Annotated in this window: 110 protein-coding genes and 2 tRNA genes (2 of these 112 running past the window's edge); 56 read left to right on the forward strand and 56 right to left on the reverse strand. The window is 57.5% G+C overall.

From position 1 onward, the window contains the following. Nucleotides 1-715 carry the beginning of a leucyl aminopeptidase gene (locus Q0775_RS00275; RefSeq protein ID WP_298857008.1) on the reverse strand. Its footprint begins 761 nt before the window's first position, so only the first 715 of its 1476 coding nucleotides appear in the window; the start codon lies at nt 713-715; its stop codon lies beyond the left edge, outside the window. 140 nt (nt 716-855) lie between these two features. Between Q0775_RS00275 and lptF the strand changes: the two genes are divergently transcribed. The 6 genes from lptF to rsmA are packed head-to-tail and all read left to right on the forward strand — an operon-like array spanning nt 856 to nt 8217. Continuing rightward, on the forward strand, nt 856-1986 hold the full coding sequence (gene lptF / locus Q0775_RS00280; RefSeq protein ID WP_298857010.1) for an LPS export ABC transporter permease LptF: 1131 nt from the start codon (nt 856-858) through the stop codon (nt 1984-1986). Next, on the forward strand, nt 1983-3080 hold the full coding sequence (gene lptG, locus Q0775_RS00285; protein WP_298857012.1) for an LPS export ABC transporter permease LptG: 1098 nt from the start codon (nt 1983-1985) through the stop codon (nt 3078-3080). The genes lptF and lptG overlap by 4 nt, the downstream gene beginning before the upstream one ends. A 4-nt stretch (nt 3081-3084) precedes the next feature. Then, a complete protein-coding gene (lptD, locus tag Q0775_RS00290) occupies nt 3085-5217 on the forward strand; it encodes an LPS assembly protein LptD (RefSeq protein WP_298857014.1) in 2133 nt (710 codons plus the stop codon). Then, nucleotides 5205-6422, forward strand: coding sequence for a peptidylprolyl isomerase (locus Q0775_RS00295; protein WP_298857016.1), 1218 nt, complete (start codon nt 5205-5207; stop codon nt 6420-6422). The genes lptD and Q0775_RS00295 overlap by 13 nt, the downstream gene beginning before the upstream one ends. After that, nucleotides 6419-7378 carry a 4-hydroxythreonine-4-phosphate dehydrogenase PdxA gene (gene pdxA / locus Q0775_RS00300; protein WP_298857018.1) on the forward strand — a complete coding sequence of 320 codons (960 nt, stop codon included), beginning with the start codon at nt 6419-6421 and terminating at the stop codon, nt 7376-7378. The genes Q0775_RS00295 and pdxA overlap by 4 nt, the downstream gene beginning before the upstream one ends. Then, entirely contained in the window at nt 7375-8217 is an 843-nt protein-coding gene (rsmA, locus tag Q0775_RS00305; RefSeq protein WP_298857020.1) for a 16S rRNA (adenine(1518)-N(6)/adenine(1519)-N(6))-dimethyltransferase RsmA, read from the forward strand. Before pdxA ends, rsmA begins: the two co-directional genes overlap by 4 nt. Nucleotides 8218-8378: 161 nt before the next feature. Here rsmA and Q0775_RS00310 read toward each other — a convergent pair whose 3' ends face one another. The 3 genes from Q0775_RS00310 to prfA all read right to left on the reverse strand — a co-directional run bounded on the left by Q0775_RS00310 (nt 8379) and on the right by prfA (nt 11067). Next, the gene (locus Q0775_RS00310) at nt 8379-8987 is read right to left on the reverse strand and encodes a DUF4167 domain-containing protein (protein ID WP_298857022.1); all 609 of its coding nucleotides are present in this window, start codon (nt 8985-8987) and stop codon (nt 8379-8381) included. A gap of 197 nt (nt 8988-9184) precedes the next feature. Next, the gene (gene prmC / locus Q0775_RS00315; RefSeq protein ID WP_298857024.1) at nt 9185-10021 is read right to left on the reverse strand and encodes a peptide chain release factor N(5)-glutamine methyltransferase; all 837 of its coding nucleotides are present in this window, start codon (nt 10019-10021) and stop codon (nt 9185-9187) included. Continuing rightward, on the reverse strand, nt 10018-11067 hold the full coding sequence (gene prfA, locus Q0775_RS00320; protein WP_298857026.1) for a peptide chain release factor 1: 1050 nt from the start codon (nt 11065-11067) through the stop codon (nt 10018-10020). The genes prmC and prfA overlap by 4 nt, the downstream gene beginning before the upstream one ends. Before the next feature lie 62 nt (nt 11068-11129). Here prfA and Q0775_RS00325 point away from each other — a divergent pair, with 62 nt between their 5' ends. Further along, complete coding sequence (locus Q0775_RS00325) at nt 11130-11441, forward strand: hypothetical protein (protein ID WP_298857028.1); 312 nt, start codon at nt 11130-11132, stop codon at nt 11439-11441. On the opposite strand, the gene Q0775_RS00330 is transcribed toward Q0775_RS00325, so the two are convergent. Genes Q0775_RS00330 through Q0775_RS00345 form a run of 4 tightly spaced genes read right to left on the reverse strand, consistent with a single transcriptional unit; the run spans nt 11367 to nt 14944 of the window. Continuing rightward, a complete protein-coding gene (locus tag Q0775_RS00330; protein WP_298857031.1) occupies nt 11367-11780 on the reverse strand; it encodes a DUF1499 domain-containing protein in 414 nt (137 codons plus the stop codon). The two genes, Q0775_RS00325 and Q0775_RS00330, sit on opposite strands and share 75 nt — an antisense overlap. 48 nt (nt 11781-11828) lie before the next feature. Then, nucleotides 11829-12776, reverse strand: coding sequence for an agmatinase (gene speB / locus Q0775_RS00335; RefSeq protein WP_298857033.1), 948 nt, complete (start codon nt 12774-12776; stop codon nt 11829-11831). A 21-nt stretch (nt 12777-12797) separates the two neighbouring features. Then, the gene (gene speB / locus Q0775_RS00340; protein ID WP_298857035.1) at nt 12798-13778 is read right to left on the reverse strand and encodes an agmatinase; all 981 of its coding nucleotides are present in this window, start codon (nt 13776-13778) and stop codon (nt 12798-12800) included. Beyond that, nucleotides 13778-14944 carry a M20 aminoacylase family protein gene (locus tag Q0775_RS00345; RefSeq protein ID WP_298857037.1) on the reverse strand — a complete coding sequence of 389 codons (1167 nt, stop codon included), beginning with the start codon at nt 14942-14944 and terminating at the stop codon, nt 13778-13780. Before Q0775_RS00345 ends, speB (Q0775_RS00340) begins: the two co-directional genes overlap by 1 nt. A 56-nt stretch (nt 14945-15000) precedes the next feature. Here Q0775_RS00345 and mazG point away from each other — a divergent pair, with 56 nt between their 5' ends. Further along, a complete protein-coding gene (mazG, locus tag Q0775_RS00350) occupies nt 15001-15822 on the forward strand; it encodes a nucleoside triphosphate pyrophosphohydrolase (RefSeq protein WP_298857039.1) in 822 nt (273 codons plus the stop codon). Here mazG and Q0775_RS00355 read toward each other — a convergent pair. Beyond that, complete coding sequence (locus Q0775_RS00355) at nt 15819-16706, reverse strand: hypothetical protein (protein ID WP_298857041.1); 888 nt, start codon at nt 16704-16706, stop codon at nt 15819-15821. The genes mazG and Q0775_RS00355 overlap by 4 nt on opposite strands. A 109-nt stretch (nt 16707-16815) precedes the next feature. On the opposite strand from Q0775_RS00355, the gene Q0775_RS00360 reads away from it, so the two are divergent. From Q0775_RS00360 to Q0775_RS00370, 3 genes are read left to right on the forward strand one after another with little or no spacing between them, the layout of a single operon-like run. After that, nucleotides 16816-17757, forward strand: coding sequence for a nucleoside hydrolase (locus Q0775_RS00360; protein WP_298857043.1), 942 nt, complete (start codon nt 16816-16818; stop codon nt 17755-17757). Further along, nucleotides 17754-18203 (forward strand): N-acetyltransferase, encoded by a 450-nt coding sequence (locus Q0775_RS00365; RefSeq protein WP_298857045.1) that lies wholly within the window; start codon nt 17754-17756, stop codon nt 18201-18203. The genes Q0775_RS00360 and Q0775_RS00365 overlap by 4 nt, the downstream gene beginning before the upstream one ends. Before the next feature lie 11 nt (nt 18204-18214). Then, nucleotides 18215-19624 carry a protein adenylyltransferase SelO gene (locus tag Q0775_RS00370; RefSeq protein ID WP_298857047.1) on the forward strand — a complete coding sequence of 470 codons (1410 nt, stop codon included), beginning with the start codon at nt 18215-18217 and terminating at the stop codon, nt 19622-19624. On the opposite strand, the gene Q0775_RS00375 is transcribed toward Q0775_RS00370, so the two are convergent. Then, nucleotides 19621-20508, reverse strand: a complete 888-nt coding sequence (locus Q0775_RS00375; protein ID WP_298857049.1) for a DMT family transporter — start codon at nt 20506-20508, stop codon at nt 19621-19623. The genes Q0775_RS00370 and Q0775_RS00375 overlap by 4 nt on opposite strands. A gap of 126 nt (nt 20509-20634) precedes the next feature. Here Q0775_RS00375 and Q0775_RS00380 point away from each other — a divergent pair, with 126 nt between their 5' ends. Then, complete coding sequence (locus Q0775_RS00380) at nt 20635-21495, forward strand: tellurite resistance TerB family protein (RefSeq protein ID WP_298857051.1); 861 nt, start codon at nt 20635-20637, stop codon at nt 21493-21495. A gap of 70 nt (nt 21496-21565) precedes the next feature. On the opposite strand, the gene Q0775_RS00385 is transcribed toward Q0775_RS00380, so the two are convergent. Continuing rightward, a complete protein-coding gene (locus Q0775_RS00385) occupies nt 21566-22894 on the reverse strand; it encodes a DEAD/DEAH box helicase (protein WP_298857052.1) in 1329 nt (442 codons plus the stop codon). A gap of 373 nt (nt 22895-23267) precedes the next feature. Next, nucleotides 23268-23588 carry a hypothetical protein gene (locus Q0775_RS00390; RefSeq protein WP_298857053.1) on the reverse strand — a complete coding sequence of 107 codons (321 nt, stop codon included), beginning with the start codon at nt 23586-23588 and terminating at the stop codon, nt 23268-23270. Between the two features lie 188 nt (nt 23589-23776). On the opposite strand from Q0775_RS00390, the gene Q0775_RS00395 reads away from it, so the two are divergent. From Q0775_RS00395 to Q0775_RS00415, 5 genes are read left to right on the forward strand one after another with little or no spacing between them, the layout of a single operon-like run. Continuing rightward, the gene (locus Q0775_RS00395) at nt 23777-24667 is read left to right on the forward strand and encodes a DMT family transporter (RefSeq protein ID WP_298857054.1); all 891 of its coding nucleotides are present in this window, start codon (nt 23777-23779) and stop codon (nt 24665-24667) included. Between the two features lie 53 nt (nt 24668-24720). Beyond that, on the forward strand, nt 24721-25995 hold the full coding sequence (gene eno, locus Q0775_RS00400; RefSeq protein ID WP_298857055.1) for a phosphopyruvate hydratase: 1275 nt from the start codon (nt 24721-24723) through the stop codon (nt 25993-25995). 29 nt (nt 25996-26024) lie between these two features. Further along, nucleotides 26025-26609: a hypothetical protein gene (locus Q0775_RS00405; protein WP_298857056.1), complete on the forward strand. Its 585-nt coding sequence runs from the start codon at nt 26025-26027 to the stop codon at nt 26607-26609. After that, nucleotides 26606-27112, forward strand: a complete 507-nt coding sequence (locus Q0775_RS00410; RefSeq protein WP_298857057.1) for a GNAT family N-acetyltransferase — start codon at nt 26606-26608, stop codon at nt 27110-27112. Before Q0775_RS00405 ends, Q0775_RS00410 begins: the two co-directional genes overlap by 4 nt. Before the next feature lie 27 nt (nt 27113-27139). Next, nucleotides 27140-27496 (forward strand): hypothetical protein, encoded by a 357-nt coding sequence (locus tag Q0775_RS00415; RefSeq protein ID WP_298857058.1) that lies wholly within the window; start codon nt 27140-27142, stop codon nt 27494-27496. An 18-nt stretch (nt 27497-27514) separates the two neighbouring features. On the opposite strand, the gene Q0775_RS00420 is transcribed toward Q0775_RS00415, so the two are convergent. Further along, complete coding sequence (locus Q0775_RS00420; protein ID WP_298857059.1) at nt 27515-28618, reverse strand: anhydro-N-acetylmuramic acid kinase; 1104 nt, start codon at nt 28616-28618, stop codon at nt 27515-27517. Between the two features lie 66 nt (nt 28619-28684). On the opposite strand from Q0775_RS00420, the gene tyrS reads away from it, so the two are divergent. Beyond that, the gene (gene tyrS, locus Q0775_RS00425; RefSeq protein WP_298857060.1) at nt 28685-29968 is read left to right on the forward strand and encodes a tyrosine--tRNA ligase; all 1284 of its coding nucleotides are present in this window, start codon (nt 28685-28687) and stop codon (nt 29966-29968) included. 56 nt (nt 29969-30024) lie between these two features. Next, complete coding sequence (locus tag Q0775_RS00430; RefSeq protein WP_298857061.1) at nt 30025-30834, forward strand: GNAT family N-acetyltransferase; 810 nt, start codon at nt 30025-30027, stop codon at nt 30832-30834. A gap of 147 nt (nt 30835-30981) precedes the next feature. Here the strand turns inward: Q0775_RS00430 and Q0775_RS00435 are convergent, their stop codons facing one another. The 3 genes from Q0775_RS00435 to Q0775_RS00445 all read right to left on the reverse strand — a co-directional run bounded on the left by Q0775_RS00435 (nt 30982) and on the right by Q0775_RS00445 (nt 34042). Next, complete coding sequence (locus tag Q0775_RS00435; RefSeq protein ID WP_298857062.1) at nt 30982-32790, reverse strand: ATP-binding cassette domain-containing protein; 1809 nt, start codon at nt 32788-32790, stop codon at nt 30982-30984. Nucleotides 32791-32825: 35 nt separating this feature from the next. After that, entirely contained in the window at nt 32826-33488 is a 663-nt protein-coding gene (locus tag Q0775_RS00440) for a GNAT family N-acyltransferase (RefSeq protein ID WP_298859886.1), read from the reverse strand. Between the two features lie 89 nt (nt 33489-33577). Beyond that, a complete protein-coding gene (locus Q0775_RS00445; RefSeq protein ID WP_298857063.1) occupies nt 33578-34042 on the reverse strand; it encodes an outer membrane protein assembly factor BamE in 465 nt (154 codons plus the stop codon). A gap of 88 nt (nt 34043-34130) precedes the next feature. Between Q0775_RS00445 and Q0775_RS00450 the strand changes: the two genes are divergently transcribed. The 8 genes from Q0775_RS00450 to Q0775_RS00485 all read left to right on the forward strand — a co-directional run bounded on the left by Q0775_RS00450 (nt 34131) and on the right by Q0775_RS00485 (nt 40353). Beyond that, complete coding sequence (locus Q0775_RS00450; protein WP_298857064.1) at nt 34131-34685, forward strand: DUF177 domain-containing protein; 555 nt, start codon at nt 34131-34133, stop codon at nt 34683-34685. A 183-nt stretch (nt 34686-34868) separates the two neighbouring features. Further along, the gene (rpmF, locus tag Q0775_RS00455; RefSeq protein WP_025062498.1) at nt 34869-35075 is read left to right on the forward strand and encodes a 50S ribosomal protein L32; all 207 of its coding nucleotides are present in this window, start codon (nt 34869-34871) and stop codon (nt 35073-35075) included. Between the two features lie 39 nt (nt 35076-35114). Continuing rightward, a complete protein-coding gene (plsX, locus tag Q0775_RS00460; protein WP_298857068.1) occupies nt 35115-36191 on the forward strand; it encodes a phosphate acyltransferase PlsX in 1077 nt (358 codons plus the stop codon). Further along, the gene (locus Q0775_RS00465; protein WP_298857070.1) at nt 36188-37159 is read left to right on the forward strand and encodes a beta-ketoacyl-ACP synthase III; all 972 of its coding nucleotides are present in this window, start codon (nt 36188-36190) and stop codon (nt 37157-37159) included. Before plsX ends, Q0775_RS00465 begins: the two co-directional genes overlap by 4 nt. Nucleotides 37160-37247: 88 nt before the next feature. Next, nucleotides 37248-37550: an integration host factor subunit alpha gene (gene ihfA, locus Q0775_RS00470; RefSeq protein WP_298857072.1), complete on the forward strand. Its 303-nt coding sequence runs from the start codon at nt 37248-37250 to the stop codon at nt 37548-37550. After that, on the forward strand, nt 37525-39033 hold the full coding sequence (locus Q0775_RS00475) for a MerR family transcriptional regulator (RefSeq protein WP_298857074.1): 1509 nt from the start codon (nt 37525-37527) through the stop codon (nt 39031-39033). Before ihfA ends, Q0775_RS00475 begins: the two co-directional genes overlap by 26 nt. Before the next feature lie 69 nt (nt 39034-39102). Further along, a tRNA-Pro gene (locus tag Q0775_RS00480) sits at nt 39103-39179 on the forward strand. 97 nt (nt 39180-39276) lie between these two features. Then, nucleotides 39277-40353: a 2'-deoxycytidine 5'-triphosphate deaminase gene (locus tag Q0775_RS00485; RefSeq protein ID WP_298857077.1), complete on the forward strand. Its 1077-nt coding sequence runs from the start codon at nt 39277-39279 to the stop codon at nt 40351-40353. Between the two features lies 1 nt (nt 40354). Here the strand turns inward: Q0775_RS00485 and Q0775_RS00490 are convergent, their stop codons facing one another. From Q0775_RS00490 to Q0775_RS00525, 8 genes are all read right to left on the reverse strand, one after another. After that, nucleotides 40355-40582: a hypothetical protein gene (locus Q0775_RS00490; protein WP_298857079.1), complete on the reverse strand. Its 228-nt coding sequence runs from the start codon at nt 40580-40582 to the stop codon at nt 40355-40357. Nucleotides 40583-40640: 58 nt separating this feature from the next. Then, nucleotides 40641-41297: an SMC-Scp complex subunit ScpB gene (gene scpB, locus Q0775_RS00495; RefSeq protein WP_298857081.1), complete on the reverse strand. Its 657-nt coding sequence runs from the start codon at nt 41295-41297 to the stop codon at nt 40641-40643. A gap of 4 nt (nt 41298-41301) precedes the next feature. Then, nucleotides 41302-42084 (reverse strand): ScpA family protein, encoded by a 783-nt coding sequence (locus tag Q0775_RS00500; protein WP_298857083.1) that lies wholly within the window; start codon nt 42082-42084, stop codon nt 41302-41304. Beyond that, nucleotides 42077-43084, reverse strand: coding sequence for a beta-N-acetylhexosaminidase (gene nagZ / locus Q0775_RS00505; RefSeq protein WP_298857085.1), 1008 nt, complete (start codon nt 43082-43084; stop codon nt 42077-42079). The genes Q0775_RS00500 and nagZ overlap by 8 nt, the downstream gene beginning before the upstream one ends. After that, nucleotides 43081-44076, reverse strand: a complete 996-nt coding sequence (locus Q0775_RS00510; RefSeq protein ID WP_298857087.1) for an SPOR domain-containing protein — start codon at nt 44074-44076, stop codon at nt 43081-43083. The genes nagZ and Q0775_RS00510 overlap by 4 nt, the downstream gene beginning before the upstream one ends. A 73-nt stretch (nt 44077-44149) precedes the next feature. Next, complete coding sequence (argS, locus tag Q0775_RS00515) at nt 44150-45895, reverse strand: arginine--tRNA ligase (protein WP_298857089.1); 1746 nt, start codon at nt 45893-45895, stop codon at nt 44150-44152. Nucleotides 45896-45968: 73 nt separating this feature from the next. Beyond that, nucleotides 45969-46574, reverse strand: a complete 606-nt coding sequence (locus Q0775_RS00520; RefSeq protein WP_298857091.1) for a hypothetical protein — start codon at nt 46572-46574, stop codon at nt 45969-45971. Next, nucleotides 46575-47768: a deoxyguanosinetriphosphate triphosphohydrolase gene (locus Q0775_RS00525; RefSeq protein WP_298857093.1), complete on the reverse strand. Its 1194-nt coding sequence runs from the start codon at nt 47766-47768 to the stop codon at nt 46575-46577. It lies immediately after the preceding gene. A gap of 93 nt (nt 47769-47861) precedes the next feature. Here Q0775_RS00525 and Q0775_RS00530 point away from each other — a divergent pair, with 93 nt between their 5' ends. Further along, complete coding sequence (locus tag Q0775_RS00530; RefSeq protein ID WP_298857095.1) at nt 47862-48185, forward strand: iron-sulfur cluster assembly accessory protein; 324 nt, start codon at nt 47862-47864, stop codon at nt 48183-48185. A gap of 476 nt (nt 48186-48661) precedes the next feature. Continuing rightward, nucleotides 48662-49471, forward strand: a complete 810-nt coding sequence (gene xth, locus Q0775_RS00535; protein WP_298857097.1) for an exodeoxyribonuclease III — start codon at nt 48662-48664, stop codon at nt 49469-49471. A 50-nt stretch (nt 49472-49521) separates the two neighbouring features. Here xth and Q0775_RS00540 read toward each other — a convergent pair whose 3' ends face one another. The 5 genes from Q0775_RS00540 to Q0775_RS00560 form a co-directional block, all read right to left on the reverse strand. Next, nucleotides 49522-50616 carry a Hint domain-containing protein gene (locus tag Q0775_RS00540; RefSeq protein ID WP_298857099.1) on the reverse strand — a complete coding sequence of 365 codons (1095 nt, stop codon included), beginning with the start codon at nt 50614-50616 and terminating at the stop codon, nt 49522-49524. Between the two features lie 265 nt (nt 50617-50881). Continuing rightward, nucleotides 50882-51466 (reverse strand): HNH endonuclease, encoded by a 585-nt coding sequence (locus Q0775_RS00545; protein WP_298857101.1) that lies wholly within the window; start codon nt 51464-51466, stop codon nt 50882-50884. A gap of 111 nt (nt 51467-51577) precedes the next feature. Next, on the reverse strand, nt 51578-52243 hold the full coding sequence (locus tag Q0775_RS00550) for an alpha/beta fold hydrolase (RefSeq protein WP_298857103.1): 666 nt from the start codon (nt 52241-52243) through the stop codon (nt 51578-51580). Further along, nucleotides 52240-52863 carry a DNA-3-methyladenine glycosylase 2 family protein gene (locus Q0775_RS00555; protein ID WP_298857105.1) on the reverse strand — a complete coding sequence of 208 codons (624 nt, stop codon included), beginning with the start codon at nt 52861-52863 and terminating at the stop codon, nt 52240-52242. The genes Q0775_RS00550 and Q0775_RS00555 overlap by 4 nt, the downstream gene beginning before the upstream one ends. Further along, nucleotides 52863-53744: a precorrin-6A/cobalt-precorrin-6A reductase gene (locus Q0775_RS00560; protein ID WP_298857106.1), complete on the reverse strand. Its 882-nt coding sequence runs from the start codon at nt 53742-53744 to the stop codon at nt 52863-52865. Before Q0775_RS00560 ends, Q0775_RS00555 begins: the two co-directional genes overlap by 1 nt. Here Q0775_RS00560 and Q0775_RS00565 point away from each other — a divergent pair. Beyond that, nucleotides 53722-54999 (forward strand): MFS transporter, encoded by a 1278-nt coding sequence (locus Q0775_RS00565; RefSeq protein WP_298857108.1) that lies wholly within the window; start codon nt 53722-53724, stop codon nt 54997-54999. The genes Q0775_RS00560 and Q0775_RS00565 overlap by 23 nt on opposite strands. A gap of 4 nt (nt 55000-55003) precedes the next feature. Here Q0775_RS00565 and Q0775_RS00570 read toward each other — a convergent pair whose 3' ends face one another. The 5 genes from Q0775_RS00570 to cysS form a co-directional block, all read right to left on the reverse strand. Continuing rightward, the gene (locus Q0775_RS00570; protein WP_298857110.1) at nt 55004-55768 is read right to left on the reverse strand and encodes a squalene/phytoene synthase family protein; all 765 of its coding nucleotides are present in this window, start codon (nt 55766-55768) and stop codon (nt 55004-55006) included. After that, nucleotides 55765-56493 (reverse strand): class I SAM-dependent methyltransferase, encoded by a 729-nt coding sequence (locus Q0775_RS00575; RefSeq protein WP_298857112.1) that lies wholly within the window; start codon nt 56491-56493, stop codon nt 55765-55767. The genes Q0775_RS00570 and Q0775_RS00575 overlap by 4 nt, the downstream gene beginning before the upstream one ends. After that, nucleotides 56483-57460 (reverse strand): alpha/beta fold hydrolase, encoded by a 978-nt coding sequence (locus tag Q0775_RS00580; RefSeq protein ID WP_298857114.1) that lies wholly within the window; start codon nt 57458-57460, stop codon nt 56483-56485. The genes Q0775_RS00575 and Q0775_RS00580 overlap by 11 nt, the downstream gene beginning before the upstream one ends. A gap of 4 nt (nt 57461-57464) precedes the next feature. Next, nucleotides 57465-59078 carry a citramalate synthase gene (gene cimA, locus Q0775_RS00585; protein ID WP_298857116.1) on the reverse strand — a complete coding sequence of 538 codons (1614 nt, stop codon included), beginning with the start codon at nt 59076-59078 and terminating at the stop codon, nt 57465-57467. A gap of 151 nt (nt 59079-59229) precedes the next feature. After that, on the reverse strand, nt 59230-60672 hold the full coding sequence (gene cysS / locus Q0775_RS00590) for a cysteine--tRNA ligase (RefSeq protein WP_298857118.1): 1443 nt from the start codon (nt 60670-60672) through the stop codon (nt 59230-59232). Nucleotides 60673-60909: 237 nt separating this feature from the next. On the opposite strand from cysS, the gene Q0775_RS00595 reads away from it, so the two are divergent. Further along, a complete protein-coding gene (locus tag Q0775_RS00595) occupies nt 60910-62091 on the forward strand; it encodes a pyridoxal phosphate-dependent aminotransferase (RefSeq protein ID WP_298857120.1) in 1182 nt (393 codons plus the stop codon). A 40-nt stretch (nt 62092-62131) separates the two neighbouring features. Here Q0775_RS00595 and Q0775_RS00600 read toward each other — a convergent pair whose 3' ends face one another. Continuing rightward, a complete protein-coding gene (locus Q0775_RS00600) occupies nt 62132-62722 on the reverse strand; it encodes a porin (RefSeq protein ID WP_298857122.1) in 591 nt (196 codons plus the stop codon). Between the two features lie 371 nt (nt 62723-63093). Here Q0775_RS00600 and Q0775_RS00605 point away from each other — a divergent pair, with 371 nt between their 5' ends. After that, nucleotides 63094-64632 carry a trimethylamine methyltransferase family protein gene (locus Q0775_RS00605; RefSeq protein WP_298857124.1) on the forward strand — a complete coding sequence of 513 codons (1539 nt, stop codon included), beginning with the start codon at nt 63094-63096 and terminating at the stop codon, nt 64630-64632. A 117-nt stretch (nt 64633-64749) separates the two neighbouring features. Here Q0775_RS00605 and Q0775_RS00610 read toward each other — a convergent pair whose 3' ends face one another. Then, nucleotides 64750-64998 carry a hypothetical protein gene (locus Q0775_RS00610; protein WP_298857126.1) on the reverse strand — a complete coding sequence of 83 codons (249 nt, stop codon included), beginning with the start codon at nt 64996-64998 and terminating at the stop codon, nt 64750-64752. Between the two features lie 71 nt (nt 64999-65069). Between Q0775_RS00610 and Q0775_RS00615 the strand changes: the two genes are divergently transcribed. Then, nucleotides 65070-65744 carry an RNA polymerase sigma factor gene (locus tag Q0775_RS00615; RefSeq protein WP_298857127.1) on the forward strand — a complete coding sequence of 225 codons (675 nt, stop codon included), beginning with the start codon at nt 65070-65072 and terminating at the stop codon, nt 65742-65744. Here the strand turns inward: Q0775_RS00615 and Q0775_RS00620 are convergent. The 6 genes from Q0775_RS00620 to pdxH form a co-directional block, all read right to left on the reverse strand. Then, complete coding sequence (locus tag Q0775_RS00620) at nt 65741-66169, reverse strand: YqaA family protein (protein WP_298857129.1); 429 nt, start codon at nt 66167-66169, stop codon at nt 65741-65743. The genes Q0775_RS00615 and Q0775_RS00620 overlap by 4 nt on opposite strands. 358 nt (nt 66170-66527) lie before the next feature. Continuing rightward, entirely contained in the window at nt 66528-70175 is a 3648-nt protein-coding gene (locus Q0775_RS00625) for a vitamin B12-dependent ribonucleotide reductase (RefSeq protein WP_298857131.1), read from the reverse strand. A gap of 730 nt (nt 70176-70905) precedes the next feature. Continuing rightward, a tRNA-Pro gene (locus tag Q0775_RS00630) sits at nt 70906-70982 on the reverse strand. Between the two features lie 72 nt (nt 70983-71054). Beyond that, nucleotides 71055-71564, reverse strand: a complete 510-nt coding sequence (locus Q0775_RS00635) for a DUF192 domain-containing protein (RefSeq protein WP_298857134.1) — start codon at nt 71562-71564, stop codon at nt 71055-71057. After that, nucleotides 71519-72073, reverse strand: a complete 555-nt coding sequence (locus Q0775_RS00640; protein WP_298857136.1) for a cold-shock protein — start codon at nt 72071-72073, stop codon at nt 71519-71521. Before Q0775_RS00640 ends, Q0775_RS00635 begins: the two co-directional genes overlap by 46 nt. Nucleotides 72074-72152: 79 nt before the next feature. Further along, a complete protein-coding gene (gene pdxH / locus Q0775_RS00645) occupies nt 72153-72758 on the reverse strand; it encodes a pyridoxamine 5'-phosphate oxidase (RefSeq protein ID WP_298857138.1) in 606 nt (201 codons plus the stop codon). A gap of 231 nt (nt 72759-72989) precedes the next feature. Between pdxH and fabI the strand changes: the two genes are divergently transcribed. The 7 genes from fabI to trpE all read left to right on the forward strand — a co-directional run bounded on the left by fabI (nt 72990) and on the right by trpE (nt 79973). Then, nucleotides 72990-73793 carry an enoyl-ACP reductase FabI gene (fabI, locus tag Q0775_RS00650; RefSeq protein ID WP_298857140.1) on the forward strand — a complete coding sequence of 268 codons (804 nt, stop codon included), beginning with the start codon at nt 72990-72992 and terminating at the stop codon, nt 73791-73793. Continuing rightward, complete coding sequence (locus tag Q0775_RS00655) at nt 73790-74170, forward strand: hypothetical protein (protein WP_298857142.1); 381 nt, start codon at nt 73790-73792, stop codon at nt 74168-74170. Before fabI ends, Q0775_RS00655 begins: the two co-directional genes overlap by 4 nt. Next, nucleotides 74167-74769: a LysE family translocator gene (locus Q0775_RS00660; RefSeq protein WP_298857143.1), complete on the forward strand. Its 603-nt coding sequence runs from the start codon at nt 74167-74169 to the stop codon at nt 74767-74769. The genes Q0775_RS00655 and Q0775_RS00660 overlap by 4 nt, the downstream gene beginning before the upstream one ends. A gap of 6 nt (nt 74770-74775) precedes the next feature. Beyond that, nucleotides 74776-75297 carry a xanthine phosphoribosyltransferase gene (gene gpt / locus Q0775_RS00665; RefSeq protein ID WP_298857145.1) on the forward strand — a complete coding sequence of 174 codons (522 nt, stop codon included), beginning with the start codon at nt 74776-74778 and terminating at the stop codon, nt 75295-75297. A 76-nt stretch (nt 75298-75373) separates the two neighbouring features. Further along, nucleotides 75374-76558 (forward strand): aminotransferase, encoded by a 1185-nt coding sequence (locus Q0775_RS00670; protein WP_298857147.1) that lies wholly within the window; start codon nt 75374-75376, stop codon nt 76556-76558. Between the two features lie 66 nt (nt 76559-76624). Further along, a complete protein-coding gene (locus Q0775_RS00675) occupies nt 76625-78460 on the forward strand; it encodes a peptidylprolyl isomerase (protein WP_298857149.1) in 1836 nt (611 codons plus the stop codon). A gap of 1 nt (nt 78461) precedes the next feature. Then, nucleotides 78462-79973, forward strand: a complete 1512-nt coding sequence (trpE, locus tag Q0775_RS00680) for an anthranilate synthase component I (protein ID WP_298857151.1) — start codon at nt 78462-78464, stop codon at nt 79971-79973. On the opposite strand, the gene Q0775_RS00685 is transcribed toward trpE, so the two are convergent. Both Q0775_RS00685 and Q0775_RS00690 read right to left on the reverse strand, forming a co-directional pair. Beyond that, nucleotides 79974-80873, reverse strand: a complete 900-nt coding sequence (locus tag Q0775_RS00685; protein WP_298857153.1) for an MBL fold metallo-hydrolase — start codon at nt 80871-80873, stop codon at nt 79974-79976. Between the two features lie 84 nt (nt 80874-80957). After that, nucleotides 80958-82565, reverse strand: coding sequence for a polysaccharide deacteylase family 2 protein (locus Q0775_RS00690; RefSeq protein ID WP_298857156.1), 1608 nt, complete (start codon nt 82563-82565; stop codon nt 80958-80960). Nucleotides 82566-82746: 181 nt separating this feature from the next. On the opposite strand from Q0775_RS00690, the gene Q0775_RS00695 reads away from it, so the two are divergent. The 7 genes from Q0775_RS00695 to lexA all read left to right on the forward strand — a co-directional run bounded on the left by Q0775_RS00695 (nt 82747) and on the right by lexA (nt 88235). Continuing rightward, nucleotides 82747-83328 (forward strand): aminodeoxychorismate/anthranilate synthase component II, encoded by a 582-nt coding sequence (locus tag Q0775_RS00695; protein ID WP_298857158.1) that lies wholly within the window; start codon nt 82747-82749, stop codon nt 83326-83328. Beyond that, complete coding sequence (gene trpD, locus Q0775_RS00700; RefSeq protein ID WP_298857159.1) at nt 83325-84344, forward strand: anthranilate phosphoribosyltransferase; 1020 nt, start codon at nt 83325-83327, stop codon at nt 84342-84344. The genes Q0775_RS00695 and trpD overlap by 4 nt, the downstream gene beginning before the upstream one ends. Next, nucleotides 84344-85024 (forward strand): uracil-DNA glycosylase, encoded by a 681-nt coding sequence (locus Q0775_RS00705; RefSeq protein ID WP_298857161.1) that lies wholly within the window; start codon nt 84344-84346, stop codon nt 85022-85024. The genes trpD and Q0775_RS00705 overlap by 1 nt, the downstream gene beginning before the upstream one ends. Next, the gene (trpC, locus tag Q0775_RS00710; RefSeq protein WP_298857163.1) at nt 85021-85833 is read left to right on the forward strand and encodes an indole-3-glycerol phosphate synthase TrpC; all 813 of its coding nucleotides are present in this window, start codon (nt 85021-85023) and stop codon (nt 85831-85833) included. The genes Q0775_RS00705 and trpC overlap by 4 nt, the downstream gene beginning before the upstream one ends. Beyond that, nucleotides 85833-86306, forward strand: coding sequence for a cyclic pyranopterin monophosphate synthase MoaC (moaC, locus tag Q0775_RS00715; protein WP_298857165.1), 474 nt, complete (start codon nt 85833-85835; stop codon nt 86304-86306). The genes trpC and moaC overlap by 1 nt, the downstream gene beginning before the upstream one ends. Further along, nucleotides 86303-87475: a gephyrin-like molybdotransferase Glp gene (gene glp / locus Q0775_RS00720; RefSeq protein ID WP_298857167.1), complete on the forward strand. Its 1173-nt coding sequence runs from the start codon at nt 86303-86305 to the stop codon at nt 87473-87475. Before moaC ends, glp begins: the two co-directional genes overlap by 4 nt. A 67-nt stretch (nt 87476-87542) precedes the next feature. Next, nucleotides 87543-88235 (forward strand): transcriptional repressor LexA, encoded by a 693-nt coding sequence (gene lexA / locus Q0775_RS00725; RefSeq protein ID WP_298857169.1) that lies wholly within the window; start codon nt 87543-87545, stop codon nt 88233-88235. A gap of 24 nt (nt 88236-88259) precedes the next feature. Here lexA and Q0775_RS00730 read toward each other — a convergent pair whose 3' ends face one another. Continuing rightward, nucleotides 88260-90317: a ComEC/Rec2 family competence protein gene (locus Q0775_RS00730; protein ID WP_298857173.1), complete on the reverse strand. Its 2058-nt coding sequence runs from the start codon at nt 90315-90317 to the stop codon at nt 88260-88262. 126 nt (nt 90318-90443) lie between these two features. Here Q0775_RS00730 and gltX point away from each other — a divergent pair, with 126 nt between their 5' ends. From gltX to Q0775_RS00750, 4 genes are all read left to right on the forward strand, one after another. Then, complete coding sequence (gltX, locus tag Q0775_RS00735; protein ID WP_298857175.1) at nt 90444-91844, forward strand: glutamate--tRNA ligase; 1401 nt, start codon at nt 90444-90446, stop codon at nt 91842-91844. A 118-nt stretch (nt 91845-91962) separates the two neighbouring features. Further along, a complete protein-coding gene (locus Q0775_RS00740; RefSeq protein WP_298857177.1) occupies nt 91963-93258 on the forward strand; it encodes a citrate synthase in 1296 nt (431 codons plus the stop codon). A 446-nt stretch (nt 93259-93704) separates the two neighbouring features. Then, the gene (locus Q0775_RS00745) at nt 93705-94628 is read left to right on the forward strand and encodes a calcium-binding protein (RefSeq protein WP_298857181.1); all 924 of its coding nucleotides are present in this window, start codon (nt 93705-93707) and stop codon (nt 94626-94628) included. Nucleotides 94629-94705: 77 nt separating this feature from the next. Beyond that, nucleotides 94706-95017 carry a hypothetical protein gene (locus tag Q0775_RS00750; protein ID WP_298857183.1) on the forward strand — a complete coding sequence of 104 codons (312 nt, stop codon included), beginning with the start codon at nt 94706-94708 and terminating at the stop codon, nt 95015-95017. Between the two features lie 74 nt (nt 95018-95091). On the opposite strand, the gene Q0775_RS00755 is transcribed toward Q0775_RS00750, so the two are convergent. The 9 genes from Q0775_RS00755 to Q0775_RS00795 all read right to left on the reverse strand — a co-directional run bounded on the left by Q0775_RS00755 (nt 95092) and on the right by Q0775_RS00795 (nt 105540). Further along, nucleotides 95092-95868, reverse strand: a complete 777-nt coding sequence (locus Q0775_RS00755; protein WP_298857185.1) for an enoyl-CoA hydratase-related protein — start codon at nt 95866-95868, stop codon at nt 95092-95094. Nucleotides 95869-95940: 72 nt separating this feature from the next. Then, nucleotides 95941-96393: a cytochrome c-type biogenesis protein gene (locus Q0775_RS00760; RefSeq protein ID WP_298857187.1), complete on the reverse strand. Its 453-nt coding sequence runs from the start codon at nt 96391-96393 to the stop codon at nt 95941-95943. Next, nucleotides 96390-98363: a heme lyase CcmF/NrfE family subunit gene (locus tag Q0775_RS00765; RefSeq protein WP_298857189.1), complete on the reverse strand. Its 1974-nt coding sequence runs from the start codon at nt 98361-98363 to the stop codon at nt 96390-96392. Before Q0775_RS00765 ends, Q0775_RS00760 begins: the two co-directional genes overlap by 4 nt. Before the next feature lie 78 nt (nt 98364-98441). Next, nucleotides 98442-99014 (reverse strand): holin family protein, encoded by a 573-nt coding sequence (locus Q0775_RS00770; RefSeq protein WP_298857190.1) that lies wholly within the window; start codon nt 99012-99014, stop codon nt 98442-98444. Further along, nucleotides 99005-99616 carry a holin-associated N-acetylmuramidase gene (locus Q0775_RS00775; protein WP_298857192.1) on the reverse strand — a complete coding sequence of 204 codons (612 nt, stop codon included), beginning with the start codon at nt 99614-99616 and terminating at the stop codon, nt 99005-99007. The genes Q0775_RS00770 and Q0775_RS00775 overlap by 10 nt, the downstream gene beginning before the upstream one ends. A gap of 72 nt (nt 99617-99688) precedes the next feature. Next, the gene (gene ccmE / locus Q0775_RS00780; protein WP_298857194.1) at nt 99689-100132 is read right to left on the reverse strand and encodes a cytochrome c maturation protein CcmE; all 444 of its coding nucleotides are present in this window, start codon (nt 100130-100132) and stop codon (nt 99689-99691) included. A gap of 34 nt (nt 100133-100166) precedes the next feature. Beyond that, the gene (gene argC, locus Q0775_RS00785; RefSeq protein ID WP_298857196.1) at nt 100167-101195 is read right to left on the reverse strand and encodes an N-acetyl-gamma-glutamyl-phosphate reductase; all 1029 of its coding nucleotides are present in this window, start codon (nt 101193-101195) and stop codon (nt 100167-100169) included. A gap of 42 nt (nt 101196-101237) precedes the next feature. Then, complete coding sequence (murI, locus tag Q0775_RS00790) at nt 101238-102047, reverse strand: glutamate racemase (protein WP_298857197.1); 810 nt, start codon at nt 102045-102047, stop codon at nt 101238-101240. A 94-nt stretch (nt 102048-102141) separates the two neighbouring features. Next, nucleotides 102142-105540, reverse strand: coding sequence for an indolepyruvate ferredoxin oxidoreductase family protein (locus tag Q0775_RS00795; protein WP_298857198.1), 3399 nt, complete (start codon nt 105538-105540; stop codon nt 102142-102144). 182 nt (nt 105541-105722) lie between these two features. On the opposite strand from Q0775_RS00795, the gene Q0775_RS00800 reads away from it, so the two are divergent. Beyond that, complete coding sequence (locus Q0775_RS00800) at nt 105723-106619, forward strand: LysR family transcriptional regulator (RefSeq protein ID WP_298857199.1); 897 nt, start codon at nt 105723-105725, stop codon at nt 106617-106619. Nucleotides 106620-106966: 347 nt separating this feature from the next. After that, a complete protein-coding gene (gene purL / locus Q0775_RS00805) occupies nt 106967-109126 on the forward strand; it encodes a phosphoribosylformylglycinamidine synthase subunit PurL (protein ID WP_298857201.1) in 2160 nt (719 codons plus the stop codon). 67 nt (nt 109127-109193) lie between these two features. Here the strand turns inward: purL and Q0775_RS00810 are convergent, their stop codons facing one another. After that, complete coding sequence (locus Q0775_RS00810) at nt 109194-110459, reverse strand: VWA domain-containing protein (protein ID WP_298857203.1); 1266 nt, start codon at nt 110457-110459, stop codon at nt 109194-109196. Nucleotides 110460-110522: 63 nt separating this feature from the next. Next, nucleotides 110523-111428, reverse strand: coding sequence for a MoxR family ATPase (locus Q0775_RS00815; RefSeq protein ID WP_298857206.1), 906 nt, complete (start codon nt 111426-111428; stop codon nt 110523-110525). Nucleotides 111429-111673: 245 nt separating this feature from the next. Here Q0775_RS00815 and Q0775_RS00820 point away from each other — a divergent pair, with 245 nt between their 5' ends. The 3 genes in view from Q0775_RS00820 to Q0775_RS00830 are tightly spaced (each overlapping or abutting the next) and all read left to right on the forward strand, a layout consistent with a single transcriptional unit that may run on beyond the window. Further along, a complete protein-coding gene (locus Q0775_RS00820) occupies nt 111674-112726 on the forward strand; it encodes a glycosyltransferase family 2 protein (protein WP_298857207.1) in 1053 nt (350 codons plus the stop codon). Then, nucleotides 112723-113364, forward strand: a complete 642-nt coding sequence (locus tag Q0775_RS00825) for a sulfotransferase (protein ID WP_298857208.1) — start codon at nt 112723-112725, stop codon at nt 113362-113364. The genes Q0775_RS00820 and Q0775_RS00825 overlap by 4 nt, the downstream gene beginning before the upstream one ends. Next, nucleotides 113364-114654: the 5' portion of a glycosyltransferase family 2 protein gene (locus Q0775_RS00830; RefSeq protein WP_298857211.1), read on the forward strand. It continues 1109 nt past the right edge of the window; the window shows 1291 of its 2400 coding nt (coding positions 1-1291); its start codon is at nt 113364-113366; its stop codon lies off the right edge, out of view. The genes Q0775_RS00825 and Q0775_RS00830 overlap by 1 nt, the downstream gene beginning before the upstream one ends.

Below are 114654 nucleotides of genomic sequence, written 5' to 3' on the forward strand. Positions count from 1 at the left end.
GCATCACGACCACATACGACTGGCTATCCGACCCCTGTCCTACAGATAAAAGTGTTCGCATTCCGATCTTTGCAAGAGCTTTTTCATCCAGCACTTCAACTTTTAGCCCAAGGCTCTCCATCTCTTTCAGGCGCTCGGCATAATTAGCGGTGGTCAGTACATTCGCAGGCTCATTCGTCAAATCGCGACACATATGTGCACCATCCGCCACAGCCAACAGGGCGCCACACGCCGCCTCTGTCTCCGCCACTTTGCCGTGCATCACTTTGACCGCTCCGCTGCGCGTGTTCTCTGCCGTCTTGTGTTCCTCAAACGCATAGTCGCGCATCGCAAAACCGAATACGACCTCTTGTGGCTGGCGCAAAGGCGCACAGAGCATCAGCATATCTGCCTTACCTCCGCGCGTTTTGGCCAATGCGGCCCCCGATTTGCGTGCCGCCATCCCTTTGGCCCCTCGCTCAAGGCGCACGACATCCACCGCGTCTGCTTTCATACCCGCAGGATAGGCAAGGCTCACCACATCGGCGTCTTTCATCTTGCTCCATCGCTCACTCTCGACCAATCGCGCAATCGCGCCCTTGGTCAGGCGGTTTACACGCCGCGCACCGGGGTCCAGCTTGCCCTCGCCGTCAATAAACACGGCCACACGGCCAACATGCTCGGCGACCGCGTCAAGGTCGGTCTCGGCAAAGGAAATCGGGGTGAGGTTGCTCATGATATGCGCCTTTTTGCTATGTGTTGCCACAAGACCTAGCGCGGCAACGCGCCCAAGACCAGATATGAGTTTAACGCCCCCCACATATAGTTTAAACTAACCCAAACGCCGTTAGAGCAAGCGCAACAGGAGGGAATCGGGTGGCAAGATTTGACCGCTACATGCTGTCACAGCTGCTGGTTCTGTTCGGGTTTTTCGCGTTGGTGCTTGTGTCTATCTTCTGGATCAACCGCGCGGTTGTCTTGTTTGATCGCCTGATCGGGGATGGACAGACCGCACTTGTTTTCCTTGAATTCACGGCCCTCGGCCTGCCGCGCCTTATCGCAACTGTGTTGCCCATCGCGACCTTTGCGGCGGCTGTCTACGTGACCAACCGCATGACCTCCGACAGCGAGCTCACAGTGCTTCAGGCCACAGGGTCCAGCCCTTGGGTACTTGCACGTCCCGTGCTGGTGTTCGGCATTTGCGTGGCATTGTTCATGGCCACGCTAAGTAATTTTCTCGTTCCCATGGCCACCGCACAGCTTAAGGAACGCGAGCAGGAAATCGCCCAGAATGTGACCGCGCGGCTGCTGACGGAGGGGACATTCCTGCACCCGACCGAGTCTGTCACCTTCTACACCCGCATCATCGACACCGACGGCGTGCTGCGTGATGTATTCCTCTCTGATCGGCGCAACCCTGACATGGACATCATCTATACCGCCGCCGAGGCGTATCTGTTGCGCAACGGCGAGGCGACGACCCTGATCATGGTGGACGGTCTTGCGCAAAGGATGGAGCGGACAGGGCTGCGCCTTGCCACTGCCAAATTCGCAGACTTCTCCTTTGACATCTCGAACCTCGTAAAAAGCGATGTAGTCGAGGAGACAAAGATCGCCAACCTCACGACCCCTGCATTGCTCAGAAGCTGGGATACCGTTCAAGAAACTTCAGGCCGAAGCGCCGGAGCGGTTTCCGAGGAATTGCACTCCCGCTTTGCACAACCCTTGTTTTGCATCGTTGCAGCGCTTGTCGGGTTCAGCACGCTGCTCATCGGTGGATTTTCCCGTTTTGGTGTCTGGCGCGAGATCGTGATCGCATTTGGCTTGCTCATCTTTCTCGACGGCGTGCGCGGCACGCTCTCCTCCGAGGTGGTGAGCAAAGCAGCACTTTGGCCCCTCCTCTATGTTCCCTCCCTGGTAGGTGCAGTCATTGCAGGACTAATGCTTTTGCATGCGGCCAATCCCGCGTGGCGTGCGCGGCTCAAACGGCGCAGGGCCCACGTATGATCCTGCATCTCTATTTCGCACGCCGCTTCGCCATGAGTTTTCTGCTCATTACGGCTGTTTTGTTTATTCTCGTCGCTCTGACAGGGCTGCTTGAGGAAACTCGCCGCTCCTTTGCAGACACTGTCACTTTCCGCGATCTGGTCACTCTCACGCTTTTGGACACCCCGCAAAAGATTAACTTGATCCTTCCGCTCAATATGGTGCTGGCAACGGTGGTGTTGTTCCTGTCGATGGCCCGCTCGTCCGAGATGGTCATCACCCGCGCCTCTGGCCGCTCCGCGCTGCACACACTTGTTTCGCCTGTGGTTGTCGCCTTTATCATCGGCCTGATGGTTGTGGGAATGTTCAACCCAATCGTCGCGGCCACCTCCAAACGCTACGAGCAACTGTCGGACCAGTTCGCCAGCGGCGGCGGCTCTGCTCTGTCGATCTCGGACGAGGGGTTGTGGCTGCGCCAAGGCACATCAGAGGGCCAAACCGTTATCCGCGCGTGGCGCTCAAACAACGACGGCTCGGTGCTGTATGATGTGACGTTCATCAGCTACGCACCCGACGGCGGACCGATCCGCCGCATCGAAGCCAACAGCGCCGCACTCGGCCCTGAAGGATGGAAACTCAAAGACGCCAAATCATGGCCGCTGGAAACCGGTGTAAATTCCGAAGGAAACGCCCAACGCTATGCCACGCTCACCATCCCTTCCACGCTGACACTCGACCGCATTCGCGACAGTTTTGGCAAGGCAGGGGCGATTTCGATCTACAACCTCCCCACGTTCATCCGCCAGCTTGAAATGTCAGGCTTCTCGCCGCGCCGTCACAAGGTCTGGCTCCAGTCGGAACTGGCCCGCCCGCTGTTTCTGATTGCGATGGTTCTTGTTGCGAGTGCGTTCACCATGCGCCATACCAGATCGGGAGGGACAGGCGTTGCTGTCCTCACGGCTGTCTTGTTGGGGTTCGGTTTGTATTTCATCCGCAGTTTTGCACAAATCCTAGGAGAGAACGGCCAAATTCCCGTGCTTCTCGCGGCTTGGGCCCCACCCGTTGCTGCCATCATGCTGGCAATGGGTCTGCTTTTGCACCGTGAGGATGGTTGAACCGATGCGGCTGGTCATCATATTCTTTCTGGCCTTGATGCCTCTGCGTGCAATGGCCCAAGATGCGGCCCTTTTGGTGGCCGACGACCTCTATATCACCCGCGAGCGTGAACTGGTCGCCTCTGGTAATGTCGAAGCCTTTCAGAACGGTGTGCGCCTCCGCGCCTCCTCAATCCGCTATAACCAAGGCACGGGCGCCCTCTCCATCGAAGGCCCGATCACGCTCACCGAAGAAGACGGCACAGTCATCACCGCCACCGCAGCCGAGCTGGACGCCGATATGCGCAATGGCATCCTCAAAGGTGCGCGACTGGTGCTTAACCAACAGCTGCAACTGGCCGCTGTACAAATTGACCGTGTCGATGGCCGCTATAACCAGCTTTATAAAACTGCCGTGACTTCCTGCCGTGTTTGCGATGACGGCACGCCCCCGCTTTGGCAGATCAGGGCCAAGCGGGTGATCTATGACGAACTCGAAGAGCAGCTCTATTTCGACGAGGCACAATTTCGCATTGGCAATATGCCCGTGTTCTGGCTGCCCCGTCTGCGCCTACCCGGCCCCACAGTCGAGCGTGCAACAGGATTTCTTATACCCTCCATCCGAAGCACATCCAGCCTCGGTGTCGGCCTCAAAATCCCCTATTTCATCAAGCTAAGCGAGAAGCGCGACCTGACCCTCACGCCCTATCTATCCAGTTCAACCAGTACGCTAGAGCTGCGCTACCGTCAGGCATACCGCAACGGGCGCATCCAGTTTGACGCAGCCGTCACCAATGACGACCTGCGCGAGGGAGAAACACGCGGCTATCTGTTTGGCCGCGGCCTGTTTGCTCTGCCAAAAGACTTCACCCTTTATTTCGCCATCGAAACCGTCAGCGACGACGGCTATCTTGAGAGCTATGGTTATTCAGACTCGGATCGCCTGCGCTCAGAGTTGACCGTAAGCCGCGCACGCCGCGACGAATACATCCGCGCCAGTTTCTACAACTTCAAATCCCTGCGCGACGACGAAGACAACGACACCCTGCCGACCCTCGTGTTAGACGGCGAATACGAACGCCGCTTTTTCCCGCAGGCTTTGGGCGGCGAAGTTCGCACCCGTATCGTAGCCCACAGCCACAGACGCCTTTCCGACCTGTCCGTGGACAGTGATGACCCCGACGATGTTGTCGATGGTCGCGATGTAGCGCGCCTCAATGCCCAAGTGGACTGGCTGCGCAGCTTCACGCTGCCCGGCGGCCTGCGCACCGACACCCGCGTCGGTGTCGCCTTTAACGAATTCAACATCTCGCAGGACTCCACCACACTTGAGGACCCCTCCGAGATCACCCCTCACGCCGCCATCACCCTGCGCTACCCCCTGTCCAAAACAAGTACAGCAGGCATCAGCCAAGTGCTGGAACCCGTGGTACAGCTCAGCTGGACAGGCGGCAACCGCCTCGACATCCCGAACGAAGAAAGCACATTGGTCGAGTTTGATCAGGGAAACCTGCTCAGCCTGTCGCGTTTTCCCCGCGCGGACCGCCGCGAACGCGGCGCTATGGCTGCGATTGGCGTCGGCTGGTCGCGGTTTAACCCCGCAGGCTGGGATGCGCATATCAGCGTGGGCCAAGTGTTTCGCGAGGACAATGACACCTCGTTCTCTACCACCTCTGGTCTCGACGGCCTTTCGTCCGACTTTCTCATAGCGGGCCAAATAGCCTCGAGTGATGGTGTCAGCCTGACGGGGCGCAGCCTGTTCGAGCAGGACTTCACCCTGTCCAAAGCCGAATTGCGCGGCGATTATGCCTTTAAACGCGGACGCATCGGGGGCTCTTATGTCTGGCTTCAGGACGACCTTGAGGAAGATCGCGCCACGGAAGTTTCCGAATTCACCCTCGACGGTAGCTACAAGATAAATGAGTTCTGGACCGCTTCCGCCGACTGGCGCTACGATATCGCATCAGACCGCGCCGCAACCGCAGGCCTTGGCCTAAGCTACGAAAATGAATGTGTGACCCTTAACCTCACCGTCGAACGCAGCTATACAACCTCAACAAGTGTTGAGCCCTCAACCGATTTTGGATTTAACGTCGGTCTGCGGGGCTTTTCCGCTGATACCGGAACAGAAAGATACGCGTCCTCATGTTCAAACTAAAACCTGCCCTCGCCGCCGTGGCAATCATTGCCGCCCTAGCCGGTCCTGCCACTGCGCAAAACATGTTCGCCCCTGCGGCCACTGTGAACGATACCGTTGTGACGGAGTTCGAAGTCGAACAGCGCGTGCGCTTCCTCAAAATCCTCAATGCTCGTGGCGCGACCCGCAAAGCAGCCATTGAGAGCCTGATCAACGAGCGTCTGCGCGGTGAGGCCATTCGCGATGCCGGCCTGCAACTGACCGAGGAAGGCATCAACGATGCCCTCGAAGAGTTTGCCAGCCGTGCCAATCTGACCCGCGCCGAGTTTACAACCGCTCTCGCCCGCGCTGGCGTTGAAAAAGAAACCTACCGCGACTTCGTAATCAACGGCATTGCATGGCGTGACTTGATCCGCGCCCGCTATGGTGCTCGCGTTACCATTTCCGAGGCCGAAATTGACCGCGCACTAGCATCGCAAAGCGGCGGCAGCTCCAACATCCGCGTGCTAGTGTCGGAAATCATCATTCCTGCCCCTCCCCAACGCGCGGCTCAAGTCGCCGCCATCGCCGAGCAGATATCGGAGAGCCAGTCCGCAAACGAGTTCTCGAACTTCGCCCGCAAATACTCCGCAACTGCCTCACGTGGCGCAGGCGGACGCCTCCCGTGGCAAGCGCTCAGCGATCTGCCCCCCTCCTTGCAGCCGCTGATCCTGTCGCTGGCTCCCGGTGAAGTAACCCAGCCCCTGAATATCCCGAACGCGGTGGCCCTATTCCAGCTGCGCGATATCGAGGAAACAGGCAAACCCTCGAAGAAATATTCGGCCATCGAATATGCCGCCTATTACATGGCCGGGGGCCGCTCCGAGGAAACGCTGCAACAGGCGGCAAACCTTAAGGCCCAAGTTGACGTCTGCGACGATCTCTACGCCTTCGCAAAAGGCCAGCCCGACTCTGTGCTGGACCGTGAAACCCTGCCGCCCTCCAAAATCCCGCAGGATTTCGCGATTGAGCTCAGCAAACTGGACGAAGGCGAAGTCTCGACTGCTCTGACCCGCTCAAACGGCCAAGCGTTGGTATTCTTGATGATGTGCGGTAAAACAGCCGAGCAAAACGCCGACGTTAGCCGCGAAGATGTGGCTTCCTCCATCCGCCAGCGTCGGCTCTCTGGTTTCGCCGACAGCCTGCTGGCCGAGCTGCGGTCCGAAGCGCGTATTAGCCTGAAATGAAGCCGGTCATTCTGACCTGTGGTGAACCCGCAGGCATCGGTCCCGAAGTGGCTGCCCGTGCGTGGGCGGCCCTTGCAGACCGCATTCCTATGGTCTGGCTTGGTGATCCGCGCCACTTGCCCCGAGGCACAGTGCATGAGGTCATTAATGACATGTCACAAGCCGCTGAAATTTCTCCCACGGCCTTACCCGTCCTCGCCCATCCCTTCGCTGGCTCTGCCGTTGCAGGCATCCCCGATCCCGCCAATGCGATTGGTGTAATTGATGTGATTGCCCGCGCTGTCGATTTGGTCCAGTCGGGTCATGCCGCCGCAATTTGCACCGCCCCCATCCACAAAAAAGCCCTCAAAGACGGCGCAGATTTCGCCTATCCGGGCCATACCGAATACCTTGCAGCCCTCGCAGGTGGTTGCGATGTCGTGATGATGCTTGCCTCCGACCAATTGCGCGTGGTCCCTGCGACCATCCACATCGCCCTGTCCGAAGTGCCAACTGCACTAACCCCCGCAGGCCTGCGCCGCACGATCGAGATCACCCACAGCAGCCTGCAGACCCAATTCGGCATCGCCAATCCCCGCATTGCCATCAGCGGCCTGAACCCCCACGCAGGCGAAGGGGGTGCCATGGGCAGCGAAGAGCTCGACTGGATGAATGCGCTTGTCGCCCAGATGCAGACCGAGGGGTTTGATCTCAAAGGACCACTGCCTGCTGACACGATGTTCCACGCCGCTGCCCGCGCCCGCTACGACGCGGCCATCGCCATGTACCACGATCAGGCCCTTATCCCGATCAAGACCCTCGACTTCGACAAGGGGGTGAACGTGACCCTCGGCCTGCCCTTTATCCGCACTTCCCCCGATCACGGCACAGCATTTGACATCGCAGGCAAAGGCCTCGCCAACCCCACCAGCATGATCGAGGCAATCCGTATGGCCCATAGGATGAGCACAACATGAGCGGCATCGACAATCTTCCTCCGTTGCGCGAGGTCATCGACACCTATGACCTCCAAGCGCGTAAATCGCTGGGCCAGAACTTCCTTCTCGATCTTAATCTTACCGCCAAAATTGCACGCCAAGCAGGCGATCTGACCCAATGCGATGTGCTGGAAATCGGCCCCGGCCCAGGCGGCCTCACACGCGGCTTGCTTTCGGAAGGTGCGCGCAAAGTCCTCGCCATTGAGAAAGACAGCCGCTGCATCCCCGCCCTGAACGAGATCGCAAACGCATACCCGAACCGCCTCCAAATCATTGACGGCGACGCGCTCGAAGTGGACCCGCTTGCCTATCTCACCCCGCCCATCCGCGTGGCCGCAAACCTGCCGTACAACATCGGTACCGAACTCTTGGTCCGTTGGCTCACCCCGCAAGAATGGCCACCCTTCTGGCAAAGCCTTACCTTGATGTTTCAACGCGAAGTGGCCGAACGTATCGTCGCCAAACCGGGGAGCAAAGCCTACGGTCGCCTTGCCCTGTTGGCCCAATGGCGTGCAGATGCAAAAATCGTGATCACCCTGCCGCCCGAAGCTTTCTCGCCCCCACCCAAAGTCTCAAGCGCCGTGGTCCACCTCACAGCGTTGGCAGAGCCGCGTTTCCCCGCCGATGCCGCTATCCTGTCGCGCACAGTCGCCGCAGCTTTCAACCAGCGCCGCAAAATGCTCCGCTCTGCCCTGAAGGGCACCGCACCCGATATTGAGGACCGCCTGATCGCCGCAGGCCTCAAACCCACCGACCGCGCTGAACAAATCCCGCTTGAAGGTTTCTGCGCGCTGGCCCGAGAACTGGCAAAACCTTAAGCCGTTTCTTCATTTGGCCTCAAAACTCAGCCTAAAAACTCAGGGGGAACCGGTGCGCAGCACCGATGGGGTTTGGCCCCTTACCAATTTCCAAAACCGCACCCCCAAAAACTAATGTCCCAAAAGCAAAAAGCCCCGCATAGCAGGGCCTTTTGTTTAAATCATTCCGCCGCTTCGGGCTGGTCGCCGCCCTCGGCCTTTGGTGCATCATCACCTTTTGGCTTGGGCTTACGCCGTGGGGCACGGCGGGTCTTTGGCTTGGGCTCAGGCGCAGTCTCGGGTGTCTCAACCAAGGTGCTGCCCTCATCGCCTGCATCAGGCTGGGGCTGCTCAGAAGGGTCGCTCACCACCTCGGGCTGCTCGGCAGATTCGCGTTCCTGACGCTCCATCCGCTCGTTGCGCTCACGGTCACGCTCGGCCTGACGCTCGCGGTTAAGACGGTCCTGTTCGTCACGCTCGGCTTGGCGTTCACGGTTGGCTTTTTCCTGCTCTTCACGCTTGGCGTCGATTTCTTTTTGCGCCTCGGACAACAGTCGCAGGTAATGCTCGGCGTGCTGTTGGAAGTTCTCCATCGCAACGCGGTCATTGCTCAGCTGTGCATCACGCGCCAGCTGGTTATATTTCTCGATCACCTGACTGGGGGTCCCGCGCACTTTGCCCTCGGGACCGGAGCTGTCGAACACACGGTTGACGACATTGCCACCCTGATTGTTGCCACCGCCACGGTTGCGGTTTTTATTGTTACGCGAACGCGATCTTTGAGGTTTCATAGAGGGGGTCAGCCTTTTGGTGCTGTTATTTGGTCAGGCCATCAGTGCGCTTGGCGCATATTGTCGGCACGTTGAGATGTTGGGCATAAGCCGCGCGGGACCGTCCGTGGACGTTCATCACTGCAACGCCTTATCAATAGCCCCGAGCACCCCTTAGAGGCAAGAGCGAATAGAGCAAAAAACAAGCAATTATCACCCTAAGCGGGATTTTGTGCGATAATAACACGGTCACGGCCGTCCAGATCAGGGAGAATCCTGATATCGGCCCACCCTGCCTCCACAAACAACGAAGCGACCTCCGATCCCTGCTTCCAGCCGATTTCGAACATCACGCGTCCACCGACTGCCAGATACTCTTGCGCCCTTGACGCAATCAACTGGTAAGCACTCAGCCCGTCCGCACCATCCGTCAAGGCGATCGCCGGCTCATGCAGGGCAAGTTCAGGGGCAATTTCCTTCATCTCTGCAATCGACAGATAGGGTGGATTGCTCACAATCAGATCAAACCGTCCCTCCACGGCATCAAACCAATCGGACTGGATCACCTCCGCCCGCTCGGTCACACCGTGCAGCACCGCATTGGCGCTCGCTTGCAGACAGGCCGCCTCTGACACGTCAACGCCAAGCCCTGTCGCAGTCGGATTCTCTGCGAGAAGCGTGACAAGAATACAGCCCGATCCCGTCCCCAGATCCAGCACTCGCTCGAATGGGGCCGACAATGCCGCCTCTACAAGGCTCTCTGTCTCGGGCCGCGGGTCCAGCACATCGCGGCTGATCTTGAACTTGCGCCCGTAAAACGCACGCTCCCCCACAAGTTGCGACACAGGCACACGCACAGCACGCAAGGAAATAAGGTGCTCGTAGCGCTCTGATATCTCTGGGGCGATCTCTTCAGGGGCAATTAATGTCACCCGTGCTGCATCCACGCTCGCCGCATGGGCCAGCAATATCCGCGCATCGCGTGCAGGGTCAGGAACCCCCGCCGCCCGCAGCTTTGCTGTTGCCGCAGCCATGGCAACGGCCGCTGTGGTCATTGCCCCATCTCCGCAAGCATCTTGGCCTGCGCATCCGCCGTGAGCGCATCAACAATCTCGTCCAGATCGCCCTGCATCACCGCATCCAACTTATAGAGCGTGAGGTTAATGCGGTGGTCTGTCAGCCGCCCCTGCGGGAAATTATAGGTCCGTATCCGCTCCGAGCGGTCGCCACTGCCAACTTGAGACGCACGGCTGTCAGAGCGTTCCGTATCAATCCGCATCCGCTCCGCATCATACAGGCGGGCTTTGAGCACCTGCATGGCAATCTCGCGGTTGCGGTGTTGGGATTTCTCGGAACTTGTCACCACAATCCCCGTAGGAATATGCGTAATCCGCACGGCCGAATCGGTGGTGTTCACGTGCTGCCCCCCCGCGCCTGAACTGCGGTAAGTATCAATGCGAATATCCGTCGTGGCAATCTGGATGTCGACATCCTCCGCCTCGGGCAGCACCGCCACAGTCGCGGCTGATGTATGCACCCGCCCCTGGCTTTCCGTGCTTGGCACACGCTGCACACGGTGCACGCCGCTTTCGTACTTCAGGCGCGCAAAAACGTTTTCGCCCGTGATATGCGCCACAACTTCCTTGACCCCGCCCAGTTCGGTCATCTGCTGTTCGATCAGGTCAACTTTCCAACCGCGCGCCTCGGAATACCGGATGTACATCCGAAGCAGGTCCGCTGCGAACAACGCCGCCTCATCCCCACCCGTCCCGGGCCGGATCTCCAACATCGCGGGCCGCGCATCGGCCTCATCCTTTGGCAATAGCGCCAGTTGCAAGGATGCTTCTGCCGCAGGCAGCACATGCTCGATCTCGTAAATCTCGTCTTTTGCCATCGCCGCCATCTCTGGATCGGCCAGCATCTCGCGTGCGCCTTCAAGATTTTCCAGCAACACGCGGTAGGCCGCAATCTCCTCCACCACAGGGCGCAGATCGCTGTATTCTTTGGCCAGCTTGGAAATATCTCCGCCATCAGTACTCATCGCCGCTTCGAGATACTCGAAACGGGCAGTAATCTGGGCAAGGCGGTCCATAGGTATCATGCGCTTGGGAGTGGCCTATGAAAACACTTTGGTCAAGAGCAGCGTCATGGTATAAAGGAGGTATGAAACGATTTGCATTCCTTATCGCTCTACTCCCGCTCACCGCTCAGGCTCAGGGCGTCACAAAAGCCAAGACAATCGACTGCTACTGCACGGACAGCACAGGCGGGCGGATTGAGCTGGGCGAAAGCATTTGCCTAAACGTTGGCGGGCGCATGTTCACGGCCCAATGCCAGATGTCGCTCAACGTGCCCATGTGGCGCGAGACACAAGAAGGCTGCCTCAGCTCGGACTTGAACTTACCCTTCAGCCCGCTTGACCCGCGCACGCTCCAGCAGCCCGTCCAGACGTTTGGCGTTCACCCCAAGGTCTGATTTGCCGAACCGCAAGCGTGCATAGAGCTTGATCTGATCGCCGTCCTGCTCGATCGTGGTATAGTCAGGGAAACCCATCCATTTGGAGCGGGTAATATAGGTCAACCGCCCCTCACCCACACCACCAGCAATCAACTCAGTGCGGGGCAAGGCCAGCATCTGCTGGTGCAGATCCGACAGCAAGCCTGGCGTGGATTGTACAACTCGACCCGACCAGCCTTCCCCGTCCGTGTTCTCTGCATCGCCAATCGGCTTGTGCCAGCGCGATACATCCGTCGGCGCCAGACGGACAAACGCCATGCCCGAAACCACAGCTAGAACTAAAATTACCCAAACCATTTTACGCATCCCTGTGTTACCCACCACACGCCCAGAGCGGGCCTTGCTTCACCTGTACGCAACTCCGGGCAGTACACACAACATCTCATATAGTAAATTTGCCGCCGTTAGCGCGGTATTGCCGCTTGGGTCATAAGGCGGTGACACTTCGACCAGATCGCCACCGACGATGTTCAGCCCTTTAAGGCCGCGAATAAGCTCCAGTGCTTGCGGTGTTGTCAGCCCACCAATCTCTGGCGTGCCAGTTCCGGGCGCATACGCAGGGTCCAAACTATCAATATCATAGGTCACATAAGTTGGCGTGTCGCCGATATCGCGCCTGATCTCCCCCGCCAGTTGCGCCAATGAGCGCCCCCACAACTCCTCCGCAGGCCATTGTTGGAACCCCCAGCCTACCGCCTCGCTAAAATCAGTCGCAGCATATCCCGTGCCGCGTATCCCGATCTGATAGGTCTTCTCGGGCCGGATCAACCCTTCCTCATAAGCGCGGCGAAACACCGTGCCGTGGGTCTCTTTCTCACCGAACATCTCGTCGTTTACATCTGCATGCGCATCCACATGCACCAGCGCCACAGGTCCGTGCCGCTTTGCCATCGCCCGCAGGATCGGCAGGGTAATTGAATGATCCCCCCCCATCGCCAACGGCATCGCATCATACATGAGGATCTGATCGTAACTCTCCTTAATGATTGACAAACTATCTTTTAAGGAAAACGTATTAATCGCCAGATCACCAATGTCTGCCACTTGCAAACTGTCAAAGGGTGCCGCCCCTGTGGCCAAGTTATAGGGCCGCAACATCGCGCTTTCCGACCTAATCTGCTTGGGGCCAAACCGAGTGCCGGAGCGCCACGAGGTGCCGATATCCATCGGAATCCCCAGCACTGCCACATCCAGCCCCTTGAGGTCATTCACCGCAGGCAGCCGCATAAACGTTCCCGGCCCCGAAAAACGCGCCAGCTCGTTGCCGCCAATCGGCTGGTTCTTATCAGTCATTTCAGTCTCATTCGTTTCTAATTACTGCCCAACCCCTTGAGGTTGACGCATACGCGCGCCCAAAAGGCAGCATATTTCCGTCGCCACATGCGCCCCAGCAATCGCAGTGGCCCCTGTGGTATCAAACGGCGGCGACACTTCGACAATGTCCCCGCCCCGTATGTTAATCCCTGCCAGATCGCGCAGCATCGCCGCCGCCTGCCAGCTGGTCAATCCACCCCAAACAGGCGTGCCTGTCCCCGGTGCAAAGGCGGGATCAAGCGCATCTATATCAAATGTGAGGTATGTAGGGTTATTCCCTAATATTTTCTTAATCTTTGCCACTGCCGCAGCAGTCCCGCCCTCATGCACTTCGCGTGCATCAATGGTCGTCACGCCCATCGTGTCAGGGTTATGGGTCCGAATGCCCACCTGAATAGAGGTCGCAGGATCAATATAGCCCAGCTTGATCGCCTTATAAAACATGGTGCCGTGGTCAATCCGCTCCATGTCATCATCGACCCAAGTATCTGAATGCGCATCAAAATGCAGCAGGCTCATCGGCCCGAACTTCTCATAATAGGCCTTGAGAATCGGAAAGCTGATGTAGTGATCCCCGCCAAGGGCCACACTCGCCGCCCCCGCATCCAAAATGCCCGCAATATGCGCGGTCAACGTGGCAGGAAACTCCGATACTTTTGCATAATCGAACGCAAGATCACCGTAATCTACGATGGCCCGCTCGCTCATCACGTCAAAATCCCAGCCATAAGGCGGATCATAGGGCTGCAAGGCACTCGCCTCACGGATCGCCCGTGGCCCCAGCCGCGTGCCCGTGCGGTTTGTCACCGCTTGGTCAAACGGCACACCCGTCACGGCAATATCCACACCCGTCAAATCCTTGGTGTACTTGCGCCGCAAAAATGACGTGGCCCCGCCAAAGGCATTCTCGAAACTCGGCCCCTTGAGATCATCGCGCATAAACGCCTGATCTACTTGGCTCTTTGCATCCTCCAGACCCATTATTTCGCCGCCGGTTGCAGCTGCTCGACAAGCTGCGCAAAGAAGGACGCACCCAGAGGCGCAATCTCGTCGTTAAAGTTGAATTTCGGATGGTGCAGCCCTGCCCCGGGACCCGCGCCAAGGAACAAATACGATCCGGGCCGCTCTTCCAACATATAAGAGAAATCCTCGGCCCCCGCGACTTTGGCGAAATTATCATCGACCTTGGCCTCGCCGACCAATCCACGCGCAACACCCGCCGCAAACGCTGTCTGCGCCTCGGAGTTCACCGTCGCAGGATAACCCTCTTCATAGTCCAGCTCTGCAGTGACCCCATAACTCGCCGCCTGCCCCTGAACAATCTCGCCCATCCGCTTCATAATCGTGTCCCGGGTCTCCACGTCAAAAGTGCGTACCGTGCCATTAATCATCGCTGTGTCAGGGATCACATTACTGGCGCTTCCCGTATGGATTTGAGTGACCGAGATCACCTTCTCCGCACCAGACTTCACATTACGGCTGATGATCGTCTGGATCGCCGTGACCATGCCACAAGCCGCCACCACAGGATCAGCCGTCTCATGCGGCATGGCCCCATGCCCACCACGCCCGTTGATTGTGATGGTAAAGCTGTCCACCGCTGCCATAATCGGACCTGGCCGCGTATAAAACGTCCCCTCGTCGACACCCGGAAAATTATGGATGCCATAAACTTCGGCAATGTCGAACCGATCCATCATACCTTCTTGGCACATCACTTGCGCCCCGCCGCCATCTTCCTCGGCGGGTTGGAAGATCAGTGCGACGCGGCCAGAGAAATTCCGCGTCTCCACCATATATTTCGCAGCCCCCAACAACATGGCTGTGTGCCCATCATGGCCGCACGCATGCATCTTGCCCGCATGGGTGGAGGCATATTCAACACCTGTTTCTTCCTCAATCGGCAGTGCGTCAAAATCCGCCCGCAGGCCCACAGTCGGCCCATCCCCCTTGCCGTTGATGATCGCCACAATCCCCGTCTGCGCGATACCCTCATGGATCTCGTCCACACCAAACTCCTGCAATCTCTCTTTGATGAAAGCCGCCGTTTTAGGGCAATCAAAGCTCAACTCGGGGATGGTGTGTAAGTGGCGCCGCCACGTTGTCATATCCTCGGCGAAATCGGCAATACGGTTGATGATGGGCATGGGTGGACTCCTATGGACTGTTATCCTTATCTGACACCACACCGAGGAGACACGCAATGCCAGATGACTTGATACGTAACGAGGCCGCAGGCATTGAACGCCTGCTTGAAATCATGCGTCGCCTGCGTGACCCTGAAACTGGCTGCCCGTGGGATATCGAGCAGGATTTCGACACCATCGCCCCCTACACGATCGAGGAAGCCTACGAGGTCGCCGACGCGATCGAGCGGCGCGATTGGCCCGAGCTTGAGGGCGAACTGGGCGATCTACTGCTCCAGTCCGTCTATCACACCGCCATGGGCGAGGAAGCAGGCCACTTCACCTTCCAGTCCGTCGTGCGCAATATCTCGAACAAAATGGTCGCCCGCCACCCCCATGTCTTTGGCGACGAGAGCCGCGAAAAATCCGCTGAGCAACAGACAAAAGACTGGGAAGCCATCAAAGCAGCCGAGCGTGAAGGCAAGAAACAACAAGGCGCGCTCGACGGTGTCGCCGTTGGCCTGCCAGCGCTCCTACGCGCCTATAAACTGCAAAAACGCGCAGCGCGTGTGGGCTTTGACTGGCCTGATACAGGCGATGTCATCGCCAAAATTCAGGAAGAAGCCGCAGAACTGGTCGAAGCCCGCGATGAACTCTCGCCCGAGGAACAATTCGAAGAATTTGGCGATCTGATGTTCGTCATGGCGAACCTAGGCCGCCATCTGGGGATCGAGCCCGAGGCCGCCCTACGGGCCGCCAACGCCAAATTCACCCGCAGATTTGCAGCGGTCGAAGCAAAACTGGCAGAGATCGATAAAACACCACAAGATAGTGATCTCGCGGAAATGGACGCTTTATGGGACGCGGTCAAAAAAGATGAAAATGCGGCCAAGTCCTAACGCAGCAACATCACCGCTGGCATCTTGGCAATCTCATCAAGGTGCTCACGATAGCGCCCTTCAAGAATTCGTGTCTGCCGCTTGGTGAATTCCGAAACACCACGGCTCTCCGTATCATCACGGTACTCCGCAATAATCTTCTGCCATACCTCGCGCGCCAACGTATCACCGTTATGATACCGCTCTTGCAACGCAACCAATGCCGCATCCGTTGCCGAATGATTCATCCGCCGTTCAGGCTCACGCAGTGGCACACCCGCAAGCTCCGGCACCAACATCCCCAGAATATCTACACTCCGGCCGCGCCGTGCATAATCAATCACGACCAGTTCTTGCACTTTGAGGTATTCAAAAATCAACCGCACCAAATCGGGCCAGCCACGGTCCATCTCCAGCATATTCCGCCGCCCCTCGGCAAAGGGTGGCGATTTGTTGTCCTCCGCCCGCTTGCGGTAGGCCGAGACATAAAGGTCAGTATATTCCCGCACCACCAACACAGCCCGCAGCACAGGTGCTCCTGCCGCCGCCGCCAGCGTTTGCAAACGCACTTCGGCGGCGGGATAGAACTGACCAGCGGGAAAGTGAATCATCCGTCCGGGAATATTCTCCTCCGACAAGATCATCGCGTGACTGTTCACACTTGCATGGCGTTGCAACTCAGCCGCGGCAGCAGGCAAAAACTTCGTGTCCCACTGCTTGACGTTGCGCGGATCTGGCAGTTTCAGACGTAAATCCCCCTTTGGAATATCGTCGCGACCAGGGTATGCCAGATCATACCCTCCCTGCTCCAACAAATCACGGTTCTCGGCCAGCATCATCTGAAACGATGATGTTCCCGTACGGTGCGCACCCAAATGCACATAAAGTGGCTTGCCCTGCTTCATACTCCACGCTTACCCAATCAGCACGCCCCTGCGCAAGCACTGCTGACCGCTGGACAAGAGGGCCACAGATTGCGAGTGTGCGCGAAACCGCGCTGACAGGAACAAACCCATGCCCCCACGCAAGATTATCATTGATACAGATCCCGGTCAGGATGATGCCGTGGCGATCCTTTTGGCGCTGGCCAGCCCTGAAGATGTCGACGTGCTGGGCATCACTTGCGTAGCAGGCAACGTGCCGCTCCCGCTGACCACCAAAAACGCCCGCATCGTCTGTGAACTGGCAGGGCGTCCCGACATGCCCGTCTATGCAGGGTGCGACCGTCCCTTGGGCCGCGATCTGGTCACCGCAGAACATGTGCACGGCAAAACAGGGCTCGACGGCCCCACGCTCCCCGATCCGACAATGCCTATGGCCAAAGGTCACGCCGTTGACTTCATCATTGACCAGTTGCGCACATTTGCCCCCGGCACCATTACGCTTTGTCCCCTTGGACCGCTCACCAACATCGCCACAGCGCTGGAAAAAGCGCCGGACATCGCCAGCCGCATCGCCAAGATCGTGCTGATGGGCGGTGGCTATTTCGAGGGGGGCAACATCACCCCCACCGCCGAATTCAACATTTACGTCGACCCAGAAGCTGCTGATATCGTGTTAAAATGCGGCGTTCCCATCGTGGTCATGCCCCTTGATGTAACTCACAAAGCCCTCGTCACACGCCCTCGTAATGATGCTTTCCGCGCGCTCGGCACCGCCGCTGGTATCGGCGTCGCCGAGATGACAGATTTTTTCGAGCGTTTCGACAAAGAGAAATACGGCTCCGCAGGGGCGCCGCTCCATGATCCCTGCGTGACCGCCTATATGATCCAGCCTGATTTGTTCACAGGCCGCCACATCAACGTCGAGATCGAGACACAATCAGAACTGACCATGGGCATGACCGTCGCCGACTGGTGGGGTGTCACCGACCGCGCACCCAATGCGACATTCATGGGCGATATCGACGCCGATGGATTTTTCACTCTACTGACCGAACGGCTGGCCCGCCTATGAGCGCTGCCCTCACCCTCGCTGGCCCCGACCACCTCGATAAACTTCTATCGCTGGTAGAGGCCTTCCACACCGAGGCCGACATGACGTCCACCGAGGAAAGCCGCCGCGCAGGGCTGGCGCCACTTTTGGGCGACATTCCATATGGCTGCGTCTACCTCATCGGGCCACCCCGTGCGCCTATCGGCTACATGGTCATTACGCTTACATGGTCCGTGGAATACGGCGGCCTCGACGGTAATATAGACGAGCTCTACATCCGCCCCGGCGTCCGTGGACGCGGCATCGCCTCCGAGGCACTGGTGGCCCTACCAAAAGCGCTCTCTGGCGCAGGCCTGCGCACCATCCACCTTGAGGTCGACCGCACAAACGCCTCCGCCCTCAAACTCTATCGTCGCGCAGGATTTATCCTCAACGAGAACTATATGTTCATGACCAAACACCTCTGAGGATGCGCACGATGGAACTCCCCTTCGACAATAGCTTTGCCGCGCTGCCCGACGCGTTCTACACCCGCGTGCCGCCGACATCCGTAAAAGCGCCCAAGCTATTAGCATTCAATGACGATCTAGCGAAATTGCTTGGCATTTCCAAAGCGGATGACGCCGAGCTGGCACAGATATTCAGCGGTAATTTCCTACCCCAGAACGCCGATCCTCTCGCCCAACTCTATGCAGGCCACCAATTCGGCAACTTCAATCCCCAATTGGGCGATGGCCGCGCAATTCTGCTCGGAGAAGTCATAGATACCAACGGCGTACGACACGATATTCAACTAAAAGGTTCAGGCCGCACGCCCTATTCCCGAGGGGGTGATGGCCGTGCATGGCTTGGCCCAGTCTTACGCGAATATGTGGTCTCCGAAGCAATGTACGCCCTTGGTGTTCCCACCACCCGTGCCTTGGCCGCCGTCAGCACTGGCGAGGATATCCTGCGCGAACAAGGCATGCTGCCCGGCGCAATCCTTACCCGCACCGCCTCAAGCCACCTGCGCGTCGGTACCTTCCAAGTCTTTGCCCACCGTGGCCAAGTAGACGAGCTGCGCACTCTCACCAATTACGCGATCAAACGCCACTACCCCGAGGCCACAGGCCCCATGGACCTGCTCCGCGCAGTCTGCACCGCCCAAGCCAATCTCATCGCTCAATGGATGTCCATCGGCTTTGTCCACGGCGTCATGAACACAGACAACTGCGCCATCGGCGGCGAAACCATCGACTACGGCCCTTGCGCCTTTATGGATGATTTCAACATGGGCCGCGTCTTCTCCAGCATTGACCAGCAAGGCCGCTACGCCTACGGCAATCAACCCAACATCGCGATCTGGAACATGGCGCAACTTGCCACCGCCCTCCTGCAACTCTTCGAGGACAAAGACTCCGCACTGGAGGAAGCCACCGCCATCATCCACGCCATGCCCGACCAGATCGAGACCGCGTGGCTACAGCGCTTCGCCGCGAAAATCGGCATCGCCGCGCCCACGTCCAAGGACACCGAGCTCATCCAAAAGCTGCTCGACCTGATGCAAACTGACGGTGCTGATTTCACCAACACCTTCCGTGCCCTAAGCGGACCGGACGCCCGCGACCAGTTCACCGACCGTAACGCCTTTGACGCATGGGCCACGAAACACGCCGAGCGCATCGCCTATCTGCCAAACGTCCAAGACCTCATGAACACCACAAACCCCGCCGTGATCCCGCGCAACCACCGGATCGAGCAGATGATCCAAGCGGCGATTGCGGGTGACATGGAGCCCTTCAACCGCCTCATGACAGCCTACAAGAAACCCTACACCCTCACCGATCCAGATCTCGCAAATCCCCCGACCCAATCGGAAATCGTTCCCGCCACTTTCTGCGGAACCTAAGCCGCCTTGGGCTTGCGGTTGATCAGCGTAATACCCGCCGCCACCAGCACCAGTGCGATCCAAATCGACGGCGCAATCTCCTCGCCCAGCAGCACCCAACCCAACAGCACCGAAGCCACAGGCGAGATAAAGCTGAAGGACGCCACCGAATTGGCAGGATACCGCTTCATCAGCCAAAACCACGCCAAAAACCCAAGGCTCGCCACGCCGATAATTTGGAACGCCATCCCCCAGAGGTGAATGGCCTCCACCTCCCGCAGCATCGGCCCGAACAGCGGTGCCAGCAGCAACAAAATCGGCGCAGAAATCATCACTTGGCTGATAAGTTGCTGTTCAGGCGGCACATGCGCCAGCGGTGTTACCCGCACAACCAACACGATCCCCGCCCAAGACAAAGCCGAGCACAGCGCCAGAATATCACCCGTCCAACTGATCTGCCCGCCACCCCGCTCCGCGAGTGCCACAACAACGCCACCAAAAGCCAGCGCCAACCCCACGACCTTGCGCCGCGTCAGCCTCTCGTCGGGCAAAAAGACCACGCTCGCCAGCGCCAGCCACAAAGGCATCGAATAAAATATAACCGAGGACCGACTGACCGTAGACACATCAAGTGCATTATACAAACACATGAACTCAAACGCAAAAAGAAGTCCGGACACGACAGCCCACGGCCACGCCGCACGCGGCATCCGAAACGAAACACCGCGCAAATACATCCATAACAGCAATACAAATATCGCCCCAGCAGAGCGTAACCCAGCCGCAAAAACAGGGCTAAACCCGCCCGCCGTCACTTTGATCACCACTTGGTTAAACGCCAAATGCAGCGCAAACGCGGTCAGCGCCACCGCCCCAAAGGCATCAACAGTCGATTTTCTTTCCATAATCTCACCAACGCCTTAGCCGCCACAGATGTCAATGCACACCAAACCCCTCTTTTTCCCCCGTTACACCCCGCTCGAATATGCCATGATACGGCATAATTGAATCAAATCAGGGGGAGCTCACGCATGAGCCTTATGAAAACATTGGCCAAAGTGGCTATCGGCGTTGCAGTTGCAAAAGGTGCCAACGCGATGATGAAGGGCGGCAGTGGCGGCACGTCACAAGCAGGCGGCCTCGGCGGTCTGTTGGGTGGTCTGACAGGCGGCGCAGGCGCGCAAGGCGGCGGCGGTCTTCAAGGGATGCTCGGCGGTCTACTCGGCGGCGGTGCTGCGGGTGGTTCAACAGGCAGCGGCGGCTTGGGTGGCCTACTCGAAAGCCTCGGTGGCGGCGCACAAACTGGCGGCGCCAGCGCTCAGGGCGGCCTTGGCGGCCTCTTGGGCGGTCTGGCTGGCGGCGGCGGCGCGGGCGGTATGCTCGGCGGTCTGGCAAGTGCGGCTGGTGCCGGCGGCCTCTTGGGCGGCCTGACCAGCGCCATGGGCAATGCCCCAGCCCAAAACGATCAGAGCTTTGGCGCGGTCCTGAACTCCCAATTCGACGAGACACCGGAGCCTGCGATCCAGCCGTCCCAAGATCAAGAAGCCGCCGCAGCGCTCATGCTCGCCGCGATGATCCAAGCGGCCAAATCCGACGGCACATTCGATGACACGGAAAAAGAAAAGCTGCTCGGCCAACTCGGTGATGTAGACGCCGAAGAAGCAGCCTTCGTCCAAGCGCAGATGCAAGCGCCCGTCGATATCGAAAATCTTGTGGCAAACACGCCCGACGGTCTGGGCCAGCAGGTCTATGCCATGAGCGTGATGGGCATCGATCTCGACACCCAGGACGAGGCGCAATACCTGCACAAACTGGCAACAGCCTACGGCATGCAGCCCGCACAGGTGAACGAAATCCACGCCCAGCTCGGCGTGCCATCGCTCTACACCTAAGACCAAAAAGGTCTGAAACGTAAAAAAGGCGCTTCTCTCGGGGCGCCTTTTCCTATTTTACTTTGGCACGTTACGCGCCAGCAGGCTTACCGCCACCGCCGCCACTGCGCCGTCTGCGCGCACCGCCGCCAGGCTTGCCAGCACCACCGCCCGCAGGCTTGGCTGCACCGCCACCGCCACCGCCGCCCTGTGGACGACCACCGCCGCCGCCACTACGACCGCGACCACCGCGCCCCTGCTGCTTTGGCTTGGCGGGAACTTCATGGCTTTCCCACACACGACCAGAGGCTACGGGAATACGGATGCCCATGACTTTTTGGATGTCGATCAATTCGCCCATCTCGTCAGGTGCACAGAATGCAATCGCAGCACCATCTTTGCCCGCACGCGCAGTACGACCAATGCGGTGCACATAGTTGTCAGGCACGTTCGGCAACTCATAGTTATAGACGTGCTTAACGTCTGGAATGTCCAAACCACGCGCAGCAACATCGGTCGCCACCAGAACGGTAATATCACCCTTTTTGAAGGCTTCGATTGCACGGTCGCGCTGACCCTGTGATTTGTTGCCGTGAATAGACGCCGCATCAAAGCCGGCTTTCACCAAATCCTTCATCAGCTTCTCACAACCATGCTTGGTACGACCAAACACCAGTGCGCGCTCATCCTTGTGCTTCTCCAGCAACTCAACCAGTAGCGCTTTCTTCTCCGCCTTCGCGATAAAGTGCACCTCTTGTGTCACCTTATCCGCAGCCTTCCCTGGAGGGGACACTTCAATGCGGATCGGGCTCTGCAAATAACTGTTGGCAATCTCGTTCATCAGCTTTGGCATGGTGGCCGAAAACAGGAACGTCTGCCGCGTCTTTGGGATCACTTGCGAAATCTTGCGCAAGTCATGGATAAAGCCCATGTCGAGCATCTGGTCAGCTTCATCCAGCACCAGAAACTTCGCCTCGTCCAGACGCACCGCACGGCGGTCCATCAGGTCGAGCAGTCGGCCCGGTGTCGCCACCAGAATATCAATGCCGCCATGCAGGCGCTTGATCTGGGTATTGATGTTCTGACCGCCCACAACCATCGCGACCTTAATCGCTGTGCCTTCGGAGAAAGCACGCAAGTTTACGCTGATCTGCGTGGCAAGCTCGCGGGTGGGTGCCAGCACAAGGCCGCGCACAGTTTTAGGGTTCGGACGCCCCTCCATCTGCAACATCTGTGCAATCAACGGAATGCCAAAGGCCGCCGTCTTGCCCGTCCCTGTCTGGGCCAGACCCATCACATCACGGCCATTCAGGCCATGGGGGATCGCTTGTTTTTGAATGGGTGTCGGGTCTTTCAGGCCCATCGCTTCCAAACGCTTTACCAGCGCCTTTGGCAGGTCCATCATATCGAAATCGCTCATATATATCTCATATTCCGCGCAAACGGGGATGCCCCGTGCGCTTGTCGTCAGGGTGCGCAACAGCAGATCGCGCAAACAGGCCAAATGCCCGCATGCGTCCGGTTGCGTCTGCCCCACGCGTGATCTTGGGAACAAAGGGGGTGCCTTGCGTATGCGGATAAACCGCCGCCTGCTCACGCGGCAGAAGGCACGCCCTAAGGATCACATGAGGCCTGAGGGCCGATATGTCAACGGGTCTGGCAAACACAGCCAAAAGAAGTCTATCCAATGCGCAGATCGAAACGGCTCCGCCCAAGAACCGGATGATGTCATCATCGGAGGCCCTCCTAAGCGTCACCCAAGAACCCCGGCAGCCTTCGGCCTGTCCTGGCCTTCAATCGGAACACCCACCATCCCCGCCAGACCCCCCACCAGCATGCAGCCCGCCAAAACTATTGCGATCACCGGGTCTGTTCCGCAGCGCAAAGATACTGTCCTTTCCCCGCACCTTGAACAGATCGTTTCCACAGGTTTGCCCGATCATGAGAACAACAGCCCCAAGACCCGTGCCAGACATGACCAGCACCCATTGTTCTTGCAGATGGGCAGGTATCCACCCCTTGGCTTCAAGAAGCGCCATAACCGCAATGGTTGCGATCCCTATGACCATCACGGCGCACCCGATCAATGAGGCGATACGTGCAAAATAAATCATGGATGATCCAAGCCAATGCAGTTGCGTTTATCAGGGGGTCATAGCTACCGATACACTGGGGCAAAACTATGTCGCACCGGATCGCGACCTGAAACAGCATCCCGACGCTCCGCGCTGATGCCCGCGCCCCCTTGTACCCGCTTCTTCAAAAGCGCATCACAAGTTAACGAACGAAAAGGGACGATCACATGGACAATCTGCGCGGCGCGACCATTATGGTGCTGTCCATGCTCGGTTTCGCGATCGAGGATGCGTTTATCAAAATGATGGGCGATGCCTTGCCCGTGGGCCAGATCCTTGTGATGCTAGGGATTGGCGGCTCGGCCGTCTTTGCCGTTGTGGTGCTGGCTCAAAAGCGCGCATTGTTCGAGCGTGACATGCTCGCCGCCCCCGTCCTCACCCGCGCCATGGGCGAGATCATCGGCACCATGTGCTTTATCTCTGCCATCGTCTACACCCCTCTGTCCACCGCCTCCGCCATCTTGCAGGCAACGCCTCTGGTCGTGACACTCGGTGCTGCACTCTTCCTTGGCGAGGCTGTTGGCTGGCGCCGCTGGGCCGCAATCATTGTGGGCTTTATCGGCGTTCTAATGATCATCCGTCCGGGCCTTGACGGCTTCTCGCCACTCTCGCTCTTCGCAGTCGGCGGCGTTTTCGGCCTTGCCCTGCGCGACATCTCCACCCGCAAAATCTCCAAATCGCTTTCCTCGATGCAGCTGAGCTTTCTCGGTTTTCTTGTCCTGATCCCTGCGGGTTTCGTTATGCTGGTCATTACAGGCCAATCCGTTACGGCGATGGACACGCACCTCTGGCTTCTGATCATCGCCTCCATCGCAATCGGCGTCTTCGCCTATTACGGTATCGTCGCCGCCATGCGTGTGGGCGAAGTCAGCTTCGTCACGCCCTTCCGCTATTCCCGCCTGATCTTTGCCATGATCATCGGCGTGAGCTTTTTCGGGGAGCGGCCTGACCTCCTCACCATAATTGGCGCCATCGTTATTGTGGCTTCCGGCATCTACACAGTGTTGCGTGAGCGCAAACACCGCATCAAACCCATCGCCGCACCTTTAAAACCCTGAGCAGCGGCTATATGACGGGCACAAATCAACCGAAATCCTGAAGGATAAGCGCCATGAGCACCATCATCGACATCCACGCCCGCGAAATTCTCGACAGCCGCGGCAATCCCACCGTCGAGGTCGATGTGATCTTAGAGGACGGCACAATGGGCCGCGCCGCCGTTCCCTCCGGTGCCTCCACAGGCGCACATGAAGCGGTAGAAAAGCGTGATGGCGACAAAAGCCGCTACTTCGGCAAGGGCGTTCTAGAGGCCTGCGCCGCCGTAAACGGGGAAATCGCTGAAGCACTCGTCGGCATGGACGTGACGGAGCAGGTCGACCTTGATGAGGCTATGATTGAGCTGGACGGCACACACAACAAATCCCGCCTCGGCGCAAACGCGATCCTCGGCGTATCCCTCGCCTCTGCAAAAGCCGCCGCAGACTTCTGCACGCAGCCGCTCTACCGCTACGTCGGCGGCACCTCCGCACGCGTCCTGCCCGTGCCCATGATGAACATCATCAACGGCGGTGAGCATGCGGACAACCCGATCGACATTCAGGAATTCATGATTATGCCTGTCGCTGCGGAAAACATCCGCGACGCAATTCGCATGGGTGCCGAAGTCTTCCACACCCTCAAAGGCGAGCTTTCCGCCGCTGGCCTCGCAACAGGTGTCGGCGACGAGGGCGGCTTTGCCCCCAACATCGGCTCCACCCGTGACGCACTTGATTTCATTATGAAATCGATTGAAAAAGCAGGTTACAAACCCGGTGAGGAGATGTACCTCGCCCTCGATTGTGCCGCCTCCGAATACTATAAGGACGGCAAATATGTCCTTGATGGCGAAGGCAGAACGCTGACGTCAGCGGAAAACGTCGACTACCTGCAATCGCTGGTAAACGATTACCCCATCATCAGCATCGAAGACGGCATGCACGAAGATGACTGGGACGGCTGGATCGCCCTGAACGAGACAATCGGCAATCAGGTACAGCTTGTCGGCGACGATCTCTTCGTCACCAACCCCGCACGTCTGGCCGAAGGCATCAAACGCCGCGCCGCCAACTCCATGCTGGTAAAAGTCAATCAGATCGGCACCTTGACCGAGACTCTTCAAGCGGTCGATATGGCCCACCGCGCAGGGTTCACCAATGTCATGTCCCACCGCTCTGGTGAGACTGAGGATGCCACTATTGCCGACCTCGCCGTCGCGACCAACTGCGGTCAGATCAAAACAGGCTCGCTGGCGCGCTCCGACAGACTGGCGAAATACAACCAGCTGATCCGCATCGAAGAAGCACTGGGCGAGAGCGCGCAATACGCTGGCCGCAGCATCCTCAAGTAACGGTGGACCGCGCTCAATTCTGCTGGGTTGTGGGTGATACGCTCACCCACTTCACCCCCGCTTCAAACGCTGGCGGCATCAATGCACTTGGCTTGATGCCGCCTTCCATGCTTGCGAAAAAGGCTGGCCTTGATCCGTCCACTATCCTGCTTCGCGCCAATCCTGTTGAGTTCAAGATAAAGCGCCACACGGTACGCCTCAACCACCAGCGTCCGCTATTGGCAGGCCGTGGCAAAGAGGGGCAATTCCTCGAGGGCCACACATTGCAAAGCTGGGCCGCCCAGCTCGACACCCGCATCTTCCTGTGGCGCGGACAACAGGGCGACGCCTTCGCCCGCAGCCTGCCCGACGACACCCTGCGCTTTGATATCGACACGGCAACCCTCTATGACCTGTATCGCGATCATATCTGGCTCAGCCCGATTAACAGCGGCAGTGCCATGCGCAAACCCGCCATGCGCGGCGATTGGCTTTACGTAAGCGTGAACGCCACACAGCGCGAATTCTGGTACAACCGCCGCACCCCAGAGCGCAATTTTATTAATGACCGCGTCAAAGAAATATCGCTCACCTGCCCGATCCCGCCCGACATGCTTAAAGCGCTGCGCAAATGACCCTCATCCGCCCCGCCACAACGCCTGACGACCTCGCCGCTGTCCGCCAGTTGTGCTGGGACTATCGCACGCATCTGAACGCCGCCAGCCCCATCGACGCACAGATCACCGAGACATTTTATCCCGTTCCCAAGTACACCGCACTGATGGACACGATTGCGACAGAACATGCCCGCCCCAAAGGCATCATCCTGCTGGCAACGCTTGACAATCAACCCGTTGGCTGCGCCATGACCCACGCGCTGGACGCGCATTCCGCCGAGATCAAGCGCCTCTACGTCGCGCCCCATGCACGCGGCCATGGCATCGCTCGCAAACTGGTCACGGCCTGCATGGAGCAGGCCCGCACTGACGGCTTCACCCGCATCCTGCTGGATACCTCGGTCACCCTCATCCCAGCACGCGCCCTCTACACTGCTATGGGCTTTTCCCAGCGCGGCCCTTACCAGAACATCCCCGCAGACGTGCTACCGCATCTGGTGTTTTTTGAGGCTGCCCTGTAGGGCAAAGCAGCAACACGGGAGATAGCCATGAGCCGCAAACGCACCATCGCCCTCGCAGGCGCAGCCCTCCTCGCCACTCTCGCCCTGATCGAACGCGCCACCAACAGCGTGGAACTGGTCCCTGCGAACGTCATTGGATTGCAGCAAGGTATTCCCAATGAAGGGCCAAACCGATGGATCGCCGCCTTTGAGCTAACCACGTCGGAAATCAGAGGCGACAAAGCGTTTAACATCACAGAAGACGGAACCGCCCCCCTGCTTGCTTACGGTGATCCCATTTGCCTGCGACTGCATCGCCGCGGTTGGGCAGCACCCAAATTTCAGATTGTCTCCGATAAGAGCTGCTGGGACGGCGTTGATATGCCTGCATGGACAATTGAATAACGTACACAGACCTTTAGATCACGGCACGCTTACCGTCCCGCCGCCCACAGCCGCGCGCACACCAGTCGTCCCCGCGCAGCTCGTCGGCATTCCCCGCGCCACGCGCACAGCAAGATAGGCAAAGGCCTGCGCCTCCAACATATCGCCGTCCAGACCCACTTCTTCAACAGGCACCACAGGACAGTCAAGCGACACCTCAAGCATCTGCATCAGAACGGGATTGCGCCGCCCACCTCCCGTCACCAAAACGCGGCTCGGTGGCGTTGGACAATGCTGCATCGCCTCAGCCACCCCCGCCGCACACATCGCCGTGAGGGTCGCCGATGCATCGCTGTTCGACAACTCCCGCACAAGCGCCACCATCTCGGCAAAATCATTTCGGTCCAGCGACTTCGGCGGCATGCGCGCAAAATACGGCTCCGCCAAAAACAGCTCCAATGCCCCCACTTCCACCGTGCCGCCCTGCGCAACAGCACCGTCGCGGTCATAAGCCAGCCCCAACCGCTCCTGCATCAAATCATTCACAGGCGCATTGGCAGGTCCGGTGTCAAATGCCAGCAGCGCCCCCTCATGATGCGGCTCGGGGATGCTCGGATCAACCCAAGTCAAATTCCCAACTCCGCCCAAATTCAAAAACGCCACAGGCTCGGTCACCCCGATATATCGCGCACAAGCATGATGGAAAAACGGCGCCAGCGGCGCGCCCTCACCGCCCAACTCCACATCCGCACTGCGAAAATCCCAAACCACAGGAACACCCAGCTCTTGCGCCAGCATTGCACCATTGCCCACCTGCAACGTGCCTTGCATCCGCGGCGCATGGGCAAGCGTCTGGCCGTGAAACCCGATCATATCCACATCCGTAAAATCCCGCAGAATCTCGAGATGTGCCGCTTCAATCACACCCGCCGCCGCCTCCACAGCCGCACCAGACCAAAGCCCGAAACCCGCCGCGACCCCCTTGCGCTCCTGCCCCGAATACTCCCGAAACGCCGAGCGCCCAAAACCAAAAATGTCGCGTCCGTCCGTCTCCAGCACCGCAACATCAACCCCGTCCAATGACGTCCCCGACATCGCACCAGCCGCACGCACCACACCCGTCTTTGCAATGGCTTTACTCATAGTGTCTTTTCCTTTGGACGCAGCACCCCTATAGATGCCCTGCAATTCAAGCCGAGGGCAAGCGCCATGACATACCATCCCAAATCAGATTTCGTACGTGTGATGATGGAGCGGGGCTTCCTTGCCGATTGCACCGACTATCAGGGCCTCGATGAGGCACTGCTCAAGGGTGGCATGCCAGGCTACATCGGTTTCGATGCCACAGCCAAATCCCTGCACGTAGGCTCGCTGATCCAGATTATGATGCTCCGCTGGTTGCAAAAGACAGGTGGCAAGCCGATCACCCTGATGGGTGGCGGCACCACAAAAGTGGGCGACCCCTCTTTCCGCGCAGATGAACGTCCCCTGCTCACGCCAGAGCAGATCGACGACAACATCGCAGGCATCCGCCAAGTGTTCAGCGCCTACCTCAGCTATGACGAGGGCCACGTGCCCTCAAGTAGCGTAGCGGTAGGGCAAGATAATGTCGCGATGATGATTAACAACGCCGAATGGCTCGACGGTCTCAACTACCTCGACTTCCTGCGCGACATCGGCCGCCATTTCTCCATCAACCGCATGCTGGCGTTTGAAAGTGTGAAATCACGCCTCGACCGCGAACAATCCTTGTCGTTCCTTGAATTCAACTACATGATTCTCCAAGCTTACGACTTTATGGAGCTGCACCGCCGCTACGGCTGCGTTTTGCAAATGGGCGGCTCGGATCAATGGGGCAATATCGTCAACGGCATCGACCTCACCCGCCGCGTGATTGATGGCGAAGTCTACGGCCTAACCTCGCCCCTTCTCACCACCTCAGACGGAAAGAAGATGGGAAAATCTCAATCAGGTGCCATCTGGCTCAACCCCGACATGCTCTCGCCCTATGAGTTCTGGCAGTTCTGGCGCAACACCACCGACGCCGACGTGGGCCGCTTCCTCAAGCTCTACACAGAGCTGCCCGTCGATGAATGTGACCGCCTCGGCGCGCTGGAAGGGTCCGAGATCAACGAGGCCAAGATCAAGCTTGCCAATGAAGTCACGGGCCTGCTCCACGGCGCAGATGCAGCAGCAGCGGCAGAAGCAACAGCACGCGAAGTCTTCGAGAAAGGCGGCGTTGGTGACGACCTGCCCACCCTAACCCTCACGAGCGACGAGATCGGCGATGGCATCTCCATCGTGCAACTCATCGTGAAATCAGGTCTCGCAGGATCGGGAAAAGAGGCCAAGCGCCTGATCTCCGAGAGTGGTGCTAAAATCAACGACGAGCCGCTCACGGATGCAGGTATGATGATCGACGCGAGCGTGCTTGCCACACCCATCAAACTCTCCGCAGGCAAAAAACGTCACGCGCTCATCCAACTCAGCTAAATCAAAGGGGGCTACGGTTAAGCCCCCCTTAACCATCCTGCGGGCAAACTTGAGCAATGTTTGACGCAAGCCCCCCACACGCCAATCACCCCCTGATGCAAGACCGCGCCTTTGCCGCAGCTCTGCGCCTGTGCGGGGAAGACCCGATCACGCTGCCTTCCGGCCACATGCTGCTCAATCGCCGCATTTTGGGTATACCTGTCCTGATGCTGCCCCGCGCAGCACCGCCCCCTGACCTGATCGCTCAACTCAAAACACTCGGCCTCCAACGCCGTCCCCTGATCCTCTCGCCTGAACATCCCTGCAAAACACCCCGCGCCATAAACGTAGCTAATCCCCGCGCGCTCTACACAATCGACCTCACCCCCCCCCGCGAGGTCCGCCGCGCCGCCCTCCACCAAAACTGGCGTCACCAGCTCGGACAGGCAGAGCGCAGCCCCCTGCGCATCCTCCACCGCCCCCTAGCGCCAGACCATCCCCTATTGATCCTCGACGCCAAACAATCCCGCGCCCGCCGTTATCAAAATTGGCCAACCGCACTCACTTCGGCATTCGCCATCGCGGCGCCCGATCAAACCCACCTCTTCACAGCACTCCTGCGCGGTCACCCCGTCGCCCACATGCTGATGCTCACCCACGGCAACCGCGCCACCTATCACATCGGCCACACCACCGATGAGGGCCGCAGCCTTCACGCGCATAATCTGATTTTATGGGAAGCCATGAACACATTCGCCGCACGCGGGCTGACCACCCTCGACCTCGGCTCTGAAACCACGCCCCAAATCGACCGCTTCAAACGCCGCGCAGGTGCGCAGACGCTGCCCACAGGCGGCACATGGCTGCGCTGGACCCCGTTGGCCTAACGCGCAAGAATTTTCAAAAAATCTGTGCAAAATTTTTCAAAAAATTTTATCCCGCGCCCGATGCAAACACCAGGCTGCAAAATCAAGGGGGCGTCAGGGGGGTGTACAGCAGGTGTACGCGGGGTGCACAGATGGCACCCCCTATTTTCAGCTGTTGGATTTCTCTTCCAGCATCAGCCATTCTTCCTCGGCATCGCTCAGCTTTTCGTGCCGCTGTACAAGCGCGTCACTGGCCTTCTGGAACTTCGCAGGCTGCTCTGTAAACAGTGCCGGATCACCCAGCAGTTCTTCCAGCTTGGCAATCTCCGCACCGATGCGCTCGATCTCCGCAGGCAGCGCTTCAAGGCGGTGCTTCTCGGTAAAGCTCAAGCCCGCTTGCGGCTTCGCTTCTTTAGTTTGCTTCGCGCCAGAAGTCTTTGACTTCACAACACTATCCGCAAAATCTTCCATCCCGCGCTGCGCCAGATAATCGGTCCAGCCGCCTGCATATACAGTTGCTTTACCGTCACCTTCCATCGCAATCGTCGTCGCCGCAACACGGTCCAAAAAGTCACGGTCGTGGCTTACCAGAATGACTGTGCCATCATAGCTGCCCAGCAATTCTTGCATCAAATCAAGGGTTTCAACGTCCAAATCGTTGGTCGGCTCGTCAAGCACCAAAAGATTGCTCTCCCGCGCCATCAATTTCGCCAACAGCAGCCGCGCCTTTTCACCACCTGACAGAGACCGCACAGGCGCCCGCGCCTGCGCCTCGTCGAACAGGAATTCTTTTAGGTAACCAACTACATGCTTGGGGTTTCCCCGCACCAAAATCTGGTCCGCCTTACCCGAGACGCGCATGTCAGGATCACCCGTCAGGCTGTCCCAAAGCGTCATATCCCCGTCCAACTGCGCACGCGCCTGATCGAACAGAGCCAGCGCCAGATTGGTCCCGATCTTCACTTCACCACTGTCGGGCTGCTCCTTACCGATGAGCATATTCAGCAGCGTTGTCTTGCCCACACCGTTCGGCCCCACAAGGGCAATCCGGTCCCCACGGTTCACCGTCAGCGAGAAGTCATGCAGAATGACCTTGTTTCCATAAACCTTAGTGATGTTAATGGCTTCCATCACTTTACGGCCGGATTTCGGCCCCGCCTCCAGCGCCATGGCGGCCGTGCCCTGCCGTGTGATCTGGCTGCTCCGCTCAGCGCGCAATTCCTGCAAAGCACGCACGCGGCCTTGGTTCCGTTTGCGCCGCGCCGAAATGCCTTCAACTGCCCACCGCGCTTCAGACTTGATCTTGCGGTTGAGCTTGTGGCGCTGCATGTCCTCTTCTTCCCAGATTTGGTCACGCCATGCCTCAAACCCTTGAAAACCAATCTCTTGGCGGCGCACAGCACCGCGATCAATCCAAAGGGTGGCACGGGTCAGCGCGTTGAGAAACGCACGGTCATGGGAGATAATCAGGTATGCCGCGCGAGTCGATTTCAGTTCTTCTTCGAGCCATGCAATTGCTTCAATATCCAAGTGGTTTGTCGGCTCGTCGAGCAGCATCAACTCAGGCTCGAGCGCCATCAGACGCGCCAGCGCCGCCCGCCGCCGCTCTCCGCCAGAGGCGGTTGCCACAGGGCGCTCGGGATCGAATTTCAGACCTTCGCCCGCGCGCTCGACCTTATACAATTCACCCGGATCTAGGCCGTGCGAGGCAAAGTCGCCAAGCGTCTCAAACCCCGATAAATCAGGGTCCTGCTCCATATATCCTACGGTGACGCCCGGCCCTGCGGTGATGTCGCCCTTATCGGCCTCCACCAGTCCGGCCATGACCTTCATCAGCGTCGATTTGCCAGAGCCGTTACGCCCAACCAATGCCAATCGGTCACCTTGCTGGATGACCAGACCAAGGTTTTCAAATACAGGATCACCGCCAAAAGTGAGGGCGATATCGGAGAGCTGGAGAAGGGGTGCGCGTGCCATGGGTGTCGCCTACTGTGCCGCGCCGAATTCGTCAATCAGACAAGTGCACGAAGGCGGCTTTTCCGTGCGGCAGGAATGGCCCCGATCTCAAGCGCGGTGAACACATGCAGCGTATTCATCGCACGGTCCACAACGGCATGGTCGCTAACCCAACCGCCCATCGCCAGATAAGTCCGTAATAATGGCGGTAAAACCGCATTCGCTTTTGCCAGATTAGGCTTGCGCCGCAGGATCGCACTATAGCGGTAGACCTCCGCCGCCTTAACTTGGGGCATCCACTGTGACGGCCCCATATGTCGCGCCTTGAGCACGGCAAAAGCGTCTATATAAATCTGAGGGTCGGTTCCCATGAAAGAAGAGCAGCCAAACAACATCTCTATGCCATTTGCGTCCACATAGGCCGTAAGAGCCGCCCAGGCGATGCGCAGAATGTCCGGATCATTGAGATCGGGGTGGATGCAAAAGCGGCCAAGTTCAAGCATCGGCCCCTTAAATGCCTGTAAGGCCGTAAGGTCATAAAAATCGGCAGCGTAGCTGTCTTGTAAATCCGTTCCGACAAACTGCGCCATACGGAATGTCGCTACAATATGCCCTGTAGCACTACGGACAACGACATGCGTGGCACTGACATCAAAGCGATCAGGCACGCCACCCACAGCACCAAAACACAGATCGCGCAGATTAAACACAGCGTTCATATCAGCCGCACCATTGGCGGGCTCAACTCTATAGATACCTTTGGCCAAGGGGGTCATCGGAGGCTCACGGCGCGCAGGCTGTCGCCGGATCAGCTCGCAAGTCCAGCTGGGTTGAAGCGGCCAAGGTTGCCTAGAAGCTGGCGGATAAAACTGTTGTCGCGAACACCCGAGGTCGTCACACGGCGCGTAAGGGGCACAACTTGGCCGCGCTCAAGTCCGAATGTCTCGATGTTGCTCACCACACCTGCGCTGTCAAAGCTTATGGCAAGCACACGGCGCTCGATCTCTTTGGGCGCCAGCGCGCCAAATGTCCGCTTGCGACTGCGCACATAGTAAAATCCGCTTTCGTTCACGACACCTGCCGTAGAGGGCGTCCCAATGGTTTCTTCAACAGAAGCGCGTGTATCGACGCCGACAACAATCTGCTCCAGCTCGTCTTCGGGTGGAATATAGCCGTGATTTTGGAACTGGGGCGCACAGGCCGAAACCGTGCCAGCCAACACTGTGGCGAGCAGCACACGCCGCACAAAGCTCGTGTTAATAAAGATACCCATGGCACTGCCCCTTGCTCTTAGCCTGTCTGGCTTTTATCTCGCATATACCAGATGCGCCCCATGGTTCAAGAATTGAAAGCACATACACATGTCGCCCACACCTCCTACAGTCAGCAGTTTACGCGTAGCGAACCTGTCACAATCCAGCCCGAACCCCTTTTCACTGCGCCCAGACGCCGCCACCCTCGCCAAAATTGCCGAAGGTATGGGCTTGCTCGGATTGCGCAAATTGTCTTTTGAAGGGGACCTCAGCCCGTTGGGGGATCGTGACTGGCAGCTTAAAGGCCGCTTGGGCGCTACAGTTGTGCAGGCTTGTGTGGTGACCCTTGAGCCTGTGATGACACGCATTGATACGGACGTCGTGCGCACCTTCATCCGTGACTATACCGACATCGACGCACCCGAAGCGGAAATGCCAGAGGATGATAGTGTGGAGCCTTTGGGCACATGGATTGATCCCGCAGAGGTGATGGAAGAAGAACTGGCCCTCGCCCTGCCCGAATATCCCCGCAAGGCAGAAGCAGAGTCTGCAACCATCCGCGTGACCGAGCCGGGCAAAGAGCCGATGACCGACGAACAGGCCCGTCCTTTTGCCGGTTTGGCCGCTCTCAAGGACCAGCTCAGTGGTGACAAGGATAAATAACGCGCCGAAACCCGCTTGCACCCTCTGAATTTCGCAGTATTTTGCGCCTCTCCCGTGAATTAGCGTTGGACAAGCGAGCGGCACTTGCCTAAACGCACGACACGCCCGTACGGGAGTTGATATGAAACACGGCCCGACGCAGCCGATCTGCGCACCATGGCCCCGAATACAAAGGCACCTGATATGGCTGTCCAGCAGAATAAAGTCTCCAAATCACGCCGCAACAACCGCCGCTCACACGATTCGCTGACAGCAGCGAACCCGAACGAGTGCACAAACTGCGGTGAGCTTAAGCGCCCACACCACGTTTGCTCCGCATGTGGCCACTATGCTGACAAAGAAGTTGTAGCGCAGAACGACGAGATTGATCTCGACGAAGACGCGGCGTAAGCTGCGCCGAGCAGTAACAACTAAAGGCATTCGCACCAGATGACGGCCCCGACCGATCACACATCCGCGAACGCCCGCACCCTCATCTCGGTCGATGCGATGGGGGGCGATCAAGGACCGGCAGCTGTGGTTGCCGGTTGTCTTATTTCGGCCAAAGCAAATCCTGACATTTCCTTTATTCTGCACGGTCCTGAGGCCGAGTTGCGTGCGCTGGTGGTCAAACACCCCCTGTTGGAAAGCCGCACCACCATCCGCAACGCTGTGGGTGTCGTGACTATGGATGACAAACCCAGTCACGTCGTGCGCACGGGAAAAGACACCTCTATGTGGTCCGCCATCGAGGCTGTTCGCTCTGGCGAGGCTGCCGTCGCCGTATCTTGCGGCAACACAGGCGCGCTTATGGCCCTGTCGATGATCCGCCTGCGCAAACTGCCCGGTGTGAACCGCCCTGCGATTGCCGTCCTCTACCCCTCCTCCAACAAGCAGGGGTTTAACGTCATGCTGGACGTGGGTGCGGACATAAAGGCGGATGCCGATGATCTGCTCCGGTTTGCCCTAATGGGAATGTCCTATGCCCGTAACGGTTTGGACGTGGAACGTCCGCGCATTGGTCTGCTGAATGTCGGAACCGAAGAGCATAAGGGCCGGACCGAGCTTAAGGAAGCCTATGACCTGATTCGCGACCATTCCACCGAAGCAGCATTCGAGTTTGTCGGATTCGTCGAGGGCGGCGATATTTCAGGCAACAAAGCCGATGTCATCGTTACAGACGGATTTACCGGAAATGTCGCCATTAAAACTGGCGAAGGTACCGCAAGCCTAATTGGCCAACGTCTACGCGAAGCGTTCAAATATTCCATACTATCGCGTCTGGCCTCCCTACTGGCCTACACGTCCCTGATGCGCCTGCGCCTCAAAATTGATCCGCGCCGCGTGAATGGTGGCGTATTTTTGGGCTTGAATGGCACAGTTGTAAAATCACACGGTTCAGCCGATGCGACCGGCATATCAGCAGCAATAAAATTGGCAGCGCAGCTGTCCGAGAACGGATTCAACGACAAGCTGGCCGCCCGCGTTGCCGCCGCTTTGCCAAGTGAGGAGCCAGCCCCCCAATGACCCTGCGTGCAGTTGTAAAAGGTGTGGGCCATTATTTGCCCGAACGTGTTGTAGAGAACGCAGAATTCGAGGCGACGCTCGACACAAACGACGAATGGATCAGAGCACGCTCAGGCATTGAGCGCCGTCATTTTGTCGGTAAAGGGGAGACAACCTCCAGCATGGCCACTGCCGCAGCGCAAGCCGCCCTTGATATGGCAGGTCTCACGCCGGATGATTTGGACACTGTTATTGTCGCGACCTCGACTGCTGATCTGACATTCCCCTCTGCTGCAACGATGGTGCAGGCGCAATTGGGCATGAAATCGGGCTTTGCCTTTGATATTCAAGCAGTTTGTGCGGGATTTATCTTTGCGCTGAGCAACGCCAACGCGCTGATCCTGTCGGGTCAGGCCAAACGTGTCATGGTCATCGGCTCAGAGACATTCAGCCGCATCATGGACTGGACCGACCGCGGCACCTGCGTTTTGTTTGGCGATGGCGCAGGTGCTGTCCTGCTCGAAGCACAGGAAGGCAATGGCACCACTGATGACCGTGGAATCCTGTCGACCGATCTTAATTCCGACGGCACGCAACGCGATCTGCTTTATGTCGACGGGGGCACCTCGACCGGCACGACAGGCTACCTGCGGATGCAGGGCAATCAGGTTTTCCGCCATGCCGTTGAAAAGCTGAGTCAAACAGCAACCACTGCAATGGCTACCGCTGGCGTAGAGAGCGCGGACGTCGATTGGATCGTTCCGCATCAGGCCAACATCCGCATCATCCAAGGCACCGCGAAAAAGCTTGGTCTGCCCATGGATAAAGTTGTCGTGACCGTTCAAGATCATGGTAACACTTCTGCCGCGTCAATCCCGCTGGCCCTGTCGGTCGGCGTCGAACGTGGCCAGATCAAGCAGGGCGATCTGATCGTGACAGAGGCGATTGGCGGCGGTTTGGCGTGGGGCGCGGTGGTTCTGCGCTGGTAGCGATAGCAGTTTCACGCGGATCGCAGAGCGTAATGATTGACTTGTTCAACACTTCTAGCCAAAGTCTTGGCAAATATCGGGGGAAACTATGACAACGAATACACTTACACGGATGGATCTGAGCGAAGCAGTGTTTCGCGAGGTGGGCCTGTCTCGCAACGAGAGCGCACAATTGGTCGAGACTGTGCTCGAAGAAATGTCCGATGCCCTTGTACGGGGCGAACAGGTTAAAATTTCCTCTTTTGGCACATTTTCCGTCCGCTCGAAATCGGCTCGCATCGGCCGAAATCCAAAAACAGGCGAAGAGGTTCCGATCAACCCGCGGCGAGTCCTGACGTTTCGTCCATCACACCTGATGAAGGACCGTGTCGCGGACGGCAACAAGTCCTGAACTGATGCCAAAATCGCCTGACGCGTTCCGCACCATCTCTGAAGTTGCCGACTGGCTTGGTATCCAAGCGCATGTTTTGCGCTTTTGGGAGAGCAAATTCACGCAAGTGAAGCCGATCAAACGCGCGGGCGGCCGCCGCTATTACAGACCTGCTGATATGCAACTGCTGGGCGGCATCCGCAAGCTTTTGCATGACGACGGCCTGACCATCAAAGGTGTGCAAAAGATTTTGCGCGAAGAAGGCATGAGCCATGTCGCTGCGATGTCGATGCCACTTGATGATGCCGATATTGAGGCACCCGCTCCAACGGCGTCAGTCCAAAAACAAAAGCCAGTCGTGGAAGAAGCCGTTGTGCTGCCTTTCGAGGCACCAAAAGATCATGAGCGCAGCGCAGAACCTGTGGCAGAGCGAGAGCCTGAAGCCGCCAGCCCTGAGCAGGAAGAAGCTCCACAAGCAGATACCATTGAGGTCGTTGAAGTTCCGGATGATGCTCCTACCGAAGCTGAAACTGGGAGTACCGCCCCAGATATGCCTGAAGCTGAGCCTGCGACTCCAAAAGCTGCTGATAACCCGGCACAGACTACTGCACCCGTTGAGGAGACCGCGCAAAATGAAGAACAGGAAAATGCCGAGCAATTGGTAGCGCCTGCGCAGGCTGACGGTTCGCGAGAGGGCGCCCCTGATAAAGAAGCTACTGAGGCACCTGCGCCAGATGAAGTATCTGAAATCGAACCTGCTATTGTAGTAGCCACTGATGTGCCGACAGTTAAAATAACGCCCGACCAGACCGAAGCAGCGCCTGTATCGGATGAGGGCGTGACAGCCGAACCTGCCGTTGTTTCACCTGTTGAGCCCCAGACAGCAACAAGCAATCCGGCTGATGGCGAGGCGACTTCCAAAGACGTTGTAGAGGACGAAGCTGCTGTTGATGCCCCCGTAGAGACTTCGGCAGCAGCGAAAGAAGCCACAAAGCCATCCGAAGAAGCCGAAGCAGAGCCGGTTGAGGTAACGCCAGCCGCGCCTGCGCCCGTTGAGGCCGCACCGAGCCAAACTGCGGATGCAGAAACGGCAGACGTAAAGCCGGATATGCCACCACCAGCGGAAACGCCCTCCCCCCTGCCATCATTCCTGCGCAAACCTGCCGAAGACACACCAATCGCGGCTGCAGCTGACGAGAGCAACAAACCCGCCGATGTGGAAACGCCGAAAGAGGCAGAGGCCGAGCCAGAGCAGAATACAACGACCGAGGCCCCTGCGCCCGTAGCAGAAACGCCCTCTGCCCCGAAAGCACGCGATATCGGCATGCCGAGCGTCACACCAGAAGCGGAAATCCACGCAAGCGCAGCCGCGCTCACACGTGTCAGCCAAATTCACAAACTGGATGCTGCAACAGCGCAAAAGATTGGGCCGCTCCTCGCCCAGTTGAGTGCGTTGCGCGACCGCATGGCAGCACGTACCGGCAGTGCAGTACCAAAATCCTGAAACCCTCGTGCCAATGGGTGCGATTGCCTCTTGCACAGGCCTCCCGATACGGTATGAACACGCCATGTTCGGGCTATGGCGCAGCCTGGTAGCGCGTCCGTCTGGGGGACGGAAGGTCGCAGGTTCGAGTCCTGCTAGCCCGACCACGACATACACAAAACGCTCGTATCCCTTTTGGGTGCGGGCGTTTTGCACATATTGCGGCTGTCTTGGCATTTGGATGGTCTACGGAGAGGAAATCTTATGTCCGGTGTGATCCCCAACCAACAACTTGAAGCGATGATTGCCGCGGGCGTGATCTCCGCCGCCTCTGCCGTTGATCCCGCCCAGATACAACCTGCCAGCCTTGATTTGCGCTTGGGCACTGTAGCCTACCGCGTGCGGGCCTCTTTCCTTGCGGGGCGCGGCGCAAAGGTGTCCGACCGATTGGACGAGTTCGAGATGCACCGCGTGGACCTGACAAACGGTGCCGTGCTGGAAAAAGGGGCGGTTTATGTCGTCCCCCTGATGGAACACCTCGCCTTGCCCGACACAGTCAGCGCCGTGGCCAATGCAAAAAGCTCGACAGGGCGGCTTGATCTGCTGACGCGCCTCATTACGGATGGCGGGACGGAGTTTGATCGCATCGGTGCGGGCTACACCGGTCCGCTCTATGCCGAGATTTGCCCCCGCTCCTTCTCCGTTCTCGTCCGTCCAGGTATGCGCCTCAATCAGATCCGTTTCGGCACCGGTGACGCGACGCTGGACGATGATGCACTGCGCGCACTCCATGCCGAGACGCCGCTTGTGAACGGGGATGCGGTGATAAGCGATGGCTTAGGCTTTTCCGTTGATCTGCGGCTCAAGGATACTACGCTGGTGGGCTACCGTGCCAAGCCGCATACAGGGGTTATCGACCTCGACAACATCAACCACTACGCTCCCGCTGACTACTGGGAAGAAGTGCACAGCGACAATGGCCAGATCATCCTCGACCCCGGTGCATTCTATATTCTGGTGAGCCGAGAGGCTGTGACCATTCCGCCAGACTTTGCGGCTGAGATGGCCCCCTATCTGGCCATGGTGGGCGAGTTCCGCGTGCATTACGCAGGCTTCTTTGATCCCGGTTTCGGCCACTCCGCCGCAGGTGGTGCAGGCTCACGTGGCGTGCTTGAAGTGCGCTGCCACGAGGCCCCTTTTGTGCTGGAGCATGGGCAGATTGTCGGGCGGCTGGTCTATGAGAAGATGGTGGAGGCCCCTACTCAACTCTATGGTGCTGGAATTGCTTCCAATTATCAGGGCCAGGGATTGAAGCTGTCAAAGCACTTCAAAGCACCTTGATTTATGCCTGACCTTTATTCTGTTCGCGTCTGGCACGGCGTGCCGCACGCACTTCTTGCTGCGTTGGGCCGCGTTTGACGGGATTACCGTAATCGTCAATATCGCCTTGAGGCTGCTGCTCCTTGCGGCCATTGCGCATGGACGAGGCCTTATTAAAACCCGCATCAATCCCCTTGTTCAGGACTTTGCGCATAACGATCTTCATGACCATGTTGATTATCTGGTTCATCTTGCTCTCCTCACTTCATTTGTTGCCACTATAGCGACAATTGCGGCAATTCTGGGGATTAGTCTTCGAAAAGTTCGCTCTGCCCTTCGGTGCTCTCTGGCTCGTCCTCGCCATCGCCCACTTGTGGCAACATCCCGAGCGGGGATCGGTTCTCCAAAAGCCCAGCAGAGCGCAACTCTTTGAGCCCCGGCAGATCACGGGCGTTCTCAAGGCCAAAGTGGTCTAGAAAGCCCTCGGTCACGACAAAGGTCACAGGCCGCCCCGGTGTCATCTTGCGGCGTCCAAAGCGTATCCATTCAAGCTCCAAAAGCTGATCCACTGTGCCGCGCGAGACGGAGACACCTCGGATCTCCTCGATCTCGGCACGGGTTACGGGTTGGTGATAGGCGATGATGGCCAATGTCTCGATGGCAGCACGGCTGAGCTTACGCACTTCCACCGTTTCTTTTTGCATCAGATAGCCAAGGTCAGCAGCCGTCCGCAACGCATAGGCATCGCCGATCTTCATCACCTGCACACCGCGCCCCTCATAGCGCTTTCGCACAAAGACCATCGCCTCCGCCGCGTCACAGCCATGGGGCATGCGGGCTTCCAACTCCTTGAGCGTCACAGGCTCCGCACTAGCAAAAAGAACGGCTTCGATCATACGCTCTTGCTCTGCCATTGGCGGAGCGTCAAACAGACTTTCTTCTTCGTGATCAACATCTTCCGACATGATCTTAATCTCTCTTTCGCAACTGGATAGGCGCAAAACTCTCGCTTTGACGGATTTCCAAACGGCCCTCTTTGACCAGTTCCAGCGATGCCGCAAACGTCGCCGCAGTGGCCGAGCGGCGTTTGACCGGATCGCTTTCCCATCCTTCGGGCAAGAAGCTCATCAGATCACCCCAGTCACCCGCATACCCGATAAGACCGCGCATACGCTCCAAGGCTTGCTCCATCGTAAAGACCTTTTCGCGGTCCATCACAAAGGGTCGGAAATCATCGCGGGTGCGAATGCGGGCATAGCCCTGCATCAAGTCCAGCAACGTGGCAGTATAGGTAACCGAGCGCACCCGCTCTACCACTTGGGTTTGGCCCCGCGCAAAGAAATCACGCCCCAACTGGTCACGCGCCATGAGCCGCGCGGCCACGTCGCGCATCGCTGCCAAACGCTCAAGCTGAAACGCCAGATGCGCGGCAAGCTCCTCGCCTGACGGCCCTTCTTCGGTCGGATCAGGGGGCAATAATAGGCGGGATTTAAGAAACGCGAGCCATGCCGCCATCACAAGATAGTCAGCGGCAAGCTCCAATCGCAGCGCCTTCGCCTTTTCCACAAAGGCCAGATATTGCCGCGCTAATTGTAACACGGATATCTTGCGCAGATCGACCTTCTGGGTGCGGCTGAGGGTCAGCAACAGGTCAAGCGGACCTTCAAACCCGTCCACGTCAATGATCAGCGCCTCGGCAGCAAGGCGCTCCGCGACTGATCCGCTCTCTTGCCCGAATAAATTCTCAGCCATGCACACCCTCGCCCAGAAGTGCGCTAAGCTGCGCATCGAGGGCGGGAATGTCAATATCATCGGGCGTCTGCCGGTAGCTGAGCGCACGCAAGGCGCGACGGTGCGCGGCATCATTCATCTCACCCGCCGCTGCGGCCACTTCGGCGCGTTCGGCCAATGTGCCATTACAATGCAGGATGACATCACAACCTGCTGCAATCGCATCGCGGCTTAGATCGCCTAAATTACCCGAGAGCGCTTTCATCGAGATGTCGTCTGTCATGATCAGGTTGTCAAAACCGATATCCTCACGGATTACTTTCATCATCTTCGACGACAGGGTCGCAGGGGCAGAATCGATCGCTTCGTAAACCACATGCGCGGTCATTCCCATCGGCGTGTCGCGCAGGCGTTTGAAGGGCGCGAAATCGACACGGTCCAACTCTTCACGCGACGCACTCACATGGGGCAACTCGAAATGACTGTCAGCGGTGGCGCGACCATGGCCGGGAATGTGTTTGATCACGGGTAAAACACCGCCTGCCAGCATCCCGTCATTTGCCGCCTGACCCATGAGCGCGACATCCCGCGCATCTGTTCCATAGCAGCGGTTATAGAGAAATTCATGGGTGTCGGCACGTGGGACATCGACCATGGGGGCGCAATTACTATCGATCCCGAGGGCATAAAGCTCATGCGCAATAAGGCGAAACCGGATGTACATCGCCTCGGCGGCATTCTCGCCAGCGGCTTGCACGAAGTTCATCGGCGGCAGCCATTCGCGCCACGTCGGCGCACGCAGACGTTGGACGCGACCACCCTCTTGGTCAATAGTGATCGGTGCGTTGTGGCCCGCAGCTTCGCGGAAGTCATCGCAGAGCGCACGTACCTGATCAGGTGTATCAATGTTGCGCGCAAACAGGATAAAACCGAAGGGTTTTGTGTCGCGGAACAGAGATTTTTCCTCGGCAGTCAGGCGGAGGCCTTCTGCATCGAGGATCGTCGCGCCAAAACTGCTCATCGTGTTACCACAGGAATGCAGTCCACGCTTTCGGCAACCAATGCAGAGCAGAAGCGCCGTGCATCACCGATGTCTTCAAACCCTTGAGCACGCAAGCGGTAGAATGTGCGCCCGCCTGACTTGGCTTCCATCACAATCCGCATTTTGCCTTCCATAAACGGCGCAAAACGGGCGTTCAGCTTTCCCCACTGGGCACGGGCAATCTCGGGGCTGTCAAAGGCGCCAAGCTGCACCAGCCGTGTGCCAGCAGGCAAGGTAGCAGCATCCAGATCAATACCGCTGATCGCTGAAGACGCCGATGCAGGAACTGCTGCCACTGCTGCCGCACTGCGTTTGGGGCGCAATGTCGGGCGCAACGAGACACGCATGCCCTCGCCACTCAACGCGGCAGATAAATCCTGCGTCTCAATCGAGGCGAGCACAGGGGCGCTTTCGCCCTCCATATCGTCCATGGGCGCGATACCATTGGTCAGCTGCGCCACAAGGCTCTCGACAGACCCGCTCTCAAGGGCCGCTGCGATATCTTCAGCCGCTGGCGCTTCTATTTGCGGATCCTGCGCCACAATCTCTGTTGGAGCTTGAGCAACAGGTGCCTGCTCTGCGGCCACTTGCGACATGGCGGGCATGGGCTGGTCTTCCTCGGCCAACTCGACTGGACGCGGCGCAAGGCGTACTTCCTCCGCCAAATCATCCGTGGTTCCAAGGGCAGAAACCGAATTCACCGACAACCCTTGATGCTGGGCAAAAGCGCCACCCGGCTCTTGAGGGCGCACGCGCATCTCGCCTTTTGCTGCAGCGACAACAGGAATGCCGCTCACGTCGCGCACCAGCAGCTTATAACCCCAGACACCAACACCAATCACCAGCGCCAGCGACACAACGGCTCCAGTCAGGTTTGTCAGTTTTGCCATCGCATTGCTGGACGGCACTGAATATTCAGGGTGCACATGCGGAGCAAAGCCCCCTTGGGGGGATTGTGTGTAATCTGCCATCGTTGCCTCTCTGTCCGCGCGATACAGTGCCGCACGGATCATATGTCGTTGCCTGCTGCCCTGCGGTGGCTGCTTAGCGCATCTCTTCCGCAGGAGTTACGCCAAGGATACCCAAGCCTGCTGCAATTACAATCGCAACGGACCGCGCGAGGGCGATTTTCGCTTGGGATGTTGCAGGATCGTCCTCCTGAATGAACCGCAGGCTTGTTTCTGAGTTCCCGAGATTCCAGAAACCGTGCAAATCTCCTGCAAGTTCATAGAGATAAAAGGCGATCCTGTGCGGCTCGTTGCTGCGCGCGGCCGTCTCTACCAAACGCGGCCATTCTGCCACTTTGCGAAGCAGCGCCAGTTCAGCCTCATGGTCCAGCTTGCTTAAATCCGCCGACTTGAGCGCATCATCACTTACGTCGATACCTGCCTCTGCGGCCTTGCGCATCACACTGGCCACCCGCGCATGGGCGTATTGCACATAAAACACTGGGTTGTCGCGCGACTGCTCCGTCACCTTGTCAAAATCGAAATCGAGCGGTGCGTCGTTCTTGCGGGTAAGCATGACAAAGCGGGTCACATCCTTGCCCACTTCTTTGATAAGGTCACTGAGCAAGACAAAGTTGCCTGCCCGTTTGGACATCTTGAACTCTTCACCGTTTTTAAAGAGCTTAACCAACTGCGTCAGCTTGATATCTAGCGGCACTTTGCCACCCGAGAGCGCATGCACCGCCGCTTTCATCCGTTTGACATAGCCGCCGTGATCCGCGCCAAAAACGTTGATCAACGCGTCATAGCCACGCTCGACCTTGTCATTGTGATAGGCGATATCGGGCGCGAAATAGGTCCATGTGCCGTCGTTTTTCTGGATCGGGCGGTCTTGATCATCGCCAAACTCGGTGGATTTGAACAGGGTCTGCTCGCGCGCCTCGTAATCATCGGGAAGCTTGCCTTTTGGCGGCTCAAGCGTGCCACGATAGATCAGGCCCATATCATCGAGCTTTTTAAGGCAGGCTTCGATTTTACCCGTGTTATAAAGCGATTTCTCGGAAAAGAAGCGGTCCATCTTGACGCCAAGCAGCGCAAGGTCGGCACGGATCAGCTCCATCATTTCGTCTGTAGCAAAGTTACGGATCGGGACGAGCCATACATCCTCTGGCTGGTCGAGATATTGCTCGCCCACCTGCTCTTTAAGCTTTTGACCAACGGGGATCAGGTAATCGCCAGGGTATGTCCCATCGGGAAAAGCCACCGTCTGACCGTGCGCCTCTTGGTACCGCAAAAAGACCGACCGCGCCAAAGCGTCAATCTGGTTGCCACCATCGTTGATCACATATTCGCGCGTCACGTCCCAGCCGGAAAACGCCAACAGGCTCGCCAGTGCATCGCCAAAAACGGCACCGCGCGTGTGACCGACATGCAGCGGCCCTGTCGGATTCGCTGATACATATTCGACATTCACACTCCGGCCCGCACCCAGATCACCACGGCCATAATCCGTGCCAGCGGCCAGAACGTCGTGGGCGACGTGCTGCCACACGTCCGGCGCCAACCGAAGGTTGATGAACCCCGGCCCCGCCACATCGGCCTGCGTGACACGCGGATCTTGCGACAGCAGCAGCGCAAGCTCGACTGCAATATCGCGAGGTTTCATGCCTGCGGGTTTTGCCAGCACCATCGCGGCATTGGTTGCCATATCCCCGTGTGAGGCATCTCGCGGCGGCTCTGCTGTGACATTGTCGGTGACCAGACCCGCAGGCAAATCGCCAGCGGCAACCATCGCATCAAGTGCGGTCAAAACAAGGGTGCGGATATCGGCGAAAAGGTTCATTGCAATGCTCTCAGCGGGTGAAGTGACCTGTCATGTACCACCCTGACAGGGCGCGTCAATCAGGCCCCTTCAATCACAGGCGCAATTCTGTCCCCGTCAATGGGCCTAGTGATTTTGCCAAAAGGCCGACTACAGCGGCACGCGCAGGTGTAATCGCCCCTTCACCGACATTGATGAGGTTGAGCGTGATACCGTCACGGCGCAGCGCATGGGCAAGAGCCGCTTGCGCTGACACAAGTGCGGGGGCCAGCGCCCCTGCCCCCACATCCAACGCCTGCTCGGGCCGCGCCACGACAGTTAAAATCTGCCCCTCACAGGCGGAAAGGGCTGGCATAAATCCCTGAACAATCCCCTGAAGCACAGCTACATTCAGGTCCAGCTTGTCAGGGTGGCGCAGCGGCATCAGGTTCAGGACAGCGTCAAGGCGGGCCTCGCCCCACGCGCGGCCCACGCGACGCAATGCCTCTTCGGGTGTGCCCTTAAGCGTCAGCGGCACAGCACCCTTAATCTGTTTGAGCGCGTCGCCATTTGCATCCGCTGCAACAACTTGCGCACCAGACGCGCCGAGTGCGCGTGTGATGCTGCGCCCAAATCCGCTACAGGCGCCCAACACGATGATCCGTTTGCCTTGCAGCAGCAATTTCGGCGTCGTCACTATCTCGGCTTTCAAATCCAGCATTTATGATCCCTTCCCTGAAGTCCCACGTGCAGTTTGCACGCCGGCGCGGGGCGTGCCGCCGATCAGGCGTTCATGTTCTTGCAGAGCAAAACGGTCGGTCATGCCCGCAATGTAGTCAGCAACAATCCGCGCCAACAGTGTACGGTCTGTTCCCGCATGAGCAATATAATTTGCCCACTCAGAAGGCATAAGCTGTGGTTTTTCCAAAAATAGCGGAAAGAGATCTTCGACCACTCCCGTAACTTCGGCCCTGATTTTCATCACCGCAGGGGCGCGGTACATACGCGTGAACAAGAAGCGGCGGATTTCACCCAAGTCACGCCACATCGCATCTGAAAAGCAGATCACCGGACGCCCCAGATGGCGGATTTCTTCGACCGAGCTTGCACCGGAGGCGTCGAGACGCTCCTGAGATGTCTCAATCACATCGGCAACCATGACTCCAAACACGCGGCGCAGTGCTTCGTGGCGGCGGCGGTAGGCGTCCAGTTCGGGATAAAGCGCGTCTACCTGCGCATAGGCCTCGCGCAGCAGGGGCAGCTGGGCAATATCGGCCTCGGTGAACAGTCCTGCGCGCAGACCGTCATGCAGATCATGGTTGTTATAGGCGATGTCATCCGAAAGTGCGGCCACCTGCGCCTCCGCACTGGCATGGGTATGCAGTTCCAAATTGTGCAGCGCATTATAGTCGGCCAGCGCATGCGGCAGATCGCCTTCAACGGGCCCGTTGTGCTTTGCGATGCCCTCCAGCGTCTCCCATGTCAGGTTCAGCCCGTCGAAATCAGCGTAATGCTGCTCTAGCGAGGTGACAATCTTGATCGCTTGGGCGTTGTGGTCGAAACCGCCATATGGCTGCATCAGCGCATGAAGCGCATCTTCGCCCGTGTGCCCAAAAGGCGGATGGCCCAAATCATGTGCAAGGGCAATCGCCTCGGTCAGCTCTGCATTCAATTTGAGCGCCCCCGCAATGGTTCGCGCCACTTGGGCCACTTCAATCGAATGGGTCAGGCGCGTGCGGTAATAATCGCCTTCATGTTCAACGAAAACTTGGGTCTTATGCTTGAGCCTGCGGAATGCCGATGAATGGATAATCCGGTCGCGGTCACGCTGAAAGCAGGATCGAAAGCTGCTCTCGTCTTCATGGACACGCCTGCCACGCACGCGGTCAGGATCGGAGGCAAAGGATGCACGCATTGTATGGCTCCTGTAACGCGGCGCTTGTACCCCGCTTGGCTCAATCCTATATTACGACTAAGCCACAATGGAAACACATCGCGGAGTGACCCCATGAACCTGCCCCCTAAAGTGACGAAGCGCGCGTTTGAGCGTTTGTCAGAGATCGGCGCCGCCACCGAAGGCAAAGCCCTGCGCGTGGCAGTAGAGGGCGGCGGGTGTTCGGGTTTCCAGTACGAGATCGCGCTTGACGAGGCAAAGGAAGACGACCTTGTCCTGACAGGCGATGGTCAAACAGTAGTTGTGGACAGCATTTCCCTGCCGTTTCTTGCCAATGCAGTGATCGATTTCAGCGAAGAGCTGATTGGTGCCCGTTTTGTAATCGAGAACCCCAATGCGTCATCTTCCTGCGGCTGCGGCACATCATTCTCCATATAAGATCGTTTTCTAGATGATCGGGAGTGGGCCGCGTCAGAGAAATAGACGCAGAGCCGGAGAAATGATGCAAAGCGTTTCAAAGCTTATTGCCATTCTCGACCCTCACGTCAAAAACAACACTTTGAGTATCTTTACCAACCATCTTTCCCCGGCCCGGCGTTTCTCACGTTGGCTAGGACGGTTAAACATACGGACCTGCCATATGGTCAACCGGATCACGTCGTATGCTTAGATGCGGTCAGAAGGCGCAGTATAACAGGATGGGGCATGCACCCGTTTGGTGATTTGCCTTTACCCTCTGCGCCAGCGTCTCGCATCGTCGCGCTGTGGTATATACCTGTCTACTTCGCATAAAATACGCCCAAAAGCCACCATTCATTGCAGGCGTGCGTTTGCGTCGCAGCCCCACAGCCACCTTGCCCTGCCGCAGCATTTGCGCGATAGCATTTGCACGCCAGTCAAAGGAGCCCTGCCCCATGAAGATCGCCACATTCAACATTAACGGCATCAAGGCCCGCATTAACGCCCTCCCCGACTGGCTGGATGAGGCACAGCCCGATGTTGTGCTTTTGCAGGAAATTAAATCTGTGGATGAGGCATTTCCAACCGAAATTTTCGAAGACCGCGGCTATAACGTAGAAGTGCACGGGCAAAAATCATTCAACGGTGTGGGCATTCTATCAAAGCTCCCGTTGGAAGACGTCACTCGCGGCCTTCCCGGTGATGATATGGACGAACAAGCCCGCTATATCGAGGCGACTGTCGTCGGTGACAGCCATTCTGTGCGCCTGTGTGGTCTGTACCTGCCCAATGGCAACCCCGTTGAGTTGAATGAGGATGGCAGCCCTGTCGACGGTGGCAAATACGCTTACAAGTTGGCGTGGATGGACCGTTTGCGTGCCCGCGCCGAGGAATTGCTGGCCGAAGAAACCCCATTTCTGATGGCAGGTGACTATAACATCATTCCGCAGGATGAGGATTCTGCCAATCCCGACAGCTGGCGCGGCGATGCGCTGTTTCGCCCCGAAAGCCACGATAAATGGCGCAGGCTGCTCAATATTGGGCTGACGGAGGCCTTTCGCGCCCGTACCCAAGGGCCGGGCCATTACAGTTTTTGGGACTATCAGGCAGGTGCGTGGAACCGCAACAACGGCATCCGCATCGACCACTTCCTGCTGTGTCCCTACACCGCCGACCGCCTGCGCGATTGCCAGATCGACAAAGACATTCGCGCCCGTGAAAAGCCTTCAGATCACGTGCCAGTCTGGATCGAGCTTGATTTGTAAGGAAGCCGAGGGTCTGACGCTTTGCCTGTCATGCGCAAACGCCTTGCAGGTCAGATCAACAAAACGGCTTCTTTCGATTTGAGCTGGTGACGCGCTCTGTCCCCATAACCACCCAAATTTCCCGCAAGCTGAGGAAAGATATCGAATACTTCGCACCGGCTGTGCGGGGAGAGCATTTCCATACATTCAGCACCTAGATACAGGCTCTCAGACCACATACCATTTGCCTGGATCAAGCTGTGACAGTCCAGCAGGATATGATAATAGGTCACGCTCGGAACTGAACTGCGATAGGCGTAATCAGCATTCAACAGCCCTTTGGCTGCCGTGAGAACTTCCCTGTCGCCAAAGTAGATCGGCGCCTTCCAATGATCGTTCAGGACAGCGTGATTGGGCGACAGGCGGGTATCACAGCTTGGCACACCTGCGCCAAAAGCATGTGCCTTTATGGTAATAGGTTGCATGGATTTGTGGGTTGGCCCCAGACCTGCAAACCTGCGCTTACCAATCCAGCGGACTTTTTGTGCACCAAAATCTTTGGTGATCACTTCATCGCCAATGCACAAAGCTTCAACCGCTTGTTCCCCTAGCGCTGTCAGGATTTTTGTCCCTTCGGTAAAGCAGATGTAGCTGCTGCCAGGATCGGGCGTGGTCGCAAGGGTATAGGTGCCGTCGGGCTGAAGCTCCAACGACGAAACACCATTAATCTGTCCAGTGTTATCCAACTGCGCCGCTGTTTGCCCAGCAAAGGGATCGCCTGAATTTGTGGAAACGGTATAGGGCGTGCCACTCCAGTTATAGAGGCCGTAAGTCTCACCCGTGACAGCGTTATATAGCCCAACCGCATCCAGTGCGTGTAGCGCAATGTTGGTGCCGTTCTCGGAGGTGCCGAATGTGTAATGCAGAATGCCGTCATCATCATCGCCATCGGCGTTCAGATCTTCTGTGTAAAGGGTGCCATCCAGTGTCACATTGTGAATGTCACCCGCCGAGGGTGACGCGGTGGTAGAGCCGCTGTGGGTTCGATCATAAATAACCAACCGCAAATTTTGCGGGTCGGGATAATCGTCAGGGATGCGCACTTCGAGGAAATCAAGCGTACCGCCGCCAAGATATTTGATTTCCGAGATTGCTGGATCTGGCATGTTCTGTCCCTGCTTCCATCGATTTCGCAAAAGATACCGAAAGCGGATGACGGAAATGGGGCATTTTAATAAAATGATTATGATCGCGGAAAATCAGTTCAACTCCGCGTAAGTCGCTTACTTAAAGGACTATTTATTTCCCTCTTGTGATTTCAACTCAGCACAAAGCCATGAAATTGCCGCGATGCCGCGCAACCGGAATGCTTTATCGGTGGCTGTTTCTGAATTTAGGGTCACGCGCTAGCGTGCTCATGTCCAAGACCAATCAGGCCTCCAACTCCGCATCCCAATAGAGAAAATCCATCCAGCTGTCGTGTAGATGCCCGGGCGGGAATTTGCGGCCCATGTTACGCAATGCTTCGGGATCAGGCTGGCGTGGGGGCTTGCGTAGGGAATATCCCGTCTGGTGCAATGCTTTGGACCCTTTGCGCAGGTTGCACGGACTGCATGCAGCCACGACGTTTTGCCAGCTTGTCACGCCTCCAGCGGCACGCGGCACTACATGGTCAAAGGTCAGATCACCCTTGGCCCCACAATACTGGCAGCGGAACTCATCACGCAGAAATAAGTTAAAGCGCGTGAAGGCCACGCGCTTTTGTGGTTTTACATAGTCCTTGAGCACAACAACCGAAGGGATGCGCAGTGTCGTAGTGGGCGAATGGACGCAGTCATCATACTCCGCCACGATATCCACACGGTCGAGGTATTTGGCCTTCACCGCATCCTGCCATGACCACAGCGACAGCGGATAGTAACTCAGCGGCCGGTAATCCGCATTCAGCACCAGCGCGGGCCTGTCTTTCAGCGCCGCGGGGCTTCGGGTAAATTCGGTTCTGAAATTGCCGTCCATCTGCACGCCATCCTATCCCAATTTGGCATGACTATATCCCGTGGTTTCAGGCTGGCAAGCCTCACGTGAACACAAGATGTCGCAGGGAACTGGGGTGCTGGCGCGTGCGTTTTAGAGGTTCAGCTTGTCACGCATAAAGGCCAACGCCACAGAAAGCCCGTCAGGCGCGATGCCGTGGCCAGTGCCTTTCATGATATGGGCAAACACATCGGTCCAGCCCGCCTCTTGAAGCGCCTCTGCCGCTTCGGGCAGCGATTGTGGCGGCACCACATCATCTTGGTCCCCGTGAATGAGCATGATTGGCGGACGCGAAACGGCCTCGTCCTTGAGGCTTTCGGGGTCAAGCAGACGGCCTGCGATGGCCACCACACCTGCGATCTCGTCCTCGCGGCGTGCGGCCACGTGCAAGCTCATCATGGTCCCTTGCGAAAAGCCAAAGAGCACGACCTGCTCGGGCAATACGTCCTCATCCACCATCAGCGCATCAAGGAAAGCGTTGAGGTCTTGCACAGCCATTGCCATGCCCCGCGCACTCTCTTCCTCGCTTGAGTTGTCAATCCAAGGGATCGGGAACCACTGATAGCCGTTGGGCATGCCTGCAACGCTTTCGGGTGCATCAGGAGCGATGAAAAGCGTATCGGGCAGATGCTCACCCAAGGGATCGGCAAGGCCCAGAAGATCAGCACCGTTGGCGCCATAGCCATGCAGGAATACCACAACCGAGCGTGTCTCCCCCGACAATGGTTCGCGGCGTTCTGAGTTGAGGACTCGTGTCATGATATACCTTCCCGATTTTTCTGAATTCCGTAGTATGTGAAGAGCAGACGCGCTGCAACAGCCCGCCATGGCGACCAGTCCTGCGCCAGATGCTCAAGCTCCTTGGCCGTGGGCCGTGCAGGCAAATCCCACAGCATGCGCACCGCCTCTTGCAGCGCCAGATCGCCAGGGGCAAAGACATCGACGCGCCCCAGATTGAACATGGCATAGACCTGCGCGGTCCAGACCCCGATGCCGGAGACGGCTGTGAGCGACGAGATGACGTTGGCGTCAGAGGCATTGCGCAGCGCGTCATAATCGATATCCGCCTCCGCCAACGCACGAGCATATTTCATCTTGGGGCGGCTGAGGCCAACGGCTTTGAGGTCATCCTCGGTCGCGCTGCGCACCGCGTGGGGCGAGGCTAATCCCGCAGCCTCCACTCTGCCCCATATAGCGCGCGCAGAGGCGACCGAGACTTGCTGGCTCACGATCTTGTTCAGCAAAGCACCAAATCCGTCAGGGGCAAGGCGCAAAGGTAAAGGGCCTGTAAGGTCAAGAGCACTGGCAAAGCGTGGCTCTTGCACCGCCAGCCATGCCGCTCCTTCAGCCACATCGCTTTCTGTTGCAATCAACCGCATCAAAGTTCTTCCACCCAGTTAAGTGCAGTCCCCACATCTGCCACCACATGGAGCCGCCCTGATCGGGCAGGTCGGTCAAGCAGGATCACATCAAGGCCAAGGGCAATGGCCGCATCCAGTTTTGGCCGACTGGCGGCCCCGCCAATATTCCGACAAACCAGAACATCTACGCCCAGCTTGGCAAACAACGCCTCCTCCTGCTGCGCATCAAAGGGCGGATCGCCAAACATCAGCTCTACAAATGGATAGGGTGCGGGGCGGTCATGTTTGCGGGTTTGGCGCAGCATCAGCACCGCACCGCGAAACCCTGCGTAGTCGGTCAAACTGTCCCAGCCCGTTGTGCAGAACACCCGTGCGCCCTGCGGGATCAGCCTGTTGGCTGAGGCTACGTCAGGCGCAGTTTGCCAATGTAATTGTCCGGCGGTGTCCCATGCAGGGCGCTCAACCCGCAAAAATGGCAGTCCAAGCGCCGTCGCCGCTGCGGTTGCCTGTTCCCTCGCAGTGCGGTCAAAAACATGGCCCGCATCAATCAAGGCGGTAAACCCCTTTTGCGCCAGCGCCGCTTGCATCGCGCTCGCGTCAGGGAACCTGCGCAGTTGGGGTACTTGTGGCAAGGGCGCAGGCCCGCGCGGCGGCTCTGACAGCCAGACGGTATAGCGCAGGCCGCGCGCGCTAAGCGCTTCGGCAATACCCCGTGCCTCGGAACTGCCTGCAAGCAGAAGGATATGATGTTCATCGCCCATCCGCGCAACATGAGCGTGGCGTGCCGCAGGTGCAAGAGCCTCCCGCACACGCGCGGCGGGGGTTGCCCCCTTCCGTTCGCGGGAGTAGCCATGTCGCAGAACAAAGGAAGCGACGATGATTGACGATACCCGCGCCAAGCGCAATGTGATGGTGCTGGTTGCAGCACAGGCCTTCCTTGGGGCGCAGATGCCGATGATCTTCCTTGTGGGGGGGCTTGCGGGACAATCGCTGGCCTCCAACATCTGTTTTGCAACTTTGCCAATTTCGATGATCGTTTTGGGGTCCATGCTGTCGGCGACGCCAGTCTCTGCGATCATGCAACGTTTTGGCCGCCGTGCGGGGTTCTTCCTTGGCGCAGCAGGTGGCGCGTCGGGGGCGTTGATTGCGGCCTACGGCCTTTATGTCTCATCCTTTCCAATCTTCCTCGCGGGCTCGTTCCTGACGGGAATATATATGTCCGCCCAAGGGTTCTACCGTTTCGCCGCCGCTGACACGGCCTCGGAAGAATACCGCGCCAAGGCGATCTCTTATGTCATGGCCGGTGGTCTGGTCTCTGCGATCATCGGGCCGCAACTGGCCTCCGCCACCTCGCTCAGCCTCACTGCGATTCCATTTGTCGGAACTTATGTGGCTGTTGCTGTACTGAACATCGTAGGCTCGCTGATGTTCTTCTTCATCGACATTCCCAAACCACCTGTCCCCTCCGTTGACGCGCCGCACGGACGCACACGTATGGAGCTGTTGCGCACACCGCGCATCGCCGTTGCCGTGATCTGTGCCATGGTATCTTACGCATTGATGAACCTTGTGATGACTTCCACCCCGCTGGCCGTGGTCGGGTGCGGCATTGCAGGTGATACATCCGTGCCGCCCTTCTTTGCCGATATGTTCGCAGGTGAAGAGACTTCCACCATGTTCAAAGTGATTGCCGGTTTTGTAGTCACGGGCCACGTATTGGCCATGTTCGCACCCTCGTTTTTTACGGGCCATCTGATCAACCGCTTCGGGGTTGAGCGAATTGTGGGCCTTGGCATTGCGATACTCGGGGCGGCGGGAGTTGTTGCACTTCAAGGCGTCGAGCTGAGCAACTTCTTCATCGCCCTTATCCTCCTAGGCATCGGCTGGAACTTCGGCTTCATCGGCGCAACCACTATGCTTGCAGGTGCGCATGCCCCGCATGAACGCGGACGCATGCAGGGTCTGAACGATCTGCTGGTATTTGGCGGTGTAACCGTTGCCTCGCTTGCTTCGGGCGGCTTGATGAACTGCTCTGGCGGCTCACCTGTCGACGGCTGGGCGGCAGTCAACTATGCCATGATCCCGTTCCTGTTGCTGGCGGGTGGCTCGCTCATCTGGCTGATGCTACACGACAAACGCACAGCAACGACCTAGGGCACTACCAGCGCCCAGTCGCAGCCCTTAGTGTAAATGAAAGCCCCGTATCAGGCAGAGCGTCTTCGACCACAGATTGCGGAATTTTCTGCGCATAGCGCAACGCAGGCTCCGCCGCAGTCGCGAGCAAGAGCGCAGGCGTGCAAGCACTTGATATCCCTGCCCTATTTCGACGCGCTTGCATCAATGCACTATGACCTTCACTTGCCAATGCAACAACACCGTCGGGCGTCCCATCCAGAAGTGGCACACGTCCAGCAGTCTCCAGCGCGGGAATAGCACGCAACCATGCTCCAATCCCTGCGGCAACGCCTGCACGGCGCACAACTGCTTCTTCCGCCTGCCCCAACAGCGACGCCGCTATCCACATCAAATGGCCTGCGGTCTGGTCGATATAGCGCTTAAGATCAGCTTCATCTTCAAACGGATCGCGGTAGATATCCCAGCGCCGCGCAGCAACCAATTCATCAAGCATTTTGGCCTGTTCAGGCGACAGCACCGCGGCCAGCGGTGTGGCCACTTCATGGCGACGCACAGGACCGCCTGCGGCAATCTCCTCTAGCACATCGCGCCACCATTGCAGGCGCATTTCGGCGATCATGGACTCTTGGGTCACCCATGGCGCACGGCTGACTTCGACGTTGAAGGCATAAAGCGCAAAAAGCGCACCACGCTGAGAGACAGGAGCCATCATCGTCGTGCGAAAACGCAGCGGATCTCCCCGCTCGACAATTCCTGCACAGGCATTGAGATCATCCGACCACGTCATACGGGCACAACCACGCTGAGCAGATAACCGAACTCGTCACGGTGCGCGCGCCAGCACTCAATCTCTTCTTCGGCCTCATCCAGCACGTAAGTAAGCGCCCCATCAGCACGCTCCCGCAACGCTGCAATCCGCGCTTCGAGCGGAGTATAATACCTCTCCCATGCAGCATCCGTTAAACGCTGCTGACCGATTACACGGTAGCCCGCCTCCGCGATCTGGACAGTGATCCCTACCTCATCCGTCATGGTTGGATACTCCTTATCCCACAGCGCCTTGGCCCGCGCCGAGGGTGTATCCGTGAACCAGCATGCTTCCGAGAATGCGATTGCGCCCTGCGGCAACAAGGATTTGCGCCATGCCCGTAGCGCCGCCTCAACCCCCATGAAGTAGACTGCCCCTGCGCACCAGATAAGGTCATAGCGGTTTGCGATTACTCTCATATCCGCCTTGAGCACAGTCACGCGGCCGTCACTGCCCCAAGCTTCGCGTGCGGTCTCCACAAAATGCGGGGTTTTATCGAGGGCAGTCACATGGCCTGCGGAAGCTGCCTCAAGCAGTGCTGCAATATCGCCCCCGGGGCCGCATGCCACATCGGCAATACGGGCCGTTGCCGATAAATCGATCAATCCAGCGGCCCAAGCCACATCCTCCGGCGCACCCGGACCTTCACGGGGTAAATCGCGGTGCAGCTGAAAGAAAGCTCGCATGTTCGGATCAGAACTCATCCAAAAATCCTTCCATAATACCCAGTGTGCGAGGGTCATCCACGATATCCAAATGCGACGCACCAAGTATCATGTCAAAGCGCCCTTTGTCTGTAACGGCCCCCATTGTGGGCGCGTATTGCGAAGAAACAAACGCCTCATCCGCCCCGCCAGCGAGCAAGACAAACTTTGGCAGCGCAGCGACATCCTCAAGGTAGTTGCCGCGCGGAGCGAAGGATGTGTTGAGACGATAAGAGTAGGCGGTTGTGGCCGTGTCGCCCAACGGGCCCTCAAGCACTGTCTTTGGCATATTGAACTGGATAATGGGAAGATGGTTGAATGCTGTGATCTGGAACGTGTTGAGGATGCTTAACCCGATGATGCGCCGCATCAGCACCTCATTCCAGCCGCCAGCGTCCTCACGCATTGTAGGCGCTCTGTGGTGGAGGAAAGGTGCCAGCAGCACGGCTCCACCGAGCATCGCGCCATGCTCCCCCCCTGCAAAGCGGATCACCAAGCCACCGCCCGAACTGTGCCCCGCCATAATGACAGGCTGGTCCGGCTTGGCCATGGCAGTAATAATATCCGCCAGATCATCCTCAAGCTGCCCGATATAGTCGATATCGCCCCGCCGACCCGGCGCCGTTCCGTGGCCGCGCAAGTCAGGTACAATCACATCAGCTTTATCAGCCAAGTTACTGGCGAGACTGTCAAATTGCAGACCGTGCCACGCGGAACCGTGCACCAACACCAAGAGCGGCACATTGTCTGCGCCGCCATAAGTGCGTACCTGCAAGCGATAGCCGTCGCGCATCGGCACGCTTTGCAAAGGCGCCGGCGCGCTCACATCCCGCTCCAAGAGACGCGCAAATTCAAGCCCGCCTTCGCCGCTCATCTCTTTGGCGTTCTGCGTAAAGACCAGCACTGTTGCGACAACCAGCGTAACCCCAATTGAAATAACAACTTGCTTCAAAATCCTAAATATCACCGACCTATTCCTTGTCCCGAATGAGCTTCCAACGGATTGCATCCAGAAGGGCCTCAAACGACGCATCCACGATGTTCGCCGAAACGCCCACAGTAGACCAACGCCGTCCCTGCCCGTCCTGACTGTCGATGATGACACGGGTGACCGCTTCTGTGCCGCCTTGAGTGATGCGGACCTTGAAATCCACCAGATGCATATCTTCGAGTAGGGCCGAATATTGACCGAGGTCTTTGACCAGCGCTTTGCTGAGCGCGTTGACGGGGCCACGGTCGCTCCCCGTCTCATCCATACTCTCGGAGACGGAGAGGCGCTTTTCGCCATCCACTTTCACCACGACCACCGCCTCGGAGAGGCTGATCATCTGGTCATATTTATTTTTACGCCGCTCGACAGTCACACGGTAGCGTTTGACCTCGAACAGCTCTGGCATCTGACCCAGCACCTTACGCGCCAACAGCTCGAAACTCGCCTGTGCGGTGTCATAGCTATAACCTTCGGCTTCCCGTGCCTTAACCTCATCGAGGATAGCTGACAGCGCCGGATCTCCCTTTGCCACTTCCAGCCCCGCACTGGCCAGACGGCGGCGCAGATTGGACTGGCCTGCCTGATTTGACATGGGAATGATGCGGGTGTTGCCAACCAGCGATGGCTCGATATGCTCATACGTGCTCGGATCTTTGAGGATTGCGCTGGCGTGCAGGCCCGCCTTATGCGCAAAGGCCGACGACCCGACAAACCCCGCTTGCCGCAGCGGCACACGATTGAGGATTTCATCCAGCATCCGCGATGTGCGGGTGATACCTTCAAGCGCCTCGTCCGTTACGCCCGTCTCATAAAGGCTGGCATAAGGTTGTTTGAGCTTTAAGATCGGGATGAGGGCTGTGAGATTGGCATTGCCACACCGCTCCCCCAGACCGTTGAGCGTCCCTTGGATCTGCCGCGCACCTGCGTCCACAGCGGCCAGCGTACAAGCCACCGCGTTTTCGGTATCGTCATGCGTGTGGATGCCGAGGCGCTCGCCCTCAATACCTGATGCGATTACCTCCGCCGTGATGTGCCCGATTTCGGAGGGCAGCGTGCCGCCATTGGTATCACACAGCACAATCCAACGCGCACCTGCGTCATAGGCCGCGCGGATCGCCTCCAGCGCATAGGCAGGGTTGGATTTATACCCGTCAAAGAAATGCTCTGCGTCAAACAGCGCCTCACGCCCCTGCGCCACGATATGGGCGATAGATTTGGCGATGTTCTCGGTGTTCTCGGGGAGCGTGATGCCCAGCGCAGTGGTGACGTGGAATTCATGCGTCTTGCCAACCAAGCAGATGCTCTGTGTATTGGCGTTCATCACAGCGGCCAGCACATCATCGTTTTCCGCCGACATGCCGTTGCGCTTGGTCATGCCAAAGGCGGTCAAACGCGCGCGGGTCTCCGGCGCTTCGTCGAAAAAGGCGCTGTCGGTCGGGTTCGCCCCCGGCCAGCCGCCCTCGATATAGTCCACGCCCAGCGCGTCGAGGGATTTGGCGATGATCTGCTTTTCCTCTGTGGAGAATTGCACGCCTTGGGTTTGCTGGCCGTCGCGCAGCGTGGTGTCATAGAGTGAGAGGCGGGTTTTGGTCATGGCTTGGCTCCGCTCTGCTCGTTTTTAAATTCGTTCCCTTTGCACGAACAGCGCCAGTCCGCCCTCGTTTTGCCGCAGGTAAACTTACAGTTTGACGGGTGGCGCTTCACGCCCCCTCTCGGACTAGCACTGTTCTGTGTTGTTAGGCGGGTCATTCGAGGGGTTCCAGTTTGGAATGATCGTAATCGGAAGTCGGGATAGCCTCTGCGCCCGCTTTTGTTATTTTCACTTCCACTCCTGCATCAAGAAGCATCTTCCGAAAGCTATCTACGGCTGAGAAATCTTTCGTCTGCATCGCTTCACCCCGCAGTTCATTTAGCTTGCCAGCATAGAACTTGAGTTCTTCGCCTGCTTCGTGCCAGTTTTGAGTTTGCTCTAAGGCCTTTAGACGCATGAAAAATTCACCGTTTCCAGCAGGTAGCCCTAAAAACGTAGCACTCCTGATGAGCTGCTCAAACCGCTCTTCTTTGTACATCTTGTGTAGCTCAGCAATCGCCCCGTGTATGTTAAGATCGTTCAGGAGTGGTTCGACAACATCACGATCAGGCTTTTTGTCATGGGCTGTAACAAAGCCTACAACATCGGGATCGTTCCAGAGCCTTAGCGTCTTCTCCGCCTCCTCCCGCTTTTTCTCCGTCCAGTCCATCGGTTTGCGGTAATGCGTCGAGAGCATCACAAAGCGGATCACTTCGCCCGGCACGCCTTGGTCCAGCAAATCGCGCACGGTGAAAAAGTTGCCCAGCGACTTGGACATCTTCTTGCCCTCCACCTGCAACATCTCGTTGTGCAGCCAGTAGTTCGCCATGGTGTCGGTGTCATTGGCACAGCAGCTTTGCGCGATCTCGTTCTCGTGGTGGGGGAACATCAGGTCGTTGCCGCCGCCGTGGATATCGAACTGCTCCCCCAACAACTCCTTTGCCATAGCGCTACATTCGATGTGCCAGCCCGGGCGTCCTTTGCCCCACGGGCTGTCCCACCCTGGAAGGTCGTCAGGTGACGGCTTCCACATCACAAAGTCCATCGGGTTACGCTTGTAGGGGGCGACCTCGACCCGTGCGCCTGCGATCATATCGTCAACGCTGCGGCCTGAAAGGCTACCGTAGTGCTCTTTCCAACTATCCACAGCAAACAGCACATGACCTTCGGCAGCGTAAGCGTGATCCTTGGCGATTAGATCTTCGATCATGGCGATCATCTGGGCGATGTATTCAGTCGCACGCGGCTCATGGTCGGGGCGTCTTGCCCCCAGCGCGTCCATATCTTCATGATACCAATGGATCGTCTCGTTCGAGCGCTCGTGGATCAATTCTTCGAGCGTCCCCTCGGCCCCCGCCGCTTTACGCTTTTGGGCTGTCTCGTTGATCCGGTCATCCACGTCCGTAAAGTTGCGCACGTAAGTCACATGCTCCTCCCCGTAGACATGACGCAGCAAACGGTTGAGGACATCAAACACCAGCACAGGGCGCGCATTGCCCAGATGGGCACGGTCGTACACCGTGGGACCACAGAGATACATGCGCACATTTTTGGGATCAATCGGCACAAAGTCCTCGCGCTTGCGGGTCTTGGTGTTGTGCAGTTTTATCGTGGTCATGGCGTATGTCCTAATCAGGCGCGGGGATGCGCGGGACATGGCACAGTTTCAGAGGAAATAAAACAACGTGATCAAGGCCCGCGAGAGGTATCTCAGCAGGTAATTGTACAGCTTGTAATGATCATGTTCGTTGTCATCCTTTAAGCCTAGCTCATCAGCTGCACAGTGGTCAAGGTTGATTGACAAATGCGCGCCCCTCTGCGCCCCTGCGCACGACATTTATCGGAGGGCAATATCATGCAAGCATCAAACCGGATCAGCACACTTCTGAGTGGCGGCTCTGACGGATGGGAGGTGTTCAACCGTGCGCGGCAGATGATGGCGGAAGGCACCGATGTGACCGAGCTGACAATTGGGGAGCATGACATTCGCACCGCCGCCCCCGTATTGCAGGACATGCACCGTGCAGCCATGGGCGGACATACCGGCTATGCCTCGATCCCCGGCATCCCTACCCTGCGCGATGCGATTGCAGCACGAGTGACAGCGCGCACAGGTGTCCCTACCACGCGAGAGAACGTGATGATCACCCCCGGTGGACAATCCGCACTCTTTGCCTCCCATATGGCTGTACTGGACCACGGCGATACCGCCCTCTACATTGATCCCTACTATGCCACCTACCCGGGCACGTTGCGCGGCGCCTCGGCCAAGCCTGTCGCGATCAAGGCCCGCGCAAGTGATGCCTTCCAGCCCCGCGCACAGGATATCGCCCCATATGCAGCAGGTGCCAAATCCCTGCTGATCAACTCGCCCAACAATCCTACAGGTGTCGTCTATAGCCGTGAGACGCTGGAGGGCATTGCAGATGTGTGCAAAGAGCATGACCTGTGGCTGATCTCCGACGAAGTCTATGACACGCAGATTTGGGAAGGCGCACATATTTCGCCTCGCGCCCTTGAGGGTATGGCCGAGCGCACGCTGGTTGTCGGCTCCATGTCAAAAAGCCATGCCATGACAGGCTCTCGCATCGGTTGGGTCGTGGCGCCCGAGCCGATCATTGAACATTTGGTTAACCTCGCCACCCATACCACTTATGGTGTGCCCGGCTTCATTCAGGAAGCGGCCCTCTTTGCACTAGAGCAAGGTGAGGCTTTTGAGGCGGAGATTGCAGAGCCGTTCCGCCGCCGCCGTGGACTGGCCTATGATATCCTCGCCGCCCAAAATGTCGTCGGCGTCGTGCCTAATGCGGGGGCAATGTATATGATGCTGGATGTGAGTGCGACGGGGTTGAGCGGGGAAGGCTTTGCCAACGCTTTGCTCGATACACACCAAATCGCGGTCATGCCGGGGGAAAGCTTTGGCAGTGCAGCCGCTGGGCATATCCGTGTCGCGATGACAGTGGATGACACGGCGTTTGAGGCAGCCCTCAACGCTCTGTGCAGTTTCGCCCAAACCCTCGCCACAAAGGAGAAGTGATAAAAGGCGCGCCTATCGCAGGCGCGCCTCTCCGTGTACTTCAGAAGCGGAATGAGCCGCGCAGGTTAAAGGTGGTCGCATCTGCATCCACGCCAGTACCGCCAATGTCGTCAAAGCGGTGCTCAAGAAGCTCCCCACCTACGGTGAAGCGGTCTGTAACCTGATAGGCCATGCCGACACCGATAAACTCACCAGTATCATCGCCAATGCTGGTCTGCAGCTTGGCCGCACCCGCTGTCGCATAGAGCAACGTACGTCCGAAATCATATCCGCCGCGCAACTTCAGGCGTGTCACGCTATCGGTATTGGCAGCACCATCCAGATCAATGTCGGCCTTATCATACTCAAGCTCGCCACCAATCACATAACGGCCAAAGTCATAGTCATAACCGACGTGAAGGCCGTATGTTGTGTCGTCCCCGTCTGCCTCACCTGTACCGTCCACGTCACCGTAGCCGAGGTTCAGACCGCCATAAGCGCCCGTCCAATCTCCTCCTGCGAAGGCGGGCTCGAATACGGGTGCAGGCACGGTTTCCACAATCGGGTCTTCCAGAGATCCCGCAAACGCTGTGCTTGCCAGCAACGATGTGGAAACGAGGGTGGCAGCGCCGAATTTGTAAATCGTTTTCATGATGTTTTCCTTCAGAAGAGTTCAACGAAAACAGGCAGTTTTGCTACCTATCGCCATCCAAACACCTGTTTGCACACGTTGGTTCCAAAGCTGACGCCGCGTGCGGCTGCTACGTGCGAAACATTGCCACAATGCGCCAAAAACGGCAGATTTTTGCTGTAGGGGGGGTTTAATCAGGTCGGAAACAGGACAGATTTGGTCGCGTTTTATTTTCAATGTTGATAGGAGGGGAGCGTCCATATGCAGCATCTGTCATGCAAAGCGATATTGGTCAGCCGCACCATCGGTGCGGACCGCGGACGCGCAGCGCGGGGGGCACCTTGGGGCGGATATCTCGCCCTTTGCTCTCCCTTTCGTTGAAAGACAACTCCATGAACCAACAAATAACTTCTCGCTCTGGTGGCCGCGCTGCCCGCCGTGCTGCCCGCTCTGCCGCCCTGCCCGATAACCTGCGCCCCGTGCGTGCAGGGCTTGAAGGTGGCAAGTACAAGCCGCTGTCGGAGACAGACGTGCTGAAAATCCATCACGCAGCGCTGGACGCGCTGGAAACCATCGGCCTTGCGGATGCCCCTCCCTCTGGCGTTGCCTACCTCACAGGCGCGGGTGCGATCTTGGGCGACGACGGGCGCATCCGCTTTCCGCGTGCATTGGTCGAGGATGCACTGGCCCGCGCCAACCGCTCCATCACGTTGATGAGCCGCGATGGTCTCCACGATCTCGACCTGTCAGGTACACGTGTGCATTACGGCACTGCGGGGGCTGCTGTGCATTTGGTGGATGTGGACGGCAAACACTACCGCGATTGCGGCGTGCAGGACCTGCATGACGCCGCCAAGATCGTAAATACCCTCGATAATGTGCACTTTTGCCAGCGACCAATGGTATGCCGCGATATTCCCGACAACATGGAGATGGACTACAATTCCATCTTTGCCTGCGTCGCAGGTACCACCAAACACATTGGCACGTCGTTTACCGATCCGGCCTTCGTCGGCCCTGCGATCGAGATGCTACACATGATCGCAGGCGGCGAGGATAACTGGCGTGAGCGACCATTTGTGTCCAACTCCAACTGCTTTGTCGTCCCGCCGATGAAATTCGCAACCGAGTCGTGTTTGGTGATGGAGGAATGCATCAAACACGGCATGCCCGTCCTGCTGCTCTCCGCGGGTATGGCGGGTGCGACGGCCCCCTCCACTGTGGCTGGTGCCATTGTGCAGGCTGTAGCCGAATGTCTGGCGGGTCTGGTCTATGTCAACGCCGTAAAACCGGGACATCCTGCAATATTTGGCACTTGGCCCTTCGGTCTGGATCTTCGCACGGGCGCGATGACAGGCGGCTCGGGCGAGCAGGCGCTTCTGACGTCAGGCTGCGCCCAGATGCATAACTTCTACGACCTCCCCGGTGGAGCGGCTGCGGGAATCGCGGATAGCAAACTGCCTGACATGCAGGCGGGCTGGGAGACGATGTGCTCCAACGTGATGGCAGGACTGTCTGGATGTAATATGATCTATGAGGCGGCGGGCATGCATGCCTCCTTGCTGGGCTTTTGCCATGAAAGCTTGATCTTGGGCGATGACGTCATCGGTCAGGCGTTGCGGTGCGTACGCGGAATCGAAGTGAACGACGAAACCCTAGCCCTCGATCAGATCGCTGAAGTCTGCATGGGCGGTCCGGGTCACTACCTCGGCACTTCAGGCACATTGAGCCGCATGCAAAGCGATCACTGCTATCCCACCTATGGCAACCGCATGTCGCCCAAAGAGTGGGTCGAGAAGGACAAGCCCGACCTGATCACCACAGCGACCCTGCGCAAAGAAGCCATCCTGGACGCCCCTTCTGCTGCTGCGCTTGATCCTGCGATTGACCGCGCCATTCGGGACAGGTTCAACATTCACCTGCACGGCTAAACCCCTGCCCTGTATACATCAGAGGCCCGGACCCTGGGGGGTTTCCGGACCTCTGACCCTCTGCACGTGCTGCTGCCACAGCTGTGCAGATCCCCTAAGCGGGGATGGTTTAAACGCTTAGCTTGCGGGCATCAGGCCTGCTTCCTGCGCTGCGGTGACTTCGGCGTCTTCCAACACGCCGTCACCGTTCAAATCCGCTGTCGCGAAAGTTTCCTCGGTCATGTCAGGATAAACCGCCTGCACCTCGGCAATGCTCAGTACACCGTCTTCGTTGGTGTCGGCCTGAACAGCACTTTGGCCCATCGCAAAAGCGGGCATGCAAAGGGCGGTGGCGGCGATTGCGGCGAATGTCTTTGTACGTGTCATGTGGTGTCTCCATTTATTGTTTGTCGTGACAGAGCCCCGTTGTGGCGCTCTCACAAAGGTAGAGGCCATAAATGCCCTTTGCGTCCCGACCCTATCGACAGGCGCGGCGAGCCGCCGATCAGGGCCTGTCACATGCGCGTCCCGCCGCCGAAAAAGGGCATCTTGGCGGAATCGGCGGAATACCCCCTCTGGTTGAAGCCGCAAAACACGTCATGCTGATGGAAAACAACCATAGGCAGGACAGTGATATGACAATTATGGATGATGACACCGACCTTTCCGCACTTGCGAACCGTTTGCGGCGACGTGCGCAACGTTTGGGCGCACAGCCCAGTGATGCGGAGGACATAGCTCAGGAAACCTTGCTGCGCCTGATGCAGCGTATGGCCCGTCAGGATGTGGAGGCACCCGAGCATTACGCCATGATCATCCTGCAAAACCTGATCCGTGCAGGATGGCGTGCACGCGTCGAGATGGCGGAGCTTGAAGAGGACAGTGCAAGCACCCTGCCCGTGGGCGATGGCCGCCTTGCCGTGGCCGACCTGCGCACGGCCATTGCTGCCCTGCCAGACGAGCAGGCCGAGGTCATGACGCTGGTGTTACAGGGAGAGTTCAGCCCGCGCACGATTGCCGCGCAACTTGGATTGCCTGTTGGTACTGTTATGTCCCGTCTGGCGCGTGCACGGGCCAGATTGCGTGTACAGATCGGGCTGGAGGCTGGCACGCCCGTGGCTGAGTTGCTCTAGATCCAGCTAAGTACGAGGGCGGCAAGCACCAGATAGCGTGTGCCTTTTGCCAGTGTGACGAGCAACATAAACGGCACCAAAGGCTCACGCATCGCCCCTGCTACAACTGTGAGCGGATCACCAACCACGGGCAGCCAACTGCCCAGAAGCGACCAGCGACCATAGCGTCTGTACCAGTTCTGCGCACGCGCCAGTTGCGCGTCGTTGCTCGGGAACCAGCGATGGTCCTTAAAGCGCAACAGATATCGGCCAAGCACCCAATTGATCACCGACCCGAGAACATTACCTGTCGTTGCCACTCCCAAAAGCGCTGCGACAGAGCGCTCACCGCTGAGCAAAAGCCCTGCAAGCACCGCCTCTGACTGCATCGGCAAGATGGTTGCCGCCACTAAGGCAGACAGGAAAAGACCAATATATCCAATCATCTATCGCTCAAAGCTTATCCACCAAAAATAAAAAGGGGGAGCGCGAACGCTCCCCACTTAGTTTCGCCGCATAGGCTCAATTTGTTAACCGATCGTTTTATTTTATGCCTGCGGCCTATGCGTCGTCAGGGGGCGAGCGCACCCGCCCCGTGTGTCGCGCCCCGGCAAAGCCGGGGCTGCGAAGTGGGTGGCAGCGTATCGCAAAGCGATGCGCGAGAACCCACCCCGTATCAAGTCGAGCGCAAGGCAATCGTTCTCCTGAGAACACCGAGAGCCTCTCGCATCCAAACTTCCAACATCCAAGTAGAAGCCTGTATTCGCAAAAGTAGGGCGCCACTTCAGCGCCCCACCCTATCCCTTAGCTACAGCCAGACGTCCCACCGCAGGTGTTGCACTTCATACATGTCCCGTTGCGCACCAGTGTGTAGTTACCACACTCCCCGCAGGCCTCGCCCTCATAGCCCTGCATCTTAGCCTTGGTGCGCGCATTCATTGATACTGCCCCGGAGGAGATTGACGTGGTGCTTTTCACTGCTGTCACCACACCCACGTCTCCTTGCGGCATGATCGACGTCAGCGCGTCCATGGCAGCAGACTGCCCACCTTGCAGCATCGTCAGGTTCTGCGGCACACGGTTGCGCAAATACCCCTGTGAGGTGATCTGCTTGAGTACTTCAAGCGATTTTGACGCAGCGCTCTCGGAGAGCTCGGAGACATTGGCAACCCCTTCTTCCTCACCACGGCCCAGCGTGTCGAACGTAGCGCCCTCGGGCTGCACATGCGCCAGATCGGTGCGGTCCAGATAGCTTACCGCCAATTCGCGGAAGATATAATCAAGGATCGAGGTCGCCTGTTTGATGCTGTCGTTGCCCTGCACCATGCCCGCAGGCTCGAATTTGGTGAAGGTGAAGGCATCAACAAATTCTTCGAGTGGTACGCCGTATTGCAGACCCACGGAGACCGCGATGGCAAAGTTGTTCATCATGGCGCGGAAGCCTGCACCCTCTTTGTGCATATCGATGAATATCTCACCAAGGGAGCCATCGGTATACTCACCAGTACGCAGGTACACCTTGTGCCCACCCACATTGGCCTTTTGGGTATAGCCCTTGCGACGCTGTGGCATCTTTTCACGGTGCGATTTCACGATCTCCTTGACGATCACCTTCTCGACGATCTTCTCGGCCAGCACGATTGCCTTTTCGTGGGCTGTGCCGCTCTCGAGGATTTCTGCCGCATCATCATCGTCCTCGACGAGCGACGCCGCGAGGGGTTGGGACAATTTGGAGCCGTCACGGTACAGTGCGTTGGCTTTGACACCCAAGGACCAGCTCAGTTCGTATGCTTTCTGGCAATCCTCGATGGTGGCGTCATTCGGCATGTTGATCGTCTTGGAGATCGCACCCGAGATGAACGACTGTGCCGCTGCCATCATGTAGATGTGGCTGTTGACCGACAGATAACGCTTGCCCGTTTTACCGCAGGGGTTGGCGCAATCGAAGATGCCATAGTGCTCTTCTTTCAGGTGCGGCGCACCCTCCAGTGTCATCGTACCGCAAACGTGATTATTGGCTGCATCGATGTCCTTTTTGGAGAAGCCAAGAGACTTCAGCAGGTCAAACGTTGGATCGTTGAGCTTGTCCGCAGGAATACCAAGTACTTTGGTGCAGAACTCCGCACCGAGCGTCCACTGGTTAAAGACAAAGCGGATATCAAAAGCCGCCCCAAGTGCCGCATCGACCTTTGCCAGTTCCGCAGGCCCAAAACCGTGACCAATAAGTGAGGTATGGTTGATGCCCGGTGCATTGCCGATTGTGCCGTGACCCACTGCGTGTCCTACGATCTCTTCGATTTGCGCCGCACCATAGCCGAGTTTGGCCAAGGCCGCAGGAACAGATTGATTGATGATCTTGAAGTAGCCACCACCCGCGAGTTTCTTGAACTTAACCAGTGCGAAGTCAGGCTCGATCCCTGTGGTGTCGCAATCCATTACCAGACCGATGGTGCCTGTAGGCGCGATCACAGAGGTCTGTGCGTTGCGGTAGCCGTGCTTTTCGCCCAGTGCCAGCGCCTCATCCCATGTGGACATGGCCACATCGACCAGACCCGCCTGTGGGCAGTTTGCGTGATCAAGAGGAACAGGCTTAACCGCCAGATCCTCATAGCCATTCCTCTCACCATAGGCCGCGTGGCGGTGGTTACGGATGACGCGCAGCATGTGCTTGCTGTTTTTCTCATAGCCCGGGAATGCACCCAACTCGCCTGCCATCTCGGCAGAGGTTGCATAGGCAACGCCGGTCATAATCGCCGTCAACGCACCGCACAGCGCGCGGCCCTCGTCGCTGTCATAGCCAAAGCCCATGTTCATCAGCAGACCGCCGATGTTGGCATAGCCGAGACCAAGTGTGCGGAAATCATAGGAGCGCTGTGCAATCTCTTTGGACGGGAACTGAGCCATCATCACGGAGACTTCGAGCGTTACAGTCCAGAGACGCGAGGCGTGCATATAGTCTTCGACCTGAAACTCGCCGTCCTTGAGGAAGGTCAGCAGGTTCATGGAGGCGAGGTTACAGGCGGTATCGTCTAGGAACATATACTCCGAGCACGGGTTGGAGCCGCGAATCGCGCCGTCTTCGGGGCATGTGTGCCAGTCGTTCACGGTGTCGTGGTACTGGATGCCCGGATCGGCACAGGCCCATGCGGCGTGGCCCACTTGGTCCCAGAGATCCCGTGCGCGAATTGTTTTGGACGCCTCACCAGTTACACGGTCGATCAGGTCCCAATCACCGTCTGCTTCCACTGCCTTGAGAAAGGCATCGGTGACGCGGATCGAGTTGTTGGAGTTCTGACCCGAGACCGAATTATAGGCCTCGGAGTCCCAATCCGTGTCGTAGGTCGGGAATTCGATGGAGGTGTGACCCTGCTTTGCATAATCGAGCACGCGCTTGACATAAGTCTCGGGGATCATGGATTTCTTGGCAGCGCGGATCGCATCCTTGAGCTGCTCGTTCTTTGCAGGATCATAGGCATCCGCTTCCAGACCGTCCCAGCCTGCAATAGCTTTGAAGATCAGGTTGAGCTTTTGCTCGTGCATTTTGGAGCCTGCAACGATGCTGGCAACCTTCTGCTCTTCGAGCACCTTCCAGTTGATGAATTCCTCGATATCGGGGTGGTCCGCATCGACAATGACCATCTTGGCCGCCCGGCGTGTTGTACCGCCAGATTTGATCGCACCAGCAGCACGGTCACCAATTTTCAGGAAGCCCATGAGGCCGGAGGATTTGCCGCCGCCTGAAAGCTTCTCTCCTGCGCCACGAAGCGAGGAAAAATTTGTACCCGTGCCGGACCCGTATTTAAACAGACGCGCTTCGCGCACCCAAAGGTCCATGATGCCGCCGTCGCCGACCAGATCGTCAGCAACGGACTGGATGAAGCACGCGTGCGGCTGTGGGTGCTCATAGGACGACGTGGAGCGTGTGAGCTTGCCCGACTTGTGATCCACATAGTAGTGGCCCTGTGCGGGGCCGTCGATTCCGTAGGCCCAGTGCAGGCCCGTGTTGAACCACTGCGGGGAGTTTGGTGCGGCGCGCTGAGAGGCCAGCATGTGGCGCATCTCGTCATAGTAGGTGCGCGCGTCTTCTTCGGTGGTGAAGTAACCACCCTTCCAGCCCCAGTAAGCCCACGCACCTGCGAGGCGGTCGAACACCTGCTTGGAAGACGTCTCACCGCCCATCTCGGTGCCCTCAACAGGAACAGAGCGCCACAGGAACTCGGGAACACCCTTTTCCTTCACGCGCTTGGATTCGGCAGGAACGCCCGCTTTGCGGAAATATTTTTGCGCGATGACGTCGGAAGCAACCTGGCTCCACGCTTTTGGCACTTCGACATTGTCGAGATGAAAAACCACTGATCCGTCAGGGTTACGAATTTCGGAGACCGTGCTCACAAAATCCAGATCTGCGTAGGCGTCTTGCCCCTGAGTGGTGAATTTCCGTTCAATTTTCATCGCGCTACCCCGTTGTTCAAGCTTTACCATTTTCGAATGCCGTCAAAGACACCCAACTCAATACTGTTTGGCATAGTCGCAGGTGCCGCCGACCGAGTGAAAACCACTGGGTGCGCATTTAACCAACCGCCCTGTAAGACCGTTTGCCTGTACTCTACCTCGTGGTCCGCCTTTGAGCGTTAAACCACTACATGTTGTGGCGCGACCGTCAGTTCGCACAAACTGGCGTATCTGACCCTATCCGGTCAACGATTTTATTATCGGAAAATTCACATTTTAACTGTTGACGTGTTTTGCGAATAGGCAGGCCTTCACAGGTTTGTGAGACGGCTCGCTACAGTGTCCAAAACGTTAACCTTTCGAGGCAGCAAAAAACCCTTTATTTCGGCGTATCTAACGCGCGTTTTTAAGCCGCGTTAACGATTGGCACCTGCGAGTCGGCAGCTTTTCATCCGAATCTACCCGTCCATTTTGGCCGAATTTCTGTTGCCGAAAAAACGCGGCGCTCGGCTGTTGCCTGCTCAAAATTGGCGCGAGGGAACACCACCCACAGGGGAAAATGCCGAAAATTGAGGCAAATACCACAAGATGTAGATCTATACCTGCCAGACCGCCGATGATCCCCGCGCGATCGCCCCTTGGCGATTCCCCTGAAGGCCTGCCCTAAAAACACTTGTGGCCTCTTCGCAAAAACGAAGAGGCCACATGAGTTCGATCTGGTAATCGAAAATGGTCGGGGCGAGATGATTCGAACATCCGACCCCCTGTACCCAAAACAGGTGCGCTACCAGGCTGCGCCACGCCCCGACTGACGCCTCTTTAGCGCGAGCTGTCGGGATTGAAAAGGCAAAATATACGTCTGCACAGAATGATTTGAATTCACCCGCAGGTCCACGGTTCATCCAGGCTGATAAATGAAGGATGGCGCAGAACATCGCCTACTTTGATCCCCAAACGCCGCGCCAATCCGCCGTTAATCTCCAATACACCAAACAGCAGCATATCGCCCGGCGAGATAGGGGTTTCGTCCAAAGGCTGTGCGCGGTGATGGATGTATTTTATCTCGCCAAATCCATCGAGAAACAGCATATCAAGTTCGATCAGCGTGTTGCGCATCCAGAAACTCATGATTTGGGGACGCTGGTACACAAAAAGCATGCCCTTGCTCATCGGCATGCTTTCTACATGCATGAGGCCCCGGGCGCGTGTCTGCTCGTCTGCGGCCACATCGACGTTAAAGGCCGCTTTTCCGAAGCCCCCTGAGATGGTCGCACGATCCGTGGCGCAGGCGGGGGCCAGCGGGGTCAGCGCCTGTGCCCTTTGTGCGGTCACAGTGAGAGCGGTCAGCCCTGTGAGGAAAGTTCTTCTGTTGTGGGGACTGTTTCCCATGCAAGCACCTCTGCCGCCATTCGGCCGCGTTTACCGTCAATTACGCGCATTGCGATCGCTTCACCCGGTGCCAGATCAGACAGACCCGACTGCCGGAGCACATCCATATGCACAAACACATCTTCGGGGCAGCCAAATACATTGGCAAAGCCAAATCCTTTTGCCTTGTCGAACCATTTTATCCGTGCCGCTAAAAGTGGTGTGCTTGCGATCTGCTCTTTGTCTAAGCCCGCAATATCTGGCAGCGACGTTTGCACACCTTCCGGTGGCGAAATCGACAGGATCTCGCTTGCCTGCGCACCACGCTCGGTTTTTTGCACCACCATCGCTACGCGGGAGCCATCCGCAACCGAGCTTTGGCCAAAATTCCGAAGAACATTTACATGAAGAAGAATATCGACGCCGCCATCATCGGACACAACAAAGCCGAAGCCCTTTACAGGATCAAACCACTTCACCGTGCCATTCACACCCGATTGCGGGGTATTATCGTCGTGCGCTTGTATCATATCTCTCGCACCGTCTTTCAAATAAATAATTGGGGCCTGAATACCCCGCCGCAAAAAAACCGCGGCTATACTCGTACTACTAAGGATTAAGTCGTGTAATTTCCCATGCTGCATCAACCGACGCACGGCGCCATTGGAAGCGATCATGCAACCGTGCAGGACCATCGCCCCAGAATTCAAGCTCAAGTGGCGTAAGGCGGTAGCCCCCCCAAAACGGAGGACGCGCCGGATTGTCGCCATGCTTGGCAATGACATCTTCCAATGCCTGCTCAAGCGTTTCGCGGTTCTCAAGTGGCTTTGACTGATCGGATGCCCATGCGCCATGACGGCTCTTGAGCGCCCGTGACGCGTAATATACGTCCGCCTGTTCGCCGTCTTCACGCGTAATAATTCCGCGTGCACGTATTTGACGGCGTAGTGACTTCCAGTGAATGACAAATGCCGCCTTACCAGAACTGTCCAACTCGGCAGCTTTGGCACTGGTGTAGTTTGTATAAAAAACAAACGCACCGTCTTCGATATCTTTGAGCAAAACAACACGCGCATTCGGCATGCCATCTGCGTCCACAGTGCTCAGCGCCATGGCGTTGGGATCGTTTATCTCCACGTCTGATGCTTCTGCCATCCACGCACGCGCAAGGGCGAAAGGATCATCACCTGCGAAAATACCGGACCGGTCTGCCATCACTTTTTTCCTCATTGGGACACAAAAGATATATCTCGGATCAGCGTTTCATCCAATCCCGTAACACATAGCACAGTAATCATATTTCAGACTATCGCGTTGCTTGGGAACACAATTCACCCATTGCGAGCATCTGTGCAACCCAAAACACGATATACGGTGCGCTGACTTGATGGTCCCCAACCAATCGCGTAGGTAAAGCCAACCTGATTATGAATGGAGTTTTAGGCCATGTCGAACAATCTGATGGCGGGCAAGCGGGGACTGATCATGGGATTGGCCAACGATAAATCAATTGCCTGGGGCATCGCAAAACAGCTTGCCGATGCTGGTGCCGAGCTGGCGTTCTCCTATCAGGGTGATGCGTTGAAAAAGCGTGTTGACCCGCTCGCAGCCTCCCTTGGCTCTGATATCGTGCTGCCCTGTGATGTTGGCGACGAGGCCTCGATTGACGCTCTGTTTGCTGGCTTGGGCGAGCGGTGGGACAATCTGGATTTTATCGTTCATGCCATCGGCTTTTCCGACAAGAACGAACTGCGCGGCCGCTATGTCGACACAAGCCGCGCCAACTTCGCGCTCTCGATGGATATCTCGGTCTATTCCTTCACTGCCGTTGTGCAGCGTGCCGAGAAGATGATGAAGAATGGCGGCTCTTGCCTAACGCTCACTTATTACGGCGCCGAAAAAGTAATGCCACATTATAACGTTATGGGCGTGGCCAAGGCTGCCCTTGAGGCGTCGGTCCAATACCTCGCGGAAGATCTGGGCAAGGACGGCATCCGCGTGAATGCCATCTCGGCAGGTCCGATCAAGACGCTTGCCGCCTCAGGTATCGGTGATTTCCGATATATCATGAAGTGGAACGAGTATAATTCGCCCCTGCGCCGTAATGTGACCATCGACGAGGTCGGAAAATCTGCACTCTACCTGCTGTCCGACCTTGGCTCGGGCACCACAGGCGAAAACCTGCATGTCGATGCGGGATATCATGTGGTGGGCATGAAGGCGGTTGATGCGCCCGATATGAGCAAATGAACCGCACCGTGCGGCTGACAACGGCGCTTTGTGCTGTCAGCAGCACAGCGCATGCCAGCGCTCTCGGCAATGCAGCCACGGTGCCGATTGGCCAACGCGGCGGGACGCTTGATGGCGAGTTGATGATCTGCCGATGGGGCGAAGGGATGTTAAAGCTGCCCGCCCCCGAGGACAAACCAGTCAAAACGCTTTCGAGTAGACCCTCCCTAAAACTATCGCGCCACGGACGGATGGACCGGATCAGCAAGAGCACTATTACGCAGCCTGCGCTTCCGCCCTGCTCCATAAGTCGTACTGCCGCAATACGCTGGCAAGGTGGGTCATTAACGGACATGACGCCTGACCTGACGCACGACGCAATGGTGCTCAAACGATGACCCTCGAACACGTTCTTGCCTTTAATGCGGTCCTGATTGTTTCGATCCTGAGCCCTGGTGCTGCTTTTTTGATGGCAGTGCGCAGCTCGATCTCGAACGGACGCCGCGCAGGCGTTGCCACTGGGCTCGGTCTGGGCGTGATGGCAAGCCTGTGGACCCTGGCCGCCCTTCTGGGGATGGACGCCATTTTCGCCTTGTTTCCATGGGCCTTTGCAACGCTGAAACTCGGTGGAGCAGTCTATTTGATCTATCTTGCGATCAAGACATGGCGCAGTGCAGCCACACCACTAGGTTCTGCGCCGAAGGCACAAGGACGCGCATTTATCGATGGCTTCCTCGTTAATATGGGTAATCCAAAATCGGTCTTGTTTGCCGCGGCTGTGCTGGTGGTGATTTTCCCGCCGGACCTTACAGCAGCGCAAGTCGCCTTTGTTACCCTCAACCACCTTATCCTCGAAATACTGTTTTATTCGGCTTGCGCCGTTATTCTGACAGCCCCCGCTGCCCGCGCCCGATTTTTGCGTGCAAAACCTCTTATCGACCGTACTGCCGCCATCCTTCTTGGCGGCCTTGGTCTAAAACTCTTGCTACAAAGGTAATTCCATATGTCCGACACCCGCCTGCCCCATGAAAAAGGTTTTCACATCAGCTGGGACCAAATCCACCGCGACAGCCGTGCGCTGGCTTGGCGTCTGGACGGGAAAGGTCCTGATGACGGCGCATGGCGTGCGGTTGTTGCCATCACCCGCGGGGGAATGGCCCCCGCAATGATCGTCGCACGCGAGTTGGATATCCGCACTGTAGATACCATCTCGGTCGTCTCCTACCACTCGGGCGGGGGCAAAGCGGACCAGCGGCGCGAGGCCCGTGTTCTGAAATCTCCAGATGTAGAAATGATGGGCGACGGCACAGGCATCTTGATCGTCGATGATTTGGTGGACAGCGGCAAAACACTTGAGTTGGTCCGCTCCCTCTACCCCAACGCCCATTTCGCTACCGTCTATGCCAAACCTGCGGGAGAGCCGATGGTCGACACCTTCATCACGGGTGTCTCTCAAGACACATGGATTTTCTTCCCGTGGGACATGGCTCTGCAATACGTCGAGCCGTATCGCGGTAAGGACTAAGCCAAATCACACCTGCTCTTCTTTATTTTGCCTATAAACTGAATCCCGTAGGATCCCTCACATACTGGACTTGGCCATGACAGCACCGCGCACCACCACAACCTTCCCGCCCCCTGTCATGGAAGCCCGCCGCTGGCTCGACAGTGTCAGCTTCCCTGATGACCGCCCCCTCATCAACGTGAGTCAGGCCGCCCCTGTTGAACCGCCGCATCCCGACATGCGCCAAGCAATGGCAGATGCGGTTCTTGGCGACGATTCTGTGCACCTCTATGGTCCCGTTCTCGGTATGCCCGCCCTGCGCAGCGAACTGGCAGCCCGAACCGCGCGCATCTATGGCGGTGAAATCCGCGCAGAGCTTGTCGCGATTACCTCAGGCTGCAATCAAGCTTTCGCCGCTGCGATTTCGACTCTTTGCGCTGAAGGGGACGAAGTGATCATCCCCGTGCCATGGTACTTTAACCATAAGATGTGGCTGGATATGGCAGGCGCAGTTGCGGTCCCCTTGCGCTGTGAAGGTGATATGATGCCCGACCCTTGGGACGCGGCAAAACTTATCACACCGCGCACACGTGCAATTGTGTTGGTCACACCGAATAATCCTACTGGCGTCGAATATCCCGACGACCTCATCACCGCCTTCTATGACATCTGCAAGTCACGGGGCATCGCCCTGATCGTGGATGAAACCTACCGCGACTTTCACGCCAGCACCGATATCCCGCACAGCCTGTTTAAAAAGGCCACTTGGGACGATACACTGATCCACCTCTATTCTTTTTCAAAGGCTTACCGCCTGACGGGACATCGCGTGGGCGCGATGATCACTTCAACTGCACGGCTGGCGGAAGCCGAGAAATTCCTCGACACTGTCGCCATTTGCCCCAACCAAGTAGGACAGCACGCGGCCCTTTGGGGGATGCAAAATCTTGACCAGTGGCTCGGCGGGGAGCGTGATGAAATCCTAACACGCCGTGCGGCAATCACCGACAATATGCAAAAGCTCAAAGACAAAGGCTGGTCGCTGATGGGTTTGGGCGGCTATTTCGCCTATCTTGAGCATCCCTTCGCAATGAGCAGTGCCGAGCTTGCTCCGCTTATGGTCGAGCAATCGGGCATTTTGTGCCTGCCCGGAACGATGTTCTACCCTGAGGATAATACGGCTGGTACCCGCGAGTTACGCATCGCTTTTGCCAATCTGGATGCCGCAGGCATCGCCACACTTTTTGACCGTCTCGCAGCACTTGATCTGCCTCGGCGCTAGCATCCTCTTGCCCCTCTAGCGCCAAGCCCTTAGACAGTCGCAAACACCGTTTAAGGGGTACCAACCATGGCCAAGAAATCAAGCGTCGGCAAAACCGCAATGTGGATCGTGGTCGGTCTTCTATTTATCGGCTTGGGCGGCTTTGGCGCCGTCAACCTGAGCGGCAATATCCGCACCCTCGGTACGGTCGGGGACAAGCCGATCGCGGTGGACACCTACGCCCGTCAGGTCCAGCAGGAGTTGCGCGCCATCAGCCAGCAAACAGGCAGCCCCATGACATTTGCCCAAGCACAGCAGTTAGGTCTGGACCGTGCCGTGTTGCAACGCATCACCCGTGAGCGTGCGCTGGATCATGAAGCCACCCAGATGGGCCTATCTATCGGTGACGAACTGCTACGCGACCGCATCCTGGAAATTCCCGCTTTTCAAGGGGTCGACGGTTCCTTCGACCGCGAAGGGTATGCACAGGCGCTTCGCTCTGCCGGTTTGAATGAAAACGACTTCGAAGTTAGCTTACGCGAAGAATCTGCCCGCCAACTGCTTCAGGGTGCGATCCTAAGTGGCGTTGAGATGCCTGCCGCTTACTCCGAAACGCTGGTGGCCTATGTCAGCGAGCAGCGTGATTTTACATGGGTGCTGTTTAATGACGCCGACACCGATCCGGCCCCCGCAACCGAGCAAGAGCTGCGCGCCTATTTCGAGGTAAATGCAGACAGCTTTGTGTTGCCCGCCACGAAAAAGATTACCTATGCATGGCTGAACCCGACCGACATTCTGGATCAGGTGGAAATTCCAGAAGGAGAACTGCGCGCAGAATATGACGCGCGTTCCGATGAGTATAACCAGCCAGAGCGCCGTCTTGTGGAGCGTCTCGTATTTGCCGATCAAGAAGCCGCTGATCAGGCCGCCGCCGCACTTGAAGTGAACGGCACCACCTTTGAAGCGTTGGTGCAGGATCGTGGTTTGCAATTGTCGGATGTGGACATGGGCGACGTAAGCCGTGAGAGCCTTGATGCCGCAGGAACCCCTGTGTTCGAGGCGGAGGTCGGCACTGTTGTCGGCCCTGCCCCGACCAACCTTGGCCCTGCCCTTTTTCGCGTCAATGCCGTGCTGCCAGAACAGATTGTAACCTTTGAAGAGGCGGAGCCAGAGTTGCGCGATGCCCTCGCAACAGACCGCGCAATCCGCCTTGTTGAAGCGCAGGCAGAAGATTTCGACAACCGCCTTGCGGGTGGCAACACGGTCGAGCAACTGGCCGAGCAGACCGAGATGGTATTGGGCCAGATTGACTGGACCGCCGAAAGCTCGGACGGCATTGCGGCCTATGAGGCCTTCCGCGAAGCTGCCGCAACTGTAACTGCTGAGGATTTCCCAAAGATCGAGCAACTTGATGATGGTGGTGTGTTTGCCCTTCGCCTCGACGAAGCTCTGCCAGAGCGCCCGCCGGCCTATGAGGATGTGGTTGAGGAAGTCACCACCCGTTTGACCGCCGAGCAGACAGTGGCCCGTTTGAGCGTAGAGGCTGAAGCTGCAAAAGCTGCTCTTGAAGCAGGAACGTCCCTTGAGGAACAAGGACTGACCCCACGGGTGGAGACAGACCAGACCCGCAACGCTTTTTTGGTAAACACCCCACGCGGTTTCACAGCAGCAGTCTTTGAAATGGAGTTGGGCGATATTCGCATCCTTGAGGGCACGGATACTGTCGTCATGGTGCGCCTCGACGCGGTCCACGCCGCAGGCGACAGCCCTGAGGCATCAGCCCTTGTGGCCCAATTGCGCGAACAGCAAAATCAGGCGCTGGCACGCGGACTTTTCGATATCTTTGCCGATGATACGCTGTTGCGTGCGGGGCAAAACATCGACCCCCGCGCCGTCAACGCTGTTAACGTGAATTTCCAGTAAGATGGCGCTTACACCCGACTTCAACACGTTTGCCGCCCGCTATGACGCAGGCGAGCATCAGGTGGTCTATACCCGTCTGGCCGCCGATCTGGACACCCCGGTCTCGCTCATGCTGAAACTCGGCGGGGCGTCTGAGAATTCGTTTATGCTCGAATCCGTCACGGGTGGTGAAGTGCGCGGACGTTATAGCATTATCGGAATGAAGCCCGATCTGATCTGGCGTTGTCGCGGGACTACCTCCGAAGTGAATCGTGCCGCACGCTATGATCCCGATGCCTATACGGCTATCAAAGGGGATCCGCTGGACGCGCTGCGCGGCCTAATCGCGGAAAGCAAGATTGATCTGCCATTGGACATGCCTCAAGCCGCCGCTGGCCTCTTCGGCTACCTTGGCTATGATATGATCCGTCTAGTAGAGCGTTTGCCAGATGTGAACCCCGACCCGCTAGGCCTGCCCGATGCCGTGATGCTGCGCCCTTCGGTGGTGGCTGTACTGGACGGTGTGAAGGGCGAAGTAACTGTGGTTTCCCCCGCATGGGTCACGCCCGGCCAATCCGCACGCGCCGCATATGCCCAAGCAGCCGAGCGCGTGATGGACGCTGTGCGCGATCTGGAACGTTCACCCGCTGGCACCAGCCGCGATTTGGGCGAAGCTGCCGCCGCGCCAGAGCCCGTAAGCAACTTTACCAAAGACGCCTATAAGGAAGCGGTACTCAAAGCTCAGGAATACATCAAGGCTGGGGATATTTTCCAAGTCGTTCCAAGCCAACGCTGGGCGCAGGCTTTCCCGCAGCCGCCCTTCTCGCTCTACCGCTCATTGCGCCGCACAAATCCTTCCCCGTTCATGTTCTATTTCAACTTTGCCGGCTTCCATGTTGTTGGGGCCAGCCCCGAAATTCTTGTCCGCGTATTCGGACAGGAAATCACCATCCGCCCCATCGCAGGAACCCGCCCCCGTGGTGCCACGCCTGAAGAAGACCGCGCGCTTGAAGCAGATCTGATGGCCGACCCCAAAGAGCTGGCCGAGCATTTGATGCTGTTCGATCTGGGCCGCAACGATGTGGGACGTGTGGCCAAGATCGGCACCGTTCGCCCGACCGAGGAATTTATCGTTGAACGCTACAGCCACGTCATGCACATCGTCTCCAACGTCGTGGGCGAGCTACGCGAGGATTGTGACGCGCTCGACGCCTTCTTTGCTGGCATGCCCGCTGGCACAGTCTCGGGCGCGCCCAAAGTTCGCGCGATGGAGATCATCGACGAGTTGGAGCCAGAGAAACGCGGCGTCTATGGCGGCGGTGTTGGCTACTTCAGTGCAGGCGGCGATATGGACATGTGCATCGCCCTGCGCACGGCGGTGATCAAGGACCAGACCCTGTATATCCAAGCAGGCGGCGGCGTGGTCTATGACAGCGACCCCGAAGCGGAATATATGGAGACCGTGCATAAATCAGGCGCAATACGGCGCGCCGCAGAGGATGCCGCCCGTTTTGATAGCGATGGAAACGGCTGACTAGAACTTGTTAAGTGGTATCTTCAAATAGCTATGCCCGTCCGCCTCTGCCTTGGGCGGTTTGCCTGCACGCAGGTTCATTTGCAGCACTTCAAGCATCCGGTCCGGCAGATTCAGCGTCTTGTCCCGCCCCTCCCGCATGGAGATAAAACCCTCTTTCTCGGTGCCGCCACCGATGTGTTTGTTATGGCGGCGGTGCTCTGCCACTGTCGCCTCCCACTGCGGCAGTCTGCGATACTCGGTGCCGTAATCATGTCCGACAAACAGGCGCGTCTCATCCGGCAAGGCCAGCAAGTCCTGCAATGACTGCCACAGATCATATGCGGAACCGCCCGGAAAATCAGCCCGCGATGTTCCCGCATCCGGCTGCATGAAGGTGTCGTGAACAAAGGCCGCATCGGCACCGACCACATAAGTGACAGAGCCAAGCGTATGACCGGGCGATAGCATCACCCGGACGTCCAGTTCGCCGATCTTGAATGTGTCACCGTTTGCGAACAAATGATCGAAATCGTGCTCTGGGTGAAACGCAGAGGGCATGTTATAGTAATCGCGCCATAACTCCGCGATCTCGCGCAGTTTTTCGCCGATGCCGTTCGGTTTGCCCAACCGCTCTTTGAGGAAGGAGGACGCCATCAAGTGGTCGGCATGCGGGTGCGTGTCGAGAATCCACTCGATCTTGACCCCTTCGGTTTGCGCAAATTTCAGGATAGCTTCCGCGCCGGCAGTATCGGTAGAGGCGGATGCGGGATGATATTGCAGCACCGTATCAACAAGAGCGCCTGCCCGCGTTGCGGGATCAACAACTAGGTATTGAATGCTTCCCGTCGGGGCGTCGTAGAAGCCCGTCACTTCCGGCGAATGTGGTCCACGAGAAGGGCTGGTGCGAGAAATCGACATATCTACTCCTATGAATGTGTAAGAGTAAAAACCCCGATCAGGCTATTGGTTCCAAAATACCGCACCTGGCCTTCCCGATTTTTACTACTGCGCCAGCAGGACCGCCGAAACGGGAGCCAAAGCGACGCTGCCCGCACGGTCTGCTAAGCCCCACACCAACAGCGCCTCAATCGTCTCGGGGCGCAAGCGGCCCAACATGATCACACCGCCTTCCTGACCTGCTTTAAACGCCGCTTGATCAAGGAAACGACGGATTACGCGGGGCTGCTGTCCTTCGCTGTCAAAGTCGCGGAACACAGGCGCAGCGGGCACCCCTTCCTTGAGCGCCAGCTTGGGCATCGAGTTGAGGCCTTTGCTTTGCGCGACAAGGCCATGACCGCTGGCCAGTAATATCCGCGTGACCTGATCCGCCACTTCGCGCGAGCCTTGTAGCCCTGCACCTGTGCCTTCTATGACCCCTACAATCTCTGGCATCCCGTTCAGGGCCACACTCAGCGAAACTTCGGCGTCCGTGGGCCGCGCCCCTTGGGGCAGGTTTACCATCGCCAGAACATCGAACCCTTCGGCGCGGTAACGCTCTGCCCGCTCTGCCGCATCAAACAGGTTTACGTCTACAGCAAAGCTGACAGGATACGGAAAACTTGACAGCGCAGGCAGCCCGATGGCGTCCGCATCAAGATCTGCCCCTGTGTCCATCAAGACAATGCTCATAAGTGGCTTGCCTTCAGGGTTTTCAAAAGGCTGCGCAAATGTGCTGATCGGGCGTGTGTCCGGCGTTTGCGAGACGGTCTCGACTGGCGTCGCTTCAAGCTGCGGTGATCTGTTGATCAGGGTATTTGCAGGTGTGCCTACACTTTGTCCTCCGGTACTTCCAAGGGTACCGACAGGCCTGCCGGGGACAGTCAGCACCCGCGGCTTGGGTGCTGTTTGTGCAACGGAGGCTTGTTCTTGAGTTTCGGCTTCCGCTTCGGCCTCTGGCGCGGGTTCAACCACGATGAAGGTTTCTTCGCTCTCTGAGACCACTTCCCCCTCTGGTGCCACATCGCTTTCTCGCGCTACTCCGGCAACCGCCTCCTGAGAAGCCTCAGCCTCCGGCATTGCGATCGCAGCATCCTGACTATCGTCCGGAATCATCGGGGCCAAAGCCTGAGGGTTGGGCAGTACAGCGGCATCTTCACCTGCCCGCGCAATCACGCCCTGCGGCAAAGGCCGTGGCTGGGTAAGATCGGCCACGACACCGGTCTGGGGCTGTGGCAGTACCGTGGGCAGAACGGGCGTACGCTCCTCCGCGCCGCCATCAACGGGCGGCAATACTGTGGGTACGGATGCTGTGGCCATGACTTCATTTTGCGGCGCTACCACAGGCTCAGCCGTCAGCGGGCCATTATTAAGTGTTCCTGTTACATCCGTGGTCGTCTGGGGTGCCAATGCTGCCACGGCAGGCTCTTTCGGCAATTCTCCGCCTTCGGGAGTGCGCAAACTCACTTGAGGCTGCACAACAGGTGCCGATCCTTCGCCAGTCACGATCACAGTTGGTTGCAATACTGCGGGTTGCGGCGGTGAAACGCTCTCTGCCGTGCCCATCTGTGGGGCTGGCTGTGGCTGCATCGGCACTAGCACCGATACCACACCGGCCACGCCCACACTGAACACCGCGCCCAGTCCAATTCCACTCAATAACCCACGTGCCATAGCTCATGCACCCTTGTCCTGTTGGCTTGCATCCTGTGCACTCCCGATATTTCGAACCGGTTAATGTGCCGATGCAGCGGCCCTGCCTCTTGACGATACCGTCCAAGACTGACCATCTACTCCCGAACTATATACACCCCACGCGCCCGCCTTCTCTAGTCCTAATGCGAAGTTTTACCAAATGCTCTTGTTGATCGATAACTATGACAGTTTCACCTACAATCTGGTTCACTATCTGGGGACCTTGGGTGCGCAAATGGACATCCGCCGTAATGACACGCTGAGTGTGGATGAGGCACTGGCGCTGCGCCCCTCTGGCATCGTCCTGTCGCCAGGTCCATGCGATCCTGCGCAGGCGGGGATTTGCCTCGCGCTCACCCATGCCGCCGCAGAAGCGGGTATTCCGCTACTGGGGGTCTGTCTGGGGCATCAAACGATCGGCGAGGCCTTCGGCGGGAAAGTCGTTCGCGCAAAAGATATCGTGCATGGCAAAATGGGTCAGATGCATCACACGGGCAAAGGGCTGTTTGCCGGCCTGCCCTCGCCTTTTGCCGCAACGCGCTATCACTCCTTGATTGTCGAGCGAGAGAGCCTGCCCGATTGCCTAGAGATCACTGCAGAGTTGGAAGATGGCACCATTATGGGCCTGCAACATCGCACGCTTCCGATCCACGGCGTGCAATTTCACCCCGAATCCATCCGCTCCGAGCACGGCCATGCGCTGCTGGAGAACTTCCTCAAGGAGGTGAAAGAGCCCGCATGAGTGACCAGCTAAAACCCCTCATTGACGCCGCTGCAAACGGGCCGCTGACCCGCGCGCAGGCCGAGGAAGCATTCGGCATCCTGTTCAACGGCGAAGCTACGCCCAGCCAGATCGGCGGCTTCCTCATGGCGCTGCGTACGCGCGGCGAGACTGTGGATGAATACGCCGCTGCTGCCGCCGTGATGCGTGCAAAATGCAACGCCGTCCGCGCCCCTGAGGGCGCAATGGATATCGTCGGCACCGGCGGTGACGGCAAGGGAACACTCAACATCTCGACTGCAACCGCGTTTGTCGTTGCTGGCGCTGGCGTGGTTGTGGCAAAGCACGGCAACCGCAACCTAAGCTCCAAGTCTGGCGCGGCAGATGCGCTGACCCAGATGGGCCTGAAAACCATGGTCGGTGCGCCTGTGGTCGAAAAGGCCCTGAACGAAGTCGGGATCGGCTTTATGATGGCACCGATGCACCATCCTGCGATTGCCCATGTGATGCCCACCCGCGCCGAGCTGGGGACGCGCACGATCTTCAACATCCTTGGCCCGCTCACCAATCCCGCAGGCGTGAAACGCCAGCTCACAGGCACTTACCGCCGCGATTTGACCCGCCCCATGGCCGAAACATTGAAAGAACTGGGGTCGGAGGCTGCATGGCTTGTTCACGGCTCTGATGGAACGGACGAGTTGACTATTACAGGCGTCAGCTGGGTCTCAGCGCTGCGCCTTGATGGCCAAATCGATGATATCGAAATCCACCCCGAAGACGCGGGCCTGCCCGAGCACCCGTTTGAGGCCATCGTTGGCGGGACGCCCGAGGAAAACGCAGTGGCGTTTAACGCGCTGCTCGACGGGAGCCATTCGGCCTATCGCGATGCTGTGCTGCTCAATTCTGCTGCTGCCCTGCTCATCGCGGATGCTGCACCGGATCTTAAAACAGGTGTTGAGATGGCTCGCACAAGCATCGACTCTGGTGCTGCACGCGATAAGATTACCGCTGTCGCGCGCATTACCCAAGCAGGCTGATGTTTGATCTAAGCCGCTTGGGCGCGTGGGCTGATTTGCCCTTTTTTAAAGAGAGCCTGCCGCAGATCGAAACACGGCTGAAGGCCGAAAATCGTACCATCCTGCCGCCTGCACCACTAATATTTCACGCGCTGGAGCGGGTCCAGCCAGACGATGTGCGGGTGGTGATACTGGGCCAAGACCCCTATCATACAGTTGGAAAAGCACACGGGCTCGCCTTTTCTATCACCGCCAGTTTTGGTGGTCGTCTAGATAGTCTTGGCAATATATTCAAAGAGTTGAATGACGATCTTAATGTTAAACGCACCTGCACGCAGCTGGATGACTGGGCAGATCAAGGTGTGCTGCTGCTCAACACAATCCTGACCGTGCCAGAGAGCCAGCCCAAGGGCCACGCGAAGCTCGGCTGGCAAGTGCTAACCGATCAAGTGCTGCGCCACCTCGCAAATCGCCCGCGTGCTTATCTCCTGTGGGGAGGTCCTGCCCATAACGCAGCGCTGAGCGTCGACGCAGAGACGAATTTCAAACTCCAGTCCTCACATCCTTCACCACTTGGCGTCACCAAATCAGGTAAGACATTTGAGGCCTTTCGCGGATCGAAACCCTTTAGCCGCACCAATGCGTGGTTGCGCGAGCACGGCCATCGGTCCATAAACTGGGGCGATCCGGAGGCACCATGACACAAACAATCCTAGAGAAAATCAAAGCCTACAAGCTTGACGAAATTGCCGCCGACAAGGCTGCTGTTCCTTTGGCGGAAGTTGAGGCACTGGCTGCTGCCGCCTCCCCCGTGCGCCCCTTTGCAGAGGCATTGTTCGAGGCGTCGAGAGAGAATTACGGCCTGATTGCCGAGATCAAAAAGGCCAGTCCGTCGAAAGGGTTGATCCGCGCTGATTTCGAGCCAGCAAAACTGGCCGAAGCCTATGCGGCGGGTGGCGCCACTTGCCTTTCCGTCCTCACCGATACGCCAAGTTTTCAGGGTGCAAAACAGTTCCTTATTGATGCCCGAGCGGCCTGTGATCTGCCCGTTCTGCGCAAGGACTTTATGTACGACACGTATCAGGTCGCCGAGGCGCGCAGCATGGGAGCCGATTGCATCCTGATTATCATGGCGAGTGTGTCGGACACCCAAGCAGCCGAGCTTGAAGATGCAGCGACGCACTACGGCATGGACGCGCTCATTGAAACCCACAACGCCGATGAGCTTGAGCGTGCCCTCATTCTCAAGTCGCGGATGATCGGGATCAATAACCGCAATCTCAACACCTTCGAGACGTCGCTCGATACAACCCGCACCCTTTCCAAACATATTCCGGGTGAGCGGATGATTGTCTGCGAAAGCGGCCTGAATACTGCTGAAGATCTTGCAGATATGGCACGATATGGCGCACGAACGTTTCTCATCGGGGAAAGCCTCATGCGGCAAGAAGATGTCGCCGCAGCTACACGCGGTCTGCTGGCCAACCCCTTGCGCGCAGGTGGCATGTAATGGCGCTCACTCATTTTGACGGCGACGGCCATGCGCATATGGTGGATGTATCTGACAAGGCTGTGACATCGCGCATCGCCACTGCTGAAAATCACATCAAGATGCAGCGTGAAACATTTGATATTATTACAGAAGGACGTGCCAAAAAGGGTGACGTTTTAGGCGTTGCACGCCTTGCTGGTATTATGGCCGCCAAGAAAACCTCCGACCTAATCCCACTCTGCCACCCGCTGCCGATCACTTCTGTTTCCGTCGATCTGGTGCCAGACGCCGACCTGCCCGGTATCCGCATAACTGCGACTGTGAAAACCACAGGCCAGACAGGGGTTGAAATGGAAGCACTCACTGCTGCATCTGTCGCCGCCCTCACGGTTTATGACATGAGCAAAGCCGTGGATAAAACGATGGAAATCGGCGGCCTGCGCGTCACGCTCAAAGACGGCGGCAAATCGGGCCGCCATATCCTTCCGTGATAACTGTTGCACAGGCGCTTGAGCATTTGTTCAGTCTGACTGTCCCGATGGACGTGGAAGAAATCCCCCTGCGCACCGCCGCTGGTCGCGTGCTTGCCCGCGATGTAAGCGCACAGCGCACCCAGCCCCCCTATGCCGCCTCCTCCATGGACGGCTACGCCCTGCACCGCGCCGAAGTCGAACCTGATGCAATGTTCAAAGTTGTGGGCGAAGCAGCTGCAGGCCACCGCTACACAGGAGCGTTGAACGCAGGCCAAGCCGTGCGCATCTTCACAGGTGCCCCTGTGCCAGAGGGCGCTGATTTTGTGGTGATCCAAGAGGATGTGACCCGCCGCGGCGATCTGATCACATTGGGCCACAAAATTGGCAACAAAGACAACATTCGCCCTGCTGGCGGTGACTTTATAAAAGGACAGACAGTGGCCGCCCCTCTGCGCCTGCGCCCTGCCGATATCGCCCTGCTGGCCGCGATGAACATCGCCATCGTGCCAGTTTACCGCAAACCGGTGGTCGCGATCATGGCAACTGGCGATGAGTTGGTCCACCCGGGCGAGCTGCCGGGACCAGATCAAATCATTGCCTCCAATACCTATGGACTGGCAGCCCAATTGGATGCACTGGGCGCGCAGACACGGCTCATGCCGATTGCACGAGATAATGCGCCCTCTTTGCAGCGTGCCTTCGAGCTTGCGCGGGATGCTGACCTTATCATCACCATCGGCGGTGCCTCTGTTGGAGATCATGATCTGGTGGCTCCCGTTGCCGCGACGATGGGGATGGAGCAGTCGTTCTACAAAGTGGCGATGCGTCCAGGAAAGCCCCTTATGGCAGGTAAGCTCGGCACTTCGGTTATGGTGGGCCTGCCTGGAAATCCTGTATCGGCGTTGGTTTGTGGAACGGTTTTTGTCGCACCTATGGTAAGTGCCATGCTCGGCCTCGGGCAATGCGCCGCGCCGCGCCGCACGGTCCCACTCGCCGCTGACATCCCCACGAACGGGCCACGGGAGCATTATATGCGTGCGGTAATAACAGACGGTGCCGTGGCCCCCGCGGACCGTCAGGACAGCTCCCTGCTCACAATACTTGCCAATGCAAATGCATTGCTTGTCCGCGCACCAAATGATCCTGCGCATCGTGCTGGCACCTTGGCCGAGGTTATCGACTTGTAACAAGAGTTGACACAAAACAAGAACGTCCCTAGAACAAAGTGAGATAAGTAGAGACAGGGGATGTGCAGTGCTGACCAAAAAACAACTCGATTTGCTGGCGTTTATTCATAAACGGGTACAGCGAGACGGCGTACCGCCAAGTTTTGACGAGATGAAAGAAGCGCTTGATTTGCGGTCAAAATCGGGCATCCACCGTCTCATTACCGCATTGGAAGAGCGCGGATTTATCCGCCGTTTGGCCCACCGTGCGCGTGCGATCGAAGTTGTGAAACTGCCCGACAGCATGACAGGCGCGGGATTTCAGCCGCGCGTCATTGACGGCGATATACCCGACACACCTCCGCCTGCTGCTGCCCTTCCCGTGACAGCCATCGCTGCGACCGAATTGGCTGTGATGGGAAAAATCGCCGCTGGTGTGCCGATTGAAGCGATCAACCAACGCTCGCATGGGGTGACAGTGCCTGACGCGATGCTGTCGGGTGCGGGTGCGCATTATGCCCTTGAAGTACAAGGGGATTCGATGATCGAGGCCGGGATCAACGACGGCGATGTTGTTGTCATCCGCGAAACTTCTGTAGCCGATAATGGTGATATCGTTGTGGCGTTGGTCGAGGATCACGAGGCAACTCTCAAACGCTTTAAGCGGAGTGGGACTTCTATTGCGCTTGAGGCGGCAAACCCCGCTTATGAAACACGGGTATTCCCCGCCGATAAAGTAAAAGTTCAGGGGCGTCTTGTGGGGCTAATCCGTTCCTACTAACCCGTCTGATAAAAAGTCAGCCTGCTAGTTACCACTGCGCCGCGCGAACCTGTCAGGTTTGGGCGGCGTTTGCTTTTGCGGCCAATGGGTCCAGAGCCGCTCTCCCGATGCGGAACGGGCAGTTTTGGAGATATACCAGCCGTCCAGCCCTTTGCGATACGCCAACGCGCCAGTGTGCAGCAGGCTTTCGGGGTCATGCACCACACAAGGCAATCCGCGCTGGGACAGGGGCACCGAACTCACCACAATCTGGCCCTTGGTACAGCCCTCGAACGCAGCCACAGCGCGTTTGCCTGAAAGGTGGATTACATCGCCATTTGTGTCCCATCGCGCAAAAGCCTGCGGCTGGTCCTTTCCATCACCGTCATTCTCGAGCCAGTTACGTGCGGCAAACCCCGCTCCGCGTTTCTTGCTCAATGCGCGTCCTTGCTCCGTCATCACACCAACCAATGTGCCGGTATCCGAGACAAGCACATCTGGTCGCTCAGTACCTGACCAGATCCAAAAGGACGCGGCCATGGCCACAGCCCCGCTCCACCGTAATCTGCCCCGCCACAGGAGCAGCATCAAAAACCCCAGCGCCAGCAGCGGCAGCACCCATGCGTTTGGCCCTACGACATAGTTCCGCGCATCAGGCAGCTCTGCTACAAAGTGCGACACCAGCAAAATCCACTTCACCCCAAGGCTCATCGCCCAAAGGCCAACCGCCTCAAGCCCCAGTGGTGCCAGCACCGCCGCCACAACAGCAGCGGGGATCACCAGCACCCCCATCAACGGCACCGAGGCCAGATTCGCCAGCAGTCCGTATTGCGCAATCGCGTTGAAATGCGCAGCCCCGATTGGCGCTGTCGCAATGCCTGCCACGGCCGACGAGATAAACACAGCACTCACAGGTTTGAACCAGTTTGGCCCCATAGGTATCTGCCCGTCTCGCAACCAGCCAAAAACGGCCACTAAAGCCGTTGTCGCTGCAAATGACATCTGGAAGCCCGGTCCCATAAGCGCTTCGGGCCGCAACACCAGCACAATCGTCGCAGCAATTGCCACACTGCGCAGGCTGATGGCACGTCGCCCTATCATCAACGCCACGAGCGCCACAGCGACCATCACAAATGCACGCTGGGTAGCGACATTGCCGCCCGAAAGGGCGAGGTATCCTGCCGCTGCAATCAACGCGCCCCCTGCTGCGATGCTGCGCGCCGGCACGCGCAAGACTAGCGGCGGCACCAGTGCCAAAGCTATTCTAAGTGCGGCGAACACCACTCCCGACATCAACCCCATATGCAGCCCTGAGATCGCGAGCAGATGCGCCAGATTACTGGCCCGCAGATCATCCAATGCGGATTGGCTGATGGCAGAGCGGTCGCCTGTCGTAATTGCGGCGGCAAAACCGCCCGTGTCACCGGGCAACACGTCTTGAATACGGGCCGAGGCGGCCATGCGCACACGAAACACACCCAAGCCGCCCGCAGGTTCCGACACACCCATAAGCGGTGTGCGGGCATAGCCGACTGCCCCCAAGCCCGCAAACCAAGCATGGCGCTGGAAATCAAAACCACCTGGCTCTACGGGTCCGGAGGGCGGCGACAGATGCCCCGTGAGCATCACGCGCAAGCCCGGTTCAGAAGCGATGTCAAAGCTGCGATCCCCGTGTAGGGACAGGCGCACGCGGTGTGGCGTACGCTCGGGCGGGACACGTTCAAGCACCACGCGGTCCAGTGTCAACCGCAGCGCATCTGACTGAGAGCGATCAATCGCCACAATCCGCCCCTCGACCGCACCATAATAGCGGAAATCGAGTACGGGTCCTGACACCGAATGCGCCCGCGCCGCCGCGAGAAGTACGCCCAGACAAATCAACATGCCTGCCAGAGCAAAAGGCCGTGCAGGTTCGGGAAAGCCTCTAGCGAAAGCCGCACAGAAAAGACCTGCAAGGGCCACGCGACCTAAATGAAGTTTTGTCGGTTCAAATCCCAATTGAAAATAGGCCCCGATGCCCACGGCAAGGCAAACAGGCACCCAGCCAAACAGCGCTCCACGTTGGGCGCGCATCATCTCGGCAAAGTGTTGCGCCGCACCCATACCTTGCCCCCGTTCGCTGCACTGGATAGACAGTCCCGAACCCTACGCCGAGCGTGGTTACCAAATGGTAAACATGACCGGAAAGTTAACGCCACGCCGCGCCCTGCCTCTCCGAAAGGACCTCTTATGTGCTCTGACATCGTCACCCGCTTCGCCCCTTCGCCTACGGGATTTCTGCACATCGGAGGGGCGCGTACTGCCTTATTTAATTGGCTCTATGCTCGTGGTCGTGGCGGTAAATTCCTGCTGCGCATCGAAGACACAGACCGTGCTCGCCATACTCCCGAAGCAACCGACGCGATCCTGCAAGGGCTTGCGTGGCTTGGCCTCGACCATGACGGCGATGTGGTTAGCCAGCACGAGATGGCCCCGCGTCATGTGGAAGTGGCCCATGAACTGCTTGCTAAAGGTGCGGCCTTCAAATGCTTTGCCACTCAGGAAGAAATCGAGGCGTTTCGCGAGACGGCCCGTGCCGAGGGGCGCAGCACGCTCTACCGCTCGCCATGGCGCGATGCGGACGCCAGCAGCCACCCCGATGCGCCGTTTGTGATCCGCATCAAGGCACCGGATGGCGGCCAGACGATAATACGCGACACAGTCCAAGGCGATGTGACAATCGACAACGCCCAGCTCGACGACATGATCTTGCTGCGCTCGGACGGCTCGCCGGTCTATATGCTCGCCGTGGTTGTGGATGACCATGATATGGGCGTGACCCATGTGATCCGTGGCGATGACCACCTCAACAACGCCGCGCGCCAGATGATGATTTATCATGGTATGGAATGGAACGTGCCCGTCTGGTCGCACATACCGCTTATCCACGGCCCTGACGGCAAGAAGCTAAGCAAACGGCACGGCGCATTGGGTGCGCAGGAATATCAGGCGATGGGCTATCCTGCCGCAGGCATGCGCAACTATCTGGCGCGGCTCGGCTGGAGCCATGGCGACGACGAGTTTTTCACCGATGAGCAGGCCAAAGAATGGTTCGACATCGACGGAATCCGTAAAAGTCCTGCTCAATTCGATCTCAAAAAGCTCGAAAACATATGCGGTCAGCATATTGCAGTGGCCGATGATGCCGCATTGCGGCACGAAATTGAAGAATATCTGGCCGCGGCGGACTTGCCTGCTCTTTCTGACGCACAGTCATCAGGTTTGGAGCGCGCACTCTATTGCCTGAAAGAGCGCGCGAAGACATTCCCGGAAATTATTGAAAAGGGTCAATTTATTCTCACCTCACGCCCTGTGGAATGTGACGAAAAGGCAGCTAAAAATCTAGATACGGTATCCCGTGGTATACTGAGAGAATTGACGCCGCAGCTGCAAGATGTTAGCTGGGATCGAGAAACGCTCGAAGAGGTGCTGAACGGCTTTGCTGCCGCGAAAGATACCAAATTCGGGAAACTCGCCGGACCGCTGCGTGCAGCCCTTGCAGGGCGCGCCGTGACACCTTCGGTTTTCGACATGATGCTGGTGCTGGGCCACGATGAGACATTGGCCCGCCTGACAGATGCAGCGTCCTGAGACGGAATTAAATCTGTCGTTAAGGATGTAGTAGATAAGAAGAGTAAGGATGCGCAGGCCCTGCCAGTGCAGACCTCGGCGCCCAGTGCGCCTGAAGCCAACCTAGAAGGGGAAATGCATGGCCGAGAGTACAAAAAACGCGACGCTTACCGTCGGAGATAAAACAATAGAACTGCCGATGTTCTCCCCCACTTCCGGCCCTGATGTGATCGACATCCGAAAGCTGTATGCCCAAGCGGGTGTTTTCACGTATGATCCGGGATTTACCTCCACCGCGTCCTGCGACAGCACAATTACCTTCATCGACGGCGATGAAGGTATTCTAACCCACCGCGGCTATCCTATTGGTGAGCTGGCCGAGAAATCCCATTACCTCGAAGTTTGCTATCTGCTGCTTTATGGTGAGTTGCCCTCTCCTGTAGAGCTCGAAGATTTCGAGCATCGCGTGACCAATCACACGATGATCCACGAGCAGATGATTAATTTCTTCCGCGGTTTCCGCCGTGATGCACACCCGATGGCGGTTATGGTCGGTGTTGTAGGCGCGATGTCCGCGTTCTATCACGACTCGACCGATATCAATGATGAGTGGCAGCGTGAGGTCGCCTCTATCCGCCTCATTGCAAAAATGCCAACGATTGCCGCGATGGCGTTTAAATATACAATCGGTCAGCCCTTCGTGTATCCGCGCAACGATCTCGATTATGCCTCCAATTTCCTGCGCATGTGTTTTGCCGTGCCTGCCGAGGACTATGTAGTCGATCCGATCCTGAGCCGCGCCATGGATCGCATCTTTACCCTCCATGCAGATCACGAGCAAAATGCCTCGACGTCGACCGTGCGTCTGGCCTCCTCATCTGGCGCAAACCCGTTTGCCTGTATTGCTGCGGGTATTGCCTGCCTGTGGGGCCCTGCCCACGGTGGCGCGAACCAAGCGTGTCTTGAGATGCTCAAAGAGATCGGTACACCAGACCGTATCCCAGAATTCATCGCCCGTGCGAAGGATAAGGACGATCCGTTCCGCCTCATGGGTTTCGGCCATCGCGTTTACAAAAACTTTGATCCACGCGCCACAGTAATGAAGCAATCTGCGGATGAAGTGCTGGAACTGATGGGTGTCGAGAACAACCCGATCCTTCAGGTTGCCAAAGAGCTCGAAAAGCAGGCCTTGGAAGATCCGTATTTTGCAGACAAGAAGCTTTTCCCGAATGTGGACTTCTATTCCGGCATTATCCTTGAAGCGATGGGCTTCCCCACGTCGATGTTCACGCCAATCTTTGCGCTTGCACGGACCGTTGGCTGGATTTCCCAGTGGAAAGAGCAACTCAACGATCCACAGCTGAAAATCGGCCGGCCCCGTCAGCTTTATCAAGGTGAAGATATCCGCGCCTATGTGGATATCGAAAAACGCTAAACGGAAAAAAAACCAAACGATCCAAACCCGGATGCACCCAGCGTCCGGGTTTTTTCGTTGCTGCTCAACTGTGGAGAAATTGTGGCAAAAAGCTGTCACACTCTCAAGAATGTCCGTTTTTGGCACAACATCGCCTGTTGCCGTCAAAAGTGACCCCCTTCTTTGCAGGTCTGGCGATAATCCATATAATATAGCAAGTATCTAAAGAACGAACCGACGCGAATCGCACGTGAGGGGCAGCTTCACACCATGATCGCAAAGCGCATAATACCGCAAAAGTCGGGCTATTGTGCACACACCGCCTGCCCCATTCGAAACAGAAAATTGGAAAACAGGGCAAAATTAAGGCATTGTTTCGGTCCTGAATACAATGGTTAACGCAAGCTTGACCAGTCACCGGAACCCTGCGTACTCATAAGTTAACGCGACACATAGAGGATATGGTTATGTTACTTTTGCTTGGAATTGCACTGCCGTTGGCCATCTTGGGCTTCGGAATGGACTCTGGCGACGATGAAGAAACGCTGGACGAAGTTACGCTGGAAGGTACGGAAGAAGCCGACCGTCTTGAGGGTGACCAAGGTCGTGACTTTATCGATGGTCTTGAAGGCGATGATGTAATGAACGGTCGCGCTGGCGATGACATCATTTTTGGCCGTGAAGGCGAAGATGTATTGCAGGGCGAAGATGGCGACGACATGCTCTGCTCGGGCGATGGCGATGATATCGTAACTGGAAACCGCGGTCAGGACCTTATCGAAGGCCAAGAAGGCGATGACTTTGTATCTGGCGATTATGGCTGGGATACTGTGCGCGGCGACGAAGGAGACGACACAGTTCTCGGTGGGCGTGGATTTGATATCGTAGGCGGCGGGTTCGGCGACGATCTGGTCTTTGGCGGCATCATACAGGGGGTACCTTTGAACCTCGAAGAGCTGACCGAACTGCGCGATGGGGGCTCCCTTGCCGATATCAACGGTGGCATAAACATGCGCGATGATAGCCTCGGCAACGAGCTTTATGGCGGTTTTGGGGATGATAATCTGGTACTCGGCTCCGGCGACATTGCTGATGGAAACGAGGGAGACGATACATTCCACGTAATGTCCGAGCAGATTGGCGAAAACGGCGCAGCGGTTATCAACAACTACTCCGTCAGCGAAGACGCAATTACAATCATTGTTGATGATGTTGATGCAGCAGCCGAAATTACTGTGGCCGATGAAAACGGAAATTCAGTAATCAGCCTTAACGGTGTCCGATTGGCAGTTGTTGATGGCACGGCAGGTACGATTGCTGCAAGCGATGTTTCCCTGATTTCTGAGAACGTGGTGGAATCGCTGTTCGATCCGAACGGCGCAGCAGCCTGATCATAACTCATGCAGGGGTCCTATAATTTTCGGTCCCCTGCCCGATCTAACTGCTAGAACAACAGGAAGCTCCCCCCATGGCCCCCTCAAACTACAGCACATCCAATCGCTATGAATGGTCCCAGGCAAAAAGCCTGATGCCAGCACAAGCAAAATGCGAACGCGGCCCCCAAGGTGCATTGATCCCCGACACAAACGAAGAAATGGATCACATCGCCGTCGTTTATGACGAAGGCGAAACACCCCCCCATATTACAATTAAGCAAGTCTCGGGCTCTGTACACACTGTTCTCGCCAACGGGATCGCTGTCGCGGTTGTGGCCCGCGCCTCTGGCAAAGCACCCAACCCTTCAGACGTTGTACTGGTCGAGCGTCGCATTAATTCGTAAGCTATATCTGATAACAAAAGGCCGCCGCATATACGATGCAGCGGCCTTTTTTCGTAAGCGTAAGTAGTATATCTTCAACGTCCCTCAAATGAGGCAGGGCGTTTTTCGGTAAAGGCGAGCACGCCTTCTTTGAAATCACGCGACTTGCCGCATTTGCCCTGCTCCTGTGATTCTAGAGCCAGCTGATCTTCAAAATCGTTGTTCCAGCTTTCGCGCATTACCTTTTTCACGGCTGCATAGGCCGCTGTTGGACCAGAGGCGAGATGGGCCGCTTTTGCGCGCCAATGTGCGTGGAATTGATGGTCTTCAACCGCTTCCCAAATCATTCCCCATTCATCGGCCTGACGTGCGCTGATTTTATCTGCAAACAGGGCCGCACCCATTGCTTTTGCCATGCCCATCTGACGTGGCATTGTATAAGTACCACCGGCATCCGGGATCAGGCCAATTCGTGTAAAAGCCTGAAGGAAATAAGCACTCTCGGTTGCAAAGACAACGTCAGCTGCCAGCGCCAGATTGGCACCCGCGCCAGCCGCAGGGCCATTCACCGCCGCAATGGTCGGGACAGGGCAGCCCGAGATAGCACGCAGCATTGGCGCATATTCATCGCGTAGAGTCCGCTCCAGATCGATTGAGCCACTGCTGGCCGCATCGCCCAGATCCTGACCCGAGCAGAACGCTTTGCCAGCACCGGTGATCACAACAACCCGCGCTTCACGACCGCCTACAGAAAAGGCATGCTCGATCTCCGCGCGCATCTGGGTCGTCAAGGCGTTGTATTTGTCCGCACGGTTCATCGTGATGACGGCCATGCCATCGCTCAGCTCATAGGTAATTGTCTGGTAGTCCATAACGCCCTCGTTGGTTTCAACTTTGAGCCCGACCTTACCACAGCGGCACAGGCCTGCCAGCCCGACGGGGCGTTACTTCTTAAGGATATCTCGGAGGGTCGCCGCTTCATCGGCGCTCAGCACATCATCCTGCGGCGCCTTGGCCGTGCTGCGGCCACGCACGTAGACAACACCTACTCCCCCTGCAATCAGCAGCATCAATGGTCCAGCAGCCCAAAGAAGCCAGTTCGCACCGCCGAAAGTCGGTTTCAGCAAAACGAACTCGCCGTAGCGAGCAACGATATACTCAAGCGCATCTTGGTCAGTGTCCCCTGCTACCAACCGCTCCCTCACTAAAAGACGCAGGTCTTTGGAAATGGGCGCGTTGCTCTCGTCGATGCTTTCGCTTTGACAGACGGGGCAGCGCAGCCCCTTAGAAAGATTCAGCGCACGCTGCTCCAGAACAGGGTCCGACAAGACCTCGTCAGGTTCTACCGCCATAAGCGGCGTCGCGATCAGCATGAGGATCAGGATCAGGCGTTTCATTCGGCAGGCACCGCATCCTTCTCGGACCTGGTCTTGCGGGCGCCAGCGGCCACACGGAAACGACGGTCTAAGAGGCTGAACATCCCGCCAAGCGCCATCAACGCACAACCGACCCAAATCCAGCTTGTCATTACTTTGATATAAGTCCGCACGGCCCAGCCACCATTCTCCTGCTCGTCACCGATCACAAGGTAAAGATCGCGCTTCCAGTTCTGGTCGATCGCTGCCTCGGTCGTTGGCATCTGCGCCACCGGATAGAACCGTTTTTCAGGGGAAAGCGTTGCGATAAATTCGCCATCCTGAACCACATCAATCACTGCGCGGGTTGCGACGTAGTTTGGCCCGTTAAGGTTTTCGACACTGCGCAGCGTCATCTCATAGCCATGCACTTCGAACGGCACATCTATTTGGGCTACTCGGATGTCTTCGACAGTCCATGCATAGATACCAGCAATGCCCATCATCGTCACGCCAAGGCCCGCATGTGCCGTAGCTTTGCCCCAGTCGGCACCCGGCAAACGAAGTAATCGGCCCAGACGGTTAGGGCCGCGCCCCGTGCGTTGCGCCAGATCAATCGCGACGCCCATCAACACCCACGTGCCAAGGAACATACCTACAGGCCCGATCAGACTGCGCCCTGTCTGCATCGCCCAAACAAGCCCACCAATCGCAATGCAGGCGACAAAGGCATAGCGCAACGGATACAAAGCGCGCCGCATCGAGGCGCGCTTCCACGGCATCGACGACCCGATTGGAAGTGCGATACCCAGCAGGACCATAAACGGCGTAAAGGCAGCATCAAAGAAAGGCGGCCCTACACTCAGCTTGCGATCAAAGAACATCTCCGCCAGCAGCGGCCACATCGTTCCTACAAAAACAACAAAACACGATACGGCGAGCAGCAAATTGTTTACCACCAACGCGCTCTCGCGACTGGCCAGACCAAAAACACCTTTGGCCTGCATAGCGCCTGCCCGCAACGTGAACAGGATTAGCGCCCCGCCCATAAAGAACGCCATGATCCCAAGGATGAAAATACCGCGGTCAGGGTCGTTGGCAAAGGCGTGAACCGACGTCAGCAAGCCAGAACGTACAATAAATGTGCCGATCAACGAGAAGCCGAACGCAAGGATCGCAAGTAAAATGGTCCAGCTTTTAAGCGCCTCACGCTTTTCCACCACGATAGCAGAGTGCAGAAGCGCAGCAGCCAACAACCATGGCATAAAGCTCGCGTTCTCGACGGGATCCCAAAACCAGAAACCGCCCCAACCAAGTTCGTAATAGGCCCACCAAGAGCCGAGCGCGATGCCGATGGTCAGGAATACCCACGCGGCAAGGGTCCACGGACGCACCCAACGCCCCCACGCCGCATCAACGCGACCTTCGATCAGGGCCGCCACAGCAAAGCTGAACGCCATACTGAGACCAACATAGCCGAGGTACAGAAATGGTGGGTGAAACGCCAAACCGGGATCTTGAAGCAGCGGATTGAGGTCTTGGCCGTCAAAGGGCGGCACCGCCAAACGGGCAAAAGGATTGGACGTCAATAGGATAAACGCCATGAAAGCAACGCCAATAGAGGCCTGCACCGCCAGCACACGAGCGCGCAGAGTCGCTGGTAGTTGTGAGCCAAACCATGCCGCCATTGCGCCAAACAGCGCAACGATCAGCACCCAAAGCAGCATCGACCCTTCATGGTTTCCCCATGTACCGCTTATCTTGTAAATCATAGGCTTCATTGAATGGCTATTTGCCACAACGACCGACAGACTAAAGTCGGAGGTCACAAAAGCCCAGGTCAGCGCCCCGAAGGAAGCAGCCACCAGCAGAAATTGTACAGTAGCGGCAGGTTCGGCCACGGCCATCCAGCCGGACCACCCTTTGGCGGCACCGACAAGCGGCACAATCATTTGAATAACCGCTACGCCAAAAGCGAGCATGAGGGCGAAATGTCCGAGTTCTGTAATCATGCCGACAACATAAGCGCTCAGACGAAGGGTGCCAATAACAATCGGCCACTTACTGCGGTAAGGTCAAAGAGCCGCAGGTCAACGCGCCGCCAACCATGCACGCAACGCCGGATTATCATCAACCTTGAGCGCTTGAGCGCTCAAACGCGCATCAGAACCAGCATCAGCCACCCCTACGGATGATGCTCTTAGCGCACCAATCATCGCAATGTTTTCAACCACCTGTGGGACATGCTGGACGGTATCGACAATGCTGCGCTGGAATTCCTGCGACTTCACCTGATGACGCGCTCCAAAATAGAACGAGACGATAACCCCCAGCAACCACCACAGCGGCTCTGGCACCAGCGCGATCCCTTGCATGCGCTGTGCAAACCACAAGGGGGCCACCATCGCCGAGACAAATAACCCAAGCGTGCCAAGAGCGAGCGCAGGCCGCGGCAGGCGATTCACCCCATCCATAAAGCGGTCAAATCCACCTTTGACCGGCGCTCTGAATTCATCACCGTATTGGCTCATCGCTTGACCCTGAACACGAGCCCCCCGCGCTGCTGCCGTCTCTGCGTTTTCGCGAAATACCTCAACCGTATCGCGCACCACATTGCGATCCCCGCCAAAAACAATGCCCAGAATGCTCTCGATCATACCCATCGTGCGGTCCTCGTTTTGAATTGTGTAGCTGACAGGTGATATTCAGGCGCGATGAATTCCTCTGCCCGCTTGATCCATCCCCCTTTACCGCCCGCTTGCGTACGCGCGAACTTGCGACTCGCCACGCGCCTGTCTGCCAAACGGAAATAGTAATTCCGCCGCGCGATCCCGTATGCATCCACAATGTGATCCGGCTGCGCATGATAGGCTGCACGCACCGCTGCAAGGGTTTTCGGCCCCAGCGCACCATCCACAACCACGGCATATCCCATGTCAATCAGCATCCGCTGCAATATTTTCACCGCATTTCCGCCCGCATTCACATACATGTCAAACACAGTCGCCTGTAACGGCGGTGGCAGTTCTGCAATGAGCGGGCGATGGAAATAATGCTCGATAAAAATCTGAATAGCTTGATCACGAGTCAAACGACGCACGTCAGCAGTGGTAATGCTGCCATCACGATCAAGGTCAAGTCCGAGGCGGCGCATGGTATGGATAGTCACACCAAAATTTGTAGCACCGCCCGGGTCGTCGGGATCATTCACATAGCCGCCCTCACGGACGACAATTTCTTCTGTAATCTGGCTAACACTCTGCATGGATGTTCTCCTCTAGGTTAAGAGAGAGAACGCCATTAAATCGTTAATTTGCTCGGACCACAGCGTGCGCTATCAGCTGTCAGGCTCTTGATAAACGCCTTGCGCCTTAAGAGCGTCAACAACCTCTTTTGGCATATAGGTTTCATCATGTCTGGCAAGTATTTCAGTCGCTTGAAAGACACCGTTGATGTATTTTCCGGTTCCAACCATGCCTTCGTTCTCACCAAACAGATCAGGCAACACCCCTGTATAGACAACAAGAACACTCGCACCGCCATCCGTCACGGAAAAGCTGATTTCCTCACCCTGTCCGCGCTTCAGCGTGCCTTCCTCAACCAAACCGCCGATGCGAAAGACTTCAGTCGGCGCTGGCGGCTCTGCCATCACCTGGCTCGGTGCACGGAAAAAATTTATCCCGTCCCGCATCCCATACCCGATCAGCGCCGTTGATCCGATCAGCGCGGCAACCGCCACAGCAATCAACTGGATGCGGCGCTGTTTTTTGAGGCTTTTCATCGTAAACTCCGATCAAAATTCGAGGATGAGCGATTTAGGGGAACAAAGGCGCCATCATCAGTCCCTCTGTCTCTTCAATACCTAACATCAGATTGGCGTTTTGCAACGCTTGGCCGGACGATCCCTTCGTCAGGTTATCCAATGCTGCCACAACAATCGCACGGCCCTCAATGCGGTCCCCTGTCACACCGATATGGCAAAAGTTGGAACCACGGATATGGCGCGTGGACGGTGCCTCACCAAAGGGCAGCACATCAATGAACGGCTCACCCGCATAGGCCGCCCCAAGCGCTGCATGAATGGCCGCGGGATCGCCTTTGACATAACAAGTGGCAAGGATACCGCGATTTGCAGGCATCAGGTGCGGCGTAAATTGCACTTTTACATCCCGACCTGCAATCAGGGAAAACTCCTGATCAAACTCACCCAGATGACGGTGCGTCCCGCCCAACGCATAGGCGTGATAGCCCTCAGACAGCTCCGCATGCAGCAGATTTTCCTTAAGCGCACGCCCTGCCCCTGACACGGCGCATTTGAGGTCAAGGATGATGTTATCAAGGTCAATGAGCTTTGCCTCGATCAAAGGCCGCAGTGCGAATTGCCCCGTCGCGGCATTGCATCCCGTGCCAGCCACAAGCCGCGCGGACTTTATCTCGTCGCGGTAAAACTCGGTCAGTCCGTAGACCGCCTCGGCCTGCTGCTCCAGTGCTGCGTGCGGATTGCCATACCAACGCACATATTCCTCAGGGTCGCGCAGCCGGAAATCCGCCGACAGGTCCACAATCTTGAGAGTCTTCGGCAGCTGCGCAATCACCTCCTGCGAAGTTTTATGTGGCAATGCGCAAAAACAAAGGTCTATGGCCGAAAAATCAATCTCCTCCATCGTGACCAGATCGGGTAAATCCAAGTGGCGCAGGTGCGGAAACACCGATGCCATGCTTTGACCCGCTTTAGAGTTGCCGCCTAAAGCTTTAATTGTCATGGAGGAATGGCCTGCAATCAGCCGGATAAGCTCAGCACCCGTGTAGCCAGAGGCACCGAGAATTGCGATGTTATATGTCATATTGTTCGTCCCAAAAATTGCGTTGAATAAAGAAGCGCTGCACTATGCTGCAGTGAACTTCATCTCTCGTCGCAAAAACTGTGTGGCGCGGCTGCTCACTTGCTTGGGATCACCCGTTGTCAAAAACGCCGCCTCGCCACTGCCCGCTTTGTCTGGATGACGGGTGAGGTAGTCGGCAAGGCTCTCGGCGACCAGATCGGCCTGACTGAACACGGAAACATCCGCGCCCAGCGCATCCTGAAACGTGCCTTTCATCAACGGATAATGGGTACAGCCCAAAATAGCCGCCTGCGGGTGCGGCATCTTTCGCTTGAGCGCATCAACATGGCTGCGCACCATCGCTTCAGCAAGAATCATGTCGCCCTCTTCGATGGCATCGACAACACCACCGCAGGCCTGCGCCTCAACATCCACTCCTATCGCGCGAAACGCCAATTCACGCTGGAACGCACGGGTGGCCACAGTCGCAGGTGTCGCAAACAGCGCCACATGCTGCACCGCCACTTCACGCGGCGGAGAGTTATCGCCCCACTGCCGCTCGGTCAGCGCTTCGATCAGCGGTACAAACACCCCCAGCACACGCTTGTCAGCAGGCACCCAACTCTCCTGCATACGCCGCAAGGCGGCCGCCGAGGCGGTATTACAGGCCAACACGACCAGATCACAGCCCGCATCAAACAACCGCTGCGTGGCCGCGACAGTCAGGTCATAGATATCCTCGGCATTACGCACGCCATACGGCGCATTGGCGCTGTCCGCCAGATAGACAAATTCCTGATCGGGCAGCCGCTTTTGCACTGCCTCCAAAATGGTTAAGCCGCCCAAGCCACTGTCGAAAATACCTACTGCCATGTGATGTTCCGGCCTTTGAATGAGATATCCGCACCGAAACACCCCGGCGCGGTTGAGGCAAGTCCTTACGCGCTTGGCGCATAGAAATCCACCGTCACTCTGCCGCTTTTGCCACAGATGCGCCACCTGCGCGGATCACGCTGAGCAATTCCTCGCGCCGCTTGGCCGCTTGCGCCTCGTTGGCTTCCTTCACAGGCCCAAAACCCCGGATTTGCAGCGGCAATGCCGCAAGCGCCACAATGGCATCGCGGGTATTGTCATCCAGCTTGGGCAGCACATCGCGCATATCGGCCTCGTACTGCTTGATCAGCGCCCGCTCCATCTTGCGCTCGGCGGTATAGCCGAACACGTCCAGCGGCGTTCCGCGCAGCCCTTTCAGCTTTGCCATGACGCGCAGGGGTTTCTCCAGCCACGGACCAAACTCGCGTTTCAGCGGCCGCCCGTTCGGCCCCATCTTGGACAGCAGCGGCGGCGCGAGGTTGAACGACATTTTGAAATCCCCCTCAAATTCCGCCTGCGCCTTTTCACGACTGCTGAGCAGCAGACGCGCCACCTCGTATTCGTCTTTATAAGACAATAGCTTGTGATAGCCCTCAGCCACCGCCTCCAGCACAGCCTGATCGCTGATCTGGTCCAGCATTTTGCCATAGCGTTTGGCGAGCCGTTTTCCCTGATAGCCGATTAAATGCTCCTTGCGGAAGGTAATCTTCTCTTCCAGCGACTTGGGTAAGGACACTACATTCGGCGTCAGCACCGCCTGCGCCTCGGCAGGAAACAGCACTGCCCAGCGCCCGATCTCAAAGGCACGCAAGTTCCGCTCAACCGCCGCGCCATTAAGGCGAATCGCATCCGTGACTGCCGCAAGCGTGAGCGGGATCAATCCGCGCTGCCACGCACCGCCAAAAATCATCATGTTGGAATAGATGCTGTCGCCCAGCGTCGCCTTCGCCAGATCGGAGGCATCGAACATCGACAGATCGTCTTTCAACCGCGCTTGCACGGCCAGTTCCAACTGGTCAAACGGCATCTTGAACTCGGTATCGCGGGTGAAATCACCCGTGATAATCTGATGGCTGTTCACCACGGCCCCCGTGCGCCCCGTCGAGGTCAGCCCCAGCACTTTGCTCCCGCCAGAGGTCACAAGATCACCGCCAATGAGCGCGTCACACTCCCCCGTCGCCACGCGAATGGCTGAAATATCTTCGGGACGGTTGGACAGACGGCAATGGATGTTCACTGCACCACCCTTTTGGGCAAGGCCTGCCATCTCCATCATGCCAGCACCCTTGCCATCAATTTGCGCGGCTTGCGCCAGTACCGCACCGATGGTCACAACGCCCGTGCCACCAACGCCTGTTATCACCACGTTATAGGTGCCATTGATCGCAGGGATCTCTGGCATCGGCAGATCGGGTATTTTCACTTCTGTCGTAGCTTCCTTGCGCACAGTGGCCCCTTCCAGCGTCACGAAAGACGGACAGAACCCGTTCACGCAGGAGAAATCCTTGTTGCACGATGACTGGTCAATCGCCCGTTTGCGGCCCAGTTCGGTATCCGCAGGCACGATGCTCACACAGTTAGACTGCACACCGCAATCACCACATCCTTCGCAGACGTCAGTGTTGATGAACATGCGCTTGTCCGGATCAGGAAACAGCCCGCGTTTGCGGCGGCGGCGCTTCTCGGCAGCGCAGGTCTGGACATAGACGATCGCACTCACCCCCTCCACCTTCGCCAGACGCTTTTGCACGTTTTGCAATTCCGCCCGCTCGAATGTCTCAACGCCTTTGAAGGCCGCGAAATCAACGTCCTCCTTCTCGTCATAGACCACGACGAGGTCTTTGATCCCCATTGCCTTTAACTCAGCCACAATACGCGGCGCATCCAGATCGCCCTCATTGTGCTGGCCCCCTGTCATGGCAACGGCATCATTATACAGGATTTTGTAGGTCATATTCGTGCCAGCCGCGACAGCCGCACGGATCGCCTGAATGCCCGAGTGGTTATATGTCCCGTCCCCGATATTCTGGAACACATGCGGCGTGGTCGAGAAAGGTGCCTCCCCGATCCAATTAGCGCCCTCTGCCCCCATGTGGGTAAAGCCGAGCGTTTCGCGATCCATCCACTGCACCATAAAGTGACAGCCGATACCCGCATAAGCACGACTGCCTTCAGGGACCTTGGTGGAGGAGTTATGCGGACACCCCGAACAGAAGTAAGGCAAACGCCCCGCCAGCTCTTGCCCGTTGTCCGCACGCTTGGCATCGGCCAGATCGGCAAGCCCAGCGCGGATACTATCCGTGCCACGCCCCTCGTCGCACAAAACCTCACCCAGCTTCTCGGCAATCTCTACAGGGTCCAGCGCCCAAGCGGCGGAGAAGAACTCGATCCCCTCCTTGGTCCCGCCGTAGACCCGCTGGTCCGAGCGGCTGTCGAACAACGCCTCTTTAATCTGCACTTCAATCAGCTTGCGTTTTTCCTCGACCACGATGATCAGATCGAGGCCGTCTGCCCATTCCTTGAACCCGCGCATATCGAGGGGCCAGACTTGTCCGACTTTATACGTGGTAATCCCCAGCCGCTCCGCCTCAGCAGCGTCAATATTCAGCAGGCTCATGGCGTGGATTACATCGAGATAGTTCTTACCCGCTGCAACAAATCCGATCTTGGCCCCCGCCTTGCCCCAGACACGTTTGTCGATCTTGTTGGCATAGGCAAAAGCTTCGGCAGCGTAACGCTTGTGATTGATCAGTCGCGCTTCTTGCACGATGCGGTCGTCTAAAAGGCGGATGTTCAAGCCGCCCTCTGGCATATCAAAATCAGGCTCTACAAACTCAAGGCGGAAAGGATCACCATCCACAACAGAGGTCACCTCAACCGTGTCTTTCATCGTCTTCAGCCCCACCCACAGGCCCGAAAACCGCGAGAGCGCCCAGCCATACAGGCTATAATCCAGTATCTCCTGAACACCCGCAGGCGAGAGCACAGGCATATAGGCATCGACCATCGCAAAGTCGGATTGGTGCAGCACGGTAGAGGATTCGCCCGTATGGTCGTCCCCCATCGCCATGATCACACCGCCGTTGACCGAGCTTCCCGCCATATTCGCGTGCCGCATCACATCGCCAGAGCGGTCCACCCCCGGCCCTTTGCCGTACCACATGCCAAACACGCCGTCGTATTTCCCCTCACCGCGCAGTTCCGCCTGTTGCGCACCCCATAGCGCCGTGGCGGCCAAGTCCTCGTTCAGCCCTGCCTGAAACGTCACGCAACTCTCGGCCAGCTGCTTTTGCGCGCGCATCATCTGCATATCGACCGCCCCAAGTGGCGAACCGCGATAACCTGTCACCAAACCGGCGGTATTTAGCCCAGCGCGCTTATCCCGCGCCGCCTGCATCATCATCACCCGCACCAGTGCCTGTGTGCCGTTTAGCAGCACCGGGCTTTTGGTCAGGTCGAAACGGTCATTGAGTGAAATCTTTTGCGTTGTCATGGTGTTCCTCCCCGAAAACCAACAGGCATGTCATATCTATGCATGCCGCGTGCCACATCACAATAGGTCACAAATACTGACCTGTATATATCTTAATACAAAGCTGCAAATTTTCCCCTAAGGTTTAGGGTGTGTCCCTCCTGCAAAATCAGGTAGAAGACAGAGAACTTGAAAGGCGCACCATGGACTGGGACAAACTGAGAATTTTTCACGCCGTAGCAGACGCAGGCTCGCTCACTCATGCGGGGGACAAACTGAACCTGTCGCAATCCGCCGTGAGCCGTCAGGTCCGTGGCCTTGAGGAACAGCTTAACACAAATCTGTTCCACCGTCATGCCCGTGGGCTGATTCTCACCGAACAAGGTGAGCTGTTGTTTGACGCCACCACTGCCATGACCAAGCGCCTTGACGCCGCCGCCGCGCGCATTCGCGACAGTGAGGAAGAAGTGTTTGGCGAATTGCGCGTGACCACCACGACAGGCTTCGGCACACTCTGGCTCGCCCCCCGCCTGTCCAAGCTTTATGATAAGTATCCCGATCTTAAAGTTGACCTGATGCTCGAAGAGCGTGTGCTCGACCTGCCCATGCGGGAAGCCGACGTCGCTATCCGTTTCAAAGAGCCGTCACAAGCCGATCTAGTGCGCAAGCGTCTGATGACCGTGCGCATGTGCCTCTACGCTACACCCAAGTACCTAAAAGAAAACGGCACGCCACAAACGATGGCCGAGTTGTCAAACCATCGATTGATTTGTCAAAATACCGACAGTGATCAGGTCGGAGCAGGTCTCAATCTGATCCAAGAACTGATGCTCAACGATCTCAAATCCTTGCTCACGGTGAACAATTATTTTGGCGTACTCCAAGGGGTGCTGCATGATCTGGGCATCGGTGTTTTGCCTGACTACGTCACCCAAGATTCGCCGCATCTGGTCCGCGTGCTGCCAGACATCGAATCCGCCGAAGTACCTGTGTTCCTCGCCTACCCAGAAGAGCTGCGGCAGTCGCAACGCGTAGCGGCCTTCAAAGACTTCGTTCAAGACGAGATCATAAGTTACCGCAAACAACTTAAAGAAACTTAAGCTGGCAGCAAAACGTCCCTCTAAGCTATGCACATAACGCATAGCGGCAATGCCTGCAGATGTTCAGAAACTGCCTTGAAAAGGGGCAGGCTGCATCCTATTTCAAACTTATAAGGATTCTGGTGCCTTCGTGCATCACCCTTATACCTCCCTGTTGGACTTTGCCGGGCCTTTGTGCCCGGCACTTTTTTATCCACCACGGCAAAGGTTCCCCCGTCTCGATTTAAACAATCAGGCCTTCCCCCCTGCACGCTCCTGCCGTATGAGGTGGGCCAAGTTTTATTGCCAAGTTTATGGCGCGGTCCTTTTGGGGCCGACAGCCAATGAGCCACCTCGGGAGCGCCACCATGTCAGAGCCAGAAATCACCACAGAGATCATCAAAGCACACGGGCTGTCTGACAGCGAATACCAGACCATTCTAAATCTGATGGGCCGCACCCCGACATTCACCGAGTTGGGCATCTTTTCCGCCATGTGGAATGAGCATTGCTCTTATAAATCCTCCAAGAAATGGCTTCGAACCCTTCCGACCGAAGGCCCCCAAGTTATCTGCGGCCCCGGCGAGAACGCAGGCGTGGTCGACATCGGCGATGGTCAGGCCGTTGTGTTCAAAATGGAGAGCCACAACCACCCCTCCTACATCGAGCCTTATCAGGGCGCGGCAACAGGTGTAGGCGGCATCCTGCGCGATGTCTTTACCATGGGCGCACGCCCGATCGCCTCGATGAATTCCCTGAGTTTTGGCGAGCCGAGCCACCATAAAACCAAACAGCTGGTGCACGGCGTCGTGGGCGGTGTTGGTGGTTATGGCAACTGCTTTGGTGTGCCATGTGTCGGCGGTGAAGTCCGCTTTGACAAAGCTTATAATGGCAACTGTCTGGTCAACGCCTTTGCGGCAGGCCTCGCCGATGCCGACAAAATCTTTTACTCTGCCGCTTCTGGCGTCGGCATGCCTGTCGTCTACCTCGGTGCCAAAACAGGCCGCGACGGTGTGGGCGGTGCAACGATGGCCTCCGCAGAGTTCGACGACACCATTGAGGACAAGCGCCCCACTGTCCAGGTCGGCGATCCGTTCACTGAAAAACGCCTGATGGAAGCCACGCTTGAGCTGATGGCAACGGGTGCAGTGATCTCAATCCAAGATATGGGCGCTGCCGGCCTCACCTGTTCCGCCGTTGAGATGGGCGACAAAGGCAATCTTGGCGTGATCCTCGATCTTGAAAAAGTTCCCACGCGTGAGCTGAACATGACTGCCTACGAGATGATGCTGTCCGAGTCTCAGGAGCGTATGCTCATGGTCCTGCGCCCCGAGTTGGAGGCAGAAGCCAAGGCCGTCTTCGACAAGTGGGACCTCGACTTCGCCATTGTCGGAGAGACAATCGCCGAGGACCGCTTCCTCATTCGCCTGAATGGAGAGGTCAAAGCAGACCTGCCGCTCAAAGCACTCTCAGGCACCGCCCCCGAATATGACCGCCCATGGATAGAGACACCCGCTGCGGCCCCGCTGGCAGATGCTCCCACCATTGATCCGATCAACGGGCTGAAAGCTCTGCTCGCCTCCCCTAACTATGCGGGAAAATCGTGGGTCTACGAGCAATATGACACCATGGTTATGGCGGATTCAGCGCGCACACCCGGCTGGGGCGCAGGCATCGTGCGTGTGCACGATACCGACAAATCGTTGGCCTTCACCTCCGACGTGACCCCCCGCTATGTAAAAGCGAACCCCTTTGAAGGCGGCAAACAGGCTGTCGCCGAAGCTTACCGCAACCTGACCGCCGTAGGTGCAACGCCCCTCGCCACCACTGACAACCTCAACTTCGGAAACCCTGAAAAGCCCGAAATCATGGGCCAATTTGTCGGCGCTATTAAAGGCATCGGCGAAGCAGTTTCCGCGCTCGACATGCCCATCGTCTCTGGCAACGTATCGCTTTATAATGAGACAGACGGCTCTGGCATCCTGCCAACGCCTACAATCGGTGCAGTCGGCCTGCTCAAATCAACAACAGACATCATTGGCTTTCACGTGACCACGGGCCATGTCGCACTGGTACTCGGCGAGACAAAGGGCCACCTTGGCCAATCCGCCCTTTTGGCCGAAGCATTCAACCGCTCCGAAGGCGACTCCCCCCATGTGGACCTCAAAGCCGAAGCCGCCCATGGCGATTTCATCCGCGCCCAACACGTGCTGATCGCCGCCTGTACCGACCTCTCGGATGGTGGCCTCGCCCTTGCCGCTTTCGAGATGGCCGATCACGCAGCCTTGGGTCTTGCGCTAGAAACAGACAACACCGCCCAGCTTTTTGGTGAAGATCAGGGACGCTACCTCATCGCTGCAACGCCTGAGAACGCTGCAACGCTGCTAGCCGCAGCACAGTCAGCAGGCATCCCGCTGAGCCAAGTAGGCGTATTCGGTGGTGACACTCTTAGCTTCGGTACAAGCAGCGCAGAACTCGGCGATCTTGCTACGCTCTACCGTGCAAGCTTTGCCGCGACAGTGACCTAAGCACATCCTTCATTGTTACCAAAAAATTGCGGGGGAATTGGGCTTTGGTCAACGGGGGAAACGCCCCCTAGGTTCCCTCTATCATCCCCATCAGCCGCGATTTTTCGCCCACATCATCGGGTCTTGAAATCGCGGCGGCCAAGGCCTCTAGCGAGGCGATGGAATGGCCAGCGCGGAAACTGTCGACATGAGGCAGCATCGCGCGAATGCCCGCCGCCTTGGGTGCAAACCCGTCCCAGCGCAACAGCGGATTGAGCCAGATCACGCGCCGCGCAGACAAATGTAGCCGCTGCATTTGACGCGCCAGAGCCTCAGGATCATCGCGGTCCAACCCGTCTGTAATAAGCAGCACAACAGCCCCCTGCCCCAAAACGCGACGCGACCAGTCACGGTTGAACGCCTCTAAGCTTTGCCCGATACGCGTGCCGCCCTCCCAATCCTGCGCCTGCGCTCCAGCCGCTTTGAGGGCTGCGTCCACGTCCTGCGTGCGCAAATGCCGCGTGATGTTGGTAAGCTGCGTGCCAAAGGTAAAGGCATACACTTGCGCCCAACCTGCCCCCCGCTCATTTGCGACGGCATGAAGAAAATGCAGTATAATGCGACTATACTGACTCATCGACCCTGAGATATCACAGAGCACCACCAGATTGGGCCAACGCGGTTTCGGCTTTTTAAACGCCAGCGCATCCATCTCACCGCCCCGTCGCAGCGCCGCCCGCAAGGAGCGTGCCGCATCCACGCGCCCCTGACCAAAACTGGTCGTAGACCGTCGTGAAGGCAGGGGTTTAATCGGCAGGCTCAAACGCGCAAGCATCCGCTTGGCCTCTGCCACTTCCGCAAGGCTCATCAACTCGAAATCCAACGTTTTAAGGCGCTCCGAAGCGGACATCGTCAGTGAGGCATCCACCTCGATCACCGTCTCTTCCTCGCGGGCGTCGGTCTCTTCGGAGCGCGGTGGTGCCTCGGCCCCATCCAGAAGTGCCTCCGCCGCGCGTTTCTCGGCCGCTTGTGCAGGTCTCTCCTCTTGCACCCCGCGAATGGCGGGCAGCATGGCGGCCATCATATGCTCCAGAAATCGCGGATCGCGCCAATAGAGGCGAAAAAGCTGTGCAAAGATACGAGCGTGTTCGGGACGGTTCACAAAACAGGCGTGTAGCGTCCAGTAAAAGTCCCGCTTTTCACTAAATCCTGCCGCCTCTACCGCCCGGATCGCATCAATCACGCGTCCTGGACCAATTGGCAGCCCTGCACGGCGCAACGCGCGGGCAAAATGGGTGATGTTTCCCGCAAGGCGCGGCTTTTCGGGCAGCTCTAGGGGGATATGCTCAACCATTCTGCATCCCCTGCTCGACCTTAAGTCGAGGGTTTGAGTTTAAGTGAGTAATGAAAAAACGGGTCATACTTCTAGGCTGGCGCGCGCCTCATCCAGCAGGCGTTTGGCTTCTGATCCTTGGAGTTTTGCGATGTCGTCTTGATATTTCAGCACCGCGCCAAGCGTATCAGCAATGACTTCGGGACTGAGGGTGAGAACGTCAAGCGCCAGCAGGCACTTAGCCCAGTCAATCGTCTCGGCAACGCCGGGTTTTTTGAACAAATCCTCAGTACGCAGACGTTGGACAAAGGCCACAACCTCCCGGCTCAGCGCTTCGGCGGCTTCTGGCGCTCGGGCGGTGAGAATATCCATCTCCCGCTCAAAATCGGGGTAATCGACCCAGTGGTACAGACATCGGCGCTTGAGCGCATCATGGACCTCTCGGGTGCGGTTGGAGGTGAGGATAACGATCGGCGGCTCTGGTGCTTTGATTGTGCCCATTTCGGGGATCGTGACCTGAAAATCGCTCAGCGCTTCGAGCAGAAACGCCTCGAATGGTGCGTCCGTACGGTCAAGCTCGTCAATGAGCAAGACAGGCGCACCATTCTCGTCAGGACGCAATGCCTGCAACAATGGGCGTTCAATCAAAAACTCCTCGCTGAACAGCTCGGCGTTTAGGGCTTTTCGATCAGCACCTCCAGCTGCCTCGGCCGTCCGTATCGCAATCATCTGCGCGGCAAAGTTCCACTCATATACCGCAGAGGACGCATCAAGCCCTTCGTAGCATTGCAGGCGGATCAGGCGTTTACCCATGCTTGCAGCCAGCGCCTTGGCGATTTCCGTCTTACCCACCCCCGCCTCTCCTTCAAGGAACAGCGGACGCCCCAACTTTAGGCTCAAGAAGACAACTGTGGCCAAAGGGCGCCCGCAGACATAGCCCTGCTCCGACAGCATCTTTTGCACCGCATCAATGGATGAAATATCTGTCATAGTCTGCGCGCTCCCGTTTTGCTGCGCTCAGAAGGCCACCGCCTGGGCCAAGGGTCAAGGTGACAATGATAGATATGTCACGTCACAGGGCCACGTGACACGCCTATGATTGACGCGATTCGCACAAACTGGCATCCTTTATTGAGATAATAAGAGGTTATGGGCCAAATCGGCACTGTGATCCTATAATGAGGCGGACATGTTTAATTCCAAGCGGCGTGCAGCTCCCAATGCGGGAGGCTGCTATGGCGAATGATTTAAAGATCATAGCTGTGACTTGTGTGAAGAATGAAGGCCCGTTCCTGCTGGAATGGATCGCTTTTCACCAATGCATCGGTGTGACTGATTTCCTGTTCTACTCTAATGATTGCGACGACGGGACGGATACGCTGCTGGATGCGCTGGCGGAGTTGGGGCATGTCACCCACCTGACCAACCCTGCGGAGGGGCGCAATTACCAGATGGAAGCGCTTAAGGATGCCAAGGGGCAGAACGTGGTGCAGGATGCCGACTGGGTCTGGATTGCAGATGTGGACGAATTTCCAAATATTCACGTTGGGGATCACAGCTTTGCCGCTTTGATTGACGCTTGCGGTGATCCGCAGACGATTAGCCTAAACTTCCAGTTCTTTGCCAACAATGACATTGAAGCTTTCGAAGATCGCCCCGTGATCGAGCAGTTCACCCGCAGTCATAATCCTGACATGTGGTGTGGCGAGGCTGCTGTTGAAGTCAAATCACTCGTCCGGCAGGATTTCCCGCTCCATTATTTTGGCGCGCATCGCCCCTTCTTTAAGCCCAAGGTAAAGAAGAAACAGCGCCCCAGCTGGACTGACGGTTCAGGCCGCGATGTGCCGCACCGCTTTTTGGTCGCAGCCAATCCGCGCCGCATCCGCCGTTTTCCCGCAGCGGGATCGCGGGCGTTCGCCACGTTGAACCATTACGCCCTGCGCAGCCTTGACAGCTATCTGGTCAAGAATGACCGCGGCGATGTGAACCGCGAGAACCGCGCATTTGACGATACCTACTGGCGCGAGCGGAACGACCCGGCATGGGAGGATACCTCCATCCACCGCTACCTGCCTGCGCTGAAAAAGCAGATGAATAAGCTCAAAGCGCAAAGCAATATCGGTGCCCTGCATGACGCCAGCGTTGCCGCCCATATTGCCAAACGTGACGCCCTGCTGACGCGACCCGAATACCGCGACATGCAAAAGCAGTTGAGAAAGGCCTCAAAACTACCGCCCCAGGAGGAGCAGATGTTGCGCGATCTGGGGCTGTTGGAGGAAAACGCGTGAGCAGCTTCAAGATCGTCAATCTAGGCCTTCCAAAGACAGGTACAACCACATTGGCCCGTGCGCTCAAGATCGCAGGTTTTCGCGTGGCGGATCACCGTATTCGCCCCCGCCAGACAGATACACCCGCGCTCAAAGACGCTTTTGTTGCCGACCTGCTGTATCAAGGCTATTTCCAAAGCGGCGATCCCGCCGAGTTCTTTGAGGACTTCATTGCATTGACCGAGTTGAGCTGCCTGCGTAAAGGTAAATCGCTTTGGCCGCAGATGGATTTCGGCCTGATCGATGCGATCCGCACGCACCACCCCGATGTGCGCTTTCTCGCTTCACGCCGCGACAGCTGGGATCTATCCCAATCCATGCTCGCATGGTCCGATCTGGGCACCGACCGGCTACCTGCTTCTGACATCCCCGGTCTACCCGAAGGCTATGGGGAGACCTCACGCGAGCGGATTCAATGGATTGACGGGCATTACGCACATCTGCGTAACATCTTTGCGGGTGATACGACTTTTATGGAATATGACGTGGCTGACAGCAGCGCTCATGCGGCAATAGAGGCACACATCGGCGCCGCCCTGCCGTGGTGGGGCCAAGCCAACGCAAATCCCAATGCACCCCATGAAAACAAGGCAGGCTGATGCGCATATTCCTCCATATCGGTCCTGAAGAGGCCAGTGCATCGCGGGTGCAATCGGTGCTTGCAGATAAACGTGATCAGCTAAGCCGGAAGGGTGTCCTGTTTGCACGCAGTGCGGGTAACAAGAACCACACACGGCTGTTCATGTCTGTGACCGACCCGGGTCATGTCGATCCGCTGCGTTTTAACCGCGGCTATATTACACCGCAAAAACAGGCCATTTTGCGCGATACGCTCATCACTGACCTGACACGGGAAGTGGAGCAGAACACGCCTGACACGCTCATTTTGTCTTGTGCGCAGCTTGGCAACAGCCTGCGCACAGCATCCGAGCTGGAACGTCTGCGCGATCTGCTGCTGCCGCTCTCGGATGATATTGCGGTGGTCGCCCATGTCGACCTTCCCACACGCATGCTTGCACGCGCCTACGCCGCCCAAATTCTAGAAGGGCGCGGTCTCTCGCTGCAGGCCGAGCTTGATCTGGTCGGCAGCGACAGTTGGTGGCAATCTGCCCTCGACGCCTGCCCGCAAATTGATCCCGCCGCAGGTGTCTTTGCAGAGACGCAGAGCCCGACCCACTGGATTGACCTGCCTGCACTGGTGGCGTTTTGGGACGGGACATTTGGCAAAGGAGCCACACAGCTTCACAGCTATGACGCCGACCGGTTTGCGGCCAAGGATGTAGCCGAAGATGTGGCGTCCGCTTTCCAGATAGAGGGCAATTTCGGCAAGGCAGAGGATATGGCGTCCCCGCCCCCTATGCCAGAGGCCGCAATGACACGGGGCCGACAGCTCAACGCACTCATCCTCCAAGTGCTCGCAAGTCGCCAGCGCATCCTCCCGCGCCAGCTCTGGCGAAGCTTTGTGCAGGATGTGGCAGTCCAAGGTCAACCCCTCGACATTGCCGCGCTGCACCCAATTACCAAGCATTTTGCCAAAGACCTCAAGGATTTGCTGAAAGCGCACCCGACCCTGCACGCCGACACGTTCAAAGCGCCCCGCGCAAAAGGCAGCTGGTCCGAGGCGGACCCGCTGTTCGGCTTTCGCCCCTCCCAATACCTGCTGGGCTATATGTGGCGCATCGACAAAGCGACCCGCGAAGAGCAGCAAAAGCGTGCCGCCGATCTGGCGCGGCTGGCGGGAACTGTGGCAAAATCTGCTGAAGCACCACGCGATGAGGCCGCGCCACGCAGTGAAGACGACACACCCGATGGGCTGTCCGCCTATGCGCGCAAGATTATGCCGCCGCTGGCTGTGCAAAACTTCGAGGGGCTGCGCACCTCATCCTTTG

It is taken from the genome of uncultured Sulfitobacter sp., from assembly GCF_947499945.1.
Taxonomy (GTDB): domain Bacteria; phylum Pseudomonadota; class Alphaproteobacteria; order Rhodobacterales; family Rhodobacteraceae; genus Sulfitobacter.

Excerpts from the sequence above, each read along its gene's own strand:
- lptG (WP_298857012.1), top strand. The coding sequence starts at position 1,983 with ATGATCCTGCATCTCTATTTCGCACGCCGCTTCGCCATGAGTTTTCTG.
- lptD (WP_298857014.1), top strand. The coding sequence starts at position 3,085 with ATGCGGCTGGTCATCATATTCTTTCTGGCCTTGATGCCTCTGCGTGCA.
- Q0775_RS00295 (WP_298857016.1), top strand. The coding sequence starts at position 5,205 with ATGTTCAAACTAAAACCTGCCCTCGCCGCCGTGGCAATCATTGCCGCC.
- pdxA (WP_298857018.1), top strand. The coding sequence starts at position 6,419 with ATGAAGCCGGTCATTCTGACCTGTGGTGAACCCGCAGGCATCGGTCCC.
- rsmA (WP_298857020.1), top strand. The coding sequence starts at position 7,375 with ATGAGCGGCATCGACAATCTTCCTCCGTTGCGCGAGGTCATCGACACC.
- Q0775_RS00310 (WP_298857022.1), bottom strand. The coding sequence starts at position 8,987 with ATGAAACCTCAAAGATCGCGTTCGCGTAACAATAAAAACCGCAACCGT.
- prmC (WP_298857024.1), bottom strand. The coding sequence starts at position 10,021 with ATGACCACAGCGGCCGTTGCCATGGCTGCGGCAACAGCAAAGCTGCGG.
- prfA (WP_298857026.1), bottom strand. The coding sequence starts at position 11,067 with ATGATACCTATGGACCGCCTTGCCCAGATTACTGCCCGTTTCGAGTAT.
- Q0775_RS00325 (WP_298857028.1), top strand. The coding sequence starts at position 11,130 with ATGAAACGATTTGCATTCCTTATCGCTCTACTCCCGCTCACCGCTCAG.
- Q0775_RS00330 (WP_298857031.1), bottom strand. The coding sequence starts at position 11,780 with ATGGTTTGGGTAATTTTAGTTCTAGCTGTGGTTTCGGGCATGGCGTTT.
- speB (WP_298857033.1), bottom strand. The coding sequence starts at position 12,776 with ATGACTGATAAGAACCAGCCGATTGGCGGCAACGAGCTGGCGCGTTTT.
- speB (WP_298857035.1), bottom strand. The coding sequence starts at position 13,778 with ATGGGTCTGGAGGATGCAAAGAGCCAAGTAGATCAGGCGTTTATGCGC.
- Q0775_RS00345 (WP_298857037.1), bottom strand. The coding sequence starts at position 14,944 with ATGCCCATCATCAACCGTATTGCCGATTTCGCCGAGGATATGACAACG.
- mazG (WP_298857039.1), top strand. The coding sequence starts at position 15,001 with ATGCCAGATGACTTGATACGTAACGAGGCCGCAGGCATTGAACGCCTG.
- Q0775_RS00355 (WP_298857041.1), bottom strand. The coding sequence starts at position 16,706 with ATGAAGCAGGGCAAGCCACTTTATGTGCATTTGGGTGCGCACCGTACG.
- Q0775_RS00360 (WP_298857043.1), top strand. The coding sequence starts at position 16,816 with ATGCCCCCACGCAAGATTATCATTGATACAGATCCCGGTCAGGATGAT.
- Q0775_RS00365 (WP_298857045.1), top strand. The coding sequence starts at position 17,754 with ATGAGCGCTGCCCTCACCCTCGCTGGCCCCGACCACCTCGATAAACTT.
- Q0775_RS00370 (WP_298857047.1), top strand. The coding sequence starts at position 18,215 with ATGGAACTCCCCTTCGACAATAGCTTTGCCGCGCTGCCCGACGCGTTC.
- Q0775_RS00375 (WP_298857049.1), bottom strand. The coding sequence starts at position 20,508 with ATGGAAAGAAAATCGACTGTTGATGCCTTTGGGGCGGTGGCGCTGACC.
- Q0775_RS00380 (WP_298857051.1), top strand. The coding sequence starts at position 20,635 with ATGAGCCTTATGAAAACATTGGCCAAAGTGGCTATCGGCGTTGCAGTT.
- Q0775_RS00385 (WP_298857052.1), bottom strand. The coding sequence starts at position 22,894 with ATGAGCGATTTCGATATGATGGACCTGCCAAAGGCGCTGGTAAAGCGT.
- Q0775_RS00390 (WP_298857053.1), bottom strand. The coding sequence starts at position 23,588 with ATGATTTATTTTGCACGTATCGCCTCATTGATCGGGTGCGCCGTGATG.
- Q0775_RS00395 (WP_298857054.1), top strand. The coding sequence starts at position 23,777 with ATGGACAATCTGCGCGGCGCGACCATTATGGTGCTGTCCATGCTCGGT.
- eno (WP_298857055.1), top strand. The coding sequence starts at position 24,721 with ATGAGCACCATCATCGACATCCACGCCCGCGAAATTCTCGACAGCCGC.
- Q0775_RS00410 (WP_298857057.1), top strand. The coding sequence starts at position 26,606 with ATGACCCTCATCCGCCCCGCCACAACGCCTGACGACCTCGCCGCTGTC.
- Q0775_RS00415 (WP_298857058.1), top strand. The coding sequence starts at position 27,140 with ATGAGCCGCAAACGCACCATCGCCCTCGCAGGCGCAGCCCTCCTCGCC.
- Q0775_RS00420 (WP_298857059.1), bottom strand. The coding sequence starts at position 28,618 with ATGAGTAAAGCCATTGCAAAGACGGGTGTGGTGCGTGCGGCTGGTGCG.
- tyrS (WP_298857060.1), top strand. The coding sequence starts at position 28,685 with ATGACATACCATCCCAAATCAGATTTCGTACGTGTGATGATGGAGCGG.
- Q0775_RS00430 (WP_298857061.1), top strand. The coding sequence starts at position 30,025 with ATGTTTGACGCAAGCCCCCCACACGCCAATCACCCCCTGATGCAAGAC.
- Q0775_RS00435 (WP_298857062.1), bottom strand. The coding sequence starts at position 32,790 with ATGGCACGCGCACCCCTTCTCCAGCTCTCCGATATCGCCCTCACTTTT.
- Q0775_RS00440 (WP_298859886.1), bottom strand. The coding sequence starts at position 33,488 with ATGAACGCTGTGTTTAATCTGCGCGATCTGTGTTTTGGTGCTGTGGGT.
- Q0775_RS00445 (WP_298857063.1), bottom strand. The coding sequence starts at position 34,042 with ATGGGTATCTTTATTAACACGAGCTTTGTGCGGCGTGTGCTGCTCGCC.
- Q0775_RS00450 (WP_298857064.1), top strand. The coding sequence starts at position 34,131 with ATGTCGCCCACACCTCCTACAGTCAGCAGTTTACGCGTAGCGAACCTG.
- rpmF (WP_025062498.1), top strand. The coding sequence starts at position 34,869 with ATGGCTGTCCAGCAGAATAAAGTCTCCAAATCACGCCGCAACAACCGC.
- plsX (WP_298857068.1), top strand. The coding sequence starts at position 35,115 with ATGACGGCCCCGACCGATCACACATCCGCGAACGCCCGCACCCTCATC.
- Q0775_RS00465 (WP_298857070.1), top strand. The coding sequence starts at position 36,188 with ATGACCCTGCGTGCAGTTGTAAAAGGTGTGGGCCATTATTTGCCCGAA.
- ihfA (WP_298857072.1), top strand. The coding sequence starts at position 37,248 with ATGACAACGAATACACTTACACGGATGGATCTGAGCGAAGCAGTGTTT.
- Q0775_RS00485 (WP_298857077.1), top strand. The coding sequence starts at position 39,277 with ATGTCCGGTGTGATCCCCAACCAACAACTTGAAGCGATGATTGCCGCG.
- Q0775_RS00490 (WP_298857079.1), bottom strand. The coding sequence starts at position 40,582 with ATGAACCAGATAATCAACATGGTCATGAAGATCGTTATGCGCAAAGTC.
- scpB (WP_298857081.1), bottom strand. The coding sequence starts at position 41,297 with ATGTCGGAAGATGTTGATCACGAAGAAGAAAGTCTGTTTGACGCTCCG.
- Q0775_RS00500 (WP_298857083.1), bottom strand. The coding sequence starts at position 42,084 with ATGGCTGAGAATTTATTCGGGCAAGAGAGCGGATCAGTCGCGGAGCGC.
- nagZ (WP_298857085.1), bottom strand. The coding sequence starts at position 43,084 with ATGAGCAGTTTTGGCGCGACGATCCTCGATGCAGAAGGCCTCCGCCTG.
- Q0775_RS00510 (WP_298857087.1), bottom strand. The coding sequence starts at position 44,076 with ATGGCAGATTACACACAATCCCCCCAAGGGGGCTTTGCTCCGCATGTG.
- argS (WP_298857089.1), bottom strand. The coding sequence starts at position 45,895 with ATGAACCTTTTCGCCGATATCCGCACCCTTGTTTTGACCGCACTTGAT.
- Q0775_RS00520 (WP_298857091.1), bottom strand. The coding sequence starts at position 46,574 with ATGCTGGATTTGAAAGCCGAGATAGTGACGACGCCGAAATTGCTGCTG.
- Q0775_RS00525 (WP_298857093.1), bottom strand. The coding sequence starts at position 47,768 with ATGCGTGCATCCTTTGCCTCCGATCCTGACCGCGTGCGTGGCAGGCGT.
- Q0775_RS00530 (WP_298857095.1), top strand. The coding sequence starts at position 47,862 with ATGAACCTGCCCCCTAAAGTGACGAAGCGCGCGTTTGAGCGTTTGTCA.
- xth (WP_298857097.1), top strand. The coding sequence starts at position 48,662 with ATGAAGATCGCCACATTCAACATTAACGGCATCAAGGCCCGCATTAAC.
- Q0775_RS00540 (WP_298857099.1), bottom strand. The coding sequence starts at position 50,616 with ATGCCAGATCCAGCAATCTCGGAAATCAAATATCTTGGCGGCGGTACG.
- Q0775_RS00545 (WP_298857101.1), bottom strand. The coding sequence starts at position 51,466 with ATGGACGGCAATTTCAGAACCGAATTTACCCGAAGCCCCGCGGCGCTG.
- Q0775_RS00550 (WP_298857103.1), bottom strand. The coding sequence starts at position 52,243 with ATGACACGAGTCCTCAACTCAGAACGCCGCGAACCATTGTCGGGGGAG.
- Q0775_RS00555 (WP_298857105.1), bottom strand. The coding sequence starts at position 52,863 with ATGCGGTTGATTGCAACAGAAAGCGATGTGGCTGAAGGAGCGGCATGG.
- Q0775_RS00565 (WP_298857108.1), top strand. The coding sequence starts at position 53,722 with ATGATTGACGATACCCGCGCCAAGCGCAATGTGATGGTGCTGGTTGCA.
- Q0775_RS00570 (WP_298857110.1), bottom strand. The coding sequence starts at position 55,768 with ATGACGTGGTCGGATGATCTCAATGCCTGTGCAGGAATTGTCGAGCGG.
- Q0775_RS00575 (WP_298857112.1), bottom strand. The coding sequence starts at position 56,493 with ATGAGTTCTGATCCGAACATGCGAGCTTTCTTTCAGCTGCACCGCGAT.
- cimA (WP_298857116.1), bottom strand. The coding sequence starts at position 59,078 with ATGACCAAAACCCGCCTCTCACTCTATGACACCACGCTGCGCGACGGC.
- cysS (WP_298857118.1), bottom strand. The coding sequence starts at position 60,672 with ATGACCACGATAAAACTGCACAACACCAAGACCCGCAAGCGCGAGGAC.
- Q0775_RS00595 (WP_298857120.1), top strand. The coding sequence starts at position 60,910 with ATGCAAGCATCAAACCGGATCAGCACACTTCTGAGTGGCGGCTCTGAC.
- Q0775_RS00600 (WP_298857122.1), bottom strand. The coding sequence starts at position 62,722 with ATGAAAACGATTTACAAATTCGGCGCTGCCACCCTCGTTTCCACATCG.
- Q0775_RS00605 (WP_298857124.1), top strand. The coding sequence starts at position 63,094 with ATGAACCAACAAATAACTTCTCGCTCTGGTGGCCGCGCTGCCCGCCGT.
- Q0775_RS00610 (WP_298857126.1), bottom strand. The coding sequence starts at position 64,998 with ATGACACGTACAAAGACATTCGCCGCAATCGCCGCCACCGCCCTTTGC.
- Q0775_RS00615 (WP_298857127.1), top strand. The coding sequence starts at position 65,070 with ATGCCCTTTGCGTCCCGACCCTATCGACAGGCGCGGCGAGCCGCCGAT.
- Q0775_RS00620 (WP_298857129.1), bottom strand. The coding sequence starts at position 66,169 with ATGATTGGATATATTGGTCTTTTCCTGTCTGCCTTAGTGGCGGCAACC.
- Q0775_RS00625 (WP_298857131.1), bottom strand. The coding sequence starts at position 70,175 with ATGAAAATTGAACGGAAATTCACCACTCAGGGGCAAGACGCCTACGCA.
- Q0775_RS00635 (WP_298857134.1), bottom strand. The coding sequence starts at position 71,564 with ATGGGAAACAGTCCCCACAACAGAAGAACTTTCCTCACAGGGCTGACC.
- Q0775_RS00640 (WP_298857136.1), bottom strand. The coding sequence starts at position 72,073 with ATGATACAAGCGCACGACGATAATACCCCGCAATCGGGTGTGAATGGC.
- pdxH (WP_298857138.1), bottom strand. The coding sequence starts at position 72,758 with ATGGCAGACCGGTCCGGTATTTTCGCAGGTGATGATCCTTTCGCCCTT.
- fabI (WP_298857140.1), top strand. The coding sequence starts at position 72,990 with ATGTCGAACAATCTGATGGCGGGCAAGCGGGGACTGATCATGGGATTG.
- Q0775_RS00655 (WP_298857142.1), top strand. The coding sequence starts at position 73,790 with ATGAACCGCACCGTGCGGCTGACAACGGCGCTTTGTGCTGTCAGCAGC.
- Q0775_RS00660 (WP_298857143.1), top strand. The coding sequence starts at position 74,167 with ATGACCCTCGAACACGTTCTTGCCTTTAATGCGGTCCTGATTGTTTCG.
- gpt (WP_298857145.1), top strand. The coding sequence starts at position 74,776 with ATGTCCGACACCCGCCTGCCCCATGAAAAAGGTTTTCACATCAGCTGG.
- Q0775_RS00670 (WP_298857147.1), top strand. The coding sequence starts at position 75,374 with ATGACAGCACCGCGCACCACCACAACCTTCCCGCCCCCTGTCATGGAA.
- Q0775_RS00675 (WP_298857149.1), top strand. The coding sequence starts at position 76,625 with ATGGCCAAGAAATCAAGCGTCGGCAAAACCGCAATGTGGATCGTGGTC.
- trpE (WP_298857151.1), top strand. The coding sequence starts at position 78,462 with ATGGCGCTTACACCCGACTTCAACACGTTTGCCGCCCGCTATGACGCA.
- Q0775_RS00685 (WP_298857153.1), bottom strand. The coding sequence starts at position 80,873 with ATGTCGATTTCTCGCACCAGCCCTTCTCGTGGACCACATTCGCCGGAA.
- Q0775_RS00690 (WP_298857156.1), bottom strand. The coding sequence starts at position 82,565 with ATGGCACGTGGGTTATTGAGTGGAATTGGACTGGGCGCGGTGTTCAGT.
- Q0775_RS00695 (WP_298857158.1), top strand. The coding sequence starts at position 82,747 with ATGCTCTTGTTGATCGATAACTATGACAGTTTCACCTACAATCTGGTT.
- trpD (WP_298857159.1), top strand. The coding sequence starts at position 83,325 with ATGAGTGACCAGCTAAAACCCCTCATTGACGCCGCTGCAAACGGGCCG.
- Q0775_RS00705 (WP_298857161.1), top strand. The coding sequence starts at position 84,344 with ATGTTTGATCTAAGCCGCTTGGGCGCGTGGGCTGATTTGCCCTTTTTT.
- trpC (WP_298857163.1), top strand. The coding sequence starts at position 85,021 with ATGACACAAACAATCCTAGAGAAAATCAAAGCCTACAAGCTTGACGAA.
- moaC (WP_298857165.1), top strand. The coding sequence starts at position 85,833 with ATGGCGCTCACTCATTTTGACGGCGACGGCCATGCGCATATGGTGGAT.
- Q0775_RS00730 (WP_298857173.1), bottom strand. The coding sequence starts at position 90,317 with ATGGGTGCGGCGCAACACTTTGCCGAGATGATGCGCGCCCAACGTGGA.
- gltX (WP_298857175.1), top strand. The coding sequence starts at position 90,444 with ATGTGCTCTGACATCGTCACCCGCTTCGCCCCTTCGCCTACGGGATTT.
- Q0775_RS00740 (WP_298857177.1), top strand. The coding sequence starts at position 91,963 with ATGGCCGAGAGTACAAAAAACGCGACGCTTACCGTCGGAGATAAAACA.
- Q0775_RS00745 (WP_298857181.1), top strand. The coding sequence starts at position 93,705 with ATGTTACTTTTGCTTGGAATTGCACTGCCGTTGGCCATCTTGGGCTTC.
- Q0775_RS00750 (WP_298857183.1), top strand. The coding sequence starts at position 94,706 with ATGGCCCCCTCAAACTACAGCACATCCAATCGCTATGAATGGTCCCAG.
- Q0775_RS00755 (WP_298857185.1), bottom strand. The coding sequence starts at position 95,868 with ATGGACTACCAGACAATTACCTATGAGCTGAGCGATGGCATGGCCGTC.
- Q0775_RS00760 (WP_298857187.1), bottom strand. The coding sequence starts at position 96,393 with ATGAAACGCCTGATCCTGATCCTCATGCTGATCGCGACGCCGCTTATG.
- Q0775_RS00765 (WP_298857189.1), bottom strand. The coding sequence starts at position 98,363 with ATGATTACAGAACTCGGACATTTCGCCCTCATGCTCGCTTTTGGCGTA.
- Q0775_RS00770 (WP_298857190.1), bottom strand. The coding sequence starts at position 99,014 with ATGGGTATGATCGAGAGCATTCTGGGCATTGTTTTTGGCGGGGATCGC.
- Q0775_RS00775 (WP_298857192.1), bottom strand. The coding sequence starts at position 99,616 with ATGCAGAGTGTTAGCCAGATTACAGAAGAAATTGTCGTCCGTGAGGGC.
- ccmE (WP_298857194.1), bottom strand. The coding sequence starts at position 100,132 with ATGAAAAGCCTCAAAAAACAGCGCCGCATCCAGTTGATTGCTGTGGCG.
- argC (WP_298857196.1), bottom strand. The coding sequence starts at position 101,195 with ATGACATATAACATCGCAATTCTCGGTGCCTCTGGCTACACGGGTGCT.
- murI (WP_298857197.1), bottom strand. The coding sequence starts at position 102,047 with ATGGCAGTAGGTATTTTCGACAGTGGCTTGGGCGGCTTAACCATTTTG.
- Q0775_RS00795 (WP_298857198.1), bottom strand. The coding sequence starts at position 105,540 with ATGACAACGCAAAAGATTTCACTCAATGACCGTTTCGACCTGACCAAA.
- Q0775_RS00800 (WP_298857199.1), top strand. The coding sequence starts at position 105,723 with ATGGACTGGGACAAACTGAGAATTTTTCACGCCGTAGCAGACGCAGGC.
- purL (WP_298857201.1), top strand. The coding sequence starts at position 106,967 with ATGTCAGAGCCAGAAATCACCACAGAGATCATCAAAGCACACGGGCTG.
- Q0775_RS00810 (WP_298857203.1), bottom strand. The coding sequence starts at position 110,459 with ATGGTTGAGCATATCCCCCTAGAGCTGCCCGAAAAGCCGCGCCTTGCG.
- Q0775_RS00815 (WP_298857206.1), bottom strand. The coding sequence starts at position 111,428 with ATGACAGATATTTCATCCATTGATGCGGTGCAAAAGATGCTGTCGGAG.
- Q0775_RS00820 (WP_298857207.1), top strand. The coding sequence starts at position 111,674 with ATGGCGAATGATTTAAAGATCATAGCTGTGACTTGTGTGAAGAATGAA.